The organism is Acinetobacter sp. AS167 (assembly GCF_037152175.1).
In the GTDB taxonomy this organism is placed as follows: domain Bacteria; phylum Pseudomonadota; class Gammaproteobacteria; order Pseudomonadales; family Moraxellaceae; genus Acinetobacter.
Genome location: NZ_JBBCMP010000015.1, coordinates 1 through 101,356, shown reverse-complemented (window position 1 = coordinate 101,356; position 101,356 = coordinate 1). Strand labels below are relative to the sequence as shown.

Below are 101,356 nucleotides of genomic sequence, written 5' to 3'. Positions count from 1 at the left end.
TTCTTAAAAACCAACAACCTTATCAGGCAAATTATAAGGCATGAATCCTTAAATAATTTGCTTGACAGTTAAGACGGTATCTTTTCATCTCTGAAAAGTGAGGCATCGCCTACGTAAAGGTATTTAAACTTTGAATGTAAGGTGTGGCATTGCAAGCTTTTTATCATCAAACAATTTATTTTCCATACAATTGATTTAATTAAAAATGCTAATTAAGAGAAATTATATTCTTGTATATAAGTTTTTTAATAGGTTGACTGTATGTTATGGCTATACATTGGTAGAGCTGCATCTCAAAAGATATTTTAATATTAAAATATCATCATGATTATTACGACAACAATATTCCCCTCATAAGATCAACATAAACTAATCATGAATAAATTAATCAGCCAAATATACAATCCACACACAAAACAGAGAAATTGCTTACATTCAAATCCATAATTATTGCTAAATGTTTCGTTATTCTAGCCTCAAGTTAAAGAATTCGAAGAAGCTTCGATCAGGAGTTTAAAATGAAATTACAAGCAATCCTTGGTGCAACTGTAATTGCAGCAACAATGATGACGACTGCACATGCAGGCAACTCAACCAATACAGCATTAACATCTGCACTTGGTGGTGTGGTGGGTGCTGCAATTGGGCAACAAATGGGTGGTTCAACAGGTGCGATGATTGGTTCTGCAATCGGTGGTGGTGTTGGCGCAGGCGCTTCATCAAATAAACGTGACCGTAATGGTGCGATCATCGGTGGCGCTTTAGGTAGTGCTGGTGGTTATACCGTAGGTCGTAATGTGACGGGAACTTCAACTGGTGGCTATATTGGCGCAGGTCTTGGTGCTGCAGGTGGTTCGGCATTAGGTCAAAAAGTCAGTGACGACCGTCGTTATGATGACCGCTATGACAGCCGTTATGGACGTTACAATGATCGTTATGATCGTAGCGGTTATCGTAATGTTGATTATCGCTATAATGACCGTGGATATCGCAAAGACAATGGCAATCATTATGGTCACTACAAAAACAAAAACCGTTGGAATAACTGGAAAAATTAATTTCATTGCAAAATTAATATCCAATTATTTAAATCAAGCACCTTCGGGTGCTTAATTTTTTTGGATAATAAAATCAACATCAAAAGCACTAAATATCGAAAATTTTCGATATACATTTGCACACTTATATCGTATTATTTCGATATATATTATTTTCGAGTTTAAAAATGTCGTCTTTAACAGATACCGCATTAAAGAATACGAAGTTCTCTATCCTAGAACTCGCACCTGTTCGAGAAGATCAAACAGTTGAGTTTTCACTTAAGCATGCATTACAACTTGCCCAGCATGCAGAACAGTTGGGCTTTGATCGCCTTTGGTTAGCTGAACATCATAATATGGACGGTATCGCCAGCTCCGCAACTGCTGTATTGCTGGGTTACATCTTAGCCAATACAAAAAATATTAAAGTGGGCTCGGGAGGGATTATGTTACCCAACCATGCACCTTTAGTGGTTGCTGAACAGTTTGGTACCTTGGCAACACTCTATCCAAATCGTATTGAACTCGGCTTAGGTCGTGCGCCCGGAACAGATCCAACCACCATGCGTGCATTAAGACGTGGTCGTCAAGAAACAGAAGAGCAATTTCCACAAGATGTTTTAGAAATTTTAAGCTATTTCGCCGACGCAGTGCCTCAGCAAAGAATTAAAGCAACACCAGGGCAAGGTACGCATGTGCCTGTGTGGCTTTTAGGATCGAGTCTTTTTAGCGCACAACTGGCGGCTAAATTAGGACTTCCTTATTCATTTGCCTCACATTTTGCACCGAGAATGTTAGGCCAAGCCATTCAGCTCTATCGTGAAAATTTTGAACCATCCGCCTATTTAAATAAACCGTTTGTATCTATGGGGGTTCCTACTGTCGTTGCCCAAACCGATGAGGAAGCAGAGTATCTAGCCACAAGTGTGTATCAACGTATTCTTGCATTACTGACAGGGCAAAGTTTAAAACTGAAACCGCCTATAGCAACAATGGAAGGCCGGTGGTCTGCATCAGAGAAAATTTCCGTACAAAACTTCTTAGGTATGGCGCAAATTGGCTCACCAGATACAGTGAAAAATGGTCTAAAGCAACTTTTAGAAAAATATCAGGTAGATGAATTTATTTTCACTTGCGATATTTATGATACACAGAAGCGCCTAGACAACTTTAGTTTATTGATGGATTTAAAAAAATAATACAAATCAATCATGTTTTCCTCTTTACCAAAATGAAATGACAAATTTCATTTTGGTTTTTTTTGATTAAACTGCCCTATGGCTTAAATATCCAATTGATTTAAAATACTATTTACTATTTTCCACACTTAAATTTTATTTGAATTAGCTCTCATAAATTGAAAAGATTTGCCATCTCATTTCAAATCAGCATAATAGAACATATAAAAATCAGTAAAATAGTAATAAGGAACAACAATGAACCAATATATCAATAAACCCACCCCTGCTTTTATTGCAGTCAGTTGGGTGGCTTTGCTTGCTGGTGCGGCGGCCTACTGTGTCGGTTTATTCAATGCACAAATTCTATTAAATGAAAAAGGCTATTATTTAATCCTGATCCTTTATGGTCTATTTTCTGCTGTTTCACTGCAAAAAGTTGTTCGGGATAAACTTGAAGGTCAGCAAGTGACAGCAATTTATTATGGACTGTGCTGGGCTTCCGTGGTGATCTGTATTGTTCTGCTCGCATTGGGTTTATGGAATGCGACGATGACACTCAGTGAGAAAGGCTTTTATATCATGGCTTTTTTACTTAGCCTCTTCGGTGCTGTTGCTGTACAAAAGAATATTCGAGACTTGGAATATCTCAGAACTCATTCACAGCCTGAACTGCCTCAGCCTCACCCTGTTCAGCAAGTTGAGGTTAAAGAACTAGAAACACCTGAAGATAAATTTTAATTGTTAAACAATCTATTGCTCCAAATGATAAGGCTTGTCCTTTTATGATAAGTCTTTCTTTTTATCTCAATCACTTAGCTAAATTTTCACTTTCAAAATCAAATCATTACTGCGTTGATATTTTTCATCATTCCACAATGAATATCTTTGCCAATTGATTCACAGAGATATTAAATAAAATGCAATGAAATCCTTATTTTTGATAGATTTGCTATGGCTTCAATTGACTTAGAAAAAATGTTAGATAAAGTCAAAAATACACAATGGACTTTATCCGATATTGATTGGGATGCACCAGGTCGAGAGCTGGTTACAGTCGAACAATGGCCAAAACTTAAAGACTTTATGGCAGATCTGATGTGGATTGAACATGTCGGTGCTCGTGCATTTTCAGCAATGTCAAAAAAAGCTCCAACGGCAACTTTACGTGAAATGTACGCCATCTTCCATGCTGAAGAACAACGCCATGCCAATGCAGAAATGGCGCTTATGAAACGCTGGGGAATGTTAGATGGTGATATCCCTAAACCAAATAAAAATTTACGTTTAATTATTGAATGGCTGGATACCTATGCCGATGAAATGCCTTTTTATATTTTAGGCGCAGTAATTCCCATGCTTGAAGTTGCTTTGGATGGCGCTTTATGCACCTTTTTATTGGATACTGTAGATGATCCAGTTTGCCACCAAGCCTTTGAACTGATTAATGGTGATGAAGCACGGCATTTAGGGGTAGGTTTCAGTGTGATGGAAGCACAAGGGATCAATAAAAGCGTTATTGAGCTTGCCCAAATGGCTGTAAGGGTAATCGACCCACGTTTGATGCTCGGTATTTTGGCTTACTTACCACTGATCAATAAAATGCGTGACAATGTTATTAAGCTCGGGCTTCCCGAAGAAAAATTATATGCAGCAATGAATAAATTTTCGAAAATTGGCGGAAGAACAGTAGAGGGACGCCGTAACCCGTGGTTTCAAATCATTCAATTTCATGGCAAAAATGTAGTAGATCGCAATAAGAAATGGTTCCATATTCCGATTGATGCCATGGTTAGCGTGACTGACAAGATTCCTGAAAAGTCTTTACCTAAAGTTCCAAGTTGGATATATCAATTAACATCTGAACCCACTGCGACCAATTAATATAAAAAGGAAATAATATGCTCGACAGGAAAAAGAGTCAAAATGAAGGTTTTTTTCAAAATCAGCCGGAATTTTTTAAGCATTATAAAGGTAAAATTATTGCATCTACCGAGATTAAACTCATCGATTTTACAGGTTTAAACGTGGCAATTATCGGTGCAAACCAACTTACAGTCACACATCTTAGCCATGTTTTAAACAGTGCTGAATTTGTAAAAGTTTTTCAAATCATACCCTCTTTTATCTTACCGCAAACTGAAAAAGGTGTCCAAAAGCTAATCTCACACCCTTTGATCATCAAAAACCGTCGATTATTTAATCATCGTGTTAAATCAATGTTGGCGATTCGTTATCTAGAATCGCAAGTTCAGGAACAATGGTTAAAACGTCAATTGATGCCGAACTCTGCGCTAAAGAATAAAGTCTTTTTAAAATCAGATAGCTACTATACAGCGGTGCAACGTAAAAACTGTAAATTAATCACTTGGCCAGTCGTTAAAATTACTGAGCATGCCGTACAAAGTATGGAAGGAATTGAACATTTAGTGGATGTGATTATTACTACTTACGAATAATAGGTTTAGAAGATTCGAGTTTAAGAGGCTTTTTAGCCTCTTTTATTTTTTAGATTAACTATTATTTGACAACACCACTATAACGATAACCCTGTGGAGTCTTTTGGTAACGTAAATAGTTATTGGTCAATTTTCCTGAAGCATTCACCACTAATATATCTATATTTTTTAAATCTTTTGAGATACGGATAAAATCATCAGCAGAATGTTCCCATCCCTGACAATCATTTTCAATACCAATTGAATCAAGTTTTTGAGTTTTGGTTTCAAAAATGGGTTGCGCGACAAATTTGCCGTTATTCAACACAAAGGAGTGAATCCGATAGCCCCTTGAACAGGTACTATTAATAAATAGACTGGTGACCAAATAAACATCTTGATTTTTAATTTTGACTTGCACAATTTTATCGATAAATCCAACTTGAGATAACTCTTGGGAAGCAAAAGCATTGCTTTGTTTCACTTGAATTAAACTATATGGTTCTCTCATCGTTCCCCCAGCAGAAACGTCCATCGTATAAAATTTGATTTTTCGATCAGGACTGTAATGGATATCCAGCATATTTTTCTCAGTGAGTTTTGCAAACGAATATGCAAAACTAGATGAATCATTTTTTATTTTATTTTCAATTTCACTAGAAATTTTTTCATTGTACTGATCACATTCACCACGCCCTGAACAAGTTTTTTGATAGTATTTTTCAACCAAACCATTTTCAAAGTTGCTCAATGATTCAACATTGGTTTGTTGTGCAAATATACTTTGTACACTTACAAGCATGAAAAATGAACTTATTTTTAATATCTTATTCATATAACAAATCACACTATAAAAAATAATAAACATAAAAGAAAAAGAGCCAAATTTGATTCAGCTCACTACTGTCCTTACATTACAATACACATCAAAAAACATAATAATGGATTATCCAATACGACGTTTAAGCCCAGTCATCTGTAAAACACGTGTTGAAATCTCTTCAATCGACATCTCTGAAACATTTAAATATTTAATCCCTTCAGAAATATAGATTCCCTCGACTGCGCGTAGCTCCATCTGACACTGTGAAAAGCTCGCATAGCGACTATTAGCTTTACGTTCAGAACGAATTGCGACTAAACGTTCAGCATCAATCATCAGGCCAAATAGTTTATTTTTATGCTCTTTCAATACTGCAGGTAAGCGGTTATCGTCCAAATCTTCTTCGGTCAATGGGTAGTTTGCAACCCGAATACCAAACTGTAAAGATAAATAAATTGAAGTGGGTGTTTTACCAGAACGCGATACACCGATCAAAATTAAATCAGCTTTATCATAATGGCGTGTACGTGCGCCATCATCATTATCTAAAGCAAAATGAACAGCATCAATACGTGCTTTATACGACTCAGAATCAGTCACTGCATGTGTTTGTCCGACTAAAGTTGTAGGCGGAGTACCTAAAACGTCGGACAACTTACTGATAAGCCCTTCAAAAACATCAAGATTCACAGCATTTGCAGTGTTAATAATATCTCGAACATAAGGATCAACCAAAGTATCGAATACCAAGGGTTGTTGACCATCTTTATCCGCCCTTTTATTGATTTCTTCGACCACATTCATTGCAGCTTCTTCAGAGGTAATATAGGGAATAATATGGATATCAAACTTTACATGAGGAAATTGCGCTAATAATGAATGCCCAAGGGTTTCAGCCGTAATCGCTGTACCATCAGAAATAAAAAATACGCTCCGCTTTATTTGGTTACTTTCTGACATTAAAAATCTCCTCAAACATTTGTCTTAGCGATGTATAATCTTTATAGTAAGCCCATCTTACATGACTATCACTTAGTTGAATCAAAATGCTAAGTTTTTTGTTATAATTTCATGCCAAGATAGTGATTAATACTGCATAAGTGGAGTAACAACTTTGGAAGCACGCGTAATCGGTCTGGAAAAACTAGGTAAACACGACGTTGAGATCGTGGGTGGTAAAAACTCTTCACTTGGGGAAATGATCAGTCATTTAGCAAATGCTGGCGTATCTGTTCCAGGTGGATTTGCAACGACTGCTGATGCATATCGCGAATTCCTAGAGCAAAGTGGCCTAAATGCTAAAATCAATGCAGAACTTGCAGCATTAAATGTAGATGATGTAATCGCACTTGCAGAAACTGGTGCAAAAATCCGTCAATGGATTGTAGAAACTCCACTTACTACAGGTCTAGAGACTGAAGTTCGCGAAGCATTTGCTGCCCTTTCTAATGGTAATCCTGACATTGCTGTTGCGGTACGTTCTTCTGCAACTGCTGAAGACTTACCAGATGCTTCATTTGCGGGTCAACAAGAAACGTTCTTAAACATTCGTGGAATCGACAACGTTCTCATCGCAATTAAAGAAGTTTTTGCTTCACTTTATAATGACCGTGCCATTGCTTACCGTGTACACCAAAATTTTGCACATGATATTGTTGCGCTTTCTGCTGGTATTCAGCGTATGGTTCGCTCTGAAACAGGCGCTGCAGGTGTAATGTTTACACTTGATACAGAATCTGGTTTCCGTGAAGCAGTATTTATTACTGCTTCTTACGGTTTGGGAGAAATGGTTGTACAAGGTGCAGTAAACCCTGACGAATTCTATGTTTCTAAGCCACTTCTAAGAAATGGCAAACATGCCGTCATTCGCCGTAATCTTGGTTCAAAACACCAAAAAATGATTTATGGTGAAGAAGGTGCTGCAGGTAAATCTGTTGTCGTTGTAGATGTTGAAAAAGCAGATCGTCAACAATTTGCTTTAAATGATTTAGAGCTTCAAGAACTTGCTAAACAAGCATTGATCATTGAAGAACATTATCAAGCACCTATGGATATCGAATGGGCAAAAGACGGTGATGATGATCAAATCTATATCGTTCAAGCACGCCCTGAAACGGTAAAAAGCCGTGAGAATGTCGGCACAATGGAACGTTACCTCCTTAAACAGAAAGGTACGGTTCTTTGTGAGGGTCGTTCAATTGGTCAACGTATTGGTTCTGGTAAAGTTCGTATCGTTACTTCGATTAAAGAAATGGATAAAGTACAAGAAGGTGATGTTCTTGTATCAGACATGACTGACCCAGATTGGGAACCAGTGATGAAACGTGCTGCTGCAATTGTAACTAACCGTGGTGGTCGTACTTGTCATGCTGCAATTATTGCACGTGAACTTGGTGTTCCTGCTATCGTAGGTTGTGGTAATGCAACAGAAGTGCTTGTAGATGGTCAGGAAGTCACTGTTTCTTGTGCCGAAGGTGACACAGGCTTTATTTATGAAGGTGCATTGGATTTCGAAATTCAACGTAATTCTATCGAATCTATGCCTAAACTACCGTTCAAAATTATGATGAACGTCGGTAACCCTGACCGTGCATTTGACTTTGCTCAAATTCCAAACGAAGGGATTGGTCTTGCACGTTTAGAATTCATCATCAACCGTATGATTGGTGTACATCCAAAAGCTTTGTTAAACATTGACAGCCTACCACGCGAAACACGTGCAGCAGTTCTAGCACGTACAGCAGGTTATGCATCACCGATTGAATTCTACGTTGAAAAATTGGTTGAAGGTATTTCTACACTTGCAGCCGCATTTGCTGACAAACCTGTAATTGTTCGTATGTCTGACTTTAAGTCAAATGAATACGCAAACTTGATTGGCGGTAAGCTTTACGAACCTGAAGAAGAAAACCCAATGCTTGGTTTCCGTGGTGCAAGTCGTTATGTATCTGATAACTTCCGTGACTGCTTCGAACTCGAATGTCGTGCATTGAAAAAAGCACGTGATGAAATGGGTTTAACCAACATTCAAATCATGATTCCTTTTGTACGTACAGTATCTGAAGCGAAACGTGTTATTGAATTATTGGCTCAGAATGGTCTTAGACGTGGTGAGAATGGTCTTAAAGTAATCATGATGTGTGAATTACCAACAAACGCATTACTTGCTGAACAGTTCCTTGAACACTTCGATGGATTCTCTATTGGTTCAAATGACTTAACCCAGTTAACACTTGGTTTAGACCGTGACTCTGGTATTGTTTCTCACTTATTTGATGAACGTGATCCAGCAGTTAAAGCATTACTTTCTATGGCAATTCATGCTTGCCGTAAAGCCGGTAAATATGTAGGTATCTGTGGTCAAGGTCCTTCTGATCACCCTGATCTTGCAAAATGGTTAATGGAACAAGGAATTGAATCTGTTTCATTAAACCCAGACTCAGTTTTAGATACTTGGTTCTTCCTTGCTGAAGAAAAGATTAAACAGTCTTAATCTAATCAGTTAAAAAAGACCCTCAAGCAGGGTCTTTTTTATGTACATTTTTTAAAATTTTGAATTAAGCTATATCAAAGATCTAGTTCAAATTTTCTTACTTTCAGCACAGATATCAATCACTCGATACATGATCGTAAGTTAAAGTTTTCTTCACTTAGGTTAAATGTTAGACCCAGTTTTACAATCAACCCTCTTCTACTAGATAAGTTAAATTTTCTTGATATTTTAAGATTTCGTGTAAATTTAATGTTAATACATTCAAAAATCTAGTATACATAGTGGTTTAAAAAAGTAGGTGAACAAAGTTGCGATTGTGTTCATTTTCATCTACCAATTATGTACTTTTAGATTTATTTTGAGAATTGAGTTTTATGCAAATTTACTTGGCGAGAAATAACCAACAAGCAGGTCCGTATTCAATTGAACAACTGAATCAAATGCTTGCAAGCCAGCAAGTGCTTCTAACGGATTTAGCTTGGCATCAAGGATTAACAGAATGGAAAGCGCTTGGTGAACTTACACAAGGTAAACTCGTTTATGAACCTATTGGTTATGTCTCTCCGACATTATCTACTAGTGAACAAATTGATCCTCAACAAAACCCTGCAATCAAAAATATTAAAATTGAAAAAAGTACAAAAAGAATCACTAAAGCAGCCCCAGTAGGCAAACGAATTTCAGCTAAACTTGTAGATTTTGCCCTATTATTTTTACCGCAAATTATGGCTATCGCTTACTTCATGCCAGAAGATGCGGTCAAAGTTGCTTCAGACGGTTTCTCAGTAGAAAACCAAGTTAAAATTGCAGAAATGATTAGCCAAAGTATGCCAGCTTATCTCAATATTGGTTTGATGGTATTTGTACTCATTCTCTTGATCACTCAATGTTTTATGATTACTAAATTTGGGCAATCTATTGGCAAAAAAATATTCAAACTACAGATTGTTGATGTAAATACCAATCAATTACCAGGTTCTTTAAGAGGCTTTTTTGTTCGTTCATTCTTATTTCTCATTCTGTCACAAATTATGAGTATATTGCCGCTTATCGCCATCATTTTCATTGTTGATTTGTTTATGTTTTTCTCTAAAGAGAATTATGCATTGCATGATCGTATTTCTAAAACCAAAGTTATTGATCTTTCAGAATAATTCAAATGGCGGTTATACCGCCATTTTTTAAAGCTAAACATTCAGAAATTAATAATTTATGTTTTTGTTTTCTTTATAATTCCGACTAAAAGTCTCAGGTATTTTTACATCAATATATTCATTCTCTATGTATAGCTAAGTTTGCCGATATGAGGCATAATGCCCTACAACGTAGCGGTGTCAGATCATTGAGAATGTTTTCTATTTAGAAATAATAGTCATTTTCAATCATGCGGCACTTTAATCGCTATCCCATATTTATATAGGGAATGGGACTCTTCACCGAGGTTGTAAAATGAGACAAACGACTTTAGCTGTATTGTCTTTATCTGCGATCACCGCACTCTTAACTGGGTGTGGTGGTGATATAGTACTTCTAAACTCTAAAGGTCCAGTCGCTGAAGGTCAAAGTAGCCTGATGATGACTGCGATTTACTTAATGTTATTGGTCGTAATTCCTTCGATCTTAATGGCATTGTGGTTTGGTTGGAAATATCGCGCGTCAAATAAAGATGCAGACTATAAACCTACATGGGCACACTCTACTGCGATTGAAATTGTAGTATGGGGTATCCCATGTATTATTATTGCTATTCTTGCGTATTTAACATGGTGGGGTTCACACAAATATGACCCTTATAGACCGTTAACAAATACTCAAGGTCAGATGGAAGAACATTTAAAAATTCAAGCAGTCGCTGAACAGTTTAAATGGGTGTTTATCTATCCTGAACAACAAATAGCTACAATTAACGAAGTTCGTTTCCCAGTCAATAAACCAATTGAATTTCAAATCACTTCTAACTTTACAATGAACTCTTTCTTCATTCCTAAGTTAGCAGGTCAGGTTTATGCTATGGCGGGTATGCAAACTAAGTTACATATGCTTGCAGAACACCCAAGTCCAGCAGACGGCTACCGTGGATTCTCAGCGAACTATAGCGGTTACGGCTTTACGCAAATGCGTTTTAGAGCTCATGCTGTTTCAGATGCTGACTTCAACACTTGGGTAGACGCTATTAAAGCAGGTAAAGGTACTTCAATTAATCCTGAAGCGATCCAAAAAACCACGCTTGATGCGACAGAATTTGCTACGCTCAAAGATGGTGATCGTTCTAAACACCAAATTGAAGCAATGCTGAACAATGCGCATACTCCTGAAGAAATTAAAGCTGCACACGAAGCTGAACGTAAAGGTCCATTCCCTACTAAGCCTCATCCTGTGACTTATTATTCTTCAGTTACGCCTGACTTGTTCAAAAGCATCATCAACACTTACATGAGCAACTACCATGGTGCAGACCATGCAGGCGCTGAACATGCAGGTGCTGAACATGCAACTGCTTCTGTAGGGGAATAAGACATGTCTTTGTTATTAGGTAAACTCAATTGGGATGCAATCCCTAAAGAGCCGATTGTACTTGTAACAATGGTCATTATGGCTCTTGGTGCAATTGCAGTTTTCGGTGGTATCACCTATTTCAAAAAATGGGGTTACCTCTGGAATGTATGGTTTAAATCTGTAGACCATAAAAAAATTGGTATTATGTATATTCTTGTGTCTGTTGTGATGCTACTTCGTGGCTTCGCTGATGCAATCATGATGCGTCTTCAACTGTTCCTTGCAAAAGGTGGTGGTGAAGGTTACTTACATCCCGACCATTACGATCAGATCTTCACCGCACATGGTGTAATCATGATCTTCTTCGTAGCAATGGGTCTTGTTGTTGGTATGATGAACATTACTGTACCACTTCAAATTGGTGCACGTGACGTTGCATTCCCATTATTAAACTCTGTGAGCTTCTGGTTATTTGCTGGTGCTGCTGGTTTGATGATGGTTTCTCTAGTATTAGGTGAGTTTGCTGCAACAGGTTGGATGGCATATCCACCTCTTTCTGGCATTCAATATTCTCCTGGTGTTGGTGTTGACTACTATATCTGGGCACTCCAGGTTTCTGGTCTAGGTACGCTTTTAACCGGTGTTAACTTCTTTGTTACCATCATCAAAATGCGTGCACCTGGTATGAAACTTATGGACATGCCGATCTTTACTTGGACTGCACTTTGTACAGCAGTATTGATCATTGCATCGTTCCCAGTATTGACTGCAACAATTGCAATGTTAACACTTGACCGTTACTTCGGTTTCCACTTCTTCACCAATGAGCTTGGCGGTAGCCCAATGCTCTATGTGAACTTGATTTGGACATGGGGTCACCCAGAAGTATATATCTTAGTATTACCTGCTTTTGGTCTTTACTCTGAAATCGTTTCAACGTTCTCTCGTAAAACGTTGTTCGGTTATAAATCTATGGTGTATGCAACGATTGCGATTACAGTACTTGCTTTCGTGGTATGGTTACACCACTTCTTTACCATGGGTGCTGGTGCCAACGTCAACGCGTTCTTCGGTATCATGACCATGATTATTGCGATTCCTACTGGTGTGAAAATCTTCTCATGGTTATTCACTATGTATAAGGGTCGCATTACCTTTACATCACCAATGTACTGGACACTTGGCTTCCTTGTGACTTTCGGTATCGGTGGTTTAACGGGTGTATTGATGGCTGTTCCACCAGCTGACTTCTTAGTACACAATTCGTTATTCTTGATCGCTCACTTCCATAACGTAATTATTGGTGGTGTTGTATTTGGTATGTTCGCGGGTATCACTTTCTACTGGCCAAAAATGTTTGGTTGGAAGTTAAATGAAACTTGGGGTAAAGCATCGTTTTGGTTCTGGTTCTTTGGTTTCTATTTTGCATTCATGCCACTTTATATCCTTGGTTTCATGGGTATGACACGTCGTTTGAATACATATGACAACCCTGAATGGGATCCATACTTAGCAATTGCTTTGTTTGGTGCTGTGCTTGTAGCAATCGGTATTGCTTGTTTCTTAATGCAAGTTATTGTTGGTTTCTTACAACGTCACGACAACATGGACAACACTGGCGATCCATGGGATGGCCGTGTACTTGAATGGTCTACTTCATCCCCTGCTCCGTTCTATAACTTTGCTGAAATTCCAAAAATCAATGGTATTGATACTTTCTGGAATGATAAAGAGAACGGTGTAGCGTATGCACGTCCTGAGAAATATGAAGATATTCATATGCCAACTGATCGTGCTGCTGGTTTTGTTATTGCCTTGTTCATTACAGCAATGGGCTTCGCTTTAATCTGGCATATCTGGTGGTTAGTCGTTGCAACTTTCCTTGGTGCTGTTATCAGCTTCATCGTAAGTTCATTCACTAAAAAAGTGGACTACTACGTACCTGCTGCTGAAGTAGAACGTATCGAAAACGAGCGTTATGCTTTACTTGAAAAACACTTGAAGAAGGACTAAGGATATGGCTGAAGTACTTCATCACGACAACCACGGACACGATGAACATCATCATCACGATGATACAGACATCACCGTCTTTGGTTTCTGGACATACTTGATGAGTGACTTGATTTTATTCGGTACACTCTTCATCGCGTTCGCTGTATTAAGCAGTCATATTCCGCCTGGTACTCCAAGTCCAAAAGAGTTATTTGGCGAGTCTTTAGGTTTCGTACTTGTTGAAACCTTTGCTCTCTTAATTTCTTCTGTGACTTTCGGTTTTGCGGTACTTGCTTCTTACAAGAAAAATGTAAACCAAGTGCTTATGTGGTTAATTATCACTTGGCTCTTTGGTGCAACATTCATCGGTATGGAACTTTATGAATTTAATCATTTAGTTCACGCTGGTCATGGTCCTAGCCACAGTGCGTTTTTGTCTGCGTTCTTTACCCTTGTAGGTACGCACGGTATCCACGTAACATCTGGTTTGGTATGGATGATTGTGTTAATGGTTCAAATCAAGAAAAATGGTTTGACTGTACCAAATACACGTCGTCTTGCTTGCCTAAGTTTGTTCTGGCACTTCCTTGACATCGTTTGGATCTGTGTATTCAGCGTAGTTTATTTACTGGGAGCTTTATAATGAGTCATGATCATAATGCTGCTGGTGCTTCGCACGGAAACATCAAACAATACTCTATCGGCTTCATCCTTTCTGTCGTTTTGACCATCATCCCATTCGGGATGGTGATGAAAGGAATGACTGGTGGTGCAGTTGTTGCAACGATTGCGATCACTGCGATTGCTCAGGTTCTTGTACAATTAGTTTTCTTCTTGCACATGAATTCATCTTCTGAACAACGCTGGAATGTGATTGCATTCATCTATACGATTCTGACGATTGCAGTTCTATTAATTGGTTCTGTATGGATCATGAACTACTTACATTCAAACATGATGCTCTAGGGTGTCATGTTGAAAAAATATCTATTCCTGACTAAGCCAGGAATTCTCTTTGGTAACTTCGTTACCACTTTGGGCGGCTTTTTCTTAGCCGCTCAAGGTTCTGTAGATTTCCTTTTACTTCTCATCACATTACTAGGCACTACGCTTGTCGTTGCCTCTGGCTGTGTGGTGAATAATGTCATTGACCAAGACATTGACCAAAAAATGCAACGTACAATGAATCGTGCGCTTGTCAAAAAAACCATCAGTCCAACAGTTGCTTTAATTTTTTCAGCTGTGCTCGGTTTAATTGGCTTTGCTTTGTTGTGGTTTTTTGTCAACGCCTACGCATTTGGCTTTGCTGTACTCGGCTTTGTTGTGTATGTGATTTTTTATAGTCTTTGGAGTAAACGTACCACCATTCACCAAACTGTGATTGGAAGTATTTCAGGCGCAAGCCCTCCTGTAATTGGATATACTGCTGTTTCCAACGGATTTGATGTTGCTGCTTTGCTGATTTTTTTAGCTTACGCACTTTGGCAAATGCCACATTCTTGGGGAATTGCAATCTACCGATTTGATGATTATAAAAATGCAAATATTCCAATTTTACCTGTAGCTCGTTCAATTTTTCGCACAAAAGTTGAAAGTTTAATATACGTTATTCTGTTTGCTGCAGTTTTAAATGGATTGTATTGTTTTGGCTATACCAACATCTTTTTCCTTATTACCTTTAATGCTTTATGTGCCTATTGGGTATATTTATCGATTATTGGATTTAAAGCTGAAAATGATCAGGTCTGGGCAAAAAAATATTTTTTGTATTCCGTCATTCTAATTACAGCACTCAGTGTGAGCTTTAGTTTTAGTTATGTCTCCCCTGCACCACATTTGCCACTGTTTTAAAAAAAGATAGAGTTCTCTCTATCTTTTTTTTATCTGCATAAATAAAATTAAAATATTAAAATTTTTATTATAACGATAGGCACTTTATGCTTTTTAAAAATAAAACACTGCAATATGCCTTTCTTGTTGGTTTACCTTTGGTTGTTTATCCAACTTCTAGTTTTGCGGGCGCTGCAGAAGAAGTCGCATCACCAACTTTTGACCTAAACAACAATCAATATCGTATATTAAACCTCCCCATACTCTATCCAGCCAATGACAATAGAACCAACATGATGCTACTGCTAAGTGACAAAGGTTTAGCAAGTATCAAAGCATTTGAAGTTGATAAAATGAGTTTATGGGATACTTCTAGTGGCATAGTTCCTTTTTACCCTACTGACTTAACTCAAGCATCTGAAAATAAGATTCCAAATAAACGTGCTTTTTACGATGCAAATGATCACGTCTATGATGAACGCTGTATAACACTAAAATCTGGTACTGAAGTTTTTCTTCAACAGGTTTCAAATCACAAGAAAATATCTCAAGACGAAAAAAGCAGCTTGTTAGAACAACGAAATCAGATCAAAAATTGTCAACAAAGTATTCCACTGATTCAAGTCAATTCACAATGGACACAGCCCGCTCAACAGTATGCTTCTTATTTAAATGGGATTATTTTATTTTACAAAGCTAACTATTCCTCAGCAACTAAAATATTTACAGCCTTAAGCCAAGTTGATGACCCTTGGTTAAAAGAAACAGCTCAATACATGCTCATCCGCACATCATTAAATGAGCTGTATAGCCAGTCATTAGGAAGTTACGGTGATTTAGATACTCTGAAAGCTGATCAAGCACTTCTTAAAACTTTTTTCAATCGCATTACTGATTATTTTAAACTTTACCCTAAAGGCCAATACGTAGCCAGTGCCAGAGGATTTTTACGCCGAGGCTACTGGATTGCTAATCAACAAGATGCTCTAGTCAAAGAGATGATTTGGCAGATGGATCACCCAAAATCAGATTATTACAATCTCGATATGTCCACATTGGCAGCCGAAATAGATCGCAAGGTATTTGGTTTAGAAAACTTCAACGCAAAAACACTCAACGATCCTTTCTTTTTAGCTATCTATGATCTGATGCATATGCGTCAGAGTGATTCTAAGCAGTACCAGCCAATTAGTTGGTCCGAGTTAAATGCACAAAAAACTGTATTTAAGGAACAACCTGAGCTGTTCCGTTATTTACAAGCTGTTCATTTATATTTTATTCAGAAAAAACCACAAGATGCGTTAAATTATTTACCGAAACAAAAAACCAATTCTATTCAAAATTATTTAGAACTCAGCCAATATACGCTTAAAGGGGTCATTCTTGAAAAAAGTAGTGATAAAAATCTGGTTGAACAATATTGGAACCATTTACTCGCAATTTCTGCTAATCCTTATCAAAAAACTTTGGCAGAAGTCGCCCTAGCGATTCACTATAAAAACACCAATAACCAAAATGCCTTTTTAGGAAATCATTCAAAAATCAAACAAGCAACCTTACAGAAAGCATTCATTACTCAAATTTCCGATGTCAAAGCTTTGCAAAGTATCATTATTGCCAAAGACAGTTCAGTTGATAAAAAGAATCTGGCTTTATATACATTACTAGATAAAAGCTTAATGACTCAAAACTATGCGGTATTCAATAAAGCCTTTACCACATGGTTACCTCAAGATGCCTCAGAATACAAAGCATATAACAGCAAAATTAACGCTTATAAGTCAGAACCCCGCTTCGAAGTTTTTGTTTGGAATGGTCATGAAATTACACCAACGCTCAAATGCCCTAAATTAAGCACCTTAACAGCTGGTTTAGAAAAAAATCCAAAAAATTTAACTTATCGTTTATGCCTAGGCGAATATATGCGTAATCAAGGCACTGCTTTAGAAATTTTTATGGTGACTATTACTATGGTCCAAGTTTTAACCAGCCGAAAAATGCCTTTACAGGTGAAACTTTTAGTCGTGGTGAAGTCTATAAAGAAATTATTAAATCAAATTCTAAAAGTGAATTACAAGCTTATGCACTTTATCGCGCTGTTATGTGTTATTCGCCGAGTAGTATAAATGTCTGTGGTGGAAAAGACGCCACAAAATCCACACGTAAACAATGGTACACACAAATTAAACGTGACTATCCAAATACCACATGGGCAAAATCTTTAAAATATTATTGGTAGCTTATTGATGCTTAAACAGTTTTTCTCGGCTCTACTGACAATCCAATGTTGTTTAGGATTAATGGCATGTCAACCGAGTCAATCAGCGGTAACCTCCGATCAGGTCAATGCAAATGACTATGATGCCTTTTGGATTTGGGGAAATATCAAGTCTACGCCTTATTTAAGTAATGCAAAGGAAATCTATATTTTACAAGGTGAAGTTAGGCTAGAGAAAAGTTCCAACCATTCTATCTTGATCCAACAAGGCATTTCTGTGGTTAAAATTCCACATCAGAAAATATGGTTGGTTTTTCGAAATCATCATTTAAATTGGCAAAGCACTGAAATAGAAAATATTTTACAACGCGTCCTACAATGGGAAAGCGCAGGCAATCACATTCAAGGTATTCAAATTGACTTTGATGTACCAACTAAAAATTTAAAAGCGTATGGCTTATTTCTACAACAGCTTAGAAAGCAGTTACCACAACATTATCAACTTAGCATCACCAGTTTGATGGATTGGGGCAATCTTCGCGATCCAGATACACTTAGGCTATTTAGAGAAAATATTGATGAAATGGTGATTCAAACCTATCAAGGCTCTACCACTATTCCAAATTATCAGGCTTATTTGACTAAGGCTTCAACATTGAAACTGCCTTATAAAATTGGTTTGGTACAACATGGTAAATGGGATCACCAACTTAGATTTGATACTGACCCAAATTTTAAGGGCTTTGTGGTATTTTTATTACGACAAAATAATCGTGAATTAATCCAATAAATATGTGATGGCATCTACATCAATCAAAATCGAATATTTGCACAATAAATAAATTCATGCTTTTATTTTAGTAATTTAACTTCTAATTGACTAACCAAATTAACTTCCAAAAAAAACTGAATCATGCTCAAACCGAGCAAATAACTCATCCATTTTTCCCGCATATTTCATATCAAGTTGATGCCATAATTTTTTCGGAAGTGGAATAAATTCTAATGTGTCGGAACCATCAGAAGCTTTGCAGAAACGGATTTCATACTCAGGTTGTAAAATTTCATTGAGTGCCCGTAGTGTGGTATCACGATCAGCACCTTTTCCTTGATAAGGGATCAACAATGATTTTTCACCATAATGAATTGTGATACTAAAACCTTGTTGATTATCAGCATCTTCAAGTTCAGCAGACAATTGTCCAGTTTCTAAAATGTTTTCACAATAGCCAATAATTGCATCATCCTCTTCTCTCCAATCCACCACCATGACAATATCATAACGACCATCAAAAACATCAAAGTAGAAATTTTGTGTAGGATTTTCAATATAAGATTCAATGGTTTCAAGTTTTTCAGCGCTGTAGTTTGTCATTTTAGCTATCCATACTTTTATTCATTTTCAATCTAAATAGGTACAAGATGAAATTCAATCTCGCATCTGTAAAATTTTAGTGGTTATTCCAATAAATATTTGAATATTAAATTGTGTTTGTGCGCAAACTTTCCTATAATAAGCCCTCGCAATTTTTGCGGCACAATCTATTGGCTTTTAAACTGTTGTTTAAAGCTTATGCTGATTGTGACTCCTTGCTTCAATCTTTTTAAGGTTGGGGCTGTATAAACCGTAAGGAGCTGACAATGCGTCACTACGAAATCGTAATTCTGGTACACCCAGACCAAAGCGATCAAGTTGTGGGAATGGTAGAACGCTACATTTCTCACATCAAAGATGCTGAAGGTCAAATTCACCGTCTTGAAGATTGGGGCCGCCGCCAATTGGCTTACCCAATTAACAAAATCCATAAAGCGCACTACATTTTAATGAATCTTGAATGTAATCAAACTACGCTTAATGAATTAGAAGAATTGTTCCGTTATAACGATGCAATCCTTCGTAACGTGATTATCCGTCGTGAAAACGCCATCACTGAAGAATCTTTACTCGCTAAGAGTGCTGAAGAAAAACGTGCGCGTAAAGCTCAACGTGAAGAAGCACAACAAGCTCAAGATTCTGTTGAAGCATAAGGAGAACATCAATGGCACGTTTTTACCGTCGTCGCAAGTTCTGCCGCTTTACAGCTGAGAACGTTACGTACATCGACTACAAAGATATCGACACTTTAAAACAGTACATCACTGAAAACGGCAAGATTGTTCCTAGCCGTATTACAGGTACTAAAGCTCGTTACCAACGTCAATTAGCGCTTGCTATTAAACAAGCTCGCTACTTAGCGTTGATTCCTTACACTGACAATCATAAGTGAGGTTGAGCCGTGGATATTATTTTATTACAACGCATTAAAAACCTTGGTAAATTAGGCGATAAAGTTTCAGTTAAAGCTGGTTACGGCCGTAACTACCTTATCCCTCAAGGTAAAGCAGTTGCAGCGACTGAAGCGAATACTGCTGCTTTTGAAGCTCGTCGTGCAGAACTTGAGAAAGGTGAAGCTGAAGTTTTAGCTGCTGCTCAAGCACGTGCTGACCAATTGAACGAAGTAAATATCGTTATCACCGCGAAAGCTGGTGATGAAGGTAAATTATTCGGTTCAATCGGTACTCGTGATATCGCTGACGCGTTAACAAATGCTGGTCTTGTTGTTGACCGTGCTGAAGTTCGTTTACCGAACGGTGCACTTCGTCACACTGGCGAATTTAACATCGCAATCCAATTGCATCATGATGTTACTGCTGAAGTTCTCGTTACAATCGTATCTGAGTAATTTCTTGCAGAAAAAAAGAGCATACTTTTGTATGCTCTTTTTTTATCTTTAAATTTTACCTCGGATCAGCTGAAATTGTTTCTAGTTGATTCATTCCCCTACTTATCGGTATTACTGTTAGATACTTTTAGTATTTTGCATTAAGATAAGTGAGTACTTCAGTACACACGTACATTACGTAAATAATGTTTTTGCACGATTTAAAAATCAAGGTTTTATATGTCTCAGGCAACTGCCACAGCTCAACAGAATCCCTTCAGCACTGATGCAAAAAATAAAGATAATGCACAGTTAAAAGAGTTTCGTACGCCTCCTCATAACTTGGCAATTGAACAAGCTGTACTGGCTGCATTGATGACGGTTGCTGAGTCTTTTGAACAAGTCAGTGACGCTTTGAATGAAACTGATTTTTATGCAACACGTCACAAATATATCTTCCGTGCAATTGAAAAACTGGCACAAGAAAATTCTCCGTATGATGCAGTTTTAGTTAACGATTGGCTGATTAAGCAAAACTTGCTTGATGCAATTGGCGGTGAAGAGTATTTAATGCAGTTAATGTCAGATTCGCCTTCGAGTTTCTATAACTTAGAAACCTATGCCGGGAAAATCAAAGAATTTTCAACCTTAAGAAGCATGATTAAAGTAGGCAATGAAATCCTGCAAAATGCTTATGACACCAAAGGTCGTGAAGTGAGTGAAATTCTTGATCTTGCTGAAACCAATATTTTCTCTATTGCAGAACAACATAATAACAATGCCAAAGCACAAGGGCCAAAAGCCATTACCTCAGTTGTAGCAGACGTTTTTGATAAGTTAAATGAACTTTCTCAAATGGAAGGTAATATCACTGGTTTAACCACAGGTTTTATGGAGTTAGACAATAAAACCTCTGGTATGCAAGCTGGTGATATGATCATTGTTGCTGCACGTCCGTCGATGGGTAAAACAACCTTTGCCATGAACCTTGTAGAAAGTGTGTTATTTAACTGTGATCTGCCAGCACTGGTTTTCTCTATGGAGATGCCAGCAGACTCTATCGCCATGCGTCTCATTTCAGCATACGGTAAAGTCCATCAAGGGCATTTACGTTCAGGTAAACTTGATGGCGATGAATGGTCTAAAGTCACAGGAACCATTTTACAGCTACAAGAAAAACACCTTTATATTGATGATTCATCTGCACTGCCACCAACGGAACTTCGAGCACGTGCACGACGTATTGCCAAACAACATGGTGGCAAGCTGGGTTGTATCATGATCGATTATCTACAATTGATGAAAGTGCCAGGCATGGGTGATAACCGTGTCGGTGAGATTGGTGAAATTTCACGAAGCTTAAAAGCCCTTGCCAAGGAAATGATGTGCCCTGTTATTGCACTATCACAGCTTAACCGTTCTTTGGAAAACCGTCCAAATAAACGTCCGGTAATGTCCGACTTACGTGAATCAGGTGCAATCGAGCAGGATGCCGATTTAATTATGTTTATTTACCGTGATGAAGTTTATAACAAAGAGTCGAAAGAAGCAGGCACTGCTGAAATTATCATTGGTAAACAACGTAATGGCCCGATCGGGACTGTGCGTTTAGCCTTTGAAGGTCAATACACGCGCTTTAGTAATCTATCGCCTGAGTATTATGCGCAATATCAAGATGAAGAATAATATTAATCAATAGAATTAGCATCAATTAACACAGCTGTAGAGATGAGATTTTAATCTTCAAATCTTAGAACTTAAAGTCTCTCTCAACGTTTCAATATTCTTAGTCCATTCATCATAATCATCTGAATCTTGCCAAAGCTCATCCAATTCAGAGTTTTCACTGGTCAATAATAATAATGCAGTCAATGCTTTTGGAATAAGTGCATAATTGACATTGTTTTTATTCTGTTCAAGCCATTTTTCTACAGGTTCAGGATAATATTCATTTTCTTCAATTCCTTCACCAAATGATTTAGCTAAAACATCTGCCGCAGCATGTGCAATACAACCAATATCGGCATCGATAAACTCTTCGGTTGCCATATCAATCATTTCATCGAAGGCTTGTTCAATGACAACATGTCCATCACGCTCTTTAAACTCATAGGCCCAATCACTTGCAGTATCATTTCCAAATGGTTCATGTGACCATGTTCCCATACACCCTCCGAAATAAATCCTTAAATTTAAATATAAAATGTACGATTTTATTTAAAAAAGAAAGAGCTATATCTTTACAAATTATGTGCAAAGCACTTAGCAAAAATTTTATCGATACAAAATCAATAAACCATTCAAAACACAAATGTTTATGTTTATTTAAAGCTGATAGGACTACAATATTTAGCGTTTTAAAGCTGCACTTTTTTTAAAATTAGGCTTTTATCTCTATTTATGCGATTTAGCATTATTCAATCTTTGCCATTCCTCAGGAGTAACTAGGGTGCGTCAAGCAACAGTTTATATTGACAGTGAAGCACTGCAATATAATTTAAACCGAGTCAAACAACTTGCACCAAGCGCTAAAATTGTCAGTATGGTTAAAGCCAATGCATATGGACATGGCGTCAAGGACTGTTTAGCCGCCTTAAATGCGACTGATGCCTTTGGTGTCGCCAGCCTTGCTGAAGCCTTAGAGATTCGAGCATTAGGCTATCAACAACCGATTACTCTCATCGAAGGTATTTTCAGTGCAGATGAAATGATCACTGCCGTTGAAAACAATGTTGAAGTCGTTGTACATCATCAGCCACAATTGGCTTGGTTGCGTGCACATAAAAAACAATATATCGACAAAGGTTTAAAAGTTTGGGTAAAACTCAATAGCGGTATGAACCGATTGGGTTTTAAGTTTGCTGAAATTATTGAAGTGATTCAATCACTCAAAGCAGAAGGTTTTACCTGTGTGCTGACTATGCATTTTGCCAATGCAGATGCGGATCATCACCCGTTAAATGAACAACAGAAAGATCAATTATTACAGGTAAAAGCTGCTTGTGAACCGATCTTAGCTTCATGCTGCAATTCTGCTGCTATTTTTAAATGGCCTGAACTGAATTTTGATTTTGTACGTCCAGGTATCATGCTTTACGGCGCGTCTCCCTTTGCAGATCGAAGCATTGCTGAATTAGACATCAAACCTGTCATGAGCTTTACCGCTGAAATCATTGCACTCAATCATATTAAAGCAGATGAATCTGTAGGCTATGGCTCTACATTTGTTGCCAAAAGTGATATGGATATTGCCATTGTTTCGATAGGCTATGGAGATGGTTATCCGCGTGCTTTTCCTCGACAAAATTATGTCAGCATCAATGGGCAAATGACAGCAATCATTGGCCGTGTAGCAATGGATATGATCGCAATTGATGTCACTGGCTTAGACGCACCGCTAGGAACAGTCGTTGAACTGTGGGGCAAAGATCGTTTGGTTGATGATGTGGCTGCTGCCAATGGTACGATTGGTTATGAGTTACTCTGTCGTATGAGTGCTCGCCCTATCCGTAAAAAACTTTAAGCACTGATTTTCTATTCAAAATAAAAATCCAAGCCATCGCTTGGATTTTTTTGAATCGATTTTATGACTTTATACAAACTCTTCTGGCTGCTCAATCTCATAGAGTAATTTGAGCAATGTCGGAATATCCTGCTCATCTAAATTCAATGGGCGAAAGTATTTATAACCCTTACTCTCAAAGTATTGTTGAATTTTGCCATTTCGTCTAACGTATTTCATAGACCATTGTGAAAAATGCCCCTGCTTAACCTGACCCGCTCTAAATAACTTAATTTGATGATGTCTTGGATCTTTATACAATTTTTCAAGCACGTGTAAGATAATCATTTCATCGCCTTCTAGGCATTGAAAAAAGTGTTCATCCGCAAAATATAAGACGCCTTGAATTTGATGAAGTATATTAAAATCTCTCGCTTCACCTAAAATATCTCTTAAATCATTGAGTATTTGATGAGGTGGTGATGTCGTTTTACTTGCATAGCATAATTGAAAAGTCATGTAATTCTTCTATTTTTTAACTTTCATTATTTATAAACAATTATTTACGAATATACAAGTCTTAACTTTTATAATTAAAGTGCTTATCGACTTTTCTATATTTATATTTGCAATATCTCTATACAGTAATTCATCTATTATTTTAAAAATTTATTCAATATGCATCCATCATTAAAAACACACAAAATATTTTCAGCTTATTCTATTTATCCAGTGAAAATATTAAAACAGAAACTTATGAAATTAATTTTTTATGATCTACTTATTATTTCTACAGTTAAAAAAGCGAGATTACACCCGCTTTGAATCACATCATAAAATTATTCAAAATAATCATGGGTCGGTTTGGGTAAATCTTGCAAACCTTTCTTTAACATTTCAGACCATTGTTTACTGATGTGCTGAAAATAAGGATCACTATCTGTAATACGCTTACCTTTTGGCACCTCTAGACTGTCTTTAAGATAAATCATCGCATCTAATGGCATACCAACCGATACATTTGAACGTAAAGTCGAATCAAATGAGATTAAACTACAACGTAGAGCTTCATCTAAGGGCATATCATAGCTCAACGCACGATCTAAAATTGGTTTACCATATTTACTTTCCCCAATTTGGAAATAAGGCGTATCACTGGTTGCAGAAATAAAATTACCTTGCGGATAAATATTATAAAGCTGTATTTCCTCGCCACGGATCTGACCACCAACCAATAAACTACAATAATAGTTACTTTGCTCTTGAGTATCCTCAGTAACATCAGCAATAACTTTACGCAGAGTTTGTCCGACTAAACCTGCAACCTCAAACATTGTGTTCACACTATACAAGTTGGGTTCTTGCTTGAGTGCCAAATGATTTTCTAAATGTCCAATTACTGCTTGTGTTGTTGCAAGATTGCCTGAAGTTTGAATACATATAAACCGTTCACCTTTTACCCCAAACGTATAAAGTTTTCGATATACAGAAATGTGATCAACTCCAGCATTGGTTCGCGTATCACTAATAAATACTAAACCTTGTTTGAGTCTTAAAGCACAGCAATACGTCATGGAACTACCTATACAACTAAAATTTGAGAGTAATCAGATTCTGCAATTATTCACACTATTTACCACTGCCACCATTAACATGCAAGTACTTGAACAATAGAGTACATGGTTTCAGTTCCACCTTGCTCTCTCACCCCTCGGACTGGTGCAACATCCCAATAGTCCCTTCCAATTGCCACATAGACGTGTGATTCTGGTCGAAACAATTGATTACTGACATCAATAACATGCCATTTGCCCTCTAAAAACACTTCAGTCCATGCATGACTCGCCAAATGCGATTGATTATTTACATATAAATAACCAGAGACATAGCGAGCTGGTACCCCCAAGGCTTTCGCCATCGCAATTAAGACGTGACTATGATCTTGACATACTCCTTGTTGTGCTGAAAAAGACTCCATTGCAGTGTGGGTTACTGTCGTACTTGCACTGATATAAGGCATATGTTGCAACAATGCTTCTGCTAATTTTTGGAAATCTATCCATCGCTTATGCGTTATATAGTGTTCTGCAAAAGCTATCATTTCAGTATTGCACAATGTTGCAGAGGTTGGTTGTAAAAAAACCACAGGTGATACTTTATCTTCTATGCCAAATTGATTATCTACATTAATGTCAACAATCCCTTGGGCCATAATGGACATTTGTTGATAAGGTTCAATTTGTGAACTGGTCAACCAAACATTATCAAAGGCGTCTTTTTTGATTTGTTTTTCACCGGGGACGCTGACATGCCAACCTGTCACTTGTTGATGCAAATTAGACTGTGGCGTCATCTTGATATACTGAATACTATTTTTTGCCCATTCAGAATACTGATAATGGGTTTGGTGATTAATCATTAACTTCATAAGCGATCCAATTCAAATAACGAGTCAATATGATCACTAAAATGATAATAATTCATTCGGTCAGGTTGATTTTTTAGCTCTTGCCAAACCTCAGGCAAACTACACATACCATGCTGGTCTAAACGATCAATTAAATGGTTTAATTGTGTCAAGGTGACTGATTTATCTTGATTAAAGCGTAATTGACGATCAAATTGTTCCATCTTTTGCCCTAAACTAAAAAATAGAAATAACAATTCATCATCTTCTGCCTCTAAAACATCATTACATTCTTCACAAACATCACATATGAAACCTGCATTTTGCTCTGCTTGTTGTAATAACTGATTTAATTCAGCAAAAGACTGTGCTGATATCACTCCACGTAAATCATGAATATTATTTTTGGCACATAAAAAATACTGATGAAATGATGCAGGTTGCTCATTGTCTAAAATCAATTCATTTAAAGAACTTGCATCAAATGCAGGTAAACAAAAAGCATGCGCATAGTCTAAAGCCAATTCATTGGTTTTAAATGGGAATTGACTACATAAATATTGAATACGGGTTAAATAGCGTCCTAACCAAAATATATTCTGTGCATTAGTACTGAGTAAAATCATGTTTGCTCTCCTTTGGCTGGGATTGGTATGAAGGTGGGGTTAAATTGAATATTCATCAATTACCCATGTATCCTTGATTCCACCACCTTGTGATGAGTTGACCACCAGTGAGCCTTGTTGCATCGCAACACGAGTCAAGCCACCTGGAACAATTTCTATGCGTTCTGGTGAGCTGAGAATAAATGGTCGTAAATCAATATGACGTTCTGCAATTCCTTGGGAAGTTAGTGTTGGTGCAACAGATAAATTTAAGGTGGGTTGAGCGATATACGCTGAGGGTGAAGCCATTAGCTTCATTTTAAATAAATCAATTTCTTGTTCAGTTGCTTTAGGACCGATGAGCATCCCATAACCACCTGAACCTTGAGCCTCTTTTACCACCAATTGATCCAAATTTGCCAAAACATAATCCAAAGCTTCAACTTCACGACATTGATAAGTAGGTACATTGGACAAAATTGGCTTTTCATTTAAATAATAGGCAATCATTTGATCCACATATGGATAAATCGACTTATCATCTGCAACACCTGTACCAGGAGCATTAGCAATCACCACATTTCCACTTAAATAAGCAGACATTAATCCTGCCACACCTAAAGTACTATCAGGCCTGAAGCTTAATGGGTCTAAAAAACCATCATCCAAACGTCTATAAATTACATCAACCTGCTGACGACCACGGATGGTTTTCACATAAACCTTGTCGTTTTCAACAAAAAGGTCACGCGATGTCACCAATGGAACACCCATTTCCCTTGCTAAAAATGAATGTTCATAATACGCACTGTTATAACGCCCAGGGGTTAAAACCACGATGATTGGGCAATCTACCTTTGAGTTTTCAGCCAAAATCTCACGCAACAATTGCGGATATTGCCCAATATCAGCGACATGTTGATTACATAACTCAGGCATAAGTTTTTCGCTCATCTTACGGCTTTCAAGCATATATGACACACCTGAAGGCGTACGTAGATTATCTTCTAGGACAAAAAATTCACCTTTGCAATCCCGTACAATATCGATTCCACTGATTTGACTGTAAATATTTCCATTCAAACGATGATTCATCATCACTGGTTGATAAGCTTCATGCGATAGTACTTGTACTGCTGGAATTAAGCCTTCTTTTAAAATATTTTGTTGATTATAGACATCAGCTAAAAATAAATTTAACGCTTGAATACGCTGCGCACAGCCTGCTGCAATTTTATTCCACTGTTGTTTGGCAATCACACGCGGAATTAAGTCAAATGGTATGGTGCGATCAATTCCCGATGTTTCACCATAAACCGCAAAAGTAATTCCTTGATATAAAAAATGCGCTTTAGCTGTTTCATTGAGTTTTTCAAGTTGGTAAATACTGTGTTGAGATAACCAATCTTCAATTTTTTCAGCAGTTTCAGGAGAAAGAACGTGATCGTCTGTCATTTCATTAAAAAAAACCGAATTCATCTGTTTAAGTAAATGATGTGAGGCTTGTTGTGCATCGATATTTAGATGAATGGCCTGTTGAATATTTCCTATCTGTTGTTGATTCGTCATTTCAGTTTTTACTTCTGCCTCAGCAACTGGCAAAGCGAAGCGATCTGCATAATTCTCATTGCTTGAATTTGTATCCATGTTTTCTTTTAGCATACAAACCTCTTTTTATCTTATCTAATGGCTTCTTTAATAATGCAATATCGATGCCAAAATATTATTAAATCGCCGTATTCAGTATTCTTCGCTGTACAATTAAATCTTTTTGGCTCAATTTTATTAATTCATTGTTTGCCATAGCACTCAATGTGAGTTTTGATCGAACTTGTTTCAAAATTTTTTAGCTAATATTTTCAACACCTAAGCAACTACTCACAGGATATAACTTGCAGAATCAGTTTTAATTTTCTATTGTGTAGCTGATTTATTTCCCTTAAACATTCACGATTCCATTGATACCAAACCATGTCTGCACAAGAAAAAGAAACTTCCAATAGCCTCTATCGCCAGTGGCAAATCCTGTCCCGACTCTCTACAGGGAAGTGGATGGGTACACGTGAATTACAAGAAGTTTTAGAACGTGAAGGGATCGAAATCAGCTTACGTACGATTCAGCGTGATCTAAATCAGATTGCTCAACGCTTTCCTATCGAGAGTAACAAAACAGTACCACAAGGCTGGCGTTGGCGTTCAGATGCCCCGATCCAAAGTCTGCCGCATATGACCAGCTCGCAAGCAGTCACGTTTATGATGGTTGAAGAACATTTAAAACACCTGCTACCTCCAAGTTTAATTGATGAAATGAACCCTTGGTTCGATTTGGCACGGCGTAGTCTTTCTACGCAGAACAATGTTCGACAATGGATTAACCGAGTTCGAATTGTGCCTGCAAGCCAACCAGTGATCCCACCTTTGGTGGAAAGACATGCACAGCAAGCCATTTATGAAGGACTGCTACAAGATAAACAAATTGAATGTGTCTACCGCGCACGTGGTTATCAAGGTGAAGAGAAAACTTATATTCTGAATCCTTTAGGTTTGGTTCAAAAAGGTGCAATTATTTATTTGATTTGTACGCGTCATGACAAGACAGAAGTTCAGACCTTTGCATTACATCGCTTTAGATCTGCAACTGTTTTAGATTTACGTGCTTTACACCCTGTCAAATTCGATATCGATGAATATATCGATTCTGGTGCGCTAGGCTTTAGAGTCGACTTTTCTCGGCCAACTAAAAATGTTGAATTAAAATTAGTCATGCACGAAGATGATGCACAGTACTTCACGGAAAGCCAACTCAGTAAAGAACAAAAAGTGGAACAACTGAACGAAGAACTGTATCAAGTCAGTGCTGTGGTTCCTTTTACCTCACAACTGGTATGGTGGTTAAGAAGTTTTGGTAAAAAGATAGTCCGAATTGAGCCTGTTGAAGTGTTCAATGCTGTACATGAAATTGAATAATCTAACAACTTCACCTAAGCCAATATAATTAAAATAAAAAGAGCCTTTCGGCTCTTTGATTTATTGTTTTGATTGTTATTTTTAAATTTTATTGTTTTTGCGCAGATATTAAACCCATGTCACATTTTTACATGTCCACAAGACATGGGATTTATTGGAGTATGTTAAACATCACATGTTACAGCACGCAAGTTCAGCACTATTGTAGCGGATTGATTTCATTGTCATGGCGTTCACCTCTTGTTTGAATGTAAGTTGACTATAGCGATGATTTTGCAAACTGAAAAATAATTAAAACAGCTTTGTTTTTCATCAATTCTGTTTAGGATTTATTTTTATAAAGTTAGATTGGATCTGTGTATTTAAAATATGCCTTTAAAGATAAATCACAAATTGTGCCCTAACGAAGATAAGCTCGAGACAATAAAAAACCCGCATATAGCGGGTTTTTTACAATTCACCACCTTAAGCTGATTTTCTCGCTTGGTTATTTTTACGAATTGTAATCATCACCAATTGAACAGCAGCAGGTGTTACACCTGGAATACGGCTGGCTTGTGCCAATGTTTCAGGTAATACATTTTTCAATTTCATCGTGATTTCACGAGAAAGCCCTGAAACGATATCATAATCAAAATCAGCAGGAATTTTGGTATCTTCCAAACGCTTCATTTGTGCAACATCTTCTTGCTGACGGTTAATATAACCTTCGTATTTCACAGCAATTTCAATCTGCTCACCTACAAATGCAGATACTTCAGAAGCAGTTAATTCAGCAATTTGTGAAAAGTTGATGTTTGGACGTTTAAGTAAATCGATCGCAGAACATTCTTTAGAAAGATCAGCGCCGGTCAACTCAACGAATCTTTTCCCCATTGGATTGTTTGGTGCAGCCCAAAGGTGTTGTAAACGACCTGTTTCTTTTTCAACTGCTTCCATTTTTTCACAATAAGAAGCCCAACGCTCATCATCAACCAAGCCCATTTCACGGCCAATTGCTGTTAAACGTTGATCAGCATTATCTTCACGAAGCATCAAACGATATTCCGCACGAGAAGTAAACATACGATACGGTTCTTTGGTCCCTAAGGTAATCAAGTCATCAACAAGAACACCCATATACGCTTCATCACGTTTAGGCGTCCATTGCTCTTGATCCCATGCACGACGTGCAGCATTTAAGCCCGCCAATAAACCTTGTGCACCAGCTTCTTCATAACCTGTTGTACCGTTAATTTGACCTGCAAAATACAAGTTATTAATCGATTTGGTTTCAAGTGAGAATTTCAAAGACTGTGGATTGAAATAATCATATTCGATCGCATAGCCAGGACGAAGAATGTGTGCATTCTCCATACCCCGGATTGAGCGCACCAACTCAAACTGCACATCAAATGGTAAAGATGTTGAAATACCATTTGGATAAAGCTCGTGAGTATCCAGCCCTTCTGGCTCGAGGAATACCTGATGCGAATCTTTATCCGCAAATTTATGAATTTTATCTTCAATCGATGGGCAATAACGTGGACCTACACCTTCAATCACGCCGGTATACATTGGCGAACGATCTAAACCACCCCGAATAATCTCATGAGTACGCGCATTGGTATGTGTGATATAGCAATTTACTTGCTCTGGATGCATCGAAGCATCCCCCATAAATGACATGGTCGGTGATGGGAAATCACCCGGTTGCGGAATCATTACAGAAAAATCGACAGAACGCGCATCAATACGTGGTGGAGTCCCTGTTTTTAAACGACCTACTGGTAGATTTAATTCACGTAAACGAGCCGCTAAGGAAATTGATGGCGGATCGCCAGCTCGACCACCTGACGAATTATTTAGACCAACATGAATCACGCCACCTAAGAATGTGCCTGTGGTTAACACCACAGTTTTCGCATCAAAGCGAATACCCATCTGGGTCACTACACCTTTAACTGTATCGCCTTCAACAATTAAGTCATCTGCAGATTGTTGAAAAATATCTAAATTCGCTTGATTTTCCAGTGTATGACGAATCGCAGCTTTATAGCGGATACGGTCAGCTTGTGCACGGGTTGCACGTACAGCTGCGCCTTTACGCGAGTTCAAAATACGAAATTGAATACCGCCCTTATCCGCCGCCAATGCCATTGCACCGCCTAAAGCATCAATTTCACGGACAAGGTGAGATTTACCAATACCACCAATGGCTGGGTTACAGCTCATCTGCCCTAAAGTCTCAATGTTATGAGTCAAAAGCAGAGTCTGTCGACCCATACGCGCTGCAGCGAGTGCCGCTTCCGTACCTGCGTGACCGCCACCGATAACAATGACATCGTAAACTTTAGGATAATGCATAGTGATTAATGAGAGATAAAAGAATGACAGAAAATTATAGCAAATTTTTACTTCTAGTTTTAGGCAGTTTTACAAATATTATTCCCCTCAATCATGCATATGAACGATTAAACATCTCTTATACATAGGCAACATAAATTGACACTTCGTTTCATGACTGCCCTACAAATAGAATTTAACTTATCAAAAACTCACGATACGATAGATATTACACGGACAAATTATTTTTTTCGAGACTTTATATATAAGGAATATCATGATGAAAAATACCATGTCTAAAGTAATTACAGCATCTTTACTCAGTTGTGTTGCATTTAGTTTTGCCCATGCTGCTGATGAAAACACCAGCAAAGCTGAAGTGAAAAAGCAAATTCAGGTATGTGCCAAGAAAAAACAAGGAGACTGGGTGACCTATGCCAATAAAGGGGTAACTTTTAATGGTACTTGTGAACCAAATGAAAATGGTAAATTACAATTTAGCTTCCCTGCACCTGCAGGTGGCAACCCGACTGCCGCTGCAGCAGCGCCTGAACCGGCCATTGAAAACCGCCCAGCTGTAGAACAATCTGCTCCAGCGAGTGCAGATGTACCAGCAACAAATGAGGCATCTCAAGCTGAACAACCAGCAATGGAGCAACCTAGTCAAGCTGCTCCGAGCGAAGATCCGATCCAAGCTCAATGATATCTTTTGAGCATAAATACATGTTTTTATAAATAGCATGTGTAAAAAAGGTGATCCATTTAAAAATGGGTCACCTTTTTTTATTTCGAGTACACAGACTTTCTTGATATAACAACCATATGCTTTACATCTGCTACGAAAGAATTGTTATTGGGTATATGAACAGATATTCATAACTTATTTTTCTAAGAAGATTTCCGAGTCATAGAATTTATTTTTCAATTTCACACCTTTCGATTACACTCAAATTGAGTACGGAATATTCACATATTTAATTAATGTAAAACAACAAAAAGGATCACACTATGGATTCAGGGATTATTACCATAATGCTTCCCCTCGCCCTCGCCATCATTATGATTGGACTTGGTTTAGAGCTTACACCAAAAGATTTTGCGCGAGTTTCTAAACACCCTAAAGCCGTATTGATTGCGTTGTTCTGTCAGCTAGTGCTTTTGGTCGGTATTGCTTTTATTATTTGTAAAGTACTTGCACTCCCACCTTTGCTTGCCGTTGGTTTAATGTTACTTGCTGCTTCACCAGGAGGTAGTACTGCCAATCTATTTAGTTATTTGTTTAAAGGTGATATTGCGCTCAATATTACCTTAACTGCAATTAACTCGGTCATTGCTGCCTTTACCTTGCCTTTAATCGTAAACTTTTCTATACAATACTTTATGAATGATGGTCAACAAATCACCATGCAATTCAGTAAAATACTGCAAGTTTTTGCAATAATTTTAATTCCTGTGTGTATTGGCATGCTCATTCGAAATTATGCGCCACACTTTACTGAAAAATTAAGTAAACCTTTGCGAATTTTCTCAGTGGTTTTTTTAATTCTCATTATTATTGGAGCAATCACCAAAGAACGTACGCATATCATGGAGTACCTGACGCAGGTTGGTCTAGCCACGGTGATTTTCTGTATTTGTAGTCTAGTTATTGGTTACTTTGTGCCAAGATTACTGGGTATTAATAGCGCCCAAGCACGTGCATGCGCATTTGAGATCGGAATTCATAATAGTACCTTAGCTATGACTATTGCTTTGACTGTAATCGCAAATTCTACTGTTGCAATGCCTGCCGCGGTTTACTCAATCTTTATGTATATTTTCGCTGCTATTTTTGGTGCGTTAATTTCAAGACATGCAGCAACTGAAACTGAACCTGCGATATAAAGCCATCATGTGCTTCAACTAAAATGGATGCTTAAGCATCCATTTTTTATTTTGCTACTGAATGTAAGCGTAACTTCTAAGTTTGGGCTACAATACTGCCTTTAAGAAAACGATTTAGGTCTTTGCCGTGAAGTGGTTACAAATTCATATTACTGTAGAACAAGCTCAAGTTGATTTTACTGAAACCTTGTTAAGTTCTTTAGGCGCAGTCAGCGTGACATTAGATGATGCTGAAAACCAAGACTTGCTTGAACCACTCCCTGGCGAAACTCCGCTATGGAATAAAGTGATTGTTACTGGAATCTACGCGCAAGAAGAAGGCGAAGACATTGATGTAACAGCCCTAGAAACATTTATTCGCACCCAACTCCCAACTGAACCGATGCGCAGTGAATTTCTTGAAGACCAAGTATGGGAACGTTCTTGGATGGATTACTATGAACCAATTCAAATTGGTGAAAAGTATTGGATCGTACCTGAATGGATAGAACCACCAGAAGCGGATGCAGTCAATATTAAACTTGACCCAGGCTTAGCATTTGGTACGGGTAACCATGCATCTACTTTCCTTTGTCTACAATGGTTAGGCAAAACCGATGTTAAAGATAAAGTCGTGATTGATTATGGTTGTGGTTCAGGCATCCTAGGTGTTGCAGCACTGCTTTTAGGTGCAAAGAAAGTCTATGCAACAGATATCGACCCACAAGCTGTCTTGGCGACCAAGCAAAATGCTGAGCTGAATGGTGTTCTTGAAAATCTTTATGTTGGATTACCTGAAGAGTTCAATGCAGAATTTAAAAACCAACAGGCCGATATTTTAGTTGCAAATATTCTTGCAGGCCCTCTTATGTCACTTGCTGAAGAATTCTCAACTTTGATTAAATCTGAGGGAGAGTTCGCACTTGCCGGCGTAATTGAAGAGCAAGTTACTGATGTTTCTAGTATTTATTCTGAATTTTTTGATATAGTAGAAGTCGAGAAACGTGAAGAAACCTGGTGCAGAATTTCTGGGTCACGTAAGGCTGTTTAATCTATGAAAATATAAGTATTTATGACTGAAAAACAAACCCGATGCCCAAATTGTGCTTCAATTTATAAAGTATCAGTTACGCAACTCACCGTTGCGCAGGGTATGGTTTGTTGTCCAAAATGTTCACATAATTTTAATGCATTAATTCATCTACAAAACAGCCAGCCTACTCAACCAAGGGGCAATCCTGATACGCCAGTGCAGAATGAGGTACAAAACCTCATGACGACGAAACGTCAAATAGAAACCAATGTCTTAGATATTTTTAATCGTAAAATTGAAAACTCCAATATTGATTTAAGAACTTATTTAAATAATTTGAATTATTTTAACAATGAACCAGTCAACAACATTCCCAGCTTAAATCTATCACAAGGTTTAAATAACCACGGGCAACATTTGATCAAAACAAAAAGTAAGTTTTACTATCTGGCGTGGAGCATGATTAATCTTGCCCTACTCAGCATTTTATTATTTCAAATCCTTTGGTTTAATCCAAACTTAACTGATCGTTATCCGTTTTTGAATACTGTCTTTACTCAAACCTGTGCCATCTTACAGTGTGATACTGTTGATCAACGCTATAAACAAATTGTGATTAGTCACCTTAAAGTTAAAGCACTTGATAGACAGGAGACTCAATTTTCAGGTCAACTCAATAACCAATATTCTAAAAGCTTAGAATTACCCCTAATAAGAGTAACTTTAAAAACTCAAAATAAGGTCATAGCTACGCATGTGATTACACCTGAGCAATATCTGATTGAAAGTTTAGTTGGAATTAAGCGTATTCCTCAAAATAGCCCATATCCTTTTAAATTTGTTGTTACAGAGCCAAGAAAAAGTTTTGATCAGTACCAATTAGACATTATTCACCCTTAAAATTAAAAAAAATTATAAAAAAATGAAAAAAAATGTAGTTTTCTTGCTCATTTTTTCTTAGACAATGGTATCATACGCGCCACGAAAGCTTTGTCCTGCAAACTCCTCGCATTTTTTCAAAAAAAATACTGTTTTGTTATGTGCTTTATATCCAATATCGCGCAAGTAGAACATTTTTTTGTTTAAAAGAGTGTTGTAACAAATATTAATCTATTGTTACGCTTATTTTTCACTCAACTCGACGATTTGTGGCAAGCTAATTGTTCTTGTTTTAGAGCCAACCGTTTTAGGATCTAAAACGGAGCTCAGATTTTTTTAGACCACATTTATATATTACTTTACCCAAGTAATATTTTGATTTTCGGATTAACTCGCATGAATAGCAAATCTCCTATTTTTACTGCACAATCTGACGTCGCTCTTCGTATTCACGTAGATCGCGCAGTTCGTCACTATTTTGCACAATTGCAAGGTGAGCAACCATCACAAGTGTACGACATGGTGCTAGCAGAAATGGAGAAACCTCTTTTATCTGTTGTCTTAGAATACACACGCGGGAATCAGACTCGCGCTGCTGAGATTCTCGGACTGAACCGTGGCACTTTACGCAAAAAGTTAAAAGCTCACGGTTTAATGAGTGAATAAATGATAAAATGCTCACGGCTTGCGTGGGCATTTTTTTTACCTATATTTTGCCTACCTGTTCAATCTCTAGACTTAAAAACTGTTGACGAAGATCATGACTATTAAACGCGCTTTAATCTCTGTTTCTGATAAAACCGGGATCGTTGAATTTGCCCAGAACCTTGTTGCTCTTGGGGTGGAAATTTTATCTACTGGCGGTACATATAAGTTGCTTAAAGACAACAATGTGGCTGTAGTTGAAGTTTCAGAGCACACAGGCTTCCCAGAAATGATGGATGGTCGTGTAAAAACACTGCATCCTAAAATTCATGGAGGCATTTTGGCTCGTCGTGGTCTAGACGAAGCTGTCATGGCTGAACACAACATCGATGCAATCGATCTTGTTGTCGTAAACCTTTATCCTTTTGCTGCTACTGTTGCTAAACCAGACTGCTCGCTTGCAGATGCAATTGAAAATATTGACATTGGTGGCCCAACAATGGTTCGTGCAGCTGCGAAGAACCATGCTTCTGTGGGGATCATCGTAAATGCGACTGATTATGAAACTGTAATTGCAGAACTTAAAGCGGATGGTGCTTTATCTTATGCGACTCGTTTCGATTTAGCGGTTAAAGCATTTGAACATACTGCCCAGTATGACGGCATGATTGCTTCTTACCTCGGTGCACGTGTTGGTAAAGAAGAAGGTCAAGCTGACAAATTTGCCCGTACTTTCAATACCCAGTTAAATAAAGTACAAGATCTTCGTTATGGTGAAAATCCACATCAATCCGCTGCTTTCTATGTAGAATCGACTGCAACTGAAGCATCGGTTTCAACTGCTAAGCAGTTACAAGGTAAAGAACTTTCTTATAACAATATCGCGGATACAGATGCAGCACTTGAATGTGTCAAATCATTTGCAAAACCAGCGTGTGTCATCGTTAAACATGCAAATCCATGTGGTGTTGCAGTATCGTTAGATGGTCTTAAGGCTGCATACGATCTTGCTTATGCAACTGATCCAGAATCAGCATTTGGTGGCATCATTGCATTTAACCGTGAGTTAGATGTTGCTACAGCTCAAGCAATTGTTGACCGTCAATTTGTTGAAGTGATTATTGCACCAAGTATTGCCGATGGTGTACTTGAAGTGACTGGCGCAAAGAAAAACGTTCGTGTACTGGTATGTGGCGAACTTCCTAAAATTGATGAACGTGCTTCACAATACGATTATAAACGTGTCAATGGCGGTTTATTGGTTCAAGACCAAGACCTCGGTATGATCACCAAAGATGATCTTAAAGTAGTAACTAAGCGTGCTCCTACTGAAGCAGAAATTGATGATTTAATCTTTGCTTGGAAAGTTGCCAAATACGTTAAATCCAATGCTATTGTTTATGCTAAAGGCCGTCAAACCATTGGTGTCGGTGCTGGCCAAATGAGCCGTGTAAACTCTGCACGTATCGCAGCGATCAAAGCTGAACATGCAGGTTTAGTGGTTGAAGGTGCTGTTATGGCATCTGATGCATTCTTCCCATTCCGTGATGGCATTGATAATGCTGCAAAAGCAGGTATCAAATGTATTATCCAACCGGGTGGTTCAATGCGTGATGAAGAAACAATTGCAGCAGCAGATGAAGCTGATATTGCAATGGTCTTCACGGGTATGCGTCATTTCCGTCACTAATTCACCATAAATCATTATTTAAAAATCCCCCTAAGTCCCTCTTTCATAAGAGGGACTTGTCACGAACTACAGGACTCTTTAAATTCGTGATACCCCATCCTGTATAAAGGGAGGTTGGGAGGGATTAAAAAAGGATACATAAGATGAACATATTAGTTTTGGGTAGTGGTGGTCGTGAACATGCATTGGCATGGAAAATTGCGCAAGACGATCAAGTCACTAAAGTTTTTGTTGCACCAGGAAATGCGGGTACAGCAACTGAACATAAATGTGAAAATGTTGCTTTAGATATTCTCAACAACCCTGCCATTATCGACTTTGCAAAAAATAATGCCGTTGATCTCATTATTGTTGGTCCTGAAGCACCGCTTGTAAATGGGGTAGTTGATGCAGGACGAGCAGCTGGCCTTAAAATTTGGGGGCCAACCCAATTTGCAGCACAACTTGAAGGCTCTAAAGCTTTCGCCAAACACTTTTTAAAACGTCATCACATTCCTACAGCATTCTATGATGTATTCACCGAAGTGGAAACAGCCAAAGCATTCGTAGAAAAAAATGGCGCACCAATTGTAATTAAGGCAGACGGCCTTGCTGCGGGTAAAGGCGTCATTGTAGCGATGACCAATCAAGAAGCGTTTGATGCAATTGATGACATGCTTGCAGGCAATAAATTTGGTGATGCAGGTTCGCGTGTTGTTATTGAAGAATTCCTTGATGGTGAGGAAGCATCTTTCATATGTATGATTGATGGTGACAACATCCTTCCTATGGCAACTTCACAAGACCATAAACGTATTTTTGAAGCTGACCAAGGTCCAAATACGGGTGGTATGGGTGCATATTCCCCTGCCCCTGTAGTGACTGCAGATGTTTTTGACAGAGTCATGAAAGAAGTTATGCGTCCAACCGTAGATGGTATGAAAGCTGATGGTCATACTTACACTGGTTTCTTGTATGCTGGCTTGATGATTGATGAGCAAGGGCAACCTCGTGTCATTGAGTTTAACTGCCGCTTTGGTGACCCTGAAACTCAACCGATCATGATGCGCTTAAAATCTTCTTTGGTTGATTTAGTAGAAGCTGGTATTGCAGGTAACTTACCCGCTGAAGCTGAATGGGATGAGCGTAAAACTGTTGGTATTGTGCTTGCATCTAAAGGCTATCCTGAAACTTCGAGCAAAGATGACGTGATTTTGGGTTTAGATACCCAAATGACAGATGCTAAAGTTTTCCATGCAGGTACAGCAAATAATGCCAATGGTGATGTAGTGACTGCTGGCGGTCGTGTACTTTGCGTTACAGCGTTAGGCAACACAATTGGTGAAGCGCAAGCAAAAGCCTTGGAACTTTGCCAAAGAGTGACTTTTGATGGTGTCCAATACCGCAAAGATATTGGTTACCGTGCGATTGCTCGTGAAAATGCTTAAACTCGATTGAGTTGTAAAACCCGCCAAGGCGGGTTTTTTATTTGGTAAATTTTTAGTGAGTAATGCTCTTCCAGAATAATAAATATAAGATTAATTACCTTGATTGATTTTTCGCTGAATCATTTGAATCACCTACCGCCTCAACACCACCAATGACCATTTGAAGCCAATCTAATAATTGAGGAAATTCCCGATATCCATCACTCGCTAGAAAATGTCCAGCATTGGGAATAATCTCATATGGAAACTCCAGTTTTTCTGCCAACGAGATACTTAAATCAGTTGGAACATATTGATCATTACTCGATATAAACATTTTTCGATTTAATATTTTATTTTTAAAAGAAAAATCCTTATTCGTTTCAGTGATATATGAATCTAGTTGAGGTAGTACTACCAATTTATTCGAAAATCCCGATACACAGACAACACCACCTATCTGTTGAAAATCCAATTCAGACAGGAAATCAAGCAGCGTAATACACCCCAAACTATGCGCAACAAAAAATGTATGTTGATCAATTTGAGCAATATTATTTTTTAAGGTTTGCTTCCACTGTAAAAGCTTTGGATTGTTAGAGTTCGGCAATGCGATCTTTACAACTTTAGTATTTTTATCTTGTAAATTTTCCTCAAGATAATCAAACCAATGATCATCCACCTTTGCACCATAGCCATGAATGATATAAACATTATTTTGAGCATATGCAACATTTAGAAATAACAAACTGCTTAAAAAAAAGATGATTAATTTCATTTATTGATCTCTTTGATGTACATAAGATCTTCATGCTAAAGTATGACAGTAGTGTCAATGTCAATCACTGTTTGAATAAAATCCCCCTATTTCGCCTAACAATTTGAAATAACGCTTATCAGAGCACTGCTATAGATGCAGATCTAAGATTATTTTACTTATTCAAAAAAAAGATAATAAATCCTAAAAAATTTATATATTATGAATAAGTATAAAATTTAATCATTTATCGTTTAGCATTCAACAAAAGCATTTGTTTTCTTTATTAAATTAATAAAAACATTGATATTCATGCAACGACATCACCACCCAATGTCAACACGCAGCCACTATGTATAATTTTCATTTATTGATATGATAAACAAATCTTTAGAGTTTGTTTTAAACAATTAAAATTCTTTTAAAACAGGCTGCTAATCCTCAAATGTAAAGAATATAGATAGCGCAATCAGACAAGTACGTCACCGCATTATTTATTTTCAAAATGTTAAAAATTCGATTTAAATGATCGAGAATGCAAAGGACAAAATTCTACTGCATTTGCTACTTAGGACTTATTCATGAAAAAGCTGTTTGGCGTTTTACTTAGCGCGTCTGTGCTCACTCTTTCTGCTTGTGGAAAACAAGAAGCTCCAAAAAATGATGCTGCCCAAGCAGATGCAGGTAAAGAACAAGTCGTTACCATGGCTTCTACAGGTTCAGATGCAGATATTTGGCGCTATATCGCAACATTACCAGAAACAAAACAAGCTGGAATTAAATTAGAAGTTAAAAACTTCACTGACTATGTTGCAATGAATACAGCTGTGGCAAACAAAGAAGTCGATATCAATGCATTCCAATCTTATGCATATCTTGTTGCTTTCAATCAATCAAACAAAGAAAAAATTGCACCAATCTCTACAACATATTTAGAGCCAATGGGTATTTATTCTAGTAAAGTTAAAAAAGTTGAAGAATTTGCCAATGGTGCAACTATTGCTATTCCAAATGATGGCGCAAATGAATCGCGCGCATTGTTACTTTTACAATCTGCTGGTCTCATCAAATTAAAAGATGGTTTTGATTTAGTCAAAGGTACACCTGCTGATATTACTGAAAATGCAAAGAAAATTGTCATCAAACCAATTCAAATGGCGACTGCGGTACGTGCTAAAGATGAAGTTGATGCAATTGTTTTAGGCAATACTTTAGCAATGGAAGGTGGTTTAAACGTGCTTAAAGATTCAGTTTATTATGAGCCAGTTGACCAAACAACCAAAATGAATGTCAACGTACTTGCTGTTGCAGATGCACGTAAAGACGATGCCCTCTTGAAAAAAGTGGGTGAGTTATATCATGTTCCTGCTGTAGGTAAATATGTTCAAGAACACTTCGGTGGAACTAAAGTTGATGTGAATAAACCTGTAAGCTATCTTACAGAATCAAAATAGTTTTATAATGGATCAGGTCAATTGACCATTCTTTTATGAAAGGTCTATAGGCCCTCATAAAACAGGCAAAGTGAATTTGCCTGTTTTTTCTTTTTGCTATAGTTTTTGACGATATGATTGAATTTAAAAACATTTCAAAACACTATGAGTTGAAAGGTCAAACCATACGTGCACTGGATCAGATTAATCTTGAGATTCCAGCGGGCAGTATTTTTGGCATTATCGGCTATAGTGGTGCAGGTAAAAGTACCTTAATCCGTTTGATTAACTTGCTTGAGCGTCCTAACCAAGGACAAGTCATCATTAATCAAAAAGACTTTACGGCACTTGATGCACGTGCATTACGTCAAGAACGTGCAAATATAGGCATGATTTTTCAGCATTTCAATTTGCTACAAACCAAAACTGTAGCTGACAATATTGAAATGCCGTTAAAATTGCTTGGTGTCAGTAAAGACCAACGTGAAAAACGTTTAAATGAGTTACTTGAGTTCATTGATCTAAAGCATAAAAAAGATGCTTTTCCAGACGAACTCTCGGGAGGACAAAAGCAACGTGTCGGTATCGCACGCGCCTTGGCCAACCACCCCAAAATTTTACTTTGTGATGAAGCAACCTCTGCACTTGATCCACAAACCACGAAATCTGTTCTCGCTTTGCTTAAAAAGATTAATCAAGAGCAAGGGATTACCATTGTCATGGTTACGCATGAAATGGATGTGATCGAATCTGTTTGTGATTTTGTTGCCGTCATGGAACAAGGCAAAGTGATTGAAACAGGTTCTACCTTAGAAATTTTTAGTCAACCGCAACACCCCACGACTAAAAACTTTATTCAAACCGTTTTACAGCAACAACTCCCTGTTAATATCTTAAACAATCTCGAAAATCAAAATCATAAAAGTATTTATAGTCTGCAATTTTTGGGTACTTCAGCGCAAGAAACTGTGGTACAAGCAGCAATTAAGCAATTTGATGTCAGCTTAAATATTTTATTTGCCAATATGACTGAAATTAATGGTTCAGTGATCGGTCAAATGTTTATACAACTTTTGGGAGATACCGAAAGCATTCGCCAAACCATAAATTTCTTTGAAAAAAATGGGGTCAAGGTGGAACAGTCAGGAGTTAGACTATGAGAGAACTCATTGTACAATGGCTCACTACGCTCACAGCACCATTTTGGAAAAGCTCTTTAAGCATTGACCAGTTTGTTACAGCGATGCAAGAAACCATCCAAATGGTCATTTTTGCAATGCTGTTTGGTACCATTTGGGGCTTTGTTCAAGCAATTACCTTGCTGGTTACTCGCCCTAATGGCATTTTACCCAATCGCGCTGTTTATCAGATTTTAAATCCTATCGTCAATGCGCTACGTTCCCTACCCTTCATTATCCTGTTGATTGCGGTTTTCCCACTCACCAAAGCGATCGTGGGTACAACTATTGGTACTTGGGCAGCGATTGTACCGTTGACCATTTATGTTGGTCCTTATATTGGTCGTCTTGTAGAAACATCATTGCTTGAAGTGAATGAAGGGATTATTGAGTCTGCACAAGCAATGGGTGCATCGCCTTGGCAGATTATTTTTAAATTTATTATCCCTGAATCTCGTAGCTCACTCATCCTGAGCCTTACCACAGCAACCATTAGCTTGATTGGTGCAACAGCGATGGCGGGTGCTGTAGGCGCTGGTGGTATTGGTGATTTAGCAATTTCTTATGGTTATCAACGTTTCGATCAAAGTGTGGTTTATCTCACTGTGATTGTCTTATTGATCCTTGTACAAATTGTACAGAGTCTTGGAAATTGGTTATCTAAGCTTCGATAATCTTTGCATCTCATTTTCAATTCTTCTTACTTCTAAAATCATACCCTCCTTGTTGAGGGTATTTTTTTATTTCTTGAGTTAGCTACAGATATAAATACTTATAAAATTTATAGATCCTTTTTAATTCTACTCATTTGATCATCTGCTCTTGATCAATCCTTCAGAACTGATTAAGTTATAGAAAACTTAAGAAATATTTGAAATGAATAATTTTACTCAAACAATCGCCTCACTACTCCTTATGCTACCTATTTGTAGTTTTGCGCAAGCTTCAGACGATTACACCACCACAGTAAAAGTCAATGGTGTAGAGCTCAATCAAGCGCTAAGTGCAACGCAAATTGAAAAATTGCTCGGAAACACCTCTCAAAAAACTATAAAAGCATTTTCTGAATGTAGTGGGAACTATGAATATTCAAGCTCTACTGCATCAGGGAAAAAACTGATGTTTGAAATTTATAGTGAAGACAATCCACAGATTAAGTCTAACTCCTTCTATAAAACCAAAAATAATTTTCAACAACTTGGCACAACCAAAGGACGAGTTTGGCTTTCTTGGACAAATGCACCAGCAATCACAGATACAATCCTGATTAACAATAAACCCATCACTAATCTATATAGCATCAATCAATTTAAAAAAGACTTCCCAAACAGCGCCAAAACTGGCACCAGTGTTTTAATTTTAACGGCATCGGAAGCCAAAGAGTTTTTAAAAAATCCTGCTGAGTTTGAAGCGGGCTATCTCGCCTACGTCAATTTTAATTTTAAAAATGGCAAACTAAGCAAATTAGAATTCAACCAAGGGATGGCCTGTTAAGTTTTATTGAGAATAGCATATTGATCTATATGCTATTCTCTAAAAGAATAACCTACCATATGACTTGTTTGTTTAAGCAAATAACATGTCGCACTATCGAATTACATATGTTTTCACATAAAAAAGACTGTAATCAGCTTTCTAACTTGTCTATAGCCTGATTTTGCTATTAAATTTGTGTCAGCATATTCATGGAATTAAACGATGCAATTTAAAATTCACGTCATAGATGTAAAAAATCAATTACAAAACTATATTTGGCTGATCGAAGAAAGTCAAAGCCATGATATCGTTGCAATTGATCCCACTGAAGCATCACTCGTTGAAAATTATTGCCTTGAACATCAGCTGAATTTAAAACAAATTTGGCTCACACACTGGCATAAAGACCATATTGGTGGTGTTCCAGAATTGATCGCAGACCATAATATTCCTGTTTATGGGCCGCGCGCTGAACTGAGTCACATTCCTTTTATTACCTACCCACTACAACACGATGATCAATTTGAATTTCATGGATTAAACATCGACATTATCGCAGTACCAGGTCATACCCTAGGACATGTCGTTTATTTTATTGATGAATTAGACAGTGTTTTCTGTGGTGATACCCTTTTTGCTATGGGTTGTGGACGTATGTTTGAAGGAACTGCTGAACAATTTTATCACTCTCTCAATCGACTCGCCGCTTTACCACCAAGAACCAAAGTTTACTGTACACATGAATATACCCTTTCTAATGCACAATTTGCTTTGCATATCGAACCAGAGAACCGAGCAATACAACAACGTGCCGAAGAGATCCAACTGCTTCGTGAACATGGGCAAATCACATTGCCCAGTACCATTGAACTTGAGCTTGAAACCAATCCTTTTTTACGTGTCGAAAGTGCTGAAGAATTTGCGCGTATTCGCGCATTGAAAGATAATTTTTAAGCAATCACGATTATTGTCCTCACAATGTTAAAACTGCGCCAACCTAAGCCTCTGTTTTTAAAAGCCTCTCAGCGGGCGGTACTGATATTACATGCATATACCAGTACCGTTCAAGATATGAGGGCCTTGGCAAAATTTCTGCATCAAAATGGCTACACTTGCTATGCACCTAGCTACGCTGGACATGGTTTAACGATTGATGAGTTTCTCACTTACACTACAGAGGATTGGTGGCGAGATACACATAATGCTTATCAATTCTTAGAAAATCAGGGTTATAAGCATATTGCTATCATTGGGGTATCTTTAGGCGCAATTTTATCATTAAAACTCACTGAGTACTTTCCGATTGATGCTTGTATTAGCATGTCTGCACCACAGGATCGAAATGTAAATGATCTCTTTAAGCGATTAAAACACTATGCAGAATATCTTCATCAATTTCAGAATAGCGATTTAGAACTAGACATAAAAAGCTTAGAAAATAAAGCAACAATACAACTACACCAATTGCATCAGTTTATTGCCGTAACCATAAGCAATGTTTCTTTAATTCGCGCGCCTATTTTTTTATTGTATGGTGAATTAGATGATGTACATTATCAATCCAGTGCACAAATTATTTATAATCATGTCAATTCCACAGAAAAACAGATTAAAAGCTATCCCAAGACAGGACACCTCATGACCTTAGGCAAAGATCAGGCTGAATTATTTAGTGATATTTTAGATTTTTTACAACAACATCATCCTGTTCGACTGCAATAATCTATTCTTCTGTTAAATTTACTTACATTTATTCAAACTAATAATGAGAAAATTTCTGCTTTTAAAAATAGATATCTTTGCATCAAAATATTACAAGGACAATTTCCACACTATTTTAACAATTTGTTTTATTTAACTATTTTATAATAAATTCACATTTTATTCATATTTATAGCAAAAAAATACGCAATGATACAAAAGCCTCATTTCTCAAATTGCTCAAATATTGATATAAAAAATAACTTTCATCAAGTTTCCCCTTTAAAAATTTAATGATCACCCCTATTAAATTTATAGGCAGGAATTAAGGAGATCTTCTGTGAAAAAGGTTGTAAAGGCAAAGAATTTAATCGCTTTTCGTATTTGGTTAGAAAAATTAGGCTATTCAGTAAAAAATTTAGCTGATGGAAAAGGATTTACTTTCAGCTTTAAAAAAGAATATGGTTTAGTCACTTGTGATTTATCAGGTAATAACTTAGCGATACAGCTCGGTGAAGAGTTTGAGGATCACTTAAAGGCTTAGTAAGTGTGTAAATGAAGTTTCTCTTTAAAAAGACCTAAACGATTTCGTTTAGGTCTTTTTTTGATCTGGATAAAATTAAATTCCCAAACCTATGACTAAGATAAGATACAGCATCATCAGAATAAAAATTTAGCCATAAAAAAAAGCATGATTTTCATCATGCTTTTTTAAATTTGGTGGGGACGGAGAGACTCGAACTCTCACACCTTGCGGCGCTGGAACCTAAATCCAGTGCGTCTACCAATTTCGCCACGTCCCCGAATAAAAACTAACGTTTTAGTCTTTTTAAATAACTTGGCAGAGGATCAAGGACTCGAACCTTGACGAACGGTTTTGGAGACCGTCATGCTACCATTACACCAATCCTCTATAACACTTCATTTTGCTTTAGTACCGCAAAATGAATTGCTTGGTGGGGACGGAGAGACTCGAACTCTCACACCTTGCGGCGCTGGAACCTAAATCCAGTGCGTCTACCAATTTCGCCACGTCCCCAATGGCTGTGTATATTATAGAGATCGTTTTATTATGACAAGCCCTTTTTTCGAAAAAGACACTCGTTTGTTTAAATAAAAAACAAATGTTGCAAATACTGCTTTTTGTTTAAACAATTTGGCTTAATACTTGTTTTATTTGATAAATATTTGAACAACGTTGCCCTGTTTTTTTCATTAACATTGCTGTTAAAACCATTTCAAAAATTTTAAATCGCTCTGGTAACACCACATTTAACTCCTGACAATGCAAAAATGCCCAATCTTGATAGCTTTTTGCAGATAGCCGCTGTTGTGTCAACCACTCCAACCAAACGATTCCCAACGCATAAATATCGGATTGAAATGATTTTGCTTGCGCATGAAACAATTCTGGTGCCATATACCTTGGTGTTGCTGTATGTGTCTCAATACTTGTTAGATTTGCGTCTTGAGCTATTTTTACAGCCTGTTCAAAGTCAATCAAATAACTTTTTCCACCCTTAACCCGAAAGTGCTCAACTTTGATATCGCCATGCAGATAACCATAGTCATGCAGATGTTCAAGCACATCTAAGCTGAGTATCAATCGTATACCAATTTCAGCCAAGCTAAGTAAATCAGGTGCATCCTGAAAAAGCTTTGGGACATCTTCCACCCATAAAGCTTGATCAATGACCTCTTCTTCAATTTTAAATTGCTGAAATGGATCAAATATTGAAAAGTTTAATATTACAGGCTGAGATTCTGTCTCCAATGCATTCAATTTGCTATAGCAGTTTAGCTCATTGAAAAAGTGCTGTTGATAACAGCGATTCGAATTTTTGAGCTGCAATTTCAACCAAAACCATTGCTGTCCCTGTTGAATTTGATAAACACGGCGACCAAATTTTTGACTTTGGATTGAATTATATGCAACTGGAAGAATTCTGCTTTGGCTCATACTTCGATCAATTGTTCTGCTGGTATATCTTTCGTCATAGGATGATTCAAAACTTCTAGACAATGTTGGATTGTTTTACCAATACGTGCATGTGTTTCTATACTTGAAATTTTTGGCCAAGTTGCACGCTCACCTTCTCGTTGCAACAGCTTAAATAGATATGGGCGTGGGTTCTGTAACATATAGCTATAATGGCGTAGACTATACTCCCCAATAATATTGACATCACCATAGTAGCGCTGGTCAATAATACCGTAACCGTGATCGAGTAAACGACGCATAGATGGCACTCTTCCCATACGACCTCGAGCAAAATCCATGATCCCCATTGCAGCCATGCGTCCTTGACTACGTACGATACGTTCAGGCCAACTCAGTAAATCTCTACGGTAACGTTCTTCATCATTTTGCATAAACGGTACAATATGTGGATTAACCTGACTGGCAATGGTGTAATTCAAATTATAAAGACGTGACATGCGCTCTTGAGGGAAATCATTTCGTACGCTGCCATCCACCCAACGGGTATTGGCCAAATAAGGAGTATGTACACCATCGTAACGTTTACTAATTAAACGCACAGGTGGAAATAAAACAGGTACAGCACAGGATGCCAATACTGCACTCCAGACCAACAAATCTGGTGAGGTATATTTATTCATGATGCGTACATCTTCTTGAGAAACATCATAAGGTGCAACGGTGACATTAATATCTAATCCTGATTTTTCAAAAGCCTCATGAAAAGTCACATCGCCTAAATTTTCAACCAAGAATTTTTTAAGATATCGGACATCTGCAAAACCACCATTGCCTTTGATTAATTCTTTTACACTACGAAAGTGAAAAGCTTCGCTATAAAATTGGTCACCACTGAGTAAGTTTGGAATTTCACCTGGTTCATTTACCCCCAACATCGCAGTCATAATTGCGCCAGCACTCGAACCTGAAAGTACTTTGGGCATCAAGTCTTGTTCCATCAATGCTTTACAAACGCCACTATGAAATAAACCCAATGTAGCCCCACCTGAAAACATCAATGCAGGTTGACCATAGGCCTTTTCACAGTTTTCAAAAAACTTCCTTTTACTTTCATGACATAAAGTTTGGCAACCATCTGAAGCGATGAATGCCAAACTATTACTCACTTCCTCAATATAATCTTCAATTATTTTTTTTGTCCCAACATAGGTATGCGCAAATAACATCGGGTGCCCAATATTGGCAACATCATGACTAAATCCCTCTCTAAGGATATACATCAAGTCTTGGGTTCGATTTTGCATTCGGTAACGGCGTAATAAATTTAATCGATGGGAAATAATTTCAGCATCAAAATATGGTGAGGTATTATCTAGCTTCCACTCCTGTGCCCCCGTTTCTTCATCCAGTTTTAACGCTATAGATTTCCACTCTTCATAGTTTTCTGCATGTTTCAGTTTTCTTTTTAGTTTTTTAATACGATAAGCCTGATGCGGATTTAAATCTTGAGTAAGTTCTAATAACATTTCTAATATTCCTTTGATTTTTAATCCGACACTTTTAAATACCTGTCGATAAACTATGCTGAAAAATAACCAGATAATCAATTACCATAAGTCATTTAATTCTTGCTTTAGATTCCAATTATCGCCTATTGAGATTAGCTCAATAAAATTACTGTGCTAATATCAACCACACAATGTAATTTCTGAAAATAGCGAACGGATATGGCAACTTTCGACTTACCTGACAATATCATCCAAAAATTATCCACTGTTCTGGATCAGTTACATCAAGTCCTTCCTGAAAAGAAACAAGATACTGACTTTAAAGCAGTGGCTTTTAGGTGGCACGATAAACAACTCAAAGCGATTTATAACCCGAAAGCAATGCATTTGGATGATCTTAAAGGGATTGAACGGCAGAAAGCTAAAATTTTACAAAATACTGAACAATTTCTACACGGCTTACCTGCCAACGACATTTTACTGACTGGCTCACGCGGCACAGGAAAATCATCCATAGTTCGCTCTTTACTTACTCAGTATGCAGAACAAGGCTTACGTTTAATTGAAATTGAACGAGATGATTTGTCTGACTTGCCAGAAATTCAAAAAATTATTAAAGATCGGCCAGAAAAGTTCATCGTTTATTGTGATGACTTGGCATTTAATGCTGAAGATGAAAATTACCGTAGTTTAAAAAGCGTGTTAGATGGCTCGCTACAATCTGGTTCAAGTAATTTTGTGATTTACGCAACCAGTAACCGTCGTCATTTATTGCCCGAATTTATGCATGAAAACACGCCTGTAACCAAAGTCGATGTGCCGCAATATAAAGAGTTGCATCCGCAAGAAGCCATCGAAGAAAAGATTTCATTATCAGATCGTTTCGGTATGTGGTTGTCTTTTTATCCAATGGATCAAAATCTTTATTTAGAAATTGTGGAACATTATTTGGCAAAAGCAGCAATGCCCTTTACTGAGGATGTTCGTGCGGAGGCTTTAAGATGGTGTCAGGCACGTGGTCAACGTTCAGGTCGTGCAGCATATCAATTCTCTAAACATTGGATTGGTTCAGAACGTTTAAAGGCATTATAAGCCCAACTTTTTTAGATATACAAAGCTCTAACTGAATAATAGTCAGGGCTTTAAATTATTCATCAAATAAATCGGTTCAATATACATGACCAAGCTAAGCGAATAGCAGACTCTCCAATAAAAGATCATATTTTTATTGGCTTAGTCATCCTAAACTTATTTATCGCACATTAAAGTGTCCCTGCGTGTTGGTCTCATCTGAACACAATCGCACGGACGAACACTGCTACTTTATTTAATCCATATGATTCAAATAAAGCTTAATTTCTTTATTCCCATGCAAAACCGCCTGCCAACATATAACTCAAACTGACTGCTGGTTAATCATGCAACTAAAAGCCAAAATTAAAAAATTCAGTATATTTAAATATATTTCAATAACTTAAATGCAAATCAATAATTCATCCAGAACATTTTATTTCAGCACATCACAGTTTAAGCGTGATAAAATAGCCGGCAGTTTCATATAGGATAGGTCTATGCAGTTTGTTCATCTTGGTATTCATACCGAATTCTCTATTACAGAATCGATCGTACGTATACCTGATCTGATTAAAGCTGCCGCATCTGATGAAATGCCTGCTTTAGCCATTACAGACCTATCCAATCTGCATGCAGCAGTTAAGTTTTACAACAAATCGCTGGGGAAAGGGATTAAACCTATTTTCGGCAGTGTAATTCGATTAAACGATGCCAACCATAAAGCAACTTTACTGGCGATGACCAATAAGGGATGGCGTGGGCTGACTGAAATTGTCTCTCGTGGCTTTATTGAAGGACAACAACTGTCGATTCCATGTGTACAAAAAGAGTGGGTGCTTGAACAGTCTCAAGACATCATTGTACTTTTGGGTCTACATAGTGATGTCGGAGAAATGCTTTGTGCAGCTTATCCTGAAAAAGCCGAACCGCTGTTAGAACAATGGATCGAAAAATTTGGCAATCGTGTTTATTTAGCATTGACGCGAACAGGTCGCCCATTAGAAGAAAGCTTCAATGAAGAAGCAGTTAAACTTGCTGCAAAATACAATATTGGTGTTGTGGCACATAATGATGTGCATTTTGTTAGACCAGAAGATTATGAAGCACATGAAGCACGCGTTTGTATCGCAGATGGATATGTTCTAGGTGATAATAAACGCCCTAAGCACTACAGCCCTGAGCAATATTTTAAAACCTCTGCTGAAATGATTAAGTTATTCGCAGATATTCCAAGTGCGATAGAAAACACCTTACAAATTGCAAAGCGTTGTACAGTTTCACTCCGTTTAGGATTCCATGATCTACCAGATTATCCAATTCCGGAAGGTCATACCATCCATTCTTACTTTGAGCATCTTTCTGAAATTGGTTTAGAAGAACGCTTAGACTTCCTTTATCCTGTTGAAACACGTGATGAAGATTGGGCTGAAATTCGTAAGCCTTATGATGAACGTCTGGCCTATGAGCTTGGCATTATCAATAAAATGGATTTCCCCGGTTACTTCCTCATCGTTATGGACTTCATTCAATGGTCTAAAAATAATGGTGTTCCTGTAGGCCCTGGTCGTGGTTCAGGTGCAGGCTCACTGGTCGCTTATAGTTTAAAAATTACCGACTTAGACCCGCTGCGTTATGACCTACTCTTCGAGCGTTTCTTAAACCCAGAACGTGTATCCATGCCCGACTTTGATATCGATTTCTGTATCGCTGGGCGTGATAAGGTCATCGATTATGTGGCACGCCATTATGGTCGTGATGCGGTTTCTCAGATTGCAACCTTCGGTACCATGGCTGCTAAAGGTGCGATTCGAGATGTAGCAAGGGTTTTAGGTAAATCTTACGGTTTAGCAGATCGTATTTCTAAAATGATTCCGACTAAACCTTTAGGCCTCACCTTAGAAGAATCTATTGAGGCTGAACCACAACTTAAAGATATCGTTACCAATCCATCCAACCCAGATTATGACGATGCTGCTGAAATCTGGGAAATGGCGCTCAAGCTTGAAGGCATTACCCGTAATACAGGTAAACACGCAGGTGGTGTGGTCATCGCACCAACCAAAATCACCGATTATTCGGCAATTTTGTGTGAAGCTGATGGCACAGGACGGGTTGCCCAATTCGATAAAGATGATGTAGAAGCTGCGGGCTTAGTAAAATTCGACTTCTTGGGCTTACGTAACCTTACTGTAATTGAAGATGCGATTCAAAATATCAATAAGCGTATTCAATCTGATAAGCCGTTAAATATTTCAAACATTCCCTTAGACGATCCTAAATCCTATGCAGTATTTGCTGACGCAAATACCACCGCGGTATTCCAGTTTGAATCCGTGGGCATGAAAAAAATGCTTAAAGAAGCACGCCCAAGTAAATTTGAAGAAATTATTGCCTTCGTATCCTTATATCGACCGGGTCCAATGGACCTTATCCCCGACTTTATCCATCGTATGCATGGTGGTGAGTTTGAATACTTACATCCGCTGTTAGAAAGTGTACTCGAACCCACTTATGGGATCATGGTATATCAGGAACAGGTGATGCAAGCCGCACAGTTCTGTGCAGGCTATACACTGGGTGGTGCAGATTTACTTCGTCGTGCGATGGGTAAAAAGAAAGTCGAGGAAATGGTCAAGCAACGTGCCACCTTTATTGAAGGTGCTGCGAAAAAAGATATTGATGAAGGTACAGCCAACCATATATTTGACTATATGGAAAAATTCGCAGGCTATGGTTTTAACAAATCACATGCCGCCGCTTATGCTTTAGTTGCCTATCAAACGGCTTGGTTAAAAGCACATTACCCTTCTGAATTTATGGCTGCGGTCATGTCTTCGGAAATGCAAAATACAGATAACATTGTATTTTTAATTGATGACTGCCGAATCAACAACTTAGTGGTATTGCCGCCATCGGTAAATATGTCGTTTTACCAATTCTATGCCAGTGATGTAAACACCATTATTTATGGTTTAGGTGCAATTAAAGGTGTCGGCGAACAGGCCATGCAATCCGTGATTGATTCACGTGAGCAAGATGGTCCTTTTAAAGATTTATTTGATTTCTGCCACCGTGTAGATTTGAAAAAAATCAATAAAAGAACATTGGAAGCATTGATTCGCGCTGGTGCACTGGACTGCTTGGGAATTGAACGCTCAAGTTTAATGGCACAACTTCCAGAAGCTGTCCAAGCCGCTGAACAGGCACGTTCAAATCGTGAAACGGGTATCATGGACTTATTTGGTGAAGTTGAAGAGGTTCAACGTAAGCCGGCTAAGCCTGTAAAACCGTGGTCTGATGAAGTGCGTCTAAAAGGCGAAAAAGATACATTGGGTTTATATCTGACAGGTCATCCAATTGATGTCTATCGTGCAGAATTAAAATCCTTTATTCCAAATAAAATTAATGAATTAACCCCAACTCGCCGTGGTGTAACTACTGTTTTCGCAGGTTTAGTGGTCGATATTGCCAATTTCCCAAATCGGATGATGATTACCCTTGATGACGGCACAGCACGTATCGAAGTCTCTGCGAATCATGAACGCTTCCAACGCTTTAAAGACATTATTCAAAATGAAAAAGTGGTGGTGATTGAAGGTGAAATTTATGAACGTGAAGGTTTTGACCGTCCTATGGGACGTTTGACCAAAGCATTCACTCTCAATGAAATTCGACAAAAGCGTGCCAATAGCATTGCCATAACACTGAATACTGAAGTGATGACTAAAACTTTAGCCTCGGATATTCAAAAGATCTTATTGCCCTTCTGTAATGTCGATATGTGCCAACATATCCCAATGCAGATCCAGTTAGATTATGACTATGCCACAGCTGAGTTACATTTAGGTCAACAATGGAAAGTTGCCCCATTGGATGAGTTACTTTCGAAATTACGTGATTACTTCGGTAAAGAATCTATTCATATTGAATACCAAGTCAAATCTAAAGCGGCAAAAGCCGTTGATCATCGTGGACTTGCCCAACCGACTCAAGTTGCACCGCCACCAGAAAATATGAGTATGGATGATGCAATGGATGACTATATGTCAGATGCAGGCCAATTCTCTTAACCTCCCTATTTGAATTTAAAGCTTAATATTTTGGAATATTCATGGATATTTTCGACAATGCTGTGATTTCACAGCATTTAAGTCATGTACGTATTGTCATGGTCAATACCACACTTCCTGCCAATATTGGAAGTGCTTTACGTGCGATGAAAACAATGGGCTTAACTAAACTTGTGCTTGTTGCGCCTAAAACCTACCCTCACCCAGATATAGATGCGTTGGCAGCTGGTGCAGCAGATCTGATCGAGCAAATAGAAATTGTCGACAGCTTAGAAAATGCCATTAAAGATTGCCATATTGTATTTGGAACCAGTGCGCGTAGTCGCACCATTCCGTGGCCTTTGCTTGATGCACGCCCTGCGGCTCAAAAATCAATGCAAGCGGTTATTCAACACCAGCAAGAAATCGCTATTGTCTTCGGTCGTGAAGATCGTGGTTTAACCAATGAAGAGCTTGCACTGGCAAACTTTCACGTTACAGTCCCAGTAAATAGTGATTATGGCGTGTTAAATGTCGCTCAAGCAATTCAAGTGCTGTGCTATGAAATGCGTATGGCAACGTTAGAACTGGCTGATAAGAAACTGGATACTGAAGCGATGATGCGTGTAACAGATTCAGAAGATATGCACTGGGATGAACCTTTGGTCACACACGAACAAATGGAACAGTTTTATCCGCATATTGAAAAAATGTTGGCTGAAATCGAGTTTTTAGACCCTAAAAACCCACGTTTACTGCCTTTACGCTTGCGCCGATTATTTGGGCGTATACAATTAGATAAGATGGAATATCATTTATTAAGAGGCATTTTTAGTCGAGTTCAAGCCTTAAATAATGGTACATGGAAAAAGTCAAAAGATGAGGATCAAAACTAATGCTAAAACAGCTTAAAGAAGATATCCAAGCTGTATTTGCGCGAGATCCTGCTGCGCGTAATACATTTGAAGTTTTAACCACATATCCTGGGATACATGCATTAATCATGCATCGTGTTGCCCATGAATTATGGGAAAAAGATTGTAAAACTTCAGCGCGTATTTTGTCTTCTTTTAGTCGTTTTGCAACAGGTATTGAGATTCATCCTGGCGCTAAAATAGGTAAACGCTTTTTTATCGATCATGGCATGGGTGTGGTAATTGGTGAGACAGCAGAAATTGGTGATGATGTCACCCTGTATCATGGAGTGACTTTAGGTGGCACAACATGGAATAAAGGTAAACGTCATCCTACTTTAGCTGACGGTGTTGTGGTGGGCGCAGGTGCAAAAATCCTAGGCCCTTTTGTGGTGGGTAAAAATGCTAAAGTAGGTTCAAATGCTGTGGTGACAAAAGCTGTACCGGATGGTGTCACGGCGGTAGGTAATCCTGCTCGCTTTATTAGCAAAGATAAAGAAATCATCTCAACACCTGAACCAAGTTGTCCAGAAGAAATGAGCAGTGTTATTGAAAATACAGAATTTCAAGCCTATGCAGCTGTACCAGAACAATCCGATCCTATGCTTGATGGTATGCGTGTTCTATTAGATCGCTTAGAACAAAATGAAAAGCGCCTCAATATTTTGTGCCAGCGTTTATCAATTTTAGACCCAACGTTCAATTTACAACACAATATTGAGCAGCCTTTGAGTGAAGATGAAATCAAAATCATTGAAGAAGTTAGACGTGAATGTGAGGCGCAAAACCATTCATCGAAAGCATAAGGTTGCTTAATACTTCACAAAATGAAGTGTCAATAGACTGTAATGTATAATTTTTAATAATACGAACCAAATCAAGTTGCATGTTCAGACGTCTTTTCATAGACTGATGCCCATGCACGTTTTTTAATATAAATTAATGGAAGAAACACATGACGATTAAGCCTTTGGCATATGCATTACTCGCAGCTTCAGTACTTACGGCGTGTTCAACAACACCCATCAAGCAACAAAACAAAGTAGATGTAAACGAGCCTTTTATTTATACTGAGCCTGAATTGTCTCCTCCGTTCTATGCACTAAACCCTTTCGATTACTCTCAACCACCTGTTTTTGAGTTGGAGTTAAAAAAAGCATCGGCTCAACCTGTAAACAAACTTGAAGTTACTGATCCAGCAAATCCAAACCAAAAAATCATTTTAGATACCAATAAACTAATTGTACCTACAGTGAATAGCTCACAACGTGCTATGAAGTATGCAGTACTTGCGGAAAACAATGAAATTGACATCACTGCTATTGATGATTTCTTGCAAATGGTTGAAGGTAAAGCACGCCATTACCCACCACAATTTAGTGACCGTAAAGAGCGTAAAGGCTTTGAGGGTAAGTTAAAAGAAGTCTCTACTCAGCTTGACCAATTAGCCGCTGCACCAAATGCTTCTTTTGATATTTTGATTCGTGCATTTAAAGCAAGTATTTTGGGCCGTAACCTTGACCTTGGTTCATCTTATACAACTAAATCACTAGAATATGCTCAACGTATTCTTAAAATCAACAAAGATGATGCTGAAGCAAACTTGTGGTTTGGTTTCTCTTTATCAGAGGGTGGCGGTCAAAAAGAAGCCATCCCATATTTAGATAAAGCTATCAAACAAGGTGTTCAAGAAGCCTATTTATCTTCTGCAAATAACTTTATTGGTATGGAGCAAAAGAAAAATGCAATCCAAACCTTGAAAAATTATAAAGTGAAATACCCAGAAGAAGCTGAAGTTGCAGATCGTTTAATTGAAGAAATTGAAAAACAAGGTCGTTACAACGTTTGGCAGGTATTAAAAAACCCAGCACAGGCAAAATAAATTTATAAAATATAAAAAATAGACTGAACATTCAGTCTATTTTTTTTGTTTATCAATTGAATAAAACTCACGTATGATTCAGACAAAGATTGATCTAGTTAATGATTATGCAATACTCAAAAAACAATATTTTGCTTTGTGCTCTGGCAATTTGTCCATTGATTTTATCCGGATGCCAAGTTGTCAGTGTAAAAAATCAAAAGGTTAATGTAACTATTGCCAATGAACGTGACAGCATTTTGACACGTTCAAAAATGAGTGAAGCCAGCTTAAATGTTTTGTCAATGACTGGACGAGAAGCCAAATCATGTACAGATGAACCCGAAAAATGTGTGGCAGATTTAGCTGAAATCCCACAGATTCAAGATGAACAACTACTTTCGACCGCAAGTGAAATTTACTTAACCAAAGCAATCAATCTGGGCGACTCATCAGATTGTAAAGTCAGTCTTTTTTCTAAACATCAATCCACTGACAAGCAACAATCCTCCCAAAAAAACTATGAGCAATGTTTAGATCAGCAGATGGTGATGTTAGATAATAGCATCCGCTATAGTTATGCCTATTTATTTAAAACTGAACGCCAACCCCAAGACCGTATTTTTAATAACCGACAAGTTCAGATACGTGACTTTTATAATCAAGCATTAGCTAAACTGATTTCGACATATGCCCTAAGAAATAAAAACCAAAAAGTAGCAAAACAAATTAAAGTTGGCAAAAGCACTTATCGTATTAATTTTAATGGCTATCCTGCACTGGCTCAGATTGAACTTGAGGATCTTGTTTCGAGCTATAACTTAAACTTCTCAGGGTTACGCTCAATCAACCGTAGAGACGGTTTCGGTGCAGAATTTGTTGCAATTTTACCCAACACCACAGCACCTGAAGAAAACAAATATATTGTAAATCCATTTGATTATAAATACAAAAATGGCATGAATCCCAACATTCATCAACCACGTTATTTATCGGTCAGTATTGTAGCACAACCTGAAAATTCAAAGGAATCACTACAAAACATCTTACATAACCCAAATTTTCAACTGAATGTTTATGATCCTTATAGCATTGAAAATTTAAAAATTGGTGGCAAACAATACCCGCTTGCGGCAAACTTTTCAGCGCCCTATGGTCTATGGCTGGCTCAAAATAATTTAGGTATTGCGGCTTATCTGAGCTTAATTGATCGCGATCAAAGCCTGACTATGCCTCATTTGTATATGCTTGAACCATACAACCCAAATAAGAAAGTGATTGTTTTGGTACATGGTCTCGCCAGTAGCCCGGAAGCTTGGATTCGTTTAACCAATGATATTATGGGCGACAATGTATTACGTGAGCACTATCAAGTTTGGCAGGTCTTTTATTCCACCAATATGCCGATCTTAGAAAGCCGTTTTCAGATCAATGCCATCATTAATCAAGGTTTTGCTTCAATTAATCAAAATTCTGCTTCTGCTAAAGATGCTGTGTTGATTGGGCATAGTATGGGCGGGATTATTGCGCGCTTACTCGTCAGTGATGCCAATCTGACACAACCAGCCTTAAAGATGTTGAACAATCGTAAATTTGATAAATTTAAAGATGATCCAATGTTCAAATCTCGTTTGACTATTCAATCTATACCTAATTTTGATCGTGCTATTTTTATTTCAGCACCACATCGTGGCACTGCATTTGCTGATCGCTGGTTCACTTTAGCTGCTCGTCGAATTATTAAGTTGCCAGGCGCATTCTTGGGGGCTTTAGCTGACTCTATTGATGATCGTGATTTAAATGCAAAAAACTTTTTAAAAGATGTTGGGCATGGACTGATTCAAAATGGTCCAAGTGACTTAAGCCATAGCTCAAACTTCACCAAATTGACTGAAAACGTTATGCCAAAGAAAGACATGATCTATCATTCAATTATGGGGAATATCACCAATAGCACTGATCCTAACGTCATGACGGATGGAATCGTTCCATATACCAGCTCACATTTAGACGGCGCAGTATCTGAGAAAATTATCAAGGGTGGCCATTCAATCCAAGAGACACCTGAAGCGGTATTGGAACTTAGACGGATTTTAAGATTACATTTGACTGAGCTTGGGCTTTATAAACCTTAAACTCAGCGTCCAAGCACATAAAAATGCCAGTCAATCTTAAATTGGCTGGCATAGGATTATTGGTTTTATAAAAATCTAAGGTCTTATCCGAATCAGTGAATAACTTATTTATAAATCAGTGGTTCCTGCAAAAAGCGCGATTACATCTGCTTCGGTTAGTTTTTTTGTCTCATTGTTAAAAGCATAAAACTCAGGCTTATTGTCTATAAAAATTTCCATATCGAATTTTATATCTTGAGGCTGTTGATCCAATGCAAATGCATTGATATTGCAATAACTCTGGTCTTTAGTCCGCCAAAATAAATTTGTGCCACAGCAGTTACAAAAGCCTCGCTCGCCCCAATCAGAAGAATTATAAATACTTAAGTGCTCATCTTGAGTAAACTGTAAACTGCCCTGTTCGACATCAATCGTCATAATTACACCGCTCGTTTGTCTTCTGCAAATTGAACAATGACACGCATGAACATCATGATTTTTTAATTCAACCGTAAAAGTTGTTGCCCCACAAACACATTGCCCTTTCATAATGATTTCCTTGTTTTATAAATTTTCCACAAAGATACTACGATGATGTAGTGAAATTATAGTGAAACAGATATTTTTTATCATATCCATGTTTTTTAATTGAAAAGCGAAATGATTCACTCTAAATTAGTCAATACAACAATTTAAATATAATATTTGGAAAAGTATGCGTTATAAAATTATAGATGTTTATCAGCTCCAAAATATTCAACGGTATATTGCAAAGTGCCTAAAGACACAATCACCTCAATTCATTGTGATTGAAACTGATCAGACCTTATGTAAAGAGCTCGATATTATTGATGTCGACTTACAAGCATCGATTGCCACGTGGGCAACGGGTGAAAGAATTGATTTAAAAATCATTCATCAATCCAACCATATTGAAAAATTCTACGATTTTGAACATTAAAAAGATCAACTCAATCGTTCAAATTCAATAAAAAGTTTGACAGTAAATCCCCCAACATCATATTTTACTTTAAGTTCTCTTTTAGAACCCTATATAAAGGATAAATATATGAAACACCCAAAAGAAATGACAGGGCTTGAATTTCTACAAGCAATGGTTGCTGGACAAATTCCTAGAGCATCGATTAGTGAAACCATCCCGATGGATTTACATGAAATTTCGCATGGTCATGCAAGTTTTAAAGTCAAAGCGGACCAACGTCATTTAAATCCTTTAGGCGGCGTACATGGCGGTTTTGCAGCAACAGTTTTAGACTCAGCAACAGGTTGTGCAGTACATACCACCCTAGAAGCAGGCGTAGGTTATGGCACTATCGATTTAAATGTAAAAATGTGCCGCCCTGTACCTCAAAATAAGCAATTATTTGCTATTGGACAGTTGATTAATTTAAGTAAAAGTCTTGCCATTTCTGAAGGGAAATTGGTCGATGAAGATGGCAAATTATATGCACATGCAACAGCGACCTGTATGATTATTCGTACATAATTGACTGCTTAGAGTGCTATTTATATTGAATAGCACTTATTCAGCATTAGCCTTCGGTTCATCAACATACATCTTACCCATCTTCAACTGTTTTAGGCTCTCATCCCATTCCAAATTACGCTTACAATTGATTGCTTCTGCACGGCTAATTTCTGCCATGTTTTGCCCACAGTATCCCCCACCAACGTCAACTTGAACGATAGCTTTGGCTTGATTATTGATAATCTGATAAGAAAATACCGCACTGTTAAAAATTTCTTGTATGGTTTTATGATCTTTAGATTGGTAGATCACCAGCTGATCTCCCCCATGCCCTCTAAATACACCATCTTCAACACACCGAATTGAGTCAGGTTCATAAATATATTCTGGCTGATCATCCCCAATTAAATCCACAACCGTAACAACATCTTTCATATCAACCGCTACAGCTTGCTTACAATGTTTCTGTGCATCTTTTACCTGCTGTATAAGCTCATCAGGATAACTTAACGTTTTAGATTTTCGCTCTATTTTTGCTTCAGTAATAGTTATAGGAATTTCGACTTCAATCTCACTGCTTGCCTTTCCTGTATCAACTTTTGCACTCTCAACTTTGTCATTATCTGCTGCAATCGCAACTTTTTTCGTAGACTCTACTTGAGCTGCATTCTGAGAATTTTGCTGAGAGCAAGCACTTAAGAAAACAAGTCCTGATAAACTCAAAATATTAATGATGTTCAAAATATTTTCCTAAATATAAATAGGGTTTGATGTAAAATTTTATGTAAGGTTTAATAATGGAGTAAGTACTTAATGATATGAGATTTAACTATAAAAATGAAATCAACAAATCTATAAAAAACCGAATAATAACGATTTCTATGCTGATCTAGATTCACCTTTAAAATTTTGACAAATTTACTTTCGCATTTTGCTCAAAATGATTTCTAAAATATTCAGTCTGATACAAAGGTTGCATTTGATAAAAATGCTGTAAAACTTCTGCTCTTTTGACTTTATAGATTTCAGTATCAACCCATGCATATTCTTGTTGAATTTGCTGTTCATATTCTGCAAAACGTTCAGGGGGGCTAGCCAAAATTGCCAAATCGATATCAAGTAAATAATTTAAATCATGTTGATTAGACGGCTGATGTTCTTGTGTTGCAATGATCCATTGAGAAACTTTGTTTAAGACTGATTGCGTTAAAATATTCGTACAATGCTTTTGCATTAAGTAAGCACTTTGTTGTTCATTATCTTTTGCTTGTGGATTATAAACGGCATCATGAAACCAAATTGCCAGCTCAACAGCAATAGGATCATTCAATTGCGCTTTTACTTGATGAAATAACTCAAGGCATTCAACAATATGTTGAACCGTATGATAATGACGTTGTGGCTCAGTATAAGCAGCAACAAGCAACTGCTGTAAAAAAATACACTGCTCTTTTTCGATTGCTATCTGATTCGCAAATTCAGCCCAATACTGATTGAATGGTTTGAGGTAAATTTCTGTTTTAGCTATGATCATATTTATAGAACATCTAAGACTTTATATATTAATACAACATTTTTGGCTGTTATCCCATGTTTGGTGATGAGTTTACACATGAACAAATCACCGAAAGACCAGCAGATCATTACATAGTCAAACCAGCTAATTATTCATATAAGTGATTTCTATCAAGTCATTGATCAAAAATGAAGCTTTTTTTGTGCTTTTGAAGCATAGATGGTGATCCTACCGTGGGGCGGGGGTAAAAGGACGTACCCCTCGCACAACATGAGCAAAAACAAAGCACTGCTTTGTTTGCAGCGCAAGGTTTGGCAATCCCTGCGAAAAGTGAGGCATCGCCTACGCAAAGCTATTTAAACATTAAATGTAAGGTGTGGCAGTGCTATATTTTTATCATCAAATAATTGATTTAATTAAAGATGTGTTTAATTTTGTTTAAATCAAAGCGGTAAATTAGCTTGGTCATAAATATACTATTTTTGAAAAAGAGCTGGCTTAAAGCAAGCCAACTCTCTTTCAATACATTAAACGCTTTAAAAACTCAAGCAACTTGCTCATCACGCTTAAATACCAGTTCACCTTTCAATGAACTCTCGGCGTCAAAATAATAACCATCGGTATTAAAGGATTTAAGATCTTCCATTTTTTTCAATTGATTTTGAATGATGTATCGAGCCATTAAGCCACGCGCTTTTTTAGCATAGAAGCTGATCACCTTATATTTACCATTCTTTTGGTCTAAGAATACTGGTTTAATAATATCAGCCTGAATTTTTGCTTCCTTGACCGATTTATAGTATTCATCAGAAGCAATATTGACCAATAACGTTGAGCCGCTTTGTTGCAAATCCTGATTGATCAAATCGGTAATTCGATCCCCCCAAAATTCATAAAGATTATGACCACGGGTATTGGCAAGTTTTATTCCCATTTCCAAACGATACGGCATCATTAAATCAAGAGGACGTAATAAGCCATATAGGCCAGATAAGCTGCGTAAATGATCTTGCGCAAAATTGAGATCGTCTTGCGACAAACTATATGCATCCAGACCTGTATAAACATCGCCTTTAAATGCAAAAATTGCTTGTCGCGCGTTGGCAAAACTAAAGTCAGCATTCCAGTCACGAAAACGCTCCGCATTGAGATTGGCAATTTTTTCACTGACACTCATCAAACTGGCAATATCTGAAGCGGAGAGTTTACGACTTAGGTCTATAAGCTGTTGAGATTGATCCAGCAGTCTTGGTAGAGTGTGCGTATCGGTCGGGAGTGCTGACTGGTAATCGAGCGTCTTAGCAGGGGAAATTAAGGCGAGCATGGTCTTCCTGATCAAAAAATAACTAATCAAACTATAACAGTCGGGATATTTTAATTCCAATTCATGTTTTCTGTGAACAGAATCGGTAAACTATCGCACTTCCCTGCTTATGATCGTTTAAATTATGTCCGAACAACTGTTCATTCAAGGTTCGGTTGGCAAAATTGAAGTTTTTGTTGACTATCCTGTGGGCGAAGTAAAAGGTTTTGCTGTCGTTTGTCATCCTCACCCACTGCAAGGTGGTACACCTCAACATAAAGTTCCTGCTTTACTTGCACAAATCCTCTCTGAACAGGGTTGTGTGGTCTATCGCCCAAGTTTTCGTGGTTCTGGACAAAGCGATGGAATCCATGACGAAGGCTTTGCTGAAACTGAAGATATTCTAGAGGTCATTAGATACGTTAGACAATTACACAAAAGTCTACCTTTCTACGTTGGCGGTTTTAGTTTTGGTGCACATGTAATGGCAAAAGCCTATCATGCGCTACCTGATGAAATTAAACCGCAACAAGTGATCTTATGTGGTTTACCAACATCCACTGTAGATGGTCTGCGTCATTATGTTACCCCAGCCATTAAAGGCGATATCCTGTTTGTACATGGTGAAGCAGATCCGACGACTAAACTCTCTGATTTGCTTGAATGGGCAAAACCTCAGCGCCATTTAATTACAGTATTGCCAGGCGCAAACCATTTCTTTACAGGTTATTTAAAGCAGTTAAGAATCGCAATTTCGCGTTTTCTTCTTGTGCCATAAATCTGAATTTAAAAAGAATTCTAGGATAAATAAGGTGAATGAGTCACTTTATTTATCCGTTCACATCATCCCAACTCAAACCAAATTTCGCCAAATACTTTTTCACGCGATCACTGTCGTTGGTGGTTTGTCTTTGCTCGCGAGATACAGAAAATAAACGCCGTCCAGCATCGGCCATGGATTTCGATTTTTGGCAAACCTCAATCACCCCCTGCAATTGAATACGATCAAACTCATCAATCTGCGCCACTTGTTCAGCACTTAAAATTTTCATCAGTGACGATTGCGTTAAAGTATCTTTATTTTCAGCAATATTCCAAATTTGTTGTAGTCGGCCAATCTCAGCATTTACTTCATGTAAACCAATACGCTCACCATTGGCTAAAGTCGCCATACGTGTCACGCTTGCAGTTAAATCACGAAAATTCCCTTGCCAACTGGCGTCTAAAGATTGCGCAAATTTTAAATATTTTTCTAAGGCGTCGGTATGAAAACGCAACTGCCGTTGATGCGCAACAGCAAAACGTTGTAATTCAAAGGTGATATTCGGTTCAATATCTTCTACGCGATCTTTTAAGCTCGGTAAAAAGAAGGTCCATGTATTTAAGCGAGCCCATAGATCTTCACGGAACCGCCCTGCACGGACTTCCTCACGTAAATCTCGATTGGTTCCTGCAATCAACTGAAAGTCAGCCTGAACCTCTTTATCACTTCCTACAGGAAAGAATGACTTATCCTCCAAGGCCTTGAGCAACATGGCTTGCTCATCCAACCCTAGCTCGCCGATTTCATCGAGGAATAAAATGCCATTATCCGCACTTTTCAAATAACCCGTACGTGCTGCAATAGCGCCTGTAAATGCACCTTTACTATGACCAAATAATGTCGACATCGCACTATCACCAACCAGTGTTGCGCAGTTCACATCAATAAAGCGTCCTGAAAAATGAAATTTTTCCTTTTTCAATTGATAAATTTGCTTGGCTAAATGCGACTTACCAACCCCTGTTGCACCCATAATCAAAATTGGCGCACTTGAGCGTGTTGCAACCAATTCCACTTCTTGAATCATTTGATTAAAGTTTTGGTTCTTCGTGGCAATATTGGCTTTTAACTGCTGCCAATTTTCAGATTGTTCATGTTCAAACCGCTGGGTTAATGCCGCATATCGAGATAAATCTAAATCTATAATCCGATATTCACCCTCGGGTTGTTGTTTACCTGTAGGTGCACTTTGAATGAGTTTGGCTGGTAAATAATGCGCATCAACCAATAAATACCAACATATTTGCGCAACATGAGTACCTGTGGTGATATGTAATAAATAATGATTGTTCTCAGTATCAAAAGAATATGATTTTACAAAGTCATATAATGCACCATACATATCTGAAAAATCCCAGGGATCACGGATATTCATCTTATGGCCAGTAATTTGGGTTTGCGGTGAAATTTCTAAAGCATCTTGTCGCAAATGATCAATTAAGCTGACATTTCGGCGATCATGCAATAAAACCAGCTCATCAACCACTAAATCTTCATGCATCAACAAACTCATGGTGGGACGCCAGCGTTGCCAGCGATCAAGTTTTTTCCCTTGATCTAAAGTTGAACCCACAAAACCAATCACGACTGTTTTTTTAAATTTTTGCATATTTCTATAAATCTATAAAATTTTATATATCTTGCTTAAAGCATAGTTTTATTTTGTCAAAAATCAAATACTGTTTATACCGTCATTTTTAATATTTTAAAAATCTCAGTTTCTCTTTTGAATATAATGCGACTATACTATTGATGTACAAAGCTTTTACTCACTTCTCCCATCACCGTCTGATTCGACACTTTTTGATGGAATCCACCCTGCTTTGTTGTAAAAACAATCATAGAAAACATTTTAAATATTCAATAGGTTTTAATTCCTCATGTTACAGTTTACATTCTTAGGGACATCCTCTGGTGTGCCCACATTAACACGCAATGTGTCAGGTTTAGCGATTCATTATTGCAAAAGCAAAGACTGGATATTGGTTGATGCAGGCGAAGGTACACAGCATCGTATTCAACAAGCAAAACTCTCTTTACAACATTTAAAAGCCATTTGCATTACGCATGTACACGGCGATCATTGTTATGGCTTGATGGGTTTACTGGCAAGTGCTGGTATGAATGCACGTAAAGATCCAATCACGCTGATTGCACCCAAAGAAATTCAGCAATGGTTAGAAGTTACCTGTCAATTCACTGAACTTTTTCTGCCTTATCCAATACATTTTATCGATGTAAATACTTTGACGAATCCCTTTCAATTGGATGAGCATATTTCCATTAACGTTCATCACTTACACCACCGTGTGACAAGTTATGCTTATGGCTTTAAAGCGACACAAACTCAGCGCAAACTCAATGTTGAGGTTTTAAATCAACTCAAAATTCCAAAAGGTAAACTATGGGGTGATCTACAACAAGGTCAAAATATTGAGTGGAATGGGCAGTCCGTCTTAAGTCAAGATGTTCTCATTCAAAACACTCAAAGTGTTTATGCCATTGTCGGTGGAGATAACGATCAGCCAGAATTACTATCGAACGCTTGTCAGGATGCAGCACTGCTGATTCATGAAACAACCTATACTCAATCGATATTAGACAAAGTAGGCGCAGGCCCAATGCACAGTTCTGCGAAAATGGTCGCTGAGTTTGCAGAATCGATTCAGCTATCCAATTTAATTGCAACGCATCTCAGTGCCCGTTACCACGATGCACAAGGTGTGCAAAGCATTGGTAATGAAATTGCCCAGTACTATCATGGCAATTTTTACATTGCTGATGATTTTGATCAGTATGAACTAAATATGCATGGCGAATTAACACAGTTTCGCACTGGGAAACCCAGGGAAAAGTAATTTTCCCAACTTCAATTTAACGCTATGCAATATTATTGAATCATAGATGGTCGTTCTATCGTGTGGAGATATGGATATCGCCCATTGTGTAGGAACGCTGGGTACAGGATCTATCCCTCGCCCAACATGAGCAAAACAAAGCTCAGCTTTGTTTGCAGCGCAAGGTTTGGCCTCATCTTCAAAAGGTGTGGCAGTGTAAGCTTTTTATATTCAAATAGTTTATTCCGCCATGCAATTAATTTAATTAAAAATATGAATTAAAAAAAACATCTTTTTGTGCCTGAGTTTTTAATAGGTTGACTATATCCCAACTAACTTTGCTTTTAGCTGGAGTTAGTGTCCTTTTTTATTTGCACAACATTAGGCTCATTGATTTTTATTTTAAAAATAGAAATAAAGATAAAAATCTATAAATAAAGATATTTTATTTTATACCTTTTAAATTTAAAAACAAATAACCACTGAACTTTTAAATTTTTAAACTTATAAAATCAGCCACTTAAAAATAAAATTTCATTCCAAAACAAAACTTGGCACACTCTCTGCAATATCTATCTCAAGAAATTAAAAAATCACTTGAGGATGCTGTCATGGCGAACAAGACAATTTTTGCCTCTAAACAACAGGCAAAACCAAAAACCATTGAATACAACGAAGCTGGTGGTCGCGCATATAAATTAAAATCTCGTGCCGCATTAGCGCAGCTTGCTGCAACAGGTACACTGAATCAGACCTTTTATCAAAATGCACAAGTGCAACTTGATAATATTCTAAACCTAGCGCTTGAAGTAGAGCCTGAATTTGTGGCTAAAACTGCAATTTATGCACGCCAAAAGGCACATATGAAAGATACACCTGTAGTGTTATTGGCTTTACTTTCTGAACTTGATGCAGAATTATTTAAGCAAGTTTTTCCTTTGATTATTGATAATGGAAAACAGTTGAGAAATTTTGTTCAAATCATGCGCTCTGGAATGATTGGTCGTAAGTCATTAGGTTCATTACCGAAACGTATGGTCAATAAATGGATTCTTTCAGCATCGGATCAACAATTGATTGCGGCCAATATTGGAAACAGCCCTTCACTTGCCGATGTGTTAAAAATGACTCATCCAAAACCAAAGACAGTTCAACACGATGCTTTTTTTGCCTATGTCTTAGGAAAAGAATACCAACTTGTCCAATTACCGACTCAAGTGCAGGCATTGGAAGAGTTTCGATTGGGAACAGCAACACAAGTACCTAAAGTACCGATGCAGCTTCTAACCAATTTAAATTTGAATGCGAAACAATGGGCCGAAATTGCAAAAAATGGTTCTTGGCAAATGCTACGTATGAACTTAAATACCTTCTTACGCCATGATGTTTTTAAAATCAAAGGAATGACAAAAATCATTGCCGATAAATTGATGGATGAGCAAGCCATAGCCAAAAGTCGAGTATTTCCATATCAATTGATAATGGCTTGGTCAGCACTTGCAGAGGATATGCCACATGAAATTGCCAATGCGCTAAAGTTTGCTATGCAGCGTGCCATCGCCAATGTACCGAAACTTGAAGGAAATGTGGTGATTGCGATTGATGTTTCCGGTTCGATGTCAAGTTCTGTGACAGGTTATCGTCAGGGTGCAACCTCTCAGTTACGTTGCGTAGATGCTGCTGCATTATTTGCTAGTGCATTTAAATATGTAAATCCAAATATTCGTTTGATGCCGTTTGATACTGAAGTTCGTCAATTATCCAATTTCAGCAAAGTACAGGAATATTTAAAACGAAAACATTTTGGAAAACAGCAAAATTCAGAAATTGATATTTTTGGTTTGGCTAAAAAGTTTGCCAGCATGTGTGGTGGAGGAACTGATTGCTCTAAGCCTTTGGAACTGTTAGTGAAAGAAAATGCCAAAGTTGATATGGTAATTTTCTTCTCTGATAATGAATCATGGGCAGATCAAGTTCCAAGATCACACCGAAAAACCGGGATGATGCATTATTGGAAACAGCTAAAACAGCATAACCCAGATGCAAAACTGGTGTGTGTTGATCTGCAACCCTATACCACTACGCAAATGCCTGAACATAGCGATGTGATGAATGTCGGTGGGTTTTCCGATACGGTATTTCAACTGATTGAAAGTTTTGCCAAAAATGAAATGCATGCAGATCATTGGGTAAACGAAATTGAAAAAATAGATATTACACAAACTCAGCTTTATGCAAGTTGAATGTATAAACAAATTTGATCGAGTCTCTTCAAGTGTTTACATTTAACAATGTCCACACTTGATAAGACTGGGTTAGATAAAAAGCACAAATGCCATAGGAACTACATTTCAAGATTATGCTGTTTCTATATTTAATTGTTGTGCTAAGTAAGAAATTGCCAAATGCAGATAGAACTACATTACTTTGAATAATTGATGTTTTATCGACACCTTTGTTGGCAAAATACATCGCATAAAATGCGTTAAGGACTACATCTTTAATGCGTAGGTCGGTGGTTCAAATCCACCCTTTTCACGCTTTTGCAAGTTTGAAAAGTAGCTCAGTTGGATAGAGCAACGAAACGTCTTTAACATTTTGTTTATGCAAAGCAGTAAAAGAATCAAATGCTTCAAGGACTACATCTTAAAATTGACGTCATCGGTGGTTCGAATCCACCCCATCATTTCGATGATGGTCGCCAAGCGGTAAGGCACGAACGTCTTTGAAAAACTTGTTGATTCACTTGTAGGGCAGTATATGAAAATATACTGGGGTCATCAGTCCATCAAATACGCATAGGACTACATTAGAATTCACAGATCAGAGGTTAGATTCCTCTGCTGTATATACATACAGTCGCTTAAAGCAAAAGCGGTGAATTGTTTGTCTTATAATCAAATTTGTTGATGGGCTTTGACCTATGTTTAAACGATCAAATGCCTGTTGGATTACATCACGATCTCACGCACAGTATTTCGGGTACTGCACATATCCAACACCAACTTTTTTGATCTTGTATAAGCAATAATGAAAGTAGATCAAATGCTTTGAGGACTACATTACGCGTTTGTCGGTGCTTCGATACCACCCTGTATAACAAGATACAGTAGCTCAGTTGGTAGAGCCACGACTGTCTTCAGCCTTTTGTTGATGTACTCTCATTATAATAAATAGATTTACACGATAAGCAGTCACGAATATAAATTGGATTACATGGTAACGCCTTAGTGCAGGGTTTAAACCCTCCTATCGTGTTCACTCACAATATCCAATCTTAACGTTTGTGGCTGCTTTTCTTTTTAAACTTATCATGTTTAAAAGCGATGCTTGTGAATCAACAAAAAATTTGCTAGCTTGGAGTCCAACTTAAAACCAAAGACAGGTGTCAGTCTGTAAAACGCAAATCATGTCTATACAAGTTATTGTTGACGATAACAATCTTGATCTTGCTTTAGAGAAACTAAGAGTCAAAAAGTACTATTTAGAAACTAACCACTGGTATAAGAAATGCCAGAACTATCATGAAAAACCGCCAAGTAAAAGTCGTAAAAAAAGCGAACTGAAACTTTTACATGGGCATAGTCAAATCCTAGAAGATGATCCTCTCGCACTGAGGTTAAAAATCCATATCGAAGAACATTATCAACCAACTGATGATAATACGATATGGGATATGAACAAAAATTAAGATTCACAAATTTCATCAAATCTAGTTTGGGAGAAGAAATTCTCCCAAACTAGATTTCATACTATAATCTGTAACATGATAAATATCCTGAATAATAACAATGCGTACTTGGTTTGCTTTCCTCTTATTTCCTTTAGTAATTTTTATATTCTTATTTTTCTTCTACGTCATTTTTTTGCTTTCACTCACTTTGGGTTGCGGTTTCCAGCAAGAAGATATCCCAACCTGCTCAAAAATTTATTATTTTTCAATTATATCAACATTCCCAATAGCTATTTGGCTCGGCTATTTTACAACTAAATTTGCACCACATTGCGGAAGATATTTCCTTAGTAGTATTTATAGCCTAATATTTTCAATCACTTTATTTGCCTATTTACAAGGCTCTAAAATAAGCCTCATCTTTTCAATTGGTTTTAGCCTACTTTTCTTATTATGTCTAGGAATTGGTTGTTTTATATTTCATTTAAAATATAAAAATAGATAAATTACTATCTAAAATAATATTTAAATTAGCATAGTTTTTTTAAAATATACATTTTAAATAAAATTTAAATTTATCTATTTATTAAAAATCAATATCTTATAAACCAAAATCAATTAAAAAACAAAGTTGGCACACTCTCTGCAATATATAGAGCATACATCATGAGATGTATATAAATATCACCTGCCTGCAACCGCTTGGCAGGCAGGTTTTGAAAAGGATCAAAGCAATGACGATGTTAGTCACAGAACAAATCGAAAAACAAACTTCCTTAGCGCAGGAACGTACTTATAACGTAATTCAGGATGCTAAAGGTGTTCCTATAAAAATGTGGACCAAAGGTGTCCCTGTCGATGAGAAATCGAAAGACCAATTATTAAAAACAGCACAAATGCCTTTTATTTATAAATGGATGGCAGTAATGCCAGATGTACATGTAGGAATCGGAGCAACGATTGGAAGTGTAATTCCAACCAAAGGCGCAATCATCCCTGCTGCGGTCGGTGTAGATATTGGCTGTGGAATGATGGCTGCACGTACTTCGCTAAGCGCATCAGATTTACCAGATAACTTATACGCACTGCGTACCGAACTTGAACGTTTAATTCCGCATGGTATGACCAAAGGTCGTGGTCGTCGTGACCAAGGTTCATGGGATACACCTACTGCACGTGTTGATCAGGCTTGGGCTGAGTTGGTGACTGATTTTGAATATATCTGTGCCAAGCATCCCCGTTTGAAAAATACCAACAACCATAAACAGTTGGGTACTTTGGGAACAGGAAACCATTTTGTTGAAGTCTGTTTAGATGAGCATCAACAAGTATGGATTATGTTGCACTCAGGTTCTCGTGGTGTTGGAAATGCGATTGGTAACCACTTTATTGAGCTTGCACGTAAAGATATGCAAAAGCACTTTATTAATCTGCCTGATAAAGATTTAGCTTATTTAGTGGAAGGGACTGAACACTTTGATGATTATTGGTTTGCAGTGGGTTGGGCACAACGATTTGCCATGAAAAACCGTGAGTTAATGATGGAAGCAGCGGTTCAAGCTTTACGAATCATCATCAACAAACCATTTAATGCCAAAGTTGAAGCCGTTAATTGCCACCATAATTATGTGGATAAAGAAGAACACTTTGGTCAGGAAGTACTGGTAACACGTAAAGGTGCTGTACGTGCCCGTTTGGGTGAGTATGGAATTATTCCGGGTTCAATGGGTACCAAGTCTTTTATTGTCAAAGGTAAGGGAAATCAGGAGTCTTTCTGTTCATGTTCGCATGGGGCTGGTCGTGTACATAGCCGTACTGCGGCAAAAAAGTTGTTTACTGTGGAAGATCAGATTGAACAAACCAAAGGTGTGGAATGCCGTAAAGATGCAGCCGTGATTGATGAGATTCCATCTGCGTATAAGCCAATTGAAGATGTGATGAAAGCACAAAGTGATTTGGTGGAAGTGGTTTATACCTTAAGTCAGGTTGTTTGTGTAAAGGGATAATATAGTGATAACCAACATCTCCAATCCGAGCATAACTGAAATTCGAGCATGGGCATTTTCGGATACATATCTGCCTACGACTGAATGGGATTTATACTTGGTCTGGAAAGATGAATTATTACTTTTTTTGGAACTCGCAGTAGACCACAAATGCAATAAGCAGAATTATTTTAAGTATCTGCTTTACTATATGGTTGCTTATCAATTTAAAAGATTAAGTGATCCCTTTAAAAAAACTTTGGTTTTACAACGGTATTTGAGTGAGTCCAAACAGATAAAGCATGGAGATATTTGTATCTGGAGAAATGAGATTATAGCCTTACAACGAAATATTCACTCTTTTTCATATGATGTATGGATTGAAAAAGGACTTATATATCATAAAGCTTTTGTCTTTCACAAATTCCTCCTAATTGAATGTGAGTAATGCCAATGGATCGCTCTAAACAAATCAAGATCAGTCATTACGATCTTTTGGCTAATCAAGCAATCCATCTTGAATTACCACAAGAGCCATACATTGTTGTGCTAGCAATACATAACAACAATGTAACTAATGATTGGCGCAATCAATGCAGTGATTGGATTGTAAAATCTAAACAATGCTATTGGGCTTTAGCTTGGAGCCATGAATGTTCAATTTGGGATGATGCATTGGATTATTCTTATTTAGAATTTTGTAATTATGATCTACCTAAAGACGATGATTATAATTTCATGACCACTTGGCATGAAAATCAAACTTTAGAAGATGTTATCGAATTTGCCGGATCAATCCCAATTGATACTTTACCCCAGCAAACTTTATATGAAATCGTTGTGTTAAATATTTATTGACTATTAAAAGCGATAAGGAAAATAAAATGAAACTTGCAGAAGCACTTTTATTACGAAGCGATCAACAAAAGAAACTCGCTTCATTAAAACAACGTATCAATGCAAACGTATTGGTACAAGACGGTGATGAGCCATCCGAGGATCCAAATGAGTTATTAAAGCAAGTATTTGCATTAACTCAAGAATCCCAAAAACTTGTTTATGCCATTCATCAAACCAATGCTTTGGCAAAATTAACAGATGGTCGTTCATTATTGGCTTTACTTACTCAACGTGATGAGCTTGTAGAGCGTCATAAAATTTTAACGTCTGCTATCAGCAATACACAACGTGAGCCTGATCGCTATAGTACACGTGAAATCAAATGGCATAAGGTCATTCGAGTATCATCATTGCAAAAACAATCCGATGATATTAGTGCCAAATTACGCGACTTGAATGTATTGATACAAGCCACCAATTGGCAAGTTGATTTACTTGACGTTTAAAGCCATCATTTAAAAGCTTTGATAGGGCTTACCCTATCAGATCTCGAAATATATTGGGCGAGTACAAGATCTAAGGCTGCATAGATTGAAATAAAAGTCAGCATCATTTTTGGGTAATGACAGCGAAGCGGATTTAGAGCGGAAACGCACTAATCAAATCCATCACCTATCAGCACTTAAACCTTTGTGAATCAGAGTGACTATTTACACAGCATTACCACGTACTGACAATATATTTGACCTTTTCTCAAGTGATTCGTCATTTGAGATCACCCGAACATACTGGGCGAGTGCAAGATCCCCTACCTCCACAACACAGGATTGAAAATAAGGTGTAGTGGCTTGATGAGCGAGCGGGTTAGCTTAAAACTTTAAGCACAAATCAACCCATCACTACGTACAAGGCCAACCTTTGTGAAAACAAAGTTACAATGCACCGAGCATCACCATGCACTGACAGTATGTTCACCCCTTTTAGGAATTTTAATGAATTACCCTTGTTCTTGTTGTCATCATTACACTAAAGATTAGCCTCTAGGTAATTTTGACTTTGAGATTTGTCCAATTTGTTTTTGGGAAGACAATCCTGTACAAAATATTCATCCGAATTCAAAAAGTGGCGCAAATGCAATCTCATTAGTAGAAGCACAAGATAATTATCAATAGAGTTTAAGTGAATTACGATTTTTAAAACATGTTCGAAAACCGAATGATTTAGAAAAAAATGATGAAGAACAAAATGAACACATTAGTAAAAAATAAAACCATCCAAATTGATGGCTCACAAGGCGAAGGTGGAGGGCAAATTTTAAGAACTGCCCTTTCATTGTCTATGTTAACGGGTATTCCATTTGAGCTTGTGAATATTCGTGCAGGGCGCAAAAAGCCGGGCTTAATGCGACAGCATTTAGTCTGTGTACAAGCATCACAACGCATCAGTAATGCCATTGTGGAAGGTGCTGAACTACATTCACAAAAATTATATTTTCAGCCCCAACAAGTTCAGGCAGGTAAATATGATTTTCATATTGGTTCAGCGGGTAGCACAGTATTGGTTTTACAAACACTACTGCCTGCACTGATGATGCAAAATGAAATCAGTCAAATCAGTATCCACGGCGGAACACATAATCCAATGGCACCGACTGCAGATTTCATAGAGTCTTGTTTTCTACCTGCTCTTCATAAAATTGGAATAAAGGTTGATTTTGAATGTGAACGTGCTGGTTTCTTTCCAATTGGTGCGGGTCAAATCAATATTACAACTTATCCTTGGATAGATAAGCTTGAATATTCAGTATTAAATAAAGGCAAATTACTGGAAATACGTGGCTATGCCGCTGCCTTAAATATTCAACAGAATATTGCGGATCGTGAACTGGAAGTCTTACATAACAAATTGAGCTTAAGCCAACGTAATAGACTAAATTTTCAAGGGATTAGTCAAGGGAATACAGCTTTTGTGGTGTTAAATTACCAACACCATCAACAAGTATTTTCTGCGTTAGGTGAAATGAAGAAAAGTGCAGAAAAAGTAGCGCATGATTTAGCCAAAGAAGTTAAATCCTTTTTAGCTTGCGATGCTGTGGCTGACGAATATCTAGCAGACCAACTTTTATTACCTTTAGCTTTAGGTAAAGGTGGTGAGTTTACTGCTCAAGTTGTCAGTGAACACACCTCGACACAAGCTGAAATGATTCAAAAATTCTTAGATTGTGAAATTCACTTTGAAGCAATCAATGATATTTTTAAGGTGAGTGTCAGCACATAAGCTTCAGCTATGCTAAATCCAGTTTACAAGCTCATCAATGGCTTATCTTTATGTGCCAATTCATTTTAAATTTCATACTTATTGGCACATTATGTAAATAAATGACCCAACTATTCATTATATAATCAACGCCTTAAATAAGTATGATTTTAAAGTAAAAAATACCCACTTAAGGAATAAGGGAAATGATGAGAGTTTTATTGGGGACAGCATGTATCGCATTTTTAACATCGACAACTTTTGCAGAAGATATCGTGGGAACTTGGCGTTATATCGATGACAAAACTGGTGAAGCAAAGGGACTGGTTAAAATTGAAAAACAAAGTAACGGTACTTATGCGGGTACAGCATTAAAAGCAACACCACGCCCAGGCTACACTCCAAAAGAATTTTGCACCAATTGCCCTGCACCTTATACCAACAAGCCAATTATTGGCTTACAGGTAATCTCTGGGCTAAAGACAGATGATCATGTGAGTTATACTGATGGGAAAATTATTGACCCAGTTTCAGGTAAAATCTATCGCTTAAAAGGTAAAGTCAGCCCAAATGGCAAGAAACTATTTCTTCGTGGATATTTAGGTATTTCAGCAGTAGGTCGTAGCCAAACATGGTTACGTGTCGAGTAATAGCATAATTTAATTCATAATAGACATGACAGTTTTATCTCAATCAAACTGTCATTTCTAAGCATCTATTTTGAATGATTTTTAAATCAGTTATTCACAGCAAGTTGATATAAAAAATCTAAATGTGTGGCAGCATCACCCTTATCTAAATTGAGATCACTGGCACGCCCACCCAATCTCAGTGCAGGAAGATAACAATACATTTGATTATCAGTTAATTTACCATATTGAGTTTGCGCCTTTACTAAGGCTGATTTTTCTAAAAATTGCTCAATGATCTCATCATCACAAATCCAGTCATTAAAAAAATCTGTTAATGACCAAGCTGTTACCCCAATATCCGAGTTGTGCGGGTCGATAAAGGATACATCCTCATCGCCATCTTCGCTTAATAAACGATAATAAAACACCAAACCAAATGCCGAAATAGCAATGGGTAATCGGGTCATATCAGGTTGATCTTTCATTAACCATGCCCAAAGTACATCTTGATAAAGCTCAGGGTTAATGATCTGTAGCAAACCATTACCATAGAAGCCAAAACCATGATTTTGCCAAAGCTCTAAGAGCGCTTCAGGTAAATATGCTTGATATTTTTTTACAGTTTCAGGGCTTACTGTGTTTCCCGCCTGATCTACTGAAAATTTATTGATAAATGTTTGTAATTGCATAAGTATCTTCTTTAGCCCTGCTTATACTTTCCATTCAAATCCACTAAACGCATCATCTTCTTTTAATGTACTTTCTACAGCATTTGCCAATTGCTTAATCATGCTCTGGGTTGCAATCTTCTTAAACCATGCTTGCTCTTCATCAGCATGTGCTGAAATTTCACAAGTTAATAATCCTTGATCATTTAAATGACAATTAACCCCCAAACCAATTGGATGATTTTCTACGCTGACAGCAAGGTCTTCATCGGAGTGTGTTGTTTCCGCTTTAAAGCCATATTGAGACAATTGTTTTAACAACAAAGTCGTCACGTATTCCTGAGTGACATAACATACATTTTCACCATGATTGTGACTGTTACTATGATTCTCACAGTTTGCTGTAAATTGTAATGTTCTCATTGCTTCATCCAAAAGGCTTTATAGTTGTATGGTTTTAGAATAAGCAATATAAACAAAACAGCCAAGCATTTGCTTGGCTGTTTTTAATTAATTATACAAATATTAGACAAGGACTGATTTATTCCGTGACTTCAATCTGAAGCCCCGCCTGATTGGTGAGTTCAGTAAATGTGGGGAAACTTGTTGCTACTGTTTCAGTGCCAATAATCTTAATCTCGCCAGAGTTACGTAAACCCGCCATCGAAAAACTCATTGCAATACGATGGTCATGGTGCGATTCAATTTCACCGCCAGAGAAAATAGCAGACCAGTCGCCCGATTTACCTTTTCCTTCAATGATGATGCCATCATCAGTTGGCGTACAATCAATCCCCATGGTTTTTAAACCATCTGCCATCACTTGGATACGATCAGACTCTTTAACCCGTAATTCGGCAGCACCTGTTAACACCGTTTTCCCTTCAGCACATGCAGCAGCAATAAACAAAGATGGAAACTCATCAATTGCCAACGGTACTTGATCTTCAGGCATATGAATGCCTTTCAGTGTACGGGTACCACGGATACGTATATCAGCAATCGGCTCACCGCCTGCAATTCGTTCATTTTCAACAGTTAAGTCTGCACCCATTTGCTTAAGGATTTCGATTACACCTGTACGAGTTGGATTAATCCCAACAGCTTCAAGGGTAATATCTGAACCTTCAGTAATGGCAGCACCCACCATAAAAAATGCAGCAGAAGAAATATCAGAAGGCACTTGAATCTCTGTCCCAACCAACTTGCCACCACCTTGGAGTGAAATACGGTTACCTTCCGTTTTCACAGCATAACCAAAAGCACGTAACATACGCTCAGTATGGTCACGGGTTGGTTCAGGTTCAGTCACAGAGGTTTCTCCCTCTGCCCATAGACCTGCCAATAAAATTCCAGATTTGACTTGCGCAGATGCCATTGGCAAATCGTAATGAATCCCTTTCAGTGCTTGAGCGCCAGTGATAGAAACAGGCGGAGTACCACGTTCACCCGTGGTTTGAATTTGCGCACCCATTTCACGTAAAGGTTTTGCAATACGCTCCATTGGACGCTTAGACAAAGACGCATCACCCGTCATCACAGAGTCAAACTGTTGTGCTGAAAGCATGCCTGAAAGCAAACGCATCGATGTACCAGAATTACCCATGTACAGTGCCGTTTTGGGTGCTTTTAAACCATGAATACCCACACCATGTATGATCACTTCACCATTTTTAGGGCCTTCAATACTGACACCCATATCACGAAATGCTTGAAGTGTTGCTAAAGCATCTTCACCTTCTAGGAAACCTGTAACATGGGTTGTACCTTCAGCGATTGCACCAAACATGATGGAACGATGTGACACTGACTTGTCACCCGGCACGGTAAATTTACCTTTAAATGTCTTCTCACCCGGCAAAATGGTAAATTGTTGTGTCACCTTATTTTTCTCCATCAAAGGTTTATTGGCGAGCATATGATTGAAATGCTGTCGTGCCGCTTGTGCATGTCCTAGCAATCCCATCAGGGCTTGTGAATTCTCATCTTCAATCAGTTGACGTAATGTCGCAAGTTGCGTTTCAAAACCATCAACTGCTTTCAATATGGCTGTTTTATTGGCAAAAAATATATCATGCCACATCTGCGGATCACTGGCAGCAATACGTGAGAAGTCACGAAAACCTCCAGCGGCATAACGGAAAATATCTAGGTTATCTTCACGATTTGCAAGCTGTTCGACCAGATTAAATGCCATCAGATGCGGTAAATGACTGGTATGTGCCAACACTTCATCATGTTTGTCCACATCCATACAAATGACTTCAGCTTTTGCAGCCTGCCAAAGCTGAATCAGTTTTTCAACTGCCCAATCAGCACTAGTCGGCAACGGCGTTAGGATCACTTTATGATTTACAAACAAGTCAACTTTACCGGCATGGACACCTGTATGTTCTGCGCCAGCAATTGGATGACCAGGTACAAAACCTACAGGAAGATTTTCACCATAAACAGCATGTGCCGCAGCCACCACATTCCCTTTGGTACTTCCGACATCGGTAATGATGGCATTTTCAGAAACATAAGCTTGAATCGTTTCAAGTACTTTCTGTGTCGCGCGAACGGGTAAAGCCAGAACGATTAAATCTGCATCTTTTACAGCGTCTACAGGATCACTAAAACCCGCAGAAATAATTCCTAAAGCTTTTGCATCTTCCAATGTTTTTTTTGAGCGTGTTGATGCAACAACATTTTCAGCAAGATGTTCCGCTGCAATCACACGGGCTAGACTTGAACCAATCAATCCAAGTCCAATAAAAGCAACTTTTTTAAATAAAGGTTGTGACATAACGATTTTGAACTACCTATTTCACAACGACATCAAAGCACAGCAATCGGATATGAACCCAGTACACGTACTTCTTTAACCAGTGGGCGAATATCTTCAATCGCCGCTTTAACATTGTCCTGTTCCACATGACCTTCAAGATCAATGAAGAATACATAAGCCCATTTTTCAGGTAATGCTGGACGGGTTTCAATACTGGTCAAACTAATGTTGTGTTTTGCAAATGGTGCAAGAATTTCCAATAAAGCCCCTGCACGGTCATGTGCTGAAATCAGTAATGAGGTTTTATCATTGCCACTTTGTGGTACTTTTTCACGACCAATGACCAAGAATCGTGTGGTATTTTCAGGATTATCTTCAATATTGCCGTGGAGAACCTCTAAGTCGTAAATACTTGCAGCCACATCAGATGCAATTGCTGCTGAATGCCATTCATTGCGTATACGGCGAGCAGCCTCTGCATTTGAGCTTAAAGCTACACGTTCTACACCCGGATAATGTGCATCCAACCACTTACGACATTGCGCAAGGGTTTGTTGATGTGCATAAATTTGTTTAATACTGTCTTTACGGGTATTTGAAGAAATCAGGAATTGGTGATGAATACGCAATTCAACTTCACCAATCACATTTAAATGTGATGCTTTAAAACAGTCTAAAGTATGGTTGACTACACCTTCAGATGAGTTTTCAACTGGAACTAAACCATAATGTGCACTGCCCGCTTCAACTTCACGGAACACTTCATCGATCGTTGGTAGTGGACGAACCACAGCATCCTGACCAAAATGTTTTAATACAGCAGAATGGGTATAAGTACCGACTGGACCTAAAAATGCAATACTTTGTGGTGCTTCAAGTGCCAAACATGCAGACATAATTTCACGGAATAAACGTGCCATGGTTTGATCTGACAATGGCCCTTCATTGCGCTCCATAACTTGACGTAAAACCTGTGCTTCACGTTCAGGACGATAAAATAACGGATTCTCTTCTGCTGCAAATTTTGCTTTAGCAACTGATTCGGCCAGTTTTGCACGGCGATTGATAAGTTGTTGGATTTGCTGATCTACAGAGTCAATATCTTCACGGATTTGAGCAAGATCTAGAGAAGTCGTTTTTTGATCATCGTTGATCATTGTTATGTCGCCCTTTAAAGTCGAGAATTACGAGAAGTCTATGTTTTAGACCACTGACAGTATAACAATAGTTCAGTTTAATTTGTTGGGCAATAGTGCATTTTTCAATGTTTCACTTCCAACTTATATATTGAATAAAATGTCATCACTTTATAAATTTTCTGACCACAAAATGAATTACAAAGCAGCTATAGAATTTTAAACATTGCGCTCTATGATAAAAAGCATAAGCGCATTTCGAGTCATAGAATATGAATAAAAAAATCGCTGTTCTCATTACCCATGATTTCGAAGATGCGGAATATCATCATCCCGTTGAAGCTTTTCGAGCTGCAAGCCATTCTGTGCGCAATATTGAAAAGTCTGCGGGGAATATTGTGTATAGCAAACAAAGAAAATCTTCGGTCAGTATAGATTTAGGCATTGATGAAATCTCTGTTCGGGATTTTGATGCTCTGATGATTCCGGGTGGCTATTCCCCTTATCATCTTAAAGAAGATGAACGCTTTATTGATTTTTTACGTAATTTTGCCAATGCGCAAAAACCTATTTTTTTATGTTGTTACAGTAGCCATTTGCTTATCGATGCACAAATTGCCATTGGACGGCGCTTAACCTCAATTGAAGATATCCTCAAAGAACTTAAAGAAGCTGGCGCTGTGGTTTTTGATCGCGAAGTGGTAAACGACAACAATTTATATATTTCTTCACGTTCAACTTTTGAGTTACCTATCTTTATCAATGAATGTTTAAATGTATTAAGTGCTTAATCCCTAAACCTTGATAATAAAAAACCTTCTTTAAATAAAGAAGGTTTTTTATTTGAATACTTTATCGTTGCTATTTATTTATGCATTATCGACCAATGATGCCACGCGCCACGATTTCTTTCATGATTTCATTTGTTCCACCATAAATACGCTGAATACGTGCATCTACAAAGAAACGAGAAATTGGATATTCGGTCATATAGCCATAACCACCAAACAGTTGTAACAAGCTATCGATGATTTTCATCTGCATATCAGTACTAAAACTTTTTAAAGCCGCTGCTGTTTCAACATCCAATTTACTTTGTTTATATAAAGCTAAATTTTGGTTATAGAATGCTGCTGTTGCCAACTCATCAATTTTTGCTTGAGCCAAAACAAAACGCGTATTTTGGAAGCTGCCAATTTTCTGACCAAATGCTTGACGTTCCTGTACATACTGAGTGGTAATATCGATTGCACCACGAATTGCACCAAGTGCCGTTGCTGCAATTGCAGTACGTTCACGAGGTAACTCTTGCATCAAATAGGCAAAACCTTGACCTGCGCTACCTAACAATTGATTTGCTGGAACTTTAACATTATCAAAGAACAGTTCTGAGGTATCTTGCGAATGCAAACCAATTTTATCGAGGTTGGTGCCCTTTTTAAATCCATCTAGATGTGTATCAACCAATAAAAGTGACACACCTTTTGCACGCGCTTGTGGATCAGTTTTTGCTGCCAATACCACTAAATCTGCATGCTGACCATTTGAAATAAACGTTTTAGAACCATTCAAAATATAATGGTCACCATTTAAAATTGCACTACTACGCATCCCTTGTAAGTCTGAACCCGCGCCCGGTTCCGTCATCCCTATTGCGCCCACCACTTCACCTGACACCATTTTCGGTAACCAGTATTGTTTTTGTTCTTCGTTGGCAATATGCAAAATATAAGGAGCTGCTATTTCTGAATGACATGAAATTGCGGTAGACAAGGCACCATAGCCTGCACGTGCAGACTCTTCAACTAACATCAATGAATATTCAGTTGGAACGCCGTAACCACCATACGCTTCAGGCACATCCACACAAAGATAGCCATTTTCACCCAATAATGACCATACTGAACGTGGCATTAAACCTTCTTTTTCCCATTGCTCATAAAATGGAGCAACGTGTTCACTCATAAAACGTTTAAAGTTATCACGAAAAAGTTCTAAATCTGCATCATATGCCAACATGTCTTGTATTCCTTTCAATCTGAGTTTTTGATTTTATGATCCCTAGCATGCTAATCATTTTTTACGGACTTGTCATGACCACATGAGGTCATTTTTTCTGAGCATTTTTGCGAATAAAGAAAAGACTTTTCTATAAAAAAAGAGTAATCAGCTTTCACCAATTACTCTTTAGGTTGTCAATAAACAATTAAAACTTAGAATTTATCGTCTTTAAACATCGGTAAAGAAGAATTTAGCTTGGTGATCTCACTCATCAATTTATTCACGACGGATGGAATTAAGGCATCTGCCATTTGTGCAGCCTGCAAACCTAACTTCTCGCCAAGTGTTGGCTTACGACGTGTTTGAATCACATATACATCATGTTGTGGCAGTAAGCTCAGCAAATATTCATCTGAAGTTTGCAATTTATCCACTAAATTTAAATTACGCGCATCTTCACCATACCAATGTTCACCTGTAGCAACTTTTTCCACATTGAGTTGTGGGCGATATTTTTCAACAAAATGCTTAAATAATTGATGTGTTTGTTGTAACTCTTCTTCAAATTTTGCTTTACCTTCAGGAGTGTTTTCACCAAACATCGTCACAGTACGTTTAAACTGACCAGCAGTATATAGCTCAAAATCAACATGATGCTCTTTCAACAGTCTATTAAAATTGGGCACTTGAGCAACAACACCAATCGAACCAACCACAGCAAAAGGTGCAGAGACGATTTCACTTGCGATACATGCCATCATATAACCGCCACTCGCAGCTACTTTATCCACACAAATCGTCAGATTAAAGCCTGCATCACGTAAACGAACTAATTGTGCAGCTGCAAGACCATAACCATGCACCATACCACCTGGGCTTTCTAAACGTACGATGACACGATCACGCCCTGCTTTTGCTGTCGCAAGAATTAAGGTAATTTCTTCTCGTAAATTCTCAACCGCTGAAGCTTGTACATCTCCTTTAAAATCCAATACATAGATTTTTTGATTATTCTTTTTACGTATACGAGCTTCTTTTACAAACTGTTGAGTCAGTTGAAACAGTTCCAATTTCGATGCAGTAGACTGAGCAATTCTTTTTCTTTGCTCATTAATTCGAGCATTTAAATGACTAATGCGAAGTTCTGCGGGTACTTTAGGTAAATGGAATAACATAGAATTTATAATCTCGAATATTTGAGGAAATGCTTTTCTAATAAGATGCGGACGGATCAGGTAAATTTCAATACACTTTTTGAAAAATTCGACAAAGCTAAACTCACTTAGGCTATATAAAGTATAAAAGTCGGTCTTATTAAGACTTTTGAAAATACAATAACCAAATTTAAGTTATGAATAATATAGCTTTTTTTTATACTTTAAAACGCATTAAAATTCGAGTAAAGATGCACATCGTGAATAAATTAAGATTTTATTAATAGTTTTTACATCTAAGTTAAGCTTTGATGATTTCATTATATTCAGCGACTTTATCTTGAAAATAAGCCAAATGCCACTTAGTAGAACTTTTGCTGGCTTTTCTTATGACAAATTCACATAAAAAAACATAGACATGTTTATATCAAACGAATAATACAAATAAACATATATCACACATTTTTAAAATTTATATTAGCTTATTTAACAGCTCTTTTTATCTAAATAACATATTTGTTATTTTGATTAAACTATTTAAAATCAACACGTTAAAAAGAATAATTACATTTTTAAAATTTATGAACATTTGCGTGTCATTTCTTTAAAAAATGTTTAATTTTATCAACATCAAGGATAAGGATTGAGTATGGATATCTCCTCACACGATGAACACCTCCCCCCTAAAAAACAAAAGTTTTATCAAATCCTCTATGTTCAGGTTATTTTTGCCATTGTACTTGGTATCCTTCTTGGACACTTTTGGCCAGATATTGGTGCAAGTTTAAAACCATTAGGTGATGCATTTATTAAACTGGTCAAAATGATTATTGCACCTGTTATTTTCTTGACGGTTGTCACTGGAATATCAGGCATGAAACATATGGGAACTGTAGGACGAGTAACCGGTAAAGCGATGCTTTATTTCCTAACATTCTCTACACTCGCATTAATCGTCGGGATGATTGTTGCCAATATTATTAAACCAGGACAAGGTTTAAATATTGACCCTACATCATTAAAATCAGAGAAAGTTGTTGAGTACGCTGAAAAAGCACATGACGCTTCGATTGTCGACTTCTTGCTGAATATTCTTCCAACAACCATCGTTAGCCCATTAACCAGTGGTGATATTCTACAAGTTCTATTTGTTGCCGTATTATTTGGTTTATCCTTAGCTGCGGTAGGCGAAAAAGGTCAACCGATTGTAGACTTCTTAAATAACCTTACAGCACCCGTATTCCATTTAGTTGGAATGCTGATGAAATTTGCTCCGATTGGTGCTTTTGGTGCAATGGCATTTACAATTGGTAAGTATGGTATTGAAAGTATTGGAAATCTTTTACTTTTAATTATGACGTTCTATATCACTGCCTTACTCTTTATTTTGGTTATTTTGGGTGCAGTGGCGCGCTACAATGGATTTAGAATTACAGATCTAATTCGCTATATCAAAGATGAATTATGGTTAGTTTTAGGGACCAGTTCATCTGAAGCCGCACTTCCATCATTGATGCGTAAAATGGAAAAAGCAGGCTGCGAAAAATCTGTAGTCGGCTTGGTTATTCCTACTGGTTATTCATTTAACCTAGATGGTACCAACATCTATATGACGATGGCGGCGCTCTTTATTGCACAAGCCTGCAATATCGATTTGAGTATTCAAGACCAAATCTTATTATTGCTCGTTGCAATGCTAAGCTCTAAAGGCGCTGCTGGTGTTACAGGTGCTGGATTTATTACCTTAGCAGCCACATTATCTGTTGTTCCAGCAGTTCCTGTTGCAGGTATGGCTTTGATTCTAGGTATTGACCGCTTTATGTCTGAATGCCGTGCACTGACCAATTTAGTCGGTAATGCGTGTGCAACGATTGTTGTGGCACGTTGGGACAATGCTTTAGACAAAGACAAACTGGCTGCTGCATTCGCTCATCCGAGTAAAGCACACTATGACGCTAAAGCAGTTGAACAACATCGTGAAGATCCAATCGATTAAAAACATACTATAAGCAATCTTGGTAATAAGAAGGAGCTTTTGAGCTCCTTTTTTATATAAAGCAACTATGAATAGCTCAGAAAATTACAAATAACAATCAACTGCTATTCGCATATAAAATAAAGCCCTAACTGAAAAATATGTTTAATACACAAAGCTTAAAATGATGTATGTCTTAAAAAAGCCTTTGTTTAATTTCCCGCTCTTATAAGCTCAAATAATTAAGCATTTATTTCATGGCACTTATATTGAAATATGAACGCATAGCTCATCTATTCCTACCTCTTAAATTATTTAGCCTTACCCATTCTTATTAAATTGGTTTTATTAAAAAATACTAGACTTAACTAAAACTGCATTACATCCCTATTTCAGCACCCAACAAAGAAAAGATTTAGACAATCAATTTATTATTTGGCAGCTTAGGTTTTTAATTTTTTTGATCTACCATTCTCATAAATTTAATTCATTTTCTCAAATTTTTATATGCTTTATCTATAGAAAAAGAGCCTTACGGCTCTTTAATTTCACAACTAAACTGGACTTAATCAGTGCTCGACTTAACCAAAACGACCAGTAATATAAGCTTCAGTCAATTGGTGATCTGGTTGAGTAAAGACTTTCTCTGTAGAGTTAACTTCGATTAAGTCTCCTAAATGAAAGTAGGCTGTACGGTCAGAAACACGTGCTGCTTGTTGCATGGAGTGGGTTACAATTGCGATTGTATATTGTGCAGAAAGCTCAGAGATTAACTCCTCAACTTTTGCTGTCGCAATCGGATCAAGTGCAGAACATGGTTCATCCATTAAAATCACGTCTGGGCTTACAGCAATTGTTCGCGCAATACACAAACGTTGTTGCTGACCACCAGAAAGACCTGTGCCTGGCTGACTTAAACGATCTTTAACTTCATCCCACAAACCTGCTTTACGCAAACTATTTTCAACAATCTCTTCTAAATCATACTTATCTTTGGCTAAACCATGTAGTTTAGGCCCATAAGCAACATTATCAAAAATTGATTTAGGAAACGGGTTTGGTTTTTGAAATACCATTCCGACTTGAGCACGAAGCAATACAACATCTAGATTTGGATCATAAATATCTTGATTATCTAAACGCACTTTACCTGTTACACGACAAGTATCAATCGTATCATTCATACGGTTTAAGGTGCGTAAAAATGTTGATTTACCACAACCTGATGGACCAATAAATGCAATCACTTCATTTTCATAAACTTGAAGATCAATACCCTTAATCGCTTCAGCTTCACCATAGTAAACATGCACATCTTCAGCACTAATTTTCACAGTTGTATTTTTTTCTTTCTTCGGCGTCGAAGACTCAAACTGGGATACAAAAGAAGTGCTTGCTTGCTTTTGCTTACTGTCAGTCGATGTAAATTGAGATTGTTCAGAATTCACGGTTGTATCCTGTCTTAAGGAATTTTTAGTTTCTACAGTATTCATCTCTATTCTGCCCTCTTTTACCAGCGAACTTCAAATTTCTTACGTAACCAAATTGCAAAGCTGTTTAGACCGACCATGAGTGCCAATAACACAATGATGGCTGCAGCCGTACGCCCTTCGAAGAAGTTACGTAATTCATTACCTTGCCATAAGTAAACTTGAACAGGTAAAGCCGTAGATTGGTCTAATGGAGATACTGGAATATTTGCAACGAAAGCACTCATACCAATTAAGAGTAATGGTGCTGTTTCACCCAATGCATGAGCAATACCAATAATCGCACCTGTCATAATCCCTGGCAGAGCCAAAGGCAATACATGGTGGAATACTGTTTGTAAACGAGAAGCACCTATACCTAACGCCGCTTGACGAATTGATGGAGGTACTGCTTTCAGTGATGCACGAGTGGTGATAATTACTGTAGGCAAGGTCATTAAACTTAATACCAAACCACCGACCAAAGGTGCGGATATAGGCAAATGCATCCAACCAATAAAAATGGCAGCGCCCAATAATCCAAATACAATCGATGGAACCGCTGCAAGGTTATTGATGTTTACCTCAATAATGTCTGTGATAAAGTTTTTTGGTGCAAACTCTTCGAGATAGATCGCACTTGCCACGCCCAATGGAATAGAAATCGCAATCACAATTAACATCATGAACAATGAACCCATAAATGCACCTGCTAAACCTGCTGTTGCAGGTGAACTTCGTGAATCAGGGTTAGTGAACATTTGTGTGTTAAAAGTTCGGTTAATAATCCCTTTTGCGGCCAAATCATCTGAAAGTTGACGTACTTCTGGGCTAAGTTGTTGTTGCTCATCAGGTAATGAACGATCGATATGACCTGCTAACCAAACATCAATATTAGCATCAGCAAGGAAGTTGAGTTCGACTGTTTTACCAATCAATGCAGGATCTTTGAAGACCATATCACGGATACGATAAGCTTCTGAGCTGGTGTAAACACCCGAAAGATCATCTCGACGGCTTTCAAGTGTAGGATCTTTTGCAATGATTGCATTTACAATCAAGGCATCCCAATCAACCATACCCATTTTAGTTTGCCAGTCTACATAACGCTCTTGAAAAACAGCAGGAGACTCCCCTACTTTTTGCGTTGGTTTTGGTCCTGCATCAATCATAGCGGGATCAAAATACACAGGTACAGTCATGCTTGCTTGCCAAAATGCTGGCAACCCTTTGTATAAAATACTTCCAAATAAGATTGCTACAAATGCCAAGCCAGTAATCACTGCTGAAAAGCCAGCAATACGGAAGGTCTTTTCTTTACGATGGCGTTTTGACAATGAGCTAGCAATTTTAGCTTTACGTTTTTCTCGCGACTCAGCAGCGGCTTGAGGATCAAATACATTTTGATCCACAGGAGATGTATTTGATGTACTCATTCGTATTGCTCACGATATTTACGCACAATATAAAGTGCGACAATGTTTAAACACAATGTAATGGTAAATAAAGTTAAACCCAGTGCAAATGCAACTAATGCCTGCGGACTTGCAAAGTCTGTATCACCTGTTAATTGTTTTACAATCGTTACTGTTACTGTGGAAACAGCTTCAAGTGGATTGATATGTAACAATGGACTATTACCAGCAGCGAGTACTACAATCATGGTTTCACCTACCGCACGAGATACTGCGAGTAAGAATGCACCAGTAATACCTGGTAAGGCAGCTGGGAGAACCACTTGGCGAATAGTTTCAGATTTGGTTGCACCTAAACCTAACGAACCATCACGCAAAGCTCGCGGCACTTGAGTAATAATGTCATCTGATAAAGAAGATACAAATGGGATAATCATAATCCCCATTGCAAAACCCGCTGTTAGTGCGCTAGTCGCATTAACTTCAACGCCAATAGAATCACCAATTGATTTGAAGATTGGACCAAGCACCATCATGGCAAAAACACCATAAACAATGGTTGGAATACCCGCTAAAACTTCAATTGTTGGCTTTGCCCATGAACGGAATCGAGGTGAAGCATATTCAGCAAGATAAATTGCAATCATTAGACCCAGTGGAACAGCAACCAGTAGTGCAATACCACTGACCATGAGTGTTCCCCAAAGTAATGGTAGCAAACCATAACTTCCTTCGGCATTTCCTGAAGTACTAAACCCAGGATTCCACTCTGTACCAAAGAAGAAGTCGATTGGACTTACAAACTGGAAAAAGTGCATCGCTTCACTGAACATCGACATCACAATACCCACAGTTGTGAGAATCGCGACACCAGAACAGAGGATCAAAACAACATTAATAGTTTTTTCAACTTCGTTACGTGCACGAAATTGTTGACTAATTCTTTTTCTTGCCCAAATCAATCCAAGGATCGCAGCACACGTTACCACAGCAAATTTTGCAAACGAGCCAATTCTTTCAAATTTTGAGAGTTGTTCTGCAGCTGCAACCTCATAAGCTGCTGGCGTATCTGTCACACCAAAGCCAGAGGCAATTGCTTTAATACGATCTACCAGTACATCTACCCCAGCTGTATCTAGCGATGAAGCAACAGTTGCTGGAACATTTTTTAAAATTAGATGTTGTAAAACACTTGGTTCTACCAAATTCCAAACAATCAAAATTAAAAAAGCTGGGATTCCACACCACAACGCCACCAAAGAGCCATAGTAGCCAGGACGCGAATGTAAAATTGCAGTGTTATTTCCCTTACCTGCTAGGCTTCGGCTTTTTCGTAGCCCGATTTGATATGCGATAGCGATTAAAGCCAATAACACGCCAATGAGTAGCAGATTCATGTATTCTCCACCGTTTTTTCAATTTCAATGCTTTGAAAAAACTCTACTTAGCAAGGAAAGCCGATGGTAGTCACCCACCATCAGCTCCATTATTGCGGTTTTATTATTTACCAGCTTTAAAACCAGCTAATACTTTTGCACGTTCAGCATCTGACAATGAAATCAAACCAGCTTTGTCTAACTTAGAACCTTTACCAGATACCTTCTTGTTAAGGAAGTATTCAGTATATTCTTTTAAGCCTTTGATTGACTGTAAGTGTTCACCTTTTACATAGAAGTATAAAGGACGAGATACAGGGTAAGTACCATTTAAAACAGTTTGCTCAGAAGGAACAACGTTGTTCACTGTCGCAACACGTAATTTATCTTTGTTTTGGTCATAGAAACCTAAGCCAAATACCCCTACCGCACTTGGAGATGTTTTTAAACGTGCTAGAGTTTCAGTATAATCACCAGCAATTTCAATTACTTTACCGTCTTTACGGAAGTTAGAACATGCTTTTTTCTGTGCATCTTTGTCTAACTTTTTGAAGTAATCGTAAGTTTCGCAACCCGCTTCAACCATTTTCTCTTGGAACACTTCACGTGTACCGTGGTTAGAAGCTGGAACAACTAAAGTAATTGGCTCATTTGGAAGCGATTTATCAATTTGGTTCCAACGTGTATATGGGTTTGGTACCAATTTACCATTTGATGGTAATTCAGCTGCTAGGGCTGCAAATACGTGTTGTGGACGTAATTTATAAGCTGCTTTACTTGCATTTGAAGCAAAAACGATACCGTCATAACCGATTTTTATTTCTTGGACTTTGTTTACGCCAGCTTTTTTACACGCTGCGATTTCAGTATCTTTAATTTTACGTGAAGCATTTGCGATATCAATTGTGTTATCGCCTACACCTGAACAGAACTGTTTAAGACCAGCAGAACTACCGCCTGAGCCAACTACAGGTGCCTTAAATTGAGGGAAAGTGTTACCAAATTCTTCAGCAACAATACTCGCATAAGGAAGTACAGTAGAAGAACCAGCGATTTGGATGGTATCACGAGCATTTGCTGCTACTGCTGCCCCTGAAACTGCTAATGCAAGTGCGATGTGATTAATGCGCATTCTTTTCTCTCTTAAATAAACTGCAATTTTGAAGTACACCACTTCTTGTTGTGTAGTACTTTTCGGATAATTGCATTTTGATTTTAAAATATGACAAATAAGTTACAGCTTTATGACGCTTTTATGATATTTGATAATTCACATTTGATTTTATTAAAAATCTTTTAAATTCAATATGTAATCAACTGTGTGCTATTTTTTAAATTTGAGGATATTACAATTCAAATTGTAATATTTCATGTGTATGTCACAAAAACTGTATTAACGTTTACATACTTAAAGCGACAATATACGTCGTATCAACCTTATTTACTCATCTAAAAACCTTTAAAATAAATAAAAAAGTGCAATTTAAATAATGAGATTAAACCGTAAAGAATGGCATGAAACTTTTCTAAAAATGGTAGCCTCAGCTAGCATGATTACATTCATTATCTATATGAGCTGTTGGATCATTTACTTTTTATTGGCACAAATTAGTCAATACAATCTGATCCAAAATATTGTCATTAGTTTTAGCTTCATCAGTTTATTTATATTAACCATGCAAACCTTACGCTCAATGTATCAAGTCTACTATTTGCCTTTAATGAATAGTTGCAGGTTAAATTATCAAAAAATTATTTTCTTTTGCAGCAGTTTCTCCATCGCACTTATTGTACTCAGTTCTTTTTTATTAAATTTTGGAAAAATGTTAAAAGATTATTACAGCTAAGCCTATATATGGAAATCCACCGCTTATCATGCTTAGTAGTCAATCATGTGTTCTCTTTTTTTCCATCATTACGCATAATAATTGAAATTTCAAAGAACACAGCATTGTTTTATATTCAAATGAGCATTCCATAAAAGATTTGAATATGAATAGCAAAACGCTGAACAGCTTTAACCCAGACCTCCCCGTTCATATGAGCTTCTCCGAACATGACTGGCAACTCTTAGCCCAATATTGGTATCCAATTGCATTAGCAAGAGATATTACTGAGCAACCACTCGGAACCATGTTGCTGGATATGCCATTGGTCATTTATAAAATAGGTGCTGAAATTATTGTTGCCAAAGATGCCTGCCCACATCGCGGTGTTCCGTTAAGCATCGGAACAAATGATGGTCAAGGTATCGTTTGCCGTTATCATGGTTTACGCTTTGGTGAAAATGGTAAATGTAATCGAATCCCTGCTCATCCCAATCATAAAATTTCGGACCGTTTCCACCTAAAAACCTATGCTGCTGTTGAACGTTATGGATTAATCTGGTGTTCACTTTTAGCAAAAGAACAGGATATAGCCAATATTCCAAATATGCCGCATTGGGATGAGACCGCGTACCAACAACTGGTTTGTCCTCAAGTCGATTTAAAATGCTTTGCTGGTCGACAATTGGAAGGCTTTATCGATGTTGCCCATTTTGCATGGGTACATCCAGAAACTTTTGGTGACCCAGAAAATACAGAAGTGCCTGATTACACTACGCAAGAAACAGACTATGGTTTTAGTGCTGATTATATCAGTAGTGTAGGTCGTTACCCGATTGGTCTAGATCAATTAGGACAAGCGGATTTTCAATGGTTACGCCATTTTGAAATTCATTTGCCTTTTACCGCAACATTAACCATTCATTTCCCCAATCAAGCGAAACAGGTCATTATGAATGCTGCCTCGCCCATGACAGCACGTAGTACTCGATTATTTGCCCCCATTTGTCGTAACTATGATCAAGATTTACCAATAGAAGATGCTTATGAATACAACCTTAAAATCTTTGAAGAAGACCGTTTGATCGTTGAGACACAAAAACCAGAATATCTACCTTTAGATTTATCCATTGAGGCGCACTTCCCTGCTGATCGCAGTTCAAGTATGTATCGCCGTTTATTAAAAAAAATTGGATTTAGCCCATTCTTCGCTGCATAAATCAGTTTCATCACCATGTTTTATAGAAGTCGATCTGGCTTCTTTAAAACAATAAAACCTGAATGTATCGTTCTATATATTTATTATTTTTCAAGTTGATTAAATTTAACTCAAAAGTTTCTATTAAAATTGCACTCTTCGTTTAAAAGATTAAAATGCAAATTACATAAACGAAGTGACTCCAATTAGGTGGTATAACATGCAACAAATGTGGTCAGACATCGATACCTATATCGAATCACATTTAATTCCTGAAGACCCAATCCTCATACAAACATTAAAAAACACTGAGGATAAAGGATTTCCAGACCACCTTGCTGTTGCCGCAAATCAGGGCATGTTATTGCAAATGTTGATTCAAATGAACAAGTGCAAACGTGTTTTAGAATTAGGTACTTTTGCAGCGTATAGCACCATGTGGTTAGCCCGTGCGCTACCTGAAGATGGCTATATTTTAACGATTGAAGGTCGTGATACACATGCTGCTTTAGGTCAAGAAAATATAGATCGTGCTAATCTAAAGCAAACCGTTGAATTAAAATGTGGTCGCGCAGCTGATATTTTAAAGAATTTGCCTGAAAGTACTAAAGCTTTCGACTTTATTTTTGTCGATGCAGATAAACAAAGTTATCCTGAATATTTAGAGCTAAGCTTAAACCTTTCACATTCTGGAACAGTCATTGTTTTGGACAACGTGATTCGTGCTGGTGATATTCTTGACCCAGCGAATATTAAACCAAGTATTGAAGGGATTCGTGACATGTATAAAGCTATGCAAAACCATCCTAAAATTCTGTCATGTACTGCTTTACAAACAGTTGGCAGCAAAGGACATGATGGTTTTGCCATTGCAATTGTGAAATAAACCATTGTAACCTAAATTTAAAAGCTGCTATTTATATAGCAGCTTTTTTGTAGCTATGATTTTAACAAATCTATTCAAGCTTAGATCATCTTCCTTAGAGTTATCCCCTGAACTTGTTTGTAGAATTGTGGATAACTCAATAATGATTTAATAAGCCTATGAAAATAAAATATTTTTAATTGTCGATTAATTTTCAACCAGTTAAATTCACAGTTCATTAAAAAGCTATTGCATTTCAAAATGCAATATTTTTATTAAATTTTTTAATCAAAAAAAATGCCACAAATCCCATTATTTGTGGCATTCCATTTCTTCTGTTTCATCCATCTTTTGACTTAATATCGACGGTGAAGTTGCTTTTTTTTCCTAAGATAAAACTTATTTTGCGACTAACAATGGAACAGAGGCATTTCTAAAGATTGAGGTTGTCACACTACCTAAAAAGAACTGGTGAATCTTACTATGACTAAAAGCACCTAGCACAATCAATTGAATTTGATGTTGATTTTGATAATCCAAAATATTTTCAGCAACATCACCATAACGATATTCTACTACTACATCCAGACCCGCATCTTTTAAACGTTGCGCAGGCTCATTGAGAATTTCAGGATGATCACCGACATAAAGTAAATGACATTGTAAAAGTTTAAGTAAATCACTTTTTTCAACACGTTTTAGCATTTTTTGACATGTTTCAGAAAGCTCATAAGCAAAAATAAAACGGGTTGGGGGTTTAAATGTTTGCCCAACAGTTAATACAGTACTTTTCGTTCCACGAATAAAGTTTTCAACATTACTGCCCAATATTTTATTCTTCTCAGCTGAACGCTCACCAACTCGACCGATTACAGCGATATCATCTTCAGTCAACTCATTAAAGCTTTGTTCTAGAAAATCACCTTTGGCTTGAATTTGAATAGGTCTGATATTGTATTTTTCTTGAATCATTTCTGAAATATGCTTAAGTAAATTATTGCTGTAATCCAGTGCTAATTCACTTTGCTTTTGTTCAAGCTCAGCCAGCTCTTTAAGCAACATCGCATTACTTTCGAAGCCAATTACCCCACTAATTTCCCCTAAATGATAACTTGCAGGGTAATAATCCAATACTTGCAATAAAACCAGTTCACGACCAGTTTTTTGAGCAATCCATGCGGCTGCTTCTGCCAATGCATTGATGCACGGAGAAGAGTCAATACAAGCCACTACTCTGTTCATTTTAACCTCGCTTTAGCTTTACAGCTTTGGGTCTATATTATTTAAATTAGCACAAGTTTTTATAAGTTTGGACAACTTTATGTAATTAATTCCATAATTTAATTATGTATTTGTACAAACTGTGCATTCATTCACGATAACGAATAAAACGTGCTGGGTTTCCAGCCACAATTTCTCTTTCAGCCACATTTTTAGTGACCATACTATTCATTCCAATTATGGCATGTGAAGCAATTTTTACCCCATCTTTTACACCAACGTGTGCCCCCAACCAAACATCTTGACCAATTTCAATGCCTTGGGAAGTCACAGCTTGTTGATAAACAGGAATACTCAAATCCATACCATGATCAAAAGCATAAAGATGACAATAGGCGGCTATACGGACTTGATCATGTAATTTAATACCGACTTTACCCCCATCTAAAATACAATGATGGTTGATCGCAACTTCATTACCAATCTCTAGCGGCCCATGCAACGTACAATCCGCTGCAATAAAAGTATTATCCCCAATGAGAATTTTCCGACCAGGCTCAGCAAAAATATGAGCCAAAGGTGAAATAAAACAATTTTTACCTATTTCAACAGTTTCCATTGCCATTAAATACGCTTGGTACTGCTGCTGCCACTGCTCCGCCCAAACTCGATTTTTCGGTTTAAGTGAATAATACAGCCATGGCATATAGTTTAAGCGATGCTTATGTTGTTCACGATATTTTAGTAATGGATCTTGCTCATTCATCAATGTCTTCCAACAATTTAAGTTGCTCACGCCCACGCGTTACATCTTGAACTTTTAACTTAAGTGGATCAATTTGATGTATTTGTAATAATGCCTCAACTTCAACACCATCAGCGGTATATTGTTCTTTATACTCAATGTCTTGGGTATTTAATTCATACTGAAAAATCGACCATTCGCTGAAGTGGCATTGAAAATAAATTTTCTTCTTTTCAATCAGTTCTATTTTCTCAGCCAAAAGCAAACATTGCCCTGAACAGCCGCCATAAGCCCGAACTAAACCACCTGTACCTAATTTGATGCCACCATACCAGCGATTGACCAATACAATTGTGTTGGTTAAATCATTACCCTCAATGGTTGCAAGGATTGGTCGGCCTGCTGTACCTGAAGGTTCACCATCGTCATTAAAACGAACATTATGACCTATTTTCCATGCCCAGCATTGATGTGTTGTTGTTAGATCTAAATGTTTTTCCAGAAATATTTTAACTTGCTGCTCATTTTCAACAGGTGCTGCAATGGCTTGAAAGCGACTCTTTTTAATGTCTTCCTCAAAAATCGTTTCAGATACAAGTGTATAAACCATAATGAAAATAAAGTATTCAAACTCAATATATTGTCATTATAACGTGCTTTTAAAATACATGGGACAATAAAAAACCCTAAGCGAACTTAGGGTTTTTCAATTTACTGACTAAATTATAGAACAAGCTGATGATTTTGAAGCAAGAGTTTCAAGATATCATCTTCCGTTTTGCCATTAAATGCAGCACCTGATTGCGCTAAATTATCCAATTGGAGTAAATCGGTTTTGCCAGTGTACGTAGTTCCTGCACCATCACGATCTAGGGTGAGAGTGACATTATTACCATCAACTCTTACACCAAGATAGTTTTTCAGATAGTTTGCCGATGCTGTTAAATCGGTTGTGATATTTGCACTATTAAAACCAATCAGTAAATCAGAAATATCTATGATGTCTGCATTCGTATCAGTGTTCACATTTCCTGAATGGAAGTCTGTCCAATGATCGACGCCATTTCCACCACTTGCACTCGCACTTTCTAATACATGATATACAAGCACATCTGAACCTCCATTACCCGTAAAGGTATCATTCAGTTCACCACTAATCAGTGTATTGCGGAGAGCATCACCAGTGGTTAGTGCATCAACTGTTACAGTAAGAGATGCTGTATGATCTTGACCAAAAACAGAGAGTTTATAATCGAATACTTCTTGACGACCGATTACTCCCGCACTTGGTGTATAAACATAGCTTCCATCACTTTTCACGAACAGACTGCCATACTCACCTTGCACTGTCACACCATTATATCCAACCTCTACAAACTGACCATTACCCGTATCAATACTAAATTTAGCATAAGATGGATTATAGGTATCGTCTGTCAACATGTTGCCAATAATTGGAGCTGCGGTTACTGGGCCAATTTCATTATAATGGGTAATATCTTGCGCTAAGCTCACTGTAGCATTAAATCCTAAACCTATATTACCCGATGCAGATGCTGTAATTGTATAGGTTCCTGGCCCTAAATTAGGCATGTCGACAGTTATTGAACTTCCAAGTGCATTGAGAAGAGGCTTACCGGTTATCGTCCCAACAACTGTACCATTTTGATCTTTGATTGTAAGAACAATCGTTGGCAATAGAGAAACTGAAAGTGCTGGGATATTTACTTTAACTACAACATGAGAAGAGTCTGTATTCGCCACACTAAATGTCGTCGGAGTATAAGTACCAGCACCACCACCTAATGAACCTGCCACTGCAAAACTAGCACCTTGATTCGCTTCACTTACTGTTTGTACCACATTCGTTACAGCACCAATAGCGACATGCTCTGCATTGTCTAAAATAATTGGAGCTGGAAGAGATATATCATTTTGAGGGTTTGCATTATCCCAAACCACGCCAGAGTTATCACCATCAATACGAATATTTAAATTCGCTGTTGCTTCACTGCCATTAAAGTCCCTGATCGTGTAAGTAAATGTATCTACCTTGCCAATATCTGCAGCATCACCATTACTCACATATTTATAATGTCCGTTTGGAGAAATATAAAGTGTTCCGTAAGCACCTACAACAACCGTGTTTGCACCTGATAATGTGACTGCAGGATCACCCACTTCATTGGCCACTTTAGTAACAAATGTTGTTGTATTTACTTCATCTGCACCATCCACACTTGAAATTACATTTCCTTCAATGGTACTTGAACCCAAATATTTATTGGTTTGGTCTTGCATGGTTAATTCAACACCACCAAATAACTGGGCAGATGCTGTCGAATCCAATAAATTCAAAATTTGTTGTAATAAACCAGAATCCGTTGGTTTCTCTTGTAGCGCGATTGTATAAACGCCGGGTGGTAAATTATCTATATTAATCTGACCAGAATAATTAAAGATAATGCCCAACAATCCAGGTGGCGTTAGTTTTACAGCATCTTCCACAATGAAGTGCTCTTTTTGTATAACGCCGTTTTCATCTACATATTGACGTTCAAGTACAGCATTGAAAAACTTATCAGCTGTTCCTAATAAAGCACCAATAAGTCCACCTATCGCAGCACTTACAACGCTACCGCTCACATTGACATGAATACTCGATGTGCTGTTTTCTTCAACTTCAAAATTAAATGGTACGGTATTACCTAAAGAGATGTTTAGTCCGAGTAAATTTACACCTAATAATTGAGAAGCTCGTCCTTGTTCACCAACATCATCACCCACAGATTCATGATAATTTTTAACAGTTGCAAGGTCATCATTTGCCACAACTTGATCTACATGATCTGGTGGAGTCAACTCTCCAGGATCTGCTGGTGTTCCTGCAATATTAATAATGATTTGAGCAATATCCGATGTTGTTCCATTAGACAGTTTATAATCAAATATTTCAGTTTTTCCTAAAGCCGCCTCTCCAGCTGTCACAGTATAAGTAAAGACTCCTGTTAGAGTATTAATTTCAAGGTTGCCATACTCTCCTTGAATCGTAACAGTACCTGATGCAACAGATGAACCATCTATTTCAATAATCGAACCACCACTGACTACATCTTGCCCATTGCCATTATCAGCAAAAACATTACCTGTTAATTCATAGTTAGCAAAAACTTCTTCAGTTCCAGTTACACTGATATTTGTTTTTTCATAAATCGTTAACAAGTTTGACAATAGAGGAGCAACAGCAGCATCAACAATGTAATCAATTACTCCAATTGGTAATACGTCCAGTAGCTGGTTAACTACGCTTGAAAGTGGTAAGCCAATTGTATTAACAGGGATTAAAATTGTATTGACTAAAGCAAGTATTGGAGCACCCAAAACCGGGCCGAGTACTGCAGTAATTGCTGCCCCGATAGCTGCAGCATTTGAAGCCCCCAGAATTTCCCCTTCACCACCAAGATCACTAATAGCAACATCTTTGAGTAAGGTTGTTAGAGCACTATCATCTGCCTGAACGGCTACCGTATAATTACCTTCTGGTAAATTAGTAAAATCAAGCTTAATTGAATCGTTGCTATTTACGACACCAATGATTCCAATACCACCAACAGTGACAATACCACCTTGACTCGTACCACGTGCAACCTCCACTGGTCCATTGGTAGTTTGCTGATAAATAACAATCTGAACAGCCTCACCGACCGAAATCAGATCTTGTTGCGAAACCGTGACAGAAATATTACCAGTCGACCCCTTACCTGCATTGCCTGTTGTTTGTGGAATTGAAAAATCTAGACCGGTAGCATTATTCCCCAAGATATCAACCACTGCGATATCTGAACCAGCAACTTCTGTACGATCAATACGAGTTTCCTGACCTAGATCCAATGCAAATTCATCATTTACAGCATTAAGTGGCGGAATAATAACCGAACCATTGGTCACTGAAGTTGGTGGAAGGGTTACTGCATCATTGCCCGCAATGTCTTGAATCGCATTTGGATCATTACCTGCTGTTGGATCGGTATAACCCACTTGCACCGCTTGACCTAAGGTCACTGGAGCACCCAAGGTTAACACCACGCTACTACCCACCACTAACACACCCGTGATCGCAACCACTTGACCATCCGCTGTCACTGCGAAGTCGCCTGCAACTGGTGGATTTAATGGATCAAGTGCTTCATTGTAGTTCAGCGTTAAGGTCGTACCCAATGGATCAACTGTCGCATTGACAAATGTTGGTGCTGTAGTATCGCTCGGAATAACCGAACCATTGGTCACTGAAGTTGGTGGAAGAGTTACTGCATCATTGCCCGCAATGTCTTGAATCGCATTTGGATCATTACCTGCTGTTGGATCGGTATAACCCACTTGCACCGCTTGACCTAAGGTCACTGGAGCACCCAAGGTTAACACCACGCTACTACCCACCACTAACACACCCGTGATCGCAACCACTTGACCATCCGCTGTCACTGCGAAGTCGCCTGCAACTGGTGGATTTAATGGATCAAGTGCTTCATTGTAGTTCAGCGTTAAGGTCGTACCCAATGGATCAACTGTCGCATTGACAAATGTTGGTGCTGTAGTATCGCTCGGAATAACCGAACCATTGGTCACTGAAGTTGGTGGAAG

88 protein-coding genes and 3 tRNA genes are annotated in these 101,356 nt (G+C 37.7%); 56 read left to right on the top strand and 35 right to left on the bottom strand.

Translation table 11 applies throughout. The features are described 5' to 3' along the window. Positions 1–518 precede the first annotated feature (518 nt). The 5 genes from WFN33_RS18415 (at position 519) to WFN33_RS18395 (ending at position 4,677) form a co-directional block, all read left to right on the top strand. Complete coding sequence (locus WFN33_RS18415; protein WP_056512651.1) at positions 519–1,058, top strand: glycine zipper domain-containing protein; 540 nt, start codon at positions 519–521, stop codon at positions 1,056–1,058. A gap of 167 nt (positions 1,059–1,225) precedes the next feature. Further along, positions 1,226–2,239 carry an LLM class flavin-dependent oxidoreductase gene (locus WFN33_RS18410; RefSeq protein ID WP_336954478.1) on the top strand — a complete coding sequence of 338 codons (1,014 nt, stop codon included), beginning with the start codon at positions 1,226–1,228 and terminating at the stop codon, positions 2,237–2,239. A 237-nt stretch (positions 2,240–2,476) separates the two neighbouring features. After that, on the top strand, positions 2,477–2,959 hold the full coding sequence (gene yiaA, locus WFN33_RS18405) for an inner membrane protein YiaA (RefSeq protein ID WP_336954477.1): 483 nt from the start codon (positions 2,477–2,479) through the stop codon (positions 2,957–2,959). 213 nt (positions 2,960–3,172) lie between these two features. Then, positions 3,173–4,102: a ferritin-like domain-containing protein gene (locus WFN33_RS18400; RefSeq protein ID WP_336954475.1), complete on the top strand. Its 930-nt coding sequence runs from the start codon at positions 3,173–3,175 to the stop codon at positions 4,100–4,102. A gap of 17 nt (positions 4,103–4,119) precedes the next feature. Continuing rightward, positions 4,120–4,677 carry a flavoprotein gene (locus WFN33_RS18395; protein WP_336954474.1) on the top strand — a complete coding sequence of 186 codons (558 nt, stop codon included), beginning with the start codon at positions 4,120–4,122 and terminating at the stop codon, positions 4,675–4,677. Between the two features lie 61 nt (positions 4,678–4,738). On the opposite strand, the gene WFN33_RS18390 is transcribed toward WFN33_RS18395, so the two are convergent. Together WFN33_RS18390 and ppsR are read right to left on the bottom strand one after the other, a co-directional pair. Next, positions 4,739–5,458, bottom strand: coding sequence for a hypothetical protein (locus tag WFN33_RS18390; RefSeq protein ID WP_336954472.1), 720 nt, complete (start codon positions 5,456–5,458; stop codon positions 4,739–4,741). 144 nt (positions 5,459–5,602) lie between these two features. Continuing rightward, a complete protein-coding gene (ppsR, locus tag WFN33_RS18385; RefSeq protein WP_004719361.1) occupies positions 5,603–6,439 on the bottom strand; it encodes a posphoenolpyruvate synthetase regulatory kinase/phosphorylase PpsR in 837 nt (278 codons plus the stop codon). A 154-nt stretch (positions 6,440–6,593) separates the two neighbouring features. On the opposite strand from ppsR, the gene ppsA reads away from it, so the two are divergent. From ppsA to WFN33_RS18340, 9 genes are all read left to right on the top strand, one after another. Beyond that, positions 6,594–8,972, top strand: a complete 2,379-nt coding sequence (gene ppsA / locus WFN33_RS18380) for a phosphoenolpyruvate synthase (RefSeq protein ID WP_056512635.1) — start codon at positions 6,594–6,596, stop codon at positions 8,970–8,972. Between the two features lie 374 nt (positions 8,973–9,346). After that, the gene (locus WFN33_RS18375; protein ID WP_336954470.1) at positions 9,347–10,126 is read left to right on the top strand and encodes an RDD family protein; all 780 of its coding nucleotides are present in this window, start codon (positions 9,347–9,349) and stop codon (positions 10,124–10,126) included. A gap of 295 nt (positions 10,127–10,421) precedes the next feature. Then, positions 10,422–11,486, top strand: coding sequence for a ubiquinol oxidase subunit II (gene cyoA, locus WFN33_RS18370; protein ID WP_336954469.1), 1,065 nt, complete (start codon positions 10,422–10,424; stop codon positions 11,484–11,486). A gap of 3 nt (positions 11,487–11,489) precedes the next feature. Then, on the top strand, positions 11,490–13,481 hold the full coding sequence (cyoB, locus tag WFN33_RS18365; RefSeq protein WP_004719352.1) for a cytochrome o ubiquinol oxidase subunit I: 1,992 nt from the start codon (positions 11,490–11,492) through the stop codon (positions 13,479–13,481). Positions 13,482–13,485: 4 nt separating this feature from the next. Then, positions 13,486–14,106 carry a cytochrome o ubiquinol oxidase subunit III gene (gene cyoC, locus WFN33_RS18360; protein ID WP_056512630.1) on the top strand — a complete coding sequence of 207 codons (621 nt, stop codon included), beginning with the start codon at positions 13,486–13,488 and terminating at the stop codon, positions 14,104–14,106. After that, the gene (gene cyoD / locus WFN33_RS18355; protein WP_171066910.1) at positions 14,103–14,429 is read left to right on the top strand and encodes a cytochrome o ubiquinol oxidase subunit IV; all 327 of its coding nucleotides are present in this window, start codon (positions 14,103–14,105) and stop codon (positions 14,427–14,429) included. Before cyoC ends, cyoD begins: the two co-directional genes overlap by 4 nt. Positions 14,430–14,435: 6 nt before the next feature. Next, positions 14,436–15,314 carry a heme o synthase gene (cyoE, locus tag WFN33_RS18350; protein ID WP_004719345.1) on the top strand — a complete coding sequence of 293 codons (879 nt, stop codon included), beginning with the start codon at positions 14,436–14,438 and terminating at the stop codon, positions 15,312–15,314. Between the two features lie 86 nt (positions 15,315–15,400). After that, positions 15,401–17,419: a hypothetical protein gene (locus tag WFN33_RS18345; protein WP_336954468.1), complete on the top strand. Its 2,019-nt coding sequence runs from the start codon at positions 15,401–15,403 to the stop codon at positions 17,417–17,419. Positions 17,420–17,539: 120 nt separating this feature from the next. Then, positions 17,540–18,301 carry a DUF3142 domain-containing protein gene (locus tag WFN33_RS18340; protein ID WP_336954467.1) on the top strand — a complete coding sequence of 254 codons (762 nt, stop codon included), beginning with the start codon at positions 17,540–17,542 and terminating at the stop codon, positions 18,299–18,301. Positions 18,302–18,400: 99 nt separating this feature from the next. On the opposite strand, the gene WFN33_RS18335 is transcribed toward WFN33_RS18340, so the two are convergent. Then, entirely contained in the window at positions 18,401–18,886 is a 486-nt protein-coding gene (locus WFN33_RS18335; protein WP_336954466.1) for a hypothetical protein, read from the bottom strand. A 266-nt stretch (positions 18,887–19,152) separates the two neighbouring features. Between WFN33_RS18335 and rpsF the strand changes: the two genes are divergently transcribed. From rpsF to dnaB, 4 genes are all read left to right on the top strand, one after another. Next, positions 19,153–19,539: a 30S ribosomal protein S6 gene (gene rpsF / locus WFN33_RS18330; protein WP_336954464.1), complete on the top strand. Its 387-nt coding sequence runs from the start codon at positions 19,153–19,155 to the stop codon at positions 19,537–19,539. A gap of 11 nt (positions 19,540–19,550) precedes the next feature. After that, a complete protein-coding gene (rpsR, locus tag WFN33_RS18325; protein ID WP_004719336.1) occupies positions 19,551–19,778 on the top strand; it encodes a 30S ribosomal protein S18 in 228 nt (75 codons plus the stop codon). Between the two features lie 9 nt (positions 19,779–19,787). Further along, positions 19,788–20,234 carry a 50S ribosomal protein L9 gene (gene rplI / locus WFN33_RS18320; protein WP_004719333.1) on the top strand — a complete coding sequence of 149 codons (447 nt, stop codon included), beginning with the start codon at positions 19,788–19,790 and terminating at the stop codon, positions 20,232–20,234. A 219-nt stretch (positions 20,235–20,453) separates the two neighbouring features. Beyond that, positions 20,454–21,899 carry a replicative DNA helicase gene (gene dnaB / locus WFN33_RS18315; protein ID WP_336954462.1) on the top strand — a complete coding sequence of 482 codons (1,446 nt, stop codon included), beginning with the start codon at positions 20,454–20,456 and terminating at the stop codon, positions 21,897–21,899. A 57-nt stretch (positions 21,900–21,956) separates the two neighbouring features. Here dnaB and WFN33_RS18310 read toward each other — a convergent pair whose 3' ends face one another. Continuing rightward, positions 21,957–22,379, bottom strand: a complete 423-nt coding sequence (locus tag WFN33_RS18310) for a DUF4259 domain-containing protein (protein ID WP_336954461.1) — start codon at positions 22,377–22,379, stop codon at positions 21,957–21,959. Between the two features lie 283 nt (positions 22,380–22,662). Between WFN33_RS18310 and alr the strand changes: the two genes are divergently transcribed. After that, positions 22,663–23,736, top strand: coding sequence for an alanine racemase (gene alr / locus WFN33_RS18305; RefSeq protein WP_336954459.1), 1,074 nt, complete (start codon positions 22,663–22,665; stop codon positions 23,734–23,736). A gap of 69 nt (positions 23,737–23,805) precedes the next feature. Here alr and WFN33_RS18300 read toward each other — a convergent pair whose 3' ends face one another. The 5 genes from WFN33_RS18300 to WFN33_RS18280 all read right to left on the bottom strand — a co-directional run bounded on the left by WFN33_RS18300 (position 23,806) and on the right by WFN33_RS18280 (position 28,389). Continuing rightward, the gene (locus tag WFN33_RS18300; RefSeq protein WP_336954458.1) at positions 23,806–24,234 is read right to left on the bottom strand and encodes a BLUF domain-containing protein; all 429 of its coding nucleotides are present in this window, start codon (positions 24,232–24,234) and stop codon (positions 23,806–23,808) included. A gap of 320 nt (positions 24,235–24,554) precedes the next feature. Continuing rightward, positions 24,555–25,289, bottom strand: a complete 735-nt coding sequence (locus WFN33_RS18295) for a proteasome-type protease (RefSeq protein ID WP_336954457.1) — start codon at positions 25,287–25,289, stop codon at positions 24,555–24,557. Between the two features lie 74 nt (positions 25,290–25,363). Continuing rightward, positions 25,364–26,143, bottom strand: a complete 780-nt coding sequence (locus WFN33_RS18290; RefSeq protein ID WP_336954456.1) for a transglutaminase family protein — start codon at positions 26,141–26,143, stop codon at positions 25,364–25,366. Further along, on the bottom strand, positions 26,140–26,748 hold the full coding sequence (locus WFN33_RS18285; RefSeq protein WP_336954455.1) for an alpha-E domain-containing protein: 609 nt from the start codon (positions 26,746–26,748) through the stop codon (positions 26,140–26,142). Before WFN33_RS18285 ends, WFN33_RS18290 begins: the two co-directional genes overlap by 4 nt. Positions 26,749–26,787: 39 nt before the next feature. Further along, positions 26,788–28,389, bottom strand: a complete 1,602-nt coding sequence (locus WFN33_RS18280) for a circularly permuted type 2 ATP-grasp protein (protein ID WP_336954454.1) — start codon at positions 28,387–28,389, stop codon at positions 26,788–26,790. A 309-nt stretch (positions 28,390–28,698) separates the two neighbouring features. Here WFN33_RS18280 and WFN33_RS18275 point away from each other — a divergent pair, with 309 nt between their 5' ends. Beyond that, positions 28,699–29,694 carry a helix-turn-helix transcriptional regulator gene (locus WFN33_RS18275; RefSeq protein ID WP_336954453.1) on the top strand — a complete coding sequence of 332 codons (996 nt, stop codon included), beginning with the start codon at positions 28,699–28,701 and terminating at the stop codon, positions 29,692–29,694. A gap of 465 nt (positions 29,695–30,159) precedes the next feature. Here WFN33_RS18275 and mnmG read toward each other — a convergent pair whose 3' ends face one another. Then, entirely contained in the window at positions 30,160–32,040 is a 1,881-nt protein-coding gene (gene mnmG, locus WFN33_RS18270) for a tRNA uridine-5-carboxymethylaminomethyl(34) synthesis enzyme MnmG (protein ID WP_336954452.1), read from the bottom strand. Positions 32,041–32,299: 259 nt separating this feature from the next. On the opposite strand from mnmG, the gene WFN33_RS18265 reads away from it, so the two are divergent. The 7 genes from WFN33_RS18265 (at position 32,300) to purD (ending at position 39,556) form a co-directional block, all read left to right on the top strand. Next, the gene (locus tag WFN33_RS18265; protein ID WP_336954482.1) at positions 32,300–32,722 is read left to right on the top strand and encodes a hypothetical protein; all 423 of its coding nucleotides are present in this window, start codon (positions 32,300–32,302) and stop codon (positions 32,720–32,722) included. A gap of 305 nt (positions 32,723–33,027) precedes the next feature. Continuing rightward, positions 33,028–33,903, top strand: coding sequence for a bile acid:sodium symporter family protein (locus WFN33_RS18260; RefSeq protein ID WP_336954451.1), 876 nt, complete (start codon positions 33,028–33,030; stop codon positions 33,901–33,903). 127 nt (positions 33,904–34,030) lie between these two features. Continuing rightward, complete coding sequence (gene prmA / locus WFN33_RS18255; protein WP_336954450.1) at positions 34,031–34,933, top strand: 50S ribosomal protein L11 methyltransferase; 903 nt, start codon at positions 34,031–34,033, stop codon at positions 34,931–34,933. A gap of 21 nt (positions 34,934–34,954) precedes the next feature. Beyond that, positions 34,955–35,815 carry a zinc-ribbon and DUF3426 domain-containing protein gene (locus WFN33_RS18250; RefSeq protein ID WP_336954448.1) on the top strand — a complete coding sequence of 287 codons (861 nt, stop codon included), beginning with the start codon at positions 34,955–34,957 and terminating at the stop codon, positions 35,813–35,815. A gap of 375 nt (positions 35,816–36,190) precedes the next feature. Beyond that, entirely contained in the window at positions 36,191–36,460 is a 270-nt protein-coding gene (fis, locus tag WFN33_RS18245) for a DNA-binding transcriptional regulator Fis (protein ID WP_001086304.1), read from the top strand. Between the two features lie 94 nt (positions 36,461–36,554). Further along, positions 36,555–38,129: a bifunctional phosphoribosylaminoimidazolecarboxamide formyltransferase/IMP cyclohydrolase gene (purH, locus tag WFN33_RS18240; RefSeq protein ID WP_336954447.1), complete on the top strand. Its 1,575-nt coding sequence runs from the start codon at positions 36,555–36,557 to the stop codon at positions 38,127–38,129. 143 nt (positions 38,130–38,272) lie between these two features. After that, positions 38,273–39,556 carry a phosphoribosylamine--glycine ligase gene (gene purD / locus WFN33_RS18235; RefSeq protein WP_336954445.1) on the top strand — a complete coding sequence of 428 codons (1,284 nt, stop codon included), beginning with the start codon at positions 38,273–38,275 and terminating at the stop codon, positions 39,554–39,556. A gap of 94 nt (positions 39,557–39,650) precedes the next feature. On the opposite strand, the gene WFN33_RS18230 is transcribed toward purD, so the two are convergent. Beyond that, positions 39,651–40,313, bottom strand: coding sequence for an RBBP9/YdeN family alpha/beta hydrolase (locus WFN33_RS18230; protein WP_336954444.1), 663 nt, complete (start codon positions 40,311–40,313; stop codon positions 39,651–39,653). 560 nt (positions 40,314–40,873) lie between these two features. On the opposite strand from WFN33_RS18230, the gene WFN33_RS18225 reads away from it, so the two are divergent. The 7 genes from WFN33_RS18225 to WFN33_RS18195 all read left to right on the top strand — a co-directional run bounded on the left by WFN33_RS18225 (position 40,874) and on the right by WFN33_RS18195 (position 46,624). After that, positions 40,874–41,746 (top strand): MetQ/NlpA family ABC transporter substrate-binding protein, encoded by an 873-nt coding sequence (locus WFN33_RS18225; protein ID WP_056511959.1) that lies wholly within the window; start codon positions 40,874–40,876, stop codon positions 41,744–41,746. A 113-nt stretch (positions 41,747–41,859) separates the two neighbouring features. Continuing rightward, positions 41,860–42,885, top strand: coding sequence for a methionine ABC transporter ATP-binding protein (locus WFN33_RS18220; RefSeq protein ID WP_336954443.1), 1,026 nt, complete (start codon positions 41,860–41,862; stop codon positions 42,883–42,885). Further along, positions 42,882–43,577, top strand: a complete 696-nt coding sequence (locus WFN33_RS18215) for a methionine ABC transporter permease (protein WP_004719300.1) — start codon at positions 42,882–42,884, stop codon at positions 43,575–43,577. The genes WFN33_RS18220 and WFN33_RS18215 overlap by 4 nt, the downstream gene beginning before the upstream one ends. A 202-nt stretch (positions 43,578–43,779) precedes the next feature. Continuing rightward, entirely contained in the window at positions 43,780–44,397 is a 618-nt protein-coding gene (locus tag WFN33_RS18210; protein ID WP_336954442.1) for a hypothetical protein, read from the top strand. A gap of 204 nt (positions 44,398–44,601) precedes the next feature. After that, positions 44,602–45,333 (top strand): hydroxyacylglutathione hydrolase, encoded by a 732-nt coding sequence (gloB, locus tag WFN33_RS18205; protein ID WP_336954441.1) that lies wholly within the window; start codon positions 44,602–44,604, stop codon positions 45,331–45,333. Between the two features lie 24 nt (positions 45,334–45,357). Then, the gene (locus WFN33_RS18200; RefSeq protein WP_336954440.1) at positions 45,358–46,101 is read left to right on the top strand and encodes an alpha/beta hydrolase; all 744 of its coding nucleotides are present in this window, start codon (positions 45,358–45,360) and stop codon (positions 46,099–46,101) included. Between the two features lie 319 nt (positions 46,102–46,420). Beyond that, on the top strand, positions 46,421–46,624 hold the full coding sequence (locus WFN33_RS18195) for a hypothetical protein (RefSeq protein ID WP_336954439.1): 204 nt from the start codon (positions 46,421–46,423) through the stop codon (positions 46,622–46,624). Positions 46,625–46,798: 174 nt separating this feature from the next. On the opposite strand, the gene WFN33_RS18190 is transcribed toward WFN33_RS18195, so the two are convergent. The 5 genes from WFN33_RS18190 to WFN33_RS18170 form a co-directional block, all read right to left on the bottom strand. Continuing rightward, positions 46,799–46,883: transfer RNA gene (locus WFN33_RS18190), tRNA-Leu, on the bottom strand. A 36-nt stretch (positions 46,884–46,919) separates the two neighbouring features. Further along, a tRNA-Trp gene (locus WFN33_RS18185) sits at positions 46,920–46,993 on the bottom strand. Positions 46,994–47,034: 41 nt separating this feature from the next. Then, positions 47,035–47,119 (bottom strand) — tRNA-Leu (locus tag WFN33_RS18180). Between the two features lie 108 nt (positions 47,120–47,227). Next, the gene (locus WFN33_RS18175) at positions 47,228–48,040 is read right to left on the bottom strand and encodes a protein kinase domain-containing protein (protein WP_336954437.1); all 813 of its coding nucleotides are present in this window, start codon (positions 48,038–48,040) and stop codon (positions 47,228–47,230) included. Next, positions 48,037–49,548 carry a DUF3336 domain-containing protein gene (locus WFN33_RS18170; RefSeq protein WP_336954436.1) on the bottom strand — a complete coding sequence of 504 codons (1,512 nt, stop codon included), beginning with the start codon at positions 49,546–49,548 and terminating at the stop codon, positions 48,037–48,039. The genes WFN33_RS18175 and WFN33_RS18170 overlap by 4 nt, the downstream gene beginning before the upstream one ends. Before the next feature lie 201 nt (positions 49,549–49,749). On the opposite strand from WFN33_RS18170, the gene WFN33_RS18165 reads away from it, so the two are divergent. From WFN33_RS18165 to WFN33_RS18140, 6 genes are all read left to right on the top strand, one after another. Then, entirely contained in the window at positions 49,750–50,622 is an 873-nt protein-coding gene (locus WFN33_RS18165) for an ATP-binding protein (protein WP_336954435.1), read from the top strand. 479 nt (positions 50,623–51,101) lie between these two features. Beyond that, the gene (gene dnaE / locus WFN33_RS18160) at positions 51,102–54,674 is read left to right on the top strand and encodes a DNA polymerase III subunit alpha (RefSeq protein ID WP_336954434.1); all 3,573 of its coding nucleotides are present in this window, start codon (positions 51,102–51,104) and stop codon (positions 54,672–54,674) included. 41 nt (positions 54,675–54,715) lie between these two features. Continuing rightward, a complete protein-coding gene (locus WFN33_RS18155) occupies positions 54,716–55,549 on the top strand; it encodes an RNA methyltransferase (protein WP_336954433.1) in 834 nt (277 codons plus the stop codon). Beyond that, the gene (gene cysE, locus WFN33_RS18150; protein ID WP_336954431.1) at positions 55,549–56,373 is read left to right on the top strand and encodes a serine O-acetyltransferase; all 825 of its coding nucleotides are present in this window, start codon (positions 55,549–55,551) and stop codon (positions 56,371–56,373) included. Before WFN33_RS18155 ends, cysE begins: the two co-directional genes overlap by 1 nt. Before the next feature lie 149 nt (positions 56,374–56,522). Further along, on the top strand, positions 56,523–57,449 hold the full coding sequence (locus WFN33_RS18145) for an ABUW_2363 family tetratricopeptide repeat lipoprotein (protein ID WP_336954430.1): 927 nt from the start codon (positions 56,523–56,525) through the stop codon (positions 57,447–57,449). A gap of 101 nt (positions 57,450–57,550) precedes the next feature. Beyond that, a complete protein-coding gene (locus WFN33_RS18140) occupies positions 57,551–59,563 on the top strand; it encodes a lipase family alpha/beta hydrolase (protein WP_336954429.1) in 2,013 nt (670 codons plus the stop codon). 108 nt (positions 59,564–59,671) lie between these two features. Here WFN33_RS18140 and WFN33_RS18135 read toward each other — a convergent pair whose 3' ends face one another. After that, positions 59,672–60,091 (bottom strand): GFA family protein, encoded by a 420-nt coding sequence (locus WFN33_RS18135; protein ID WP_004719283.1) that lies wholly within the window; start codon positions 60,089–60,091, stop codon positions 59,672–59,674. A gap of 166 nt (positions 60,092–60,257) precedes the next feature. On the opposite strand from WFN33_RS18135, the gene WFN33_RS18130 reads away from it, so the two are divergent. Both WFN33_RS18130 and WFN33_RS18125 read left to right on the top strand, forming a co-directional pair. After that, complete coding sequence (locus WFN33_RS18130; RefSeq protein ID WP_336954427.1) at positions 60,258–60,503, top strand: hypothetical protein; 246 nt, start codon at positions 60,258–60,260, stop codon at positions 60,501–60,503. A 108-nt stretch (positions 60,504–60,611) separates the two neighbouring features. After that, positions 60,612–61,049, top strand: a complete 438-nt coding sequence (locus tag WFN33_RS18125) for a PaaI family thioesterase (protein WP_004719280.1) — start codon at positions 60,612–60,614, stop codon at positions 61,047–61,049. Between the two features lie 36 nt (positions 61,050–61,085). Here WFN33_RS18125 and WFN33_RS18120 read toward each other — a convergent pair whose 3' ends face one another. The 3 genes from WFN33_RS18120 to yaaA form a co-directional block, all read right to left on the bottom strand. Beyond that, positions 61,086–61,772 (bottom strand): hypothetical protein, encoded by a 687-nt coding sequence (locus WFN33_RS18120; RefSeq protein WP_336954426.1) that lies wholly within the window; start codon positions 61,770–61,772, stop codon positions 61,086–61,088. Positions 61,773–61,932: 160 nt separating this feature from the next. Continuing rightward, the gene (locus tag WFN33_RS18115) at positions 61,933–62,565 is read right to left on the bottom strand and encodes an HD domain-containing protein (RefSeq protein WP_336954425.1); all 633 of its coding nucleotides are present in this window, start codon (positions 62,563–62,565) and stop codon (positions 61,933–61,935) included. Positions 62,566–63,091: 526 nt separating this feature from the next. After that, entirely contained in the window at positions 63,092–63,871 is a 780-nt protein-coding gene (gene yaaA, locus WFN33_RS18110) for a peroxide stress protein YaaA (RefSeq protein ID WP_336954424.1), read from the bottom strand. A gap of 124 nt (positions 63,872–63,995) precedes the next feature. Here yaaA and WFN33_RS18105 point away from each other — a divergent pair, with 124 nt between their 5' ends. Further along, the gene (locus WFN33_RS18105; RefSeq protein WP_336954423.1) at positions 63,996–64,628 is read left to right on the top strand and encodes an alpha/beta hydrolase; all 633 of its coding nucleotides are present in this window, start codon (positions 63,996–63,998) and stop codon (positions 64,626–64,628) included. A 52-nt stretch (positions 64,629–64,680) separates the two neighbouring features. Here the strand turns inward: WFN33_RS18105 and rtcR are convergent, their stop codons facing one another. After that, on the bottom strand, positions 64,681–66,282 hold the full coding sequence (gene rtcR / locus WFN33_RS18100) for an RNA repair transcriptional activator RtcR (RefSeq protein WP_336954422.1): 1,602 nt from the start codon (positions 66,280–66,282) through the stop codon (positions 64,681–64,683). A 271-nt stretch (positions 66,283–66,553) separates the two neighbouring features. Between rtcR and WFN33_RS18095 the strand changes: the two genes are divergently transcribed. The 9 genes from WFN33_RS18095 to WFN33_RS18055 all read left to right on the top strand — a co-directional run bounded on the left by WFN33_RS18095 (position 66,554) and on the right by WFN33_RS18055 (position 76,914). After that, entirely contained in the window at positions 66,554–67,531 is a 978-nt protein-coding gene (locus WFN33_RS18095) for a ribonuclease Z (protein WP_336954421.1), read from the top strand. A gap of 590 nt (positions 67,532–68,121) precedes the next feature. After that, a complete protein-coding gene (locus WFN33_RS18090) occupies positions 68,122–69,753 on the top strand; it encodes a TROVE domain-containing protein (RefSeq protein WP_336954420.1) in 1,632 nt (543 codons plus the stop codon). 1,166 nt (positions 69,754–70,919) lie between these two features. Continuing rightward, positions 70,920–71,201: a hypothetical protein gene (locus tag WFN33_RS18085; protein WP_224963817.1), complete on the top strand. Its 282-nt coding sequence runs from the start codon at positions 70,920–70,922 to the stop codon at positions 71,199–71,201. Positions 71,202–71,923: 722 nt separating this feature from the next. Further along, a complete protein-coding gene (locus WFN33_RS18080) occupies positions 71,924–73,189 on the top strand; it encodes an RtcB family protein (RefSeq protein WP_336954481.1) in 1,266 nt (421 codons plus the stop codon). A 432-nt stretch (positions 73,190–73,621) separates the two neighbouring features. Beyond that, positions 73,622–74,026 (top strand): DUF7684 family protein, encoded by a 405-nt coding sequence (locus WFN33_RS18075; protein ID WP_336954419.1) that lies wholly within the window; start codon positions 73,622–73,624, stop codon positions 74,024–74,026. A gap of 26 nt (positions 74,027–74,052) precedes the next feature. Beyond that, positions 74,053–74,514: a DIP1984 family protein gene (locus WFN33_RS18070; protein WP_336954417.1), complete on the top strand. Its 462-nt coding sequence runs from the start codon at positions 74,053–74,055 to the stop codon at positions 74,512–74,514. 555 nt (positions 74,515–75,069) lie between these two features. Continuing rightward, positions 75,070–75,180, top strand: a complete 111-nt coding sequence (locus tag WFN33_RS18065; RefSeq protein ID WP_336954480.1) for a CPCC family cysteine-rich protein — start codon at positions 75,070–75,072, stop codon at positions 75,178–75,180. 73 nt (positions 75,181–75,253) lie between these two features. Beyond that, positions 75,254–76,285 carry an RNA 3'-terminal phosphate cyclase gene (gene rtcA, locus WFN33_RS18060; protein ID WP_336954416.1) on the top strand — a complete coding sequence of 344 codons (1,032 nt, stop codon included), beginning with the start codon at positions 75,254–75,256 and terminating at the stop codon, positions 76,283–76,285. A gap of 185 nt (positions 76,286–76,470) precedes the next feature. Next, positions 76,471–76,914, top strand: a complete 444-nt coding sequence (locus WFN33_RS18055; RefSeq protein WP_336954415.1) for a DUF2147 domain-containing protein — start codon at positions 76,471–76,473, stop codon at positions 76,912–76,914. An 86-nt stretch (positions 76,915–77,000) separates the two neighbouring features. On the opposite strand, the gene WFN33_RS18050 is transcribed toward WFN33_RS18055, so the two are convergent. From WFN33_RS18050 to pheA, 4 genes are all read right to left on the bottom strand, one after another. Beyond that, complete coding sequence (locus WFN33_RS18050) at positions 77,001–77,585, bottom strand: GAD-like domain-containing protein (protein WP_336954413.1); 585 nt, start codon at positions 77,583–77,585, stop codon at positions 77,001–77,003. A gap of 21 nt (positions 77,586–77,606) precedes the next feature. Continuing rightward, positions 77,607–77,987, bottom strand: a complete 381-nt coding sequence (locus WFN33_RS18045; RefSeq protein WP_336954412.1) for a hypothetical protein — start codon at positions 77,985–77,987, stop codon at positions 77,607–77,609. 118 nt (positions 77,988–78,105) lie between these two features. Continuing rightward, positions 78,106–80,352 carry a bifunctional prephenate dehydrogenase/3-phosphoshikimate 1-carboxyvinyltransferase gene (locus WFN33_RS18040; RefSeq protein WP_336954411.1) on the bottom strand — a complete coding sequence of 749 codons (2,247 nt, stop codon included), beginning with the start codon at positions 80,350–80,352 and terminating at the stop codon, positions 78,106–78,108. Between the two features lie 32 nt (positions 80,353–80,384). Then, on the bottom strand, positions 80,385–81,491 hold the full coding sequence (gene pheA, locus WFN33_RS18035; protein WP_004719240.1) for a prephenate dehydratase: 1,107 nt from the start codon (positions 81,489–81,491) through the stop codon (positions 80,385–80,387). Between the two features lie 251 nt (positions 81,492–81,742). Here pheA and WFN33_RS18030 point away from each other — a divergent pair, with 251 nt between their 5' ends. Beyond that, the gene (locus tag WFN33_RS18030; RefSeq protein ID WP_336954410.1) at positions 81,743–82,261 is read left to right on the top strand and encodes a DJ-1/PfpI/YhbO family deglycase/protease; all 519 of its coding nucleotides are present in this window, start codon (positions 81,743–81,745) and stop codon (positions 82,259–82,261) included. 85 nt (positions 82,262–82,346) lie between these two features. On the opposite strand, the gene WFN33_RS18025 is transcribed toward WFN33_RS18030, so the two are convergent. Both WFN33_RS18025 and sohB read right to left on the bottom strand, forming a co-directional pair. Then, the gene (locus WFN33_RS18025) at positions 82,347–83,489 is read right to left on the bottom strand and encodes an acyl-CoA dehydrogenase family protein (protein WP_224963824.1); all 1,143 of its coding nucleotides are present in this window, start codon (positions 83,487–83,489) and stop codon (positions 82,347–82,349) included. A 194-nt stretch (positions 83,490–83,683) separates the two neighbouring features. Then, the gene (gene sohB, locus WFN33_RS18020) at positions 83,684–84,655 is read right to left on the bottom strand and encodes a protease SohB (protein ID WP_336954479.1); all 972 of its coding nucleotides are present in this window, start codon (positions 84,653–84,655) and stop codon (positions 83,684–83,686) included. 619 nt (positions 84,656–85,274) lie between these two features. On the opposite strand from sohB, the gene WFN33_RS18015 reads away from it, so the two are divergent. Beyond that, the gene (locus WFN33_RS18015; RefSeq protein WP_004719230.1) at positions 85,275–86,621 is read left to right on the top strand and encodes a dicarboxylate/amino acid:cation symporter; all 1,347 of its coding nucleotides are present in this window, start codon (positions 85,275–85,277) and stop codon (positions 86,619–86,621) included. Positions 86,622–87,181: 560 nt separating this feature from the next. Here the strand turns inward: WFN33_RS18015 and pstB are convergent. The 4 genes from pstB to WFN33_RS17995 form a co-directional block, all read right to left on the bottom strand. Next, entirely contained in the window at positions 87,182–88,093 is a 912-nt protein-coding gene (pstB, locus tag WFN33_RS18010; protein WP_336954409.1) for a phosphate ABC transporter ATP-binding protein PstB, read from the bottom strand. Positions 88,094–88,110: 17 nt separating this feature from the next. Further along, positions 88,111–89,505 (bottom strand): phosphate ABC transporter permease PstA, encoded by a 1,395-nt coding sequence (pstA, locus tag WFN33_RS18005; protein WP_336954408.1) that lies wholly within the window; start codon positions 89,503–89,505, stop codon positions 88,111–88,113. Next, on the bottom strand, positions 89,502–90,881 hold the full coding sequence (gene pstC, locus WFN33_RS18000; protein WP_336954407.1) for a phosphate ABC transporter permease subunit PstC: 1,380 nt from the start codon (positions 90,879–90,881) through the stop codon (positions 89,502–89,504). Before pstC ends, pstA begins: the two co-directional genes overlap by 4 nt. A 103-nt stretch (positions 90,882–90,984) precedes the next feature. After that, positions 90,985–91,992, bottom strand: a complete 1,008-nt coding sequence (locus WFN33_RS17995) for a substrate-binding domain-containing protein (RefSeq protein ID WP_096734464.1) — start codon at positions 91,990–91,992, stop codon at positions 90,985–90,987. An 860-nt stretch (positions 91,993–92,852) separates the two neighbouring features. Here WFN33_RS17995 and WFN33_RS17990 point away from each other — a divergent pair. Both WFN33_RS17990 and WFN33_RS17985 read left to right on the top strand, forming a co-directional pair. Beyond that, a complete protein-coding gene (locus WFN33_RS17990) occupies positions 92,853–93,905 on the top strand; it encodes a Rieske 2Fe-2S domain-containing protein (RefSeq protein WP_336954406.1) in 1,053 nt (350 codons plus the stop codon). Positions 93,906–94,104: 199 nt separating this feature from the next. Continuing rightward, complete coding sequence (locus WFN33_RS17985; RefSeq protein ID WP_336954405.1) at positions 94,105–94,770, top strand: O-methyltransferase; 666 nt, start codon at positions 94,105–94,107, stop codon at positions 94,768–94,770. A gap of 378 nt (positions 94,771–95,148) precedes the next feature. Here the strand turns inward: WFN33_RS17985 and WFN33_RS17980 are convergent, their stop codons facing one another. The 4 genes from WFN33_RS17980 to WFN33_RS17965 all read right to left on the bottom strand — a co-directional run. Next, entirely contained in the window at positions 95,149–95,991 is an 843-nt protein-coding gene (locus WFN33_RS17980; RefSeq protein WP_336954404.1) for a universal stress protein, read from the bottom strand. 127 nt (positions 95,992–96,118) lie between these two features. Next, positions 96,119–96,736 (bottom strand): acyltransferase, encoded by a 618-nt coding sequence (locus WFN33_RS17975; RefSeq protein ID WP_336954403.1) that lies wholly within the window; start codon positions 96,734–96,736, stop codon positions 96,119–96,121. After that, the gene (locus WFN33_RS17970; protein ID WP_336954402.1) at positions 96,729–97,325 is read right to left on the bottom strand and encodes an IMPACT family protein; all 597 of its coding nucleotides are present in this window, start codon (positions 97,323–97,325) and stop codon (positions 96,729–96,731) included. The genes WFN33_RS17975 and WFN33_RS17970 overlap by 8 nt, the downstream gene beginning before the upstream one ends. A 113-nt stretch (positions 97,326–97,438) precedes the next feature. Further along, positions 97,439–101,356, bottom strand: a 3,918-nt coding sequence (locus WFN33_RS17965) for a beta strand repeat-containing protein (RefSeq protein ID WP_336954400.1), incomplete at its 5' end; no start/stop codon positions are given.

Bases quoted from the DNA above. Each gene is read 5' to 3' on its own strand.
- rpsR (WP_004719336.1), top strand. From the start codon at position 19,551: ATGGCACGTTTTTACCGTCGTCGCAAGTTCTGCCGCTTTACAGCTGAG.
- WFN33_RS18040 (WP_336954411.1), bottom strand. From the start codon at position 80,352: ATGTCACAACCTTTATTTAAAAAAGTTGCTTTTATTGGACTTGGATTG.
- WFN33_RS18345 (WP_336954468.1), top strand. From the start codon at position 15,401: ATGCTTTTTAAAAATAAAACACTGCAATATGCCTTTCTTGTTGGTTTA.
- WFN33_RS18220 (WP_336954443.1), top strand. From the start codon at position 41,860: ATGATTGAATTTAAAAACATTTCAAAACACTATGAGTTGAAAGGTCAA.
- cyoC (WP_056512630.1), top strand. From the start codon at position 13,486: ATGGCTGAAGTACTTCATCACGACAACCACGGACACGATGAACATCAT.
- WFN33_RS18285 (WP_336954455.1), bottom strand. From the start codon at position 26,748: ATGATTTTACTCAGTACTAATGCACAGAATATATTTTGGTTAGGACGC.
- pstA (WP_336954408.1), bottom strand. From the start codon at position 89,505: ATGAGTACATCAAATACATCTCCTGTGGATCAAAATGTATTTGATCCT.
- WFN33_RS18095 (WP_336954421.1), top strand. From the start codon at position 66,554: ATGTTACAGTTTACATTCTTAGGGACATCCTCTGGTGTGCCCACATTA.
- WFN33_RS17990 (WP_336954406.1), top strand. From the start codon at position 92,853: ATGAATAGCAAAACGCTGAACAGCTTTAACCCAGACCTCCCCGTTCAT.
- WFN33_RS18265 (WP_336954482.1), top strand. From the start codon at position 32,300: ATGAAAAATACCATGTCTAAAGTAATTACAGCATCTTTACTCAGTTGT.
- gloB (WP_336954441.1), top strand. From the start codon at position 44,602: ATGCAATTTAAAATTCACGTCATAGATGTAAAAAATCAATTACAAAAC.
- WFN33_RS18335 (WP_336954466.1), bottom strand. From the start codon at position 18,886: ATGACAAACTACAGCGCTGAAAAACTTGAAACCATTGAATCTTATATT.
- WFN33_RS18275 (WP_336954453.1), top strand. From the start codon at position 28,699: ATGTCTGCACAAGAAAAAGAAACTTCCAATAGCCTCTATCGCCAGTGG.
- WFN33_RS18415 (WP_056512651.1), top strand. From the start codon at position 519: ATGAAATTACAAGCAATCCTTGGTGCAACTGTAATTGCAGCAACAATG.
- WFN33_RS18310 (WP_336954461.1), bottom strand. From the start codon at position 22,379: ATGGGAACATGGTCACATGAACCATTTGGAAATGATACTGCAAGTGAT.
- WFN33_RS18115 (WP_336954425.1), bottom strand. From the start codon at position 62,565: ATGATCATAGCTAAAACAGAAATTTACCTCAAACCATTCAATCAGTAT.
- WFN33_RS18025 (WP_224963824.1), bottom strand. From the start codon at position 83,489: ATGTTGGCATATGATGCAGATTTAGAACTTTTTCGTGATAACTTTAAA.
- WFN33_RS18055 (WP_336954415.1), top strand. From the start codon at position 76,471: ATGATGAGAGTTTTATTGGGGACAGCATGTATCGCATTTTTAACATCG.
- WFN33_RS18280 (WP_336954454.1), bottom strand. From the start codon at position 28,389: ATGCTAAAAGAAAACATGGATACAAATTCAAGCAATGAGAATTATGCA.
- WFN33_RS18050 (WP_336954413.1), bottom strand. From the start codon at position 77,585: ATGCAATTACAAACATTTATCAATAAATTTTCAGTAGATCAGGCGGGA.
- WFN33_RS18135 (WP_004719283.1), bottom strand. From the start codon at position 60,091: ATGAAAGGGCAATGTGTTTGTGGGGCAACAACTTTTACGGTTGAATTA.
- WFN33_RS18410 (WP_336954478.1), top strand. From the start codon at position 1,226: ATGTCGTCTTTAACAGATACCGCATTAAAGAATACGAAGTTCTCTATC.
- cysE (WP_336954431.1), top strand. From the start codon at position 55,549: ATGCTAAAACAGCTTAAAGAAGATATCCAAGCTGTATTTGCGCGAGAT.
- WFN33_RS18340 (WP_336954467.1), top strand. From the start codon at position 17,540: ATGCTTAAACAGTTTTTCTCGGCTCTACTGACAATCCAATGTTGTTTA.
- WFN33_RS18170 (WP_336954436.1), bottom strand. From the start codon at position 49,548: ATGTTATTAGAACTTACTCAAGATTTAAATCCGCATCAGGCTTATCGT.
- WFN33_RS18130 (WP_336954427.1), top strand. From the start codon at position 60,258: ATGCGTTATAAAATTATAGATGTTTATCAGCTCCAAAATATTCAACGG.
- WFN33_RS18070 (WP_336954417.1), top strand. From the start codon at position 74,053: ATGAAACTTGCAGAAGCACTTTTATTACGAAGCGATCAACAAAAGAAA.
- WFN33_RS18260 (WP_336954451.1), top strand. From the start codon at position 33,028: ATGGATTCAGGGATTATTACCATAATGCTTCCCCTCGCCCTCGCCATC.
- dnaE (WP_336954434.1), top strand. From the start codon at position 51,102: ATGCAGTTTGTTCATCTTGGTATTCATACCGAATTCTCTATTACAGAA.
- WFN33_RS18300 (WP_336954458.1), bottom strand. From the start codon at position 24,234: ATGACTTTTCAATTATGCTATGCAAGTAAAACGACATCACCACCTCAT.
- WFN33_RS18225 (WP_056511959.1), top strand. From the start codon at position 40,874: ATGAAAAAGCTGTTTGGCGTTTTACTTAGCGCGTCTGTGCTCACTCTT.
- WFN33_RS18090 (WP_336954420.1), top strand. From the start codon at position 68,122: ATGGCGAACAAGACAATTTTTGCCTCTAAACAACAGGCAAAACCAAAA.
- WFN33_RS18045 (WP_336954412.1), bottom strand. From the start codon at position 77,987: ATGAGAACATTACAATTTACAGCAAACTGTGAGAATCATAGTAACAGT.
- purH (WP_336954447.1), top strand. From the start codon at position 36,555: ATGACTATTAAACGCGCTTTAATCTCTGTTTCTGATAAAACCGGGATC.
- WFN33_RS18075 (WP_336954419.1), top strand. From the start codon at position 73,622: ATGGATCGCTCTAAACAAATCAAGATCAGTCATTACGATCTTTTGGCT.
- WFN33_RS18400 (WP_336954475.1), top strand. From the start codon at position 3,173: ATGGCTTCAATTGACTTAGAAAAAATGTTAGATAAAGTCAAAAATACA.
- WFN33_RS18215 (WP_004719300.1), top strand. From the start codon at position 42,882: ATGAGAGAACTCATTGTACAATGGCTCACTACGCTCACAGCACCATTT.
- rtcA (WP_336954416.1), top strand. From the start codon at position 75,254: ATGAACACATTAGTAAAAAATAAAACCATCCAAATTGATGGCTCACAA.
- rpsF (WP_336954464.1), top strand. From the start codon at position 19,153: ATGCGTCACTACGAAATCGTAATTCTGGTACACCCAGACCAAAGCGAT.
- WFN33_RS17970 (WP_336954402.1), bottom strand. From the start codon at position 97,325: ATGGTTTATACACTTGTATCTGAAACGATTTTTGAGGAAGACATTAAA.
- WFN33_RS18105 (WP_336954423.1), top strand. From the start codon at position 63,996: ATGTCCGAACAACTGTTCATTCAAGGTTCGGTTGGCAAAATTGAAGTT.
- WFN33_RS18140 (WP_336954429.1), top strand. From the start codon at position 57,551: ATGATTATGCAATACTCAAAAAACAATATTTTGCTTTGTGCTCTGGCA.
- WFN33_RS17995 (WP_096734464.1), bottom strand. From the start codon at position 91,992: ATGCGCATTAATCACATCGCACTTGCATTAGCAGTTTCAGGGGCAGCA.
- WFN33_RS18230 (WP_336954444.1), bottom strand. From the start codon at position 40,313: ATGAAATTAATCATCTTTTTTTTAAGCAGTTTGTTATTTCTAAATGTT.
- WFN33_RS17980 (WP_336954404.1), bottom strand. From the start codon at position 95,991: ATGAACAGAGTAGTGGCTTGTATTGACTCTTCTCCGTGCATCAATGCA.
- WFN33_RS17975 (WP_336954403.1), bottom strand. From the start codon at position 96,736: ATGAATGAGCAAGATCCATTACTAAAATATCGTGAACAACATAAGCAT.
- WFN33_RS18295 (WP_336954457.1), bottom strand. From the start codon at position 25,289: ATGACGTATTGCTGTGCTTTAAGACTCAAACAAGGTTTAGTATTTATT.
- pstC (WP_336954407.1), bottom strand. From the start codon at position 90,881: ATGAATCTGCTACTCATTGGCGTGTTATTGGCTTTAATCGCTATCGCA.
- WFN33_RS18375 (WP_336954470.1), top strand. From the start codon at position 9,347: ATGCAAATTTACTTGGCGAGAAATAACCAACAAGCAGGTCCGTATTCA.
- WFN33_RS18290 (WP_336954456.1), bottom strand. From the start codon at position 26,143: ATGAAGTTAATGATTAATCACCAAACCCATTATCAGTATTCTGAATGG.
- WFN33_RS18085 (WP_224963817.1), top strand. From the start codon at position 70,920: ATGTCTATACAAGTTATTGTTGACGATAACAATCTTGATCTTGCTTTA.
- WFN33_RS18200 (WP_336954440.1), top strand. From the start codon at position 45,358: ATGTTAAAACTGCGCCAACCTAAGCCTCTGTTTTTAAAAGCCTCTCAG.
- cyoB (WP_004719352.1), top strand. From the start codon at position 11,490: ATGTCTTTGTTATTAGGTAAACTCAATTGGGATGCAATCCCTAAAGAG.
- yaaA (WP_336954424.1), bottom strand. From the start codon at position 63,871: ATGCTCGCCTTAATTTCCCCTGCTAAGACGCTCGATTACCAGTCAGCA.
- WFN33_RS18210 (WP_336954442.1), top strand. From the start codon at position 43,780: ATGAATAATTTTACTCAAACAATCGCCTCACTACTCCTTATGCTACCT.
- purD (WP_336954445.1), top strand. From the start codon at position 38,273: ATGAACATATTAGTTTTGGGTAGTGGTGGTCGTGAACATGCATTGGCA.
- WFN33_RS18395 (WP_336954474.1), top strand. From the start codon at position 4,120: ATGCTCGACAGGAAAAAGAGTCAAAATGAAGGTTTTTTTCAAAATCAG.
- yiaA (WP_336954477.1), top strand. From the start codon at position 2,477: ATGAACCAATATATCAATAAACCCACCCCTGCTTTTATTGCAGTCAGT.
- WFN33_RS18390 (WP_336954472.1), bottom strand. From the start codon at position 5,458: ATGCTTGTAAGTGTACAAAGTATATTTGCACAACAAACCAATGTTGAA.
- WFN33_RS18250 (WP_336954448.1), top strand. From the start codon at position 34,955: ATGACTGAAAAACAAACCCGATGCCCAAATTGTGCTTCAATTTATAAA.
- pheA (WP_004719240.1), bottom strand. From the start codon at position 81,491: ATGATCAACGATGATCAAAAAACGACTTCTCTAGATCTTGCTCAAATC.
- WFN33_RS17985 (WP_336954405.1), top strand. From the start codon at position 94,105: ATGCAACAAATGTGGTCAGACATCGATACCTATATCGAATCACATTTA.
- WFN33_RS18145 (WP_336954430.1), top strand. From the start codon at position 56,523: ATGACGATTAAGCCTTTGGCATATGCATTACTCGCAGCTTCAGTACTT.
- pstB (WP_336954409.1), bottom strand. From the start codon at position 88,093: ATGAATACTGTAGAAACTAAAAATTCCTTAAGACAGGATACAACCGTG.
- WFN33_RS18080 (WP_336954481.1), top strand. From the start codon at position 71,924: ATGTTAGTCACAGAACAAATCGAAAAACAAACTTCCTTAGCGCAGGAA.
- cyoE (WP_004719345.1), top strand. From the start codon at position 14,436: ATGTTGAAAAAATATCTATTCCTGACTAAGCCAGGAATTCTCTTTGGT.
- mnmG (WP_336954452.1), bottom strand. From the start codon at position 32,040: ATGCATTATCCTAAAGTTTACGATGTCATTGTTATCGGTGGCGGTCAC.
- WFN33_RS18030 (WP_336954410.1), top strand. From the start codon at position 81,743: ATGAATAAAAAAATCGCTGTTCTCATTACCCATGATTTCGAAGATGCG.
- dnaB (WP_336954462.1), top strand. From the start codon at position 20,454: ATGTCTCAGGCAACTGCCACAGCTCAACAGAATCCCTTCAGCACTGAT.
- fis (WP_001086304.1), top strand. From the start codon at position 36,191: ATGAATAGCAAATCTCCTATTTTTACTGCACAATCTGACGTCGCTCTT.
- cyoA (WP_336954469.1), top strand. From the start codon at position 10,422: ATGAGACAAACGACTTTAGCTGTATTGTCTTTATCTGCGATCACCGCA.
- ppsR (WP_004719361.1), bottom strand. From the start codon at position 6,439: ATGTCAGAAAGTAACCAAATAAAGCGGAGCGTATTTTTTATTTCTGAT.
- WFN33_RS18015 (WP_004719230.1), top strand. From the start codon at position 85,275: ATGGATATCTCCTCACACGATGAACACCTCCCCCCTAAAAAACAAAAG.
- WFN33_RS18125 (WP_004719280.1), top strand. From the start codon at position 60,612: ATGAAACACCCAAAAGAAATGACAGGGCTTGAATTTCTACAAGCAATG.
- WFN33_RS18175 (WP_336954437.1), bottom strand. From the start codon at position 48,040: ATGAGCCAAAGCAGAATTCTTCCAGTTGCATATAATTCAATCCAAAGT.
- rtcR (WP_336954422.1), bottom strand. From the start codon at position 66,282: ATGCAAAAATTTAAAAAAACAGTCGTGATTGGTTTTGTGGGTTCAACT.
- WFN33_RS18155 (WP_336954433.1), top strand. From the start codon at position 54,716: ATGGATATTTTCGACAATGCTGTGATTTCACAGCATTTAAGTCATGTA.
- WFN33_RS18165 (WP_336954435.1), top strand. From the start codon at position 49,750: ATGGCAACTTTCGACTTACCTGACAATATCATCCAAAAATTATCCACT.